Source organism: Bradyrhizobium canariense (assembly GCF_018130465.1).
Lineage (GTDB): Bacteria > Pseudomonadota > Alphaproteobacteria > Rhizobiales > Xanthobacteraceae > Bradyrhizobium > Bradyrhizobium canariense_C.
In genome coordinates this window covers 111,192-220,696 of sequence record NZ_JAFCKJ010000011.1, presented here as the reverse complement: position 1 = coordinate 220,696, position 109,505 = coordinate 111,192, and the positions used below count along the sequence as shown (strand labels likewise).

The window sequence follows — 109,505 nt, the reverse complement described above, 5'->3', positions numbered from 1 at the left end:
AAAGCACACGCAGAAAAACCGCACAGCAGCATACAGGTGTAGCCAATCACTCGGCCTTCCCTGCGCAGTGGTTGGACGGCTTATGCCGTGCTCTCCCGGGAGCCGAGTTCCTTTTGGCCTCCCTCGTCCCAACGAAATTCACCGACACCGCGCCGGTTGACGCGACTGCCGCATCCGCCAGGGCTTGACCGTAGCAACGACGGCCAGGACCACACGGTTTTGCCGTACGCACGGCTCGCCATTTCGCCGCAGTTTTTCCAGCCCTGTCGACGGAGCCGGAAACTTACAGGCGAGACGAACCTGACAGCGTCGCTCGTCTAGCACGAAGTTTTGGGCTCACGGAGAGCAATCCGCCCTGCCCGCACCTCTCGCGCCCGACGCTGCCGCGTCCACCGCAAGCCCGGCTCGCGAACGTGACGACCACATGATCGCCCCTCAAGGATGAGCCGGGATGCGCGACACATACGCCAAAACCGAATTTCGGTAAAATGGAATATTTTTGCGTGATCGGATTGACAGGGGCGACACAGGGCGCGGTCCCGTAGCCCGGATGGAGTGCAAGCGTAATCCGGGGACGGTGCCGAATGCCGCGCGGGCGGCCCCGGATTTCGCTGCGTTCCATCCGGGCTACGAAGCCTCACCCCTTCTTTCGCGCCGGCGTGCCGTCCGCCATGAGGGTCACGCCCTTCCGTTCGACAATCATCCCGTAGGCCTGCGGCTGACGGTGAACGTCGAAATTGAACGTGGTGCGCTTGTAGGAATTGCAGAGATCGAGATCGCAGCGGGCCAGCGCGATCTCGTCGCCCTTGGTTGTGCATCTCGCGATGATCTCGCCCGAGGGCGCGATGATGCAGCTTCCGCCGATGTGGTCGACGCCCTCCTCGACACCGGCCTTGGCGACGCCCACCACGAAGGTACCGTTCTGGTAGGCGCCGGCCTGCATCACCAGATGATTGTGGAACAGCGAGAGATCGTCATGCTCGGGCGCAGGCGGATTGTGCACCGGCGTGTTGTAGCCGATCATCACCATCTCGACGCCCTGCAGGCCCATCACCCGGTAGGTCTCGCTCCAGCGGCGATCATTGCAGATCGCCATCCCCATCACGCCGCCAAAGGCCTCGGTCACGCCGAAACCGCCGCCCGGCTCGAAATAGCGCTTTTCCAGATGCTGGAATTCGCGCCAGGGCTCGAGCTCGGCATGGCCGGGCAAATGGACCTTGCGATATCTGGCGACGATGGCGCCGCTTCGATCGACCAGGATGGAGGTGTTGTAGCGGTGGACGACGCCGGCTTCCATCGTCAGCTCGGCATAACCCAAGCAGAATCCGATGCCGATCTCGCGCGCGAGATCGAACAGCGCTTGCGTCTCCGCTCCCGGCATCTCGCGCTCGAAAAAGCCGTCGATCTCGGCTTGGTCCTCGAAGTACCAGCGCGGAAAGAAAGTGGTCAGCGCGAGCTCGGGATAAACGATCAGGTCGCAGCCGTTTGCGTGCGCCTGGCGCATCAAGGCCATCAGGCGCGCCACGACCGCAGCTCTGGTCTCGGTCCGCGCGACAGGGCCGAGCTGGCCGGCCGCGATAGTCACAAATCTCGCCACGAATATTTCCCTCGTCCGCTTCCCGGGTCAGGTCGCGGCAGAGACTATCGCGCGATGCGTCGCGCGCACAGCCTCGCTGTCCGGCACGGTGCCCAACCGAGAGGCAGCCCTACCGTCACGTGGGAAGCGCCGACGACGAATTGGGATTGAGTGCATCCACGTCGAGCGCAAACTTTCTCGCCGAGCGCCACTCACCATTCTGCGGCGACGGGCTCGTTGAAGAACTGACCGCGCGCCGCCATGCGCGACGGCTGGCGGCGACGATGCCGCTCCGCGATGCGCTTGTTCGGAGCGGCCGCCTTGGCCTGCCTTGGCTCGGCGGCCTTGGCGTCCGAAGCCTTGGCGTCCGAAGCCTTGAGCTCCGCGGCGGGCTGCGCCGCCATTGCAAATGCCTGGCGCGTACCTTCCGATGCGGCCGGCGCCGCGCCGTCCGATGTCGATGACGCCACGGTTTTGGTCAACGGAATCTGTCGCACGTTGGTGTCGAAGACGATCTTCTCCGGCCATGTCTGCGCAGAATGAATTCGGGCGATCGAGAGGGCCGGCCCGGCTTCGTCGGCCGCGCTCACGGGGCCGGCCATGTAAGAATCAGCAAGGTACAGGAGGGCGAGCAGAGCGCCGCCGGTGAAGACGAAATAGCGGATGAGCGGCATGGGTCCCTCGATCGCCTCGTTGTCGAGGTCCCTGCAGCAACGGGAAAGAGTGGCAATCGTTCCGGCGCGACGTCGCAGTGATCGCGGGAGAGGAACTCTCTGCCGGCGCACTGGCATTCTACTTGCTGCACGGTAGTCAAATCCCTCAGATCCGCAGTGGGTCTGTCTCATCGTGAGGCGATCATGCATCCGACGTCCCGTTTCGAAGCGACCATGCCGACACAGCTCCACGCACTGATTTCCGATCTGCGCTGGCGCATGCAGATGATCGACGCCGACATTCTGGAAGAAGAGCGGAAGGCGGGAATCTCCGATCCCCAAAACCTCGCCTATCCCATGCTCGCGCAGAACCTGCGGGCCCGGCGCGACAATATCCGGGTGAGCATCGCGATTCTCGAAAGCCGGCTTGAAAAGCAATCGACCGAGTGGCCGCGCGCGGCCTGATGCGGCGACGGCGGTAGCCCCGTCCCTGGTGAACACGAAGGAACTCCCGTTGCCGATCTGCAACGGTTCCACGCGATCTAAAGCCGGCCAAAACAAACTCCCATTCCGGCCACGAACCCCTCTCACAACGCCGTGAGACTAGCAGGGGAACTACGATGCGTGCGCAAAGAGTCTGGGTGGTGAACGGGGCCGCCAGCGTCGAGCAGTTGCAAACCAGATTGGACGATCTGAACAAGCGGCTCGGTCAACTCGAGACCCAGCACCCCGAGAGCTGGAAGGTCGAAGAGCTCAGATCGAGCGCGCTCAGCCTGTCGCGCGAGATCGACGACATCCGCTGCGCCGAGGCAACGGCGGCGCTGAGCGAGCTGCTGCGGAAATAGCCGGCGTTCGCGATTCGCCCGACGCGCAAGGAACCAACACCGCCTCCCCGCCATTGCCATGCCGAGCATGGAGCAAAATCATGACCAGGCACCTGACGCGGACCGACCTCGCGCGCGGCGTGGCCGGCGCGGTATCCACGCTGGTCCTGTGCGCGACGATGGCATTCACCATCGCGCGCCACTTCGCCCTATGAAGGGTTTGGCGCTGTGAGGAATTTCGCATGACATCCGACCCCGAGGAATCGGTGAGGCTGCAAGGCTACGGCGAGATGACCCTGCGTACGGCCGTCACGACCATGATGCTGCTTGCGCCGCGCGAGCGAGCGGATGCCGCCATCTTCCGCGTCCGCGACGGCGTGCGGCTTGCCTCCAGCGAGATCGCCGAACTCGCCTCCGAATGGGGCATCACGCCAGCGCCAGAGATCAGGTCTCCGAAACTCGTCCCGGAGCAGCATTGGACCCACGTCGTTCGCGGCATGGTACGTGAGGCACCGCTGCCGGCGCTGATGATTGCGTTTATGGTCGGCGTGCTGGTGGCGAGGCGGTAGTCTCGCGACAACGGCCGGCTACGGCAGGGTTGATTATTTCTGCTCGTTCGCGCGCATGTCTTCAGCATAAGGACGCAACGCCTCAGACATCTCGTCGAGGCGTTTCTGCCACTCAGCGCCAGTCAGGAAGGCGATCACCGGCTCGTCGCCGGGCGAATTCGTCAAGTACTCGGGATTGCGCAGGCCTTCGGCAATCCCGGCTTCCAGCTTCTTGACGATGTCGTCCGGAACGCCCTTCGGGACCGCAAAGCCGCGTTCTGCCGTCGTCGTGACCGGAAAGCCCACTTCCTCCGCCGTCGGAACTTCGGGCAGCGATGGAAAGCGCTTCTTCGACAGGATCGCGATGACGCGAAGTGGCCCCCTGTTGGTGCCATGCAATTCGGGAATCTCGCTGAGAGTGACCATCCCGACTTCCAGATGCCCGCCCAACAGATCGGTCCGCTGCGCGGCCGTTCCCCTGTAAGAGATTTCGTTGGGCTCGACCTTCGCGGCTGCTGCCAGCATGCGAATGGCCAAATGACCGTTCGTGCCGGCACCGTTGTGACCAAACGTCACCGAGCCCGGCTTGCTGCGAAGTGCGGCAATGACATCCGGCAGATTCTTGAATCTGCTGTCCGCGGGAACCACCATCACGTTCGGATCTTCAACGATCCGTGCGACCAGCCGGATTTCATCCGTGGTGTATTGGGTTTTACGCGTCATCGGCAGAAAGTTGTAGCCCGGCACGTTGACGACGCCGATCGAATAGGCGTCGGGCGCCGCGCGCGCGATCGAGGCAAACGCGATCTCTCCACCGGCGCCAGGCTTGTTCAGGACGACAAACTTCGTCTTGCCGCCTAGCGCGCGCTCAACAAAGGGAAGAAGCTTGCGAGCCATGACATCGGTACCGCCGCCGGGCGCAAAGCCGACAACGACTTCGATTGGCTTGTCTTCCGGCCACGCGGCCCATGCCGATCCGCAAGCAGCGAAGCCAAACGCTGCAACGAGCGCGAAGATCTTCTTGTTCATGATTTCCAGCCCTGTTTTTGTTATTGGCCGATCGCGAGGCTCGAGCGTGCGATCGACTGTGGGTTCATCTAGCCGTCGGCTTGGCCGGATGGCAACCGATTCTGCGGTGCGCAGGAATGTGACCGAGCCAGCCATCCTCGCGCAAGGGCTTCGGCGATGCGCCGGGACAGCGAAGCGAGGCACCGCTGATGGTGGCGTTGCTGGTGGCGCCGCGGCAGGCGATATTACGGCGAGATGCCGCGCGACAACCTGCTCCATATTCCGATCGCTTCGAGCGTGTAGCTGTCCTTGATCTCACCCGACAGGATTTTCGACCAGATCGCATCGGCCGGCATCAACAAGGTGCGGGTTATGACCTCGCGCATCTCGGGCAACCACTCCCGACGACCCATCACCGACGCATGCACGATGTGGACTTCGTTATCCATCAAGCCCGTATCCGTGAAGATGCTTCCGATCAGCCGCGGCTCGACACCGACGTAGCCGGTCTCCTCCTCCAATTCCTTCAAGGCATTTGCTTCCAACCCGATGCCCGGTTCGGCAAATCCGCGCGGTAGTTCCAGCATAAGCCGTCCGATCGCATGCCGCTCCTGCTCGACCATCACGATGTCGCCGACGTTCCCCAGCTTCGGATCGGCGATCGTGGCAACGACCACGACATTGTGCCCTCCCAGCAGTTGGCCGCGCGAGACGACCCGAAAATAGGGATGGACGATCGTGGTCCGGCCCTCGCCCACCTCGACCAGGTCGACGAGCACAAGCACGTAGTCATTTGAGAAGGTAAGCCCGAGCGCGACGCCATGCTCGCGCGCGTAGTTCTCCAGGCGGGCGCGGTCGAGCACAAGCCGGCGATAGCGACGCGGCTCGAACAATTGGGGGTACTTGGCGAGCACGTCGAGATAGGCCTCGATGCCGGCTGCTGGATCGACCATTATTTTCCCTGGTCAGAGATGAAGATTGACATGGGCCTGCCGCTGCCACCGGCCGGCCCGTGAGCCGCGATCACGGTCGAGCCGCTTCTTGTCGTTTTGGCGGCGATGCCTTGCGGCGCCGCCTGATTTTGCCGGGGTTACACCGCAGTTCAATCGTCCCGATCCTTGACCTCAAGTCCGCCGCCCTGCTGATCGGGACGCAATTGATCCCCCGACGGCGCTATCTCGGTCCCCTCGAACGACAGACGGCTACGAACCTCCCGAGCGATCTTTGCAGCGGTTTCCGCCCAGATTTTACCCTGGAATACGGGCTGCTTCATTTCATATTTCAACCCGCCTCCCTCAAGATAGACGACTGCGTGAGCGACGAGGGGCACCATCCCTCGCGACAGCGAGTGTTCGCTGACCGGATCCTCGGGCAGATGTGGCAAGCCAAACGCGTGCCCAGCCTCCGAGGCGATCATCTCGAAAATGCCCAACGCACTCAGTCGAACCTCCCATCGCTCGGTGGCTTCGCGGAGACGACTGTCGCGCTGGATCTGGCCCAAACGCCCAACCACGTTCCCCAGCGAACTGGAGACGCGCCGAATGGACTCCAATGGGTCCTGAACGAACTTCTGCTCCGACATCGGCCGCTTGTTGTCCGGCAGGTTCTCGACAGCGATCTCGTGATGCAACGCCCATATCGGATCGTTCCTGACCGCGATGATGTCGTCCAGGCTTACCGAACCGATATCGGTCAATTGAACGGCTTGACTGGCGATGTCCAGACCGACCCCGGCAACAGCCATCATGAGATCGTGCAACTCCTTCTCGTCCACCTCCTTGATGCCTTCCGTGAGTTCCTTGATCTCCTGCAAGCACTCACGGCTGGTCGATCCCTGGGACGTGACGACGTATCGGTTGAGAACATCCGGCAAATTGACGTTGTACTTGAGGTCCGCGAGCGCCTTGATCTGCATGGCCAGCGGCTTCTTGAGATCAAAGACCAGGTGGTCCTTGTGCAGGCCATCGACGCAGACGAACTTTTGGTAGATCTCCTTGCGTTTGACCGGACGACTGGTCTCGTCCTGCACCCGATTGGCAAAATCGCGGATGTTCTTGAGCATCAGCTTGATGCTCTCGTCATCGAATGTCGAAAGAGAGAAGTCCTTGCGAAGGAGATCGGGCCTCAGGTCGTCGATCGTCTTGAAGAAACCTCCGAAGCGCTTGGAAATGTGGTCCGCGATCAGGGTTCCGTTCCGCCTGTCGTCCCAGCTCAATCTCAGCTTGTTCGTGTCTTTCGACTCGGCCTTGATCCAGTAATCCTCGACGTCGCGGGACAGGTCCGTGCCCTTGAAGTCCGAGAGTTGCCGCTCGTCGTAGAGGAAAGGGATGATTGCGCGATCCCGCACGAGGCGCTCAAATGACTCCGGCTCCGAACCTCCGCCGAGGTAGAGTGCCTTGACCGCCTCGTTGTGGAGGAGGTATGCGCGATTGACCACCACCGAACGCAGCGTGAGCAGCGCCTTGAAGAACTCCGTCTTCATCGCCGGCTGGATCCGCTTGGCGTAGGCGGAGAGCGGCTTCGCACCCTCCGCGGCTTCCTGGGCGATGTCCGGCGGGGCCCATTGGTCATCGAGGCATTGGGCAATTCCGGAAAGCTGGTCCAAATTGTTCGGGGTCAATTCCATGGCGCAATGCCTTAAGCAAAAAAATCAATGCGTCATGTGTATTACGAAATGAATGCGAGCTTAAGTTGAAATTGTCAGCCGCCCGAAAAGTTGAAGCCAACCCAGATCCAACGATCTGTATTTGAACCCGGTGACCCCTGCACCGCGCTTCACGCAATCAAAGCGCTACTCGAAGGGATGAGCGTTGCGAGCCATGCCGCCGCGACAGACCGCCCTGCCCGGCCAAATCGGCCGTGGACCCGCCCCGAAAATCGTTGCAAAAGGGCGCTCCCGAGGCGCTGGCGGCCGGTCCGCCAAGTCTTTAGGAAGCCAAGTCTTTAGGAAACCAAGCCTCTAGAGGAACAAGCCTCTAGGAAAACGTCGACTTTTGGAAGAATGGTCGGAGTGGCAGGATTCGAACCTGCGACCCCTGCGTCCCGAACGCAGTGCTCTACCGGGCTGAGCCACACTCCGACAAGAGGCCGGCTTATAGCGTCGGGTTTGGCGCACCGCAAGCGGCCGAGCTGAGGAATCTTATCCCTGTGAAAACGGGTCTTGAAACGCTGATTTTACCGGCCGGCGAGGCCGGCGCGGAAGCTGCCGCCCGGACATTGGCCGCCGGCGGGCTGGTCGCGTTCCCGACCGAGACGGTCTACGGGCTCGGGGCGGACGCCGGAAATGCCAGCGCGATCGCCCATCTTTACGCCGCCAAGGGGCGGCCGGCCTTCAATCCGCTGATCGCGCATGTCGCCGACCTCGCGGCCGCGCGGAGGATCGGGCGATTCGACGCCTGCGCCTTGAGCCTTGCGGAGGCGTTCTGGCCGGGCCCGCTGACCCTGGTGGTGCCGAAGACGGAAAACTGCCCGGTGGCCGATCTTGCCACCGCCGGCCTCGATACGGTCGCGATCCGCATTCCCGCCCATCCGGTGGCGCAGGCGATCCTGCGCGCCTTTGGCGGGGCTGTGGTGGCGCCGTCGGCGAACCTCTCCGGCCACGTCTCCCCGACGCTGGCCGCCCATGTCGAGGGCGACCTTGCGGGGCGGATCGACCTGATCGTGGACGGCGGGCCCGTTACGGTCGGCGTCGAATCGACCATCGTCGGCTGCTTCTACGCGCCGATGCTGCTGCGGCCCGGCGGGCTGTCGCGCGAGCGGATCGAGGCCGTGCTCGGCGCACCGCTGGCGCGACTGCCCGCGGAGGCCGACAGCGACGACAGCCAGCCGCTCGCCCCGGGCATGCTGGCCTCGCATTACGCGCCGCGTGCCAATGTACGGCTCAATGCCCACGATGTCGCGCCGGGCGAAGCGCTGCTGGCGTTCGGCCCCGCGCGCCTGCCCGGCCTGGAGGCCGCCGCCGCCGTCATGAATTTGTCGCTCACCGGTGATCTCGATGAAGCCGCCGCCAATCTGTTCGGCTATCTTCGCGCCCTCGATGCCGGGGGGCCGCGAGTGATCGCCGTGATGGCGATCCCCGAAGAAGATCTGGGCGAAGCGATCAACGACCGGCTGCGCCGGGCGGCCGTCGCGCGATAGCGTATGATCCGGGAAAGTGTGTAGCGGTTTTCCGACAAGATCATGCGCAAAGAGTAAGAAGCTTGAGAAGAGACACGACCATGAACGTCAATCAATCCGCCACCCCTCCGCTTGCGCCCGAGCTGATCGAACAATTCCGCAAGATCGTCGGCGAGAAGCATGCGATCACCGATGCGGCCGACATCGAGGCCTATGTCACCGAGGAGCGCAATCTGTTCCACGGCCGCTCGCCGCTGGTGCTGCGCCCGGGCTCGACTGCAGAGGTCGCCGCGATCTGCAAGCTCGCTTCCGAGCACAGAATCGCGCTGGTGCCGCAGGGCGGCAACACCGGCCTCGTCGGCGGGCAGACGCCGCACAATGGCGAGGTGGTGGTGTCGCTGCGCCGGCTCGACAAGATCCGCGAGGTCGACACTGCGTCCAACACCATGACCTGCGAGGCCGGCGTGGTGCTGCAGATCGCGCAGCAGAAGGCCGCCGACGTCGACCGGCTGTTTCCGCTCTCGCTCGGCGCGGAAGGCAGCTGCACCATCGGCGGCAATCTCTCGACCAATGCCGGCGGCACGGCCGCGCTCGCCTATGGCGTCGCGCGCGAGATGGCGCTGGGGCTCGAGGTGGTGCTGGCGGACGGGCGCGTGCTGGGCGTGCTGTCGAAGCTGAAGAAGGACAACACCGGCTACAATCTGCACAACCTCTTCATCGGCGCCGAAGGCACGCTAGGCATCATCACGGCCGCGACGCTGAAGCTGTTTCCGAAGCCGCGGTCGATCGAGACCGCCTTCGTCGGGCTGAAGTCGCCGGACGCCGCATTGAAACTGCTGGCGATCGCGCAAAGCGAGGCCGCCAATGCGCTGACGAGTTTCGAGCTGCTCTCGGAGATGGCGGTCGATTTCTCGATCCGCCACGGCATCGACGTGCGCGATCCGCTCGCGCAAAAGCATGCCTGGTACGTGCTGATGGAATTGTCATCACCCGGCGACGACGCCCGCACGCCGCTGGAAACGATCCTCAGCCGCGCCATGGAGGACGAGATCGTCGACGACGCCGTGATCGCGGCCAATCTGACCCAGCGCGCCGGCTTCTGGAAGCTGCGCGACGAGATGTCGTCGGCGCAGAAGCCGGAGGGCGGCTCGATCAAGCACGACATTTCCGTGCCGGTGGCCACCGTTCCCGCCTTCGTCGCCGAGGCCAATGCCGCCGTGGTGAAACTGATCCCCGGCGCACGACCGGTGCCGTTCGGCCATCTCGGCGACGGCAATTTGCACTACAATGTCAGCCAGCCCATCGGTGCCAACAGTGCGGACTATTTGGCGCGCTGGCACGAGATGAACGCCGTCGTGTTCGCGATCGTGCTGCGCATGGGCGGCTCGATCTCGGCCGAGCACGGCATCGGCGTGCTCAAGCGCGACGAGCTGCCCGACGTGAAGGACAAGACCGCAATCGAGCTGATGCGACAGCTCAAGGCGATGCTCGATCCGCTTGGCATCATGAACCCGGGAAAAGTGCTGTGAGTGCTCTCACGATCGACGCGATCACTGAGGCCGATGTCGAGCCTGTGGTCGCGCTGTGGCAGCGCTGCAGCCTGACCCGGCCGTGGAACGATCCGCACGCCGACATCGCGCTAGCGCGTCGGCGCGACAATTCCACCATCCTGCTCGGCCGCGACGGCGGCGCCATCGTCGCCACCGTCATGGTCGGCCATGACGGCCATCGCGGCTGGGTCTATTACGTCGCGGTCGATCCTGATGGCCGCAAGCGCGGCCATGGCCGGGTGATCATGACCGCAGCCGAGGACTGGCTGCGCCAGGCTGGTATCGCGAAGCTTCAGCTGCTGGTCCGCCGCGAGAATGCCCAGGCCAATGCGTTCTACCAGTCGCTGGGTTTTGAGGAATCGACCTCGGTCATATTCCAGAAATGGCTCGACGGCCGCGACACGCCTCCAAGCAACTGAGATCGAGCCATGACCATTTCCGACCGCGTCCGCATCAAGGACGTCCGCGTGCTCTCGGACAACTGGACCACCCTCAAGAACACCACGTTCGAGTACCGGCGCGCCAATGGCGAGTGGCAGACGCAGCACCGCGAGACCTATGAACGCGACAACGCCGCGGCCGTGCTGCCGTATAATCTCGCACGGCGTACGGTGATCCTGGTGAAGCAATTCCGCCTGCCGGCCTTCATCCGCGGCCACGACGATCTCCTGATCGAGGCGGCCGCCGGTGTGCTGGACGATGCCTCGCCCGAGGTACGCATCCGCGCCGAGGCCGAGGAGGAAACCGGCTATCGCCTGCACCACGTCCACAAGGTGTTCGAGGCGTTCATGAGCCCCGGCGCCGTCACCGAGAAGCTGCATTTCTTCGTCGCCAAGTACGAGCCGGAGATGCGGGTCAGCGACGGCGGCGGCCTCGAACACGAAGGCGAGGACATCGAGGTGCTGGAGCTTTCCATCGACGACGCGCTGGCGATGATCGCGGACGGGCGCATCATCGACGCCAAGGCGATCATGCTGCTGCAATACGCGGCGCTGCATCTGTTTCGGTAGCCCCCGCCCGGTCCGCAATTCTGACCTGCGCGGCCATGGGGCCTGTTGAGCTCCCCCGCGACTATCTCTAGTCTGTCGCCACCAAGAACCAGGAGACGCGCCCATGTCCGATCCGCGCGACGACGAATTCGGCTTTGCGCCCGACTATGATGCCCCCGTCCCCTATATGCAGCGCACGCGGGACTATTACGCCGCGATCGGCTACACCACGGCGTATCGCTGGGCCCACTACACCGAGGCGCCGTTCCAGCCGCTGAAGAAGCCGCTTTCGCGATCACGCGTGACGATCATCACGACGGCCGCGCCGTACGATCCCACCAAGGGCGACCAGGGGCCGGGTGCGGCGTATAATGGCGGCGCGAAATTCTACCAGGTCTATGACGGCGACACCTCGAAAGCGCACGACCTTCGCATCTCCCACATCGGCTACGACCGCAAGCACACCACGGCCACCGACAACGGCAGCTGGTTTCCGCTGCCGCAGCTTTTGAAGGCGAGCGCTGCCGGGCGCATCGGCGAGGTGGCCCCGCGCTTCTTCGGCGCGCCGACCAACCGCAGCCATCGCGTCACCCTCGACACCGACGCGCCGGACATTCTGGCGCGCTGTCTTGCCGACAATGTCGATGTCGCCGTGCTGGTGCCGAACTGCCCGGTCTGCCACCAGACCACCGCGCTGGTGGCGCGGCATCTCGAGGCGAACGGCATTCCGACCGTGATCATGGGCTGCGCCAAGGACATCATCGAGCACGCCGCCGTGCCGCGCTTTTTGTTCTCGGATTTCCCGCTCGGCAATTCCGCCGGCAAGCCGCATAACGTCGCCTCGCAGGCGCAGACGCTCGAGCTGGCGCTCAAACTGCTGGAGACCGCGAGCGGCCCGCAGACCACCATGCAGTCGCCGCTGCGCTGGAGCGAGGACGCCTCCTGGAAGCTCGACTACAACAACGTCGCGCAGCTCTCGCCTGAAGAGCTGGAGCGCCGCCGTGCCGAATTCGACAAGCAGAAGGAGATCGCGCGCGGCAATCGCGCCGCCTGACGTCCTCCGACAACCAAAACAAAAAGGGAGAGCGACGTGACGCGACCGTTCGAGGGCGTGAAGATCCTGGACTTCACGCAAGTGTTGGCCGGCCCCTATGCGAGCTACCAGCTCGCGCTGCTGGGCGCCGACGTCATCAAGGTCGAGCGGCGCGAGGGCGAGGACATGCGCCGCACGCCGCTGTCGCGCGAATGGGCGGAGCGCGGCCTCGCGCCGGCGTTCCAGGCCATCAACGGCAACAAGCGCAGCCTGACGCTCGATCTGCAAAAGCCGGATGCGATCGCGATCGTGAAGAAGCTCGCCACTCAGGTCGACGTCGTCCTGGAAAATTTCCGCCCCGGCGTGATGGACAAGCTCGGCATCGGCTATGCGGCGCTGTCGGCAATCAATCCGAAGCTGATCTACTGCGCGGTGTCCGGCTTCGGCCAGACCGGTCCGGATCGGCTGCGGCCCGGCTATGACGGCAAGATGCAGGCGCTGTCCGGCATCATGGCGATCACGGGTCATCCAGAAACCGGACCGACGCGCGCGGGCTTTGCGGTGTGCGACGTGCTGTCGGGCGCGACCGCTGCCTTCGGCGTGTCGAGCGCGCTGTACCAGCGCGATCGCACCGGCAAGGGCCAACTCATCGACGTCTCCATGCTGGAGGCGACGATGGCGTTTCTCTCGGGGCAGATCGCGGACTGGTCGGTCGCCGGCCATCGCCAGCAGCTGTCGGGCAATCAGGCCGTCAGCCGCAGGACCACGGCGAATTTGTTCAAATGCGGCGACGGCCACATCCTGCTCGCCGTCAACAACGAGAAGCAATATCGCGCGCTGATGTCCGCGCTCGGCCGCGAGGACACGCTCAGCGATCCGCGCTTTGCCGACTGGTTCGCCCGCAACGAGAACGAGCCGGCGCTGCGCGCCATCATTGAAGAGGCGCTCGCGGCAAGGCCGGCGCGCGAATGGGAGACCATTCTGGAAGATGCCGGCGCGCCCTGCGCCAGCATCTGGAAGGTCGAAGAGGTGATCGACCATCCGCAGATCAAGGCGCGCGGCGCAATCCAGGAGCTCGATACGCCCTATGGGCGCCTGCGCTTTGCCGGCAGCGGATTCAAGCTCGCGCATGGCGGCGGCAGGCTGGACCGGATGGCGCCGGAGCTCGGCGCGGACACGGATGCGGTGCTGGGCGAGCTGGGATTCGACGCGGCGGAGATTGCGGCGCTAAGGGCGAACGAGATTGTGTAGAGCTGCCGCCTCACGTTCAGTGTCGTCCCGGCCTAGTGCGCAATTGCGCACGGGGGCCGGGACCCATATCCACCGAATGCAATTTGGCGAAGATTCCCTACCGCCATCTCGCGCTACACTGCTCCCTGGGGGTATGGGTCCCGGCCTTCGCCGGGACGACAGTGTGTTTTGTCGCGCCAACTAGAACAACGACCCCTGCCCGTCATCGGCCGATCCGGCCGCCGCTTTCCGCACCACCTTCTTCTTCGGCACCTCCGCCTCGATCTCCTCCGCGCTGATCGGAAGCAGCAGCTGGTCGTCGTCATTGGCGACGCGGTTGACGCGGGTGGAGACCGGGTGCCAGGCGAATTCGCCGATGCGCGGGGCGGTCATCAGCGGCAACACGGCATCGACGTCGTCGCTGCGGCTGTCGAGCCAGCGCTCGAAATCGCTAGGGCTGATGGTGACGGGCACGCGATCATGCAGCGTGGCGAGATCCTCGCTCGCCGCCGCCGTGACGATCGCGACCGTGTCGAGCTCCTCGCCGTTCGGCCCGACCCAGGTCTCGAACAACGCGGCAAAGCCGAGCGGCGCGCCGTCGGCGCGATGGATGAAGAAGGGCTGCTTGCGGCCACCCTCCGCCTTCCATTCGTAATAGCCGTCGGCCGGAATCAGGCCGCGCCGCCGGCGAATCGCGCGTTTGAAGGCGGGCTTCTCCAGCACCGTCTCGGAGCGGGCATTGATCAGGAGTGTAAACCCCTTGGGATCCTTGACCCAGCCCGGCAACAGGCCCCAGCGCATCAGGCGAAAATGGCGCGCGCCGTTCTCGGCCAGCACGACCGGAATCGGTTGTGTCGGGGCCACGTTGAACCGGGGCGGGAAATTCGGCTGCTCGATGTAGCCGAACAGTTGCCGCAAAGCCGCGGGGGCCGAAGTTATGACGAAGCGTCCACACATCCTTGAGGGCCTATATAGGGTCCGTTCAGGTCCTTTTAACCCCGAACGTTAACACTGCGGCAGATGAGCTCAACGGTCTCCCAGCCGGCGCGAATGCATGGACAGACGGGGCCCGAGGCCGCGGCCTGGGCCGAGCGGCTGCGCGTGGCCAACATCAACCCACGGACCGGGCTTGCCACCGACTATCTCAACCATTTCAATGAAGCCGTGATGCTGCTGGAAATGGTCCCCGACATGCCGGAATGCGCGGAAGATTTTCTGACCTGGTCGCCGCTGTCCTATGCCGAGCATTTCACCGCCTCGAATTTCAAGGCCCGGGATCTGGCGATCGAGGCCTATGAAAAGGCCGACCCGAACGTGCGCGCCCAGTTCGACCACCTCGCCGACACCATGACCTCGATCCTGACGGCGGTCGGCTCGGCCATGCGCGAGGTCGAGAAGGACACGACCCGCGTCCGCCTCGCCGAGCAGGCCGCCCTCTGGGTCAAGCCGCTGATCGCGGCCTGCGGCGGCATCATCAATGGCGGCGCGGAAGCCGACGTCGACACCATCATGGCGAACTGAGCCCGAGCAGGTGAAGTCATGGCTGCGATCGTTCAGCCCACCCGTCCCCAGATCGCGGTCAGTGCCGCGATTTTTCGTGACGGCAAGGTGCTTCTGACCCGTCGCGCGCGCTCGCCGGCAAAGGGGTTCTATTCGCTGCCAGGCGGCCGGGTCGAGTTCGGCGAATCGCTGCACCAGGCACTGGCGCGCGAGATCAACGAGGAGACCGGCCTCGATATCGAAATCATCGGCCTCGCGGGCTGGCGCGAAGTGCTGCCGGCCGCGGCCGGCGCCGGCCACTATCTGATCATGTCCTTTGCCGCCCGCTGGGCGGCCCGGGAGCCGGTTCTCAACGACGAGCTCGACGACTACCGCTGGATCGCCCCGGCGGCCCTGGCGAGCCTTGGCGACCTCAAGCTGACCGGCGGGCTGGAAGAGGTCATCCAGTCCGCCCACCGGCTGATCGGCCCCTGACGGCCCCGCCTTGCGTCCACCGCCCCGAGGAGGCATACACCCCGCCGATGTCCACGCGATTTCTGGCCATTTTTGCCCTGATTCTCACCTGCGCCTCGGTGCCCACGAGGGCTCAGGACGGTGCAGCGCCGTTTGACGGCGATTTGCAGCGGCTGGCGGAGATTCTCGGCGGGCTGCACTATCTGCGCGGCATCTGCGGGTCCAACGAGGGCAACAAATGGCGCAGCGAGATGCAGGCGCTGATCGATGCCGAAACCCCCGCGGGCGAACGCCGCACCCGCATGATCGCCGGCTTCAACCGCGGCTATAACGGTTTTCAGCAGACCTACCGGAGCTGCACGCCGGCCGCGACGGTGGCGATTCGCCGCTACATCGAGGAAGGCTCGAAGATCTCGCGCGATCTCACCGCGCGTTACGCGAACTGATTGCTGTCAGCCTCATCCTGTTACGCAATCCCTCATCCTGAGGAGCCCGCCAAAGCGAGCGTCTCGAAGGATGAAAGGCCCTGCTGCTGCAGCGGGACCTCAATGGTTCGAGACGCGTGCTTCGCGCGCTCCTCACCATGAGGGATCTGGCTGTCGGACGAGCGACGGGAACCCTGTCATCGTCTTTGTACACAGCCGTTAACCGTTCCTAAAGATGTGGCCTAGCGGGCGTTAACGCGCGTGCTACACCTCTCGCACAGCGCATCGCCGTGGACGCGCCTCCAGCCCTGTCGAGTTTCATGAGCCATCCAGTGTCCTACGCCCCCGCCCGCGCGCCGCTGCCCGATCACGAGCAGAAACAGGCCGCACTGAGCTATCTCAACGAGGCTTGGGCCGAAGCGCGCCATGATGGCGTCGACGGCGACTGCCTGGCGCAGGCAAGCCTGTTTGCGGCCCTTGCCGAGCTCGTCGGCACCTATGGCGAGGACGCGGTGGCGAAGTTCGTCGAAGGCTTTCCCGGCCGCATCCGCAACGGCGAATTCTCGGTCGACATCTCCAGACAGTAAGCACGTCGTCCGAAAATGACCCCGCCACGCGGGCGGGGCCAGTCTACGGATGAATGACTTTACGACGAGGTCTTGGCGACGAAGTCATGGCCAAGACGTCGCGAAGTCTGCCGTGTTTATCGCACGGAAGCCGGTCCCCGCCGCCAAGCATTAGTCTCGCCAGGGCCGGGAGTTGTTCCCGCCGCCGTCGGGAATCCGCTCCCCAGCCTGTTACGGCTCGATCTTGAGCGTCGCTTTCATGTTGGGATGATAGCGGCAGTAATAATCGACCGTGCCCGCCTTCTTCAAAACCAACGTCCCCGATTTTTTCGCCGGCAGGTTCACGTCGAAATCGCCGTTCCCTGCGGTCGCGGTGTGGGCGAAAACGTCCTTGTTGATCCATTCAATGGTGTCGCCGACCTTCGCCGAAGCGTCTTTCGGCGACATCTCGAGATTCTCCATGGTGATCTCTATGGTCGCAGCGTGCGCCGGGACGGCCATCGCCACGAGCAGGACCGCTGACGCGATCGCGGACAATCGTCCCGGCATCATCGCCTCTCCCTATTTCAGCTCCGCCGCGACGTGCTCGGCGTGCTGCTGGTGCCCCTGGAAGATCTTCAGGCCGGTCTGCAGCAGGCTCTTCAGCTCGGCGTTGCCAGCGGACGGAATCAGCTGGGTTTCCAGCGCGCCGTTGACCGCCTTGTGATAGGCGACCTCGTTCGCGACATAGGCCTTGTCGAAGGCTGCACCGTCCAGCTTGTCGAGCTCGGCCAGCTTGTCGCTCGCCTGCTTCGACAGCGCCTTGCTGGTGTCGTTGTCTTCAGGCGTGACGTTCAGCTTCTTGACCAGCGCCAGCGCCTGCTTGTTGACGGCCTCGTGGTCGCGCAGCATGTCCTCGGCAAATGCCTTTACGTCCTTGTTCCTGGCCTTCTTCTGCGCCTGCTTGGCTGCGTTGATGTCGATCACGCCCGCGGTGTAGGCGATGTGGGCGATCTGCGGATCGGTCGGCTTGTCGGCTGCTCTGGCGCCTTGCAGCAGCGCGGGGCTCGACAACAAGATTGCTGCGGCGATCGCCGCGCTCCAACGAACGAACATGGTTTGACACTCCTGTGCTGCCGGACGTTTTGCCGGCGCGTTGCTTCACAGGCGTTGGATGGGACTATCGCGCAAACGTTCCCGAAAAACTTCAGCCGCCGATGCCGAGCCGCTTCAGCACTGACACGGTCAGCCGCTCGCAACGCCACCCGGCGAACGGGAACGCATCTAGCACCAGCGGACCGATCTCCTTCTCGACGTTCTCACGCAGCATGGTACGCGCACGGTGCAGCCGCGTCTTCACCGTCTCGGGCTTGACCCCCAGCAGCTCGGCGGTCTCCTCGATGTTCATTCCTTCCATGACGCGTGCGACGAAGACCATCCGGAAGACGTCCGGCAATTCATCGATGGCGCGCTCGACGACGCGCTGGATTTCACGTTGGGCCATGGTCCTTTCCGGATCGCCTGCGGAAGAAACGGGAAATTTTATGATCTGCGCATCGAGCATCGCTTCGGGCACCGAGCCGAGCTCGACATGCGGCCTGGCGCTTCGCGCCCGGCCAAGCGCCTCGTTGATGGCGATGCGCGACAGCCAGGTCGACAGTCCGGACTCGCCGCGGAACCCGTCGAGATGGGTGAAGGCGCGGACATAGGTTTCCTGAACCACATCCTCGGCTTCGCTGTCGCTGCGCAGGATTCCGCGCGCCAGACGATAGAGCCTGCGGTTGTTGGCCTGCATGATCTCGCGCAGCGCGGCCTCGTCACGGCCCCGCGCCCGGTCGACCAGTTCGGCTTCCAATGTCCTGATTTCTGAAGTCCTGACTTCTGAAGTTTTGACTTTTGAAGTCTTGGCGCCGGCGGACAGGCCGGCTGCGGTCCGTGGCATGGCGGTCACCTGCTCGTTTGGCTTCGTTCCGGACATTGGATGCAGACTGGCGATAAAGGTTCCGGACTTTTCTTGTCCTCCGGGTGGTTAGACCGCCTCATCCGTCTCGATCGGGAGCGCCGGATCCCTCGCCCACTCGCCCATCGAGGCGTCGTAGAGCGTCAGCTTGTCGTAGCCGAGCTGCGTCAGCAGCAGCAGGTCGATCGTCGCCGAGATGCCGCCACCACAATAGCAGATCACATTCTTGTCGCGGGTGACGCCTGCCGCGACGAATTTGGCTTCGGCATCGGCGAGCGTCGTCAGCGTCTTGTCGACATTGGTGAGGGTTGCCGCGGGAACGTTGACGCTACCGGGAACGCGGCCGGGCCGGCCGTAGCGGCTCGGCTCGAGGCCGCGATGAAATTGTGGACCGAGCGCGTTGACGATTGCCGTCGCGGGATCGCCGAGCCGCGCCTTCACTGCATTCTTGTCGACGAACAAGCCCGCGCGCGGTGTGGCCTTGAAGGTCGTGGCGGGATAGCCCTTCGGGGCGCCTGTTACGATCAGCCGTCCCTCTTCCTTCCATTTGTCGAGGCCACCGTCGAGTACCCGCGCGTCGACGCCGAGCGAGCGCAGCATCCACCAGAACCGCGTCGACCACATCATGGTGCCGATACTGTAGAGCACAATGGACTTGGACGCATCGAGCCCGTGGCGGCCGAAGGCGGCCTCTAACTGGGCCACATCAGGCATCATGAAGAACTGCTGCGCGGAGGCGTCGGAGAACTCGCCTTGCAGGTCGAGAAAATCGGCACCCGGGATGTGACCGGCCGCGAAGGTCTTGTCACCGGGCACCGCGCGATAGGGCACGTCGCTGCCTGGTGGCACCGGCTCGTTGTAGGTTGTGCAGTCGTAGAGGCGCAGGTTGGGATCGCCGAGCTGGGCTGCGAGTTGCTCGGTGGTGATGAGGGGTGTCGGTTGGGGCATGCATTCCTCCCTCAGCGTCGTCCTGGCGAAAGCCAGGACCCATTACCACAGGATCAAGTTGTGGCGCACACGTGTAGCCACCAATCTTCGCACAAGATGCAGTCGGGGTAATGGGTCCTGGCTTTCGCCAGGACGACACCGGAAGTGCGGAACGCTTGTGCCGCTTACCTGCAATCCCTATTGCTTCAACGTCTCCAGAAACTGCACCGGCTCACCTTGCGAGGCCGTCACGAGTTCGCCTTGCCACATCACGCGGCGGCCGCGGATGAAGGTGCCGACGGGCCAGCCCGTGACGCGGACGCCGTCATAGGGGGTCCAGCCGGCCTTGGACGCGACCCATTTGTTGGTGATGGTCTCGCTGCGCTTGAGATCGACGACGGTGAAGTCGGCGTCGTAGCCAGCGGCGATGCGGCCCTTGCAGGCCATATTGTAGAGGCGCGCGGGGCCGGCACTGGTGAGATCGACGAACCTTGCCAGCGACAGGCGGCCGGCATTGACGTGATCGAGCATGAGCGGCACCAGCGTCTGCACGCCGGTCATTCCGGAGGGCGAGGCCGGATAGGTCTTCTGCTTCTCTTCCAGCGTATGCGGGGCATGATCGGAGCCGAGCACGTCGATGATGCCCTGCTCGATGCCGCGCCAGATCCCGGCGCGGTGATCGGCGCCGCGCACCGGCGGGTTCATCTGCGCCAGCGTTCCGAGCCGCTCGTAGCATTCGGGCGCAACGAGCGTGAGATGATGCGGCGTCGCCTCGCAGGACGCGACGTCCTTGTGGTCGCGCAAAAATTCGATCTCTTCCTTGGTCGAGATGTGCAGCACGTGGATGCGCTTGCCCGTCTCGTGCGCGAGCTTGACCAGGCGCTGCGTCGCCATCAGCGCCGCGGTCTCGTCGCGCCACACCGGGTGCGAGCGCGGATCACCCTCGATGCGCAGCGATTTGCGGTCGTTGAGGCGATATTCGTCCTCGGCGTGGAACGCGGCGCGGCGACGGATCACCTGGAAGATGCGGCGCAGGCTTTCGTCGTCCTCCACCAGGAGCGCGCCGGTCGAGGAGCCGATGAAGACCTTGACGCCGGCGCAACCCGGCGCACGCTCCAGCACCGGCAGGTCCTGCACGTTCTCGCGGGTGCCGCCGATGAAAAAGGCGAAGTCGCAATGCATGCGGTGATGGGCGCGCGTCACCTTGTCGGTGAAGGTGGCCTCCGTCACGGTCAATGGCGAGGTGTTCGGCATCTCGAACACGGCGGTGACGCCGCCCATCACGGCGCTGCGCGAGCCGGTCTCGAGGTCTTCCTTCTGCTCCAGCCCGGGCTCGCGGAAATGCACCTGCGTGTCCATCACGCCGGGCAGGATGTGCAGGCCCTTGCAGTCGATCACCTCTGCGGCGGAAGCCTGCGACAGCGCGCCGATTTCGGCGATGCGGCCATTGGCGATACCGATGTCGCGCAGGCTCTCGCCGTCCTGGTTGACGACGGTGCCCCCTTTGAGGATCACATCGAAAAGCTGGGTCATGGCTGAAGGCCTCTTTCATCCCCAAGCGCAGGGCTCAAGGTCTTGTCGTTTAATCCTTGCGGGCTTACGTTCCGCAGCAACATGTCGCAAGAGATTTTCGCATGAAATCAGCGTTTCTTCCGGACCGGGGCGTGGTCAAGGTCGCGGGCGAGGATGCGCGCAACTTCCTCAATGGCCTCGTCACGACCGATGTCGACAAGCTGAAGCCGGGCCTGGGCCGATTCGGCGCGCTGCTGACGCCGCAGGGCAAGATCATTGTGGATTTCCTGATCACGGAAGCACCTGCCGGCCATGGCGGCGGGTTCCTGATCGATTGCCCGAAGCCGCTTGCCGACGGCCTCGCCACCAAGCTGAAATTCTACAAGCTGCGCGCCAAGGTCACGGTGGAAAACCTGACCGACAATCTCGGCGTGCTCGCGGCCTGGGACGGCAAGCCCGCGGCCCAGCCCGACCTCGCCTTCGCCGATCCGCGCAATGAGGACCTCGGCTACCGCATCCTGATCCCCGAGGATCTCAAACAGAAGCTCTCCGATCTCATCGGCGCCGAGCTCGTCGACGCCGCCGCATACGAGGCCCACCGCATCGCGCTCGGCGTCCCGCGCGGCGGGCTCGACTTCGTGTACAGCGATGCGTTCCCGCACGAGACCAACATGGACCGCCTTTCCGGCGTCGATTTCGACAAGGGCTGCTATGTCGGCCAGGAGGTCGTCTCGCGCATGCAGCATCGCGGCACCGCGCGCACCCGCAGCGTCAAGGTGCTGCTCGATGACTTCTCGCCGGAGGCCGGCGTCAGCGTCATGGCCGGCGACAAGTCGGTCGGCACGATGGGCTCGTCGGCGCAGGGCAAGGGCATCGCGCTGGTTCGCATCGACCGCGTCGCCGATGCGCTTGACGCGGGACAGGCGCTGACTGCCGGTGGCCTCGCTGTGAGCCTCGCGGAACCTGACGTGGTCCGCATTCCTGCCAAGCAGCCCATCGCATGAGCCGAGCCCCTCGCCTGCATCCCGACGGAAAGACGCGCTGTCCCTGGCCCGGCGAAGATCCGCTCTACGTCGCCTATCACGACACCGAATGGGGCGTGCCGGAATATGACGACCGCGCGCTCTATGAGAAGCTGATCCTCGACGGTTTCCAGGCCGGCCTGTCCTGGATCACGATCCTGCGCAAGCGCGACAATTTCCGCAAAGCCTTCGACGATTTCCAGCCGGAGAAGATCGCCCGCTACAACGAGAAGAAAGTTCACGCGCTGATGAACGATGCCGGCATCGTGCGCAACAAGGCCAAGATCGACGGCGCGATATCAAGCGCGAAATCCTATCTCGATATCATGGAGAAGGGCCCCGGCTTCTCGAAATTGCTGTGGGACTTCATGGACGGACGGCCCAAGGTCAATCATTTCAAGACCACCGCGAGCGTACCGGCCTCGACGCCGCTCTCAATGCAGGTCTCCAAGGAGCTGGCCTCGCGCGGCTTCAAGTTCGTCGGCCCGACCATCGTCTATGCCTTCATGGAGGCGACCGGCATGGTCAACGATCATCTCGTCGACTGCCATTGTCACGCGGGCTGCGGCAAGACGCAGCGCAAGCCGCGCCTCAAGTCCAAATGACGGCCAAGAAGTCGTCACGCGATGTGGCATCCCGCGCCTGGCAGCGCATGCTGTCGGGCCGGCGGCTCGATTTGCTCGATCCCTCCCCGCTCGATATCGAGATCGCCGACATCGCGCACGGGCTGGCGCGGGTGGCGCGCTGGAACGGCCAGACCACCGGCGCGCATATCTTCTCTGTTGCACAGCACACGCTGCTGGTTGAGACCGTGATGCGGCACGAGAACCCGCGCGTGGACCAGCGCATGCGGCTTGCCGCGCTGCTGCACGATGCGCCTGAATATGTGATCGGCGACATGATCTCGCCGTTCAAGGCGGTTCTGGACGGCCATTACAAGGCGGTCGAGAAGCGTCTGCTCGGCGCAATCCACATCCGCTTTGGCCTGCCGCCGGTGCTGCCGGAGGAGATCACGCTGGCGATCAAGGCCGCCGATCGCGGCGCGGCCTATCTGGAGGCGACCGCGCTTGCCGGATTCAGCGAAAGCGAGGCCAGGCGCCTGTTCGGCAAGGATCCCGGCCTCTCCGACAGCGTCCGGCGCGACTATCTCACCCCCTGGACGGCGGCCCGGGCCGAAAAGCAGTTTCTGGAGCGGTTTGGCGCGGTGTTTGCGTAGGTCCTGCAGGGTCGGCAAGGGCACCCTTGCGCCGTGCCCGCCCATTTTTCGCAAACGAGACGAAAGTGGTGAGTACGCTTCGCTTTGCCCACCCCACCAACGCTCGCTATAATCTGCCGAAAAGGTCCGCCGCCATGATCCACGTCTGCTCTCTCGCCGCCCTTGCCGAAACCGTCCGCCTCACCAAGGCCAGCCATGTGCTGACCGTGATGGCCAATGTCGAACAGGTGGAGCGACCGGTGTCGGTGCTGCCGGCCAACCATCTCAAGGTGTCGATGGACGACATCATCGAGGAGATGGACGGGTTTGTCGCGCCTTCGGAAATGCATATCGATCAGGTGCTGAACTTCGTGCGCGGCTGGGACCGCGGCGCGCCGCTGGTGGTGCATTGCTATGCCGGCATCAGCCGTTCCACCGCGAGCGCCTTTGCCGCCGTGTGCGCACTCAATCCGGATCGCGACGAGACCGAGATCGCGAAGAAGATCCGGGCCGCTTCCCCGATCGCCTCGCCGAACCGCCGCATCGTCGGCCTTGCCGACCGTGCGCTGGGGCGCAACGGCCGCATGCTGCGCGCACTCGACGAGATGGGCCCCGGCGCGATGACGGTCGAGGGCCGCCCCTTCGTGATCGAGCTCGAATGACAGTTGCGATCGCCATCGCATGAGCGAAAAGCTGCTGACGCCGATCGAGATCGGCCTGACTGCCGCGATCGTCGCGATCGAGGATCACGAGCCGCAGATCCTCACCGCGCGCGACAGTGACGGACTGGCCGGCCTGCCGTTCGGCCCGTTCGATGCGCCGAGCCATCGCACCTTCGAGATCGGCCTGCGGGCCTGGGTCGAGGAACAGACCGGCCTGCGGCTCGGCTATGTCGAACAGCTCTACACGTTTGGCGATCGCGGCCGGCATGCCGAGGCCGGCGATACCGGCGCGCACATGGTGTCGATCGGTTATCTCGCACTGACGCGCGCCGTCGGCGGCGAACTGGCGGCCACGAGTGCGAGCTTCGCGCCGTGGTACCACTTCCTGCCCTGGGAAGACTGGCGCGAGGGGCCGCCCGCGATCATCGCGCGCGACATCATCCCGGCATTGACCGAGTGGGCGGAAGAGGAGACGCCGGAGACGACGCGCGCATTGCCGCGCCGGGATCGCGTGCGGTTCTATTTCGGTCTCGACGGCGCGACTTGGGACGAGGAGCGCGTGCTCGACCGCTACGAGCTCCTGTACGAGGCCGGGCTGATCGAGGAAGCGCGGCGCGACGGCCGCCCTGCGGCATTAGCGCGCAAGGCGCTGCCCGCGCTCGGCACATCCATGCGCTTCGACCACCGCCGGATTCTTGCGACAGCGATCGCGCGGCTGCGTGCAAAACTGAAGTATCGTCCTGTGGTCTTTGAACTTTTGCCCGCCGAGTTCACACTCACCGAATTGCAGCACACGGTGGAGGCGATCTCCGGCCGGCACCTGCACAAACAAAATTTCCGCCGCCTGGTCGAAATGGAAGCCCTGGTCGAACCGACCGGGGTGATGTCGACACAGACGGGCGGACGTCCGGCGGCGCTGTACCGCTTCCGTCGCGACGTGCTCCAGGAGCGGCCCGCGCCGGGCTTGCGCGTACGCTCCCGGCGCTAGATCCTAGGATTTGCGTGATCGGCCCCTGCCCGCCGGTTGCCTGGAGGCTTCATGTACGACGGCTCGTTTGACGTTTTCGCGCTGATCATTGCGATCATCGCCTTCCTGATCGCGATCAAGGCCTCCAACCAGTCGGCCGAGCTGCGCCGGCGGCTGAGCTCGCTCGAAGAGATGTTTTCCGCACAACGGCACGTGCAGCCGCCGCCGCTGATGCCCGCGCCGGTGCGGGCCGAAACGCCCGCAACGACTTCCGCACCGCCGCCGCCGCTTGTGCCCGAAGCCGAGGCGCCGCCCCCGCTCGTCACCGAAGATGTTTCACCGCCCCCGCTCGAAGCGAGCACCGAGGCCGATGCGCCGCCGCTGCCCGCGCCCGCACCCGGCTTCGAGGAACGGCTCGGCACGCGCTGGGTGGTGTGGATCGGCGGCCTTGCGCTCGCGCTCGGCGGCTTCTTCATGGTGCGCTATTCGATCGAGGCCGGCCTCCTTGGCCCCGGCGTGCGCGTGTTCCTTGGCGGCGTGTTCGCGCTGGCGCTGCTTGGCGCCGGCGAGTGGTCACGGCGCAAGGAGAGCATCTCCAACATCGCCGCGCTTCCGATCGCCAACATTCCCGCGATCCTCACCGCGGCCGGCACGGCGGTGGCGTTTGCGACCATCTACGCGGCTTACGCGCTCTATGGTTTCCTGGTGCCCGCGACCGCCTTCGTGCTGCTCGGCCTCGTCGCGCTGGGCACGCTGGCCGCAGCGCTCCTGCACGGGCCCGCGCTCGCGGGCCTCGGCGTGGTCGGCGCCTTCGTGACGCCAATCCTCGTCTCCAGCGACAAGCCGGACTATTGGGCGCTCTACATCTATCTCGCCATCGTCACCGCCGCGAGCTTCGGCCTTGCCCGCATCCGGCTGTGGCGCTGGCTTGCGGTCACCACAATCGCCTTCGCGGTGCTCTGGATCTTCCCGGGTCTCGATGCCGGCGACTTGCAGGTCGCGCCGCACGCTTTCCATGTGATCGCAGGCTTCGTTCTTGCCGCTCTTCTCGTCGTCTGCGGCATCATGTTCGGCCCGACCATCGAGGACGGTGAGATCGAGCCGGTCTCGTCAGGCTCGCTCGGTGCCTATCTGTTCGGCGCGATGCTGATCGTGCTGTCGAGCGCGCATGCGGACCTGGCGCTGATCGCCTTCACGCTGCTCGTCGGCGCGACGCTGCTTGTCGCCTGGCGCGCGCCGGCCGCCACCGGCGCGCTCGGCGCCGCCGCCGCGACCGTCTTCATCGTGTTCGCCGAATGGGCCGTGCGCGCCAATCCGGACATGCTGGTGCTGCCGGGCGGCCCCATGGCCGGCATCGCGCCGACAGCGATCGACAGCGCGGTGACGCTGCATCTGGCGATGGCGGCGATGTTCGCCGCCGGCTTCGGCATCGCGGGCTTCCTCGCGCAAGGCCGTTCGAACTCGGCGATCATTCCGGTGGTGTGGTCGGTCGCGGGTGTCGCGACGCCGATCGCGATCCTGGTCGCGCTCTACGCGCGCATCGCGCACCTCGACCGCTCGATCCCGTTCGCCATTCTCGCGGTGCTGCTCGCCGCCGCCTTTGGCGCTGCCACCGAAGCCCTTGCGCGCCGCGAGACGCGGCCGGGCGCCATGATCTCCACTGCCTTGTTCGCGACCGGCACGCTGGGTGCGCTGGCGCTGGCGCTGACGTTTGCGCTGGAGAAGGGCTGGCTCACGATCGCACTGGCGCTGATGTCGCTCGGCACCGCCTGGATCTCGATGCAGCGGCCGATCCCGTTCCTGCGCTGGCTGGCCGCCGTCTTCGCAGGCATCGTCACCGCGCGGATCGGCTATGATCCACGCATCGTCGGCGACGCCGTCGGAACCACGCCGATCTTCAACTGGCTGTTGTGGGGCTACGGCCTGCCGGCGGCATCGTTCTGGGCGGCGAGCCTGTTCCTGCGCCGCCGCGGCGACGACGCCCCGCTGCGCATGGTCGAGAGCGCCGCGATCCTGTTCACCGCGCTGCTCGCCTTCATGGAGATCCGGCATTTTGCGACCGGCGGCGGCATGACGTCGGCACCGTCGCTGCTCGAATGCGCGCTGCAAGTCTGCGTCACGCTCGCCATGGCGATCGGGCTGGAGCGTCTGCGGCTGCGCAGCCGCAGCGTCGTGCACAATGTCGGCGCGGTCGTGCTCACGGCGATCGCCGGGGTCGTCAGCGTGTTCGGCCTGCTGATCCTGGAGAACCCGCTGCTGTGGCGCGCCGACGTCGGCGGCGCCGTGTTCAACCTGGTGCTGCTCGGCTATGCGCTTCCGGCGGTGCTGATGCTGCTGCTGTCCTATGCCGTGGCTGGCGAACGCGGCAAGGCCTACGCCAACACGATTGCGGGCGGCGCGCTGCTGTTCGCGCTTACCTATGTCACGCTGGAGATCCGCCGCTTCTACCACGGCCCGATCCTCTCCACCGGGGTGACGACGGGCGCCGAGCAGTACACCTATTCGATCGGCTGGCTCGGCTTCGGCGTGGTGCTGCTCGGCGTCGGCGTCCTCGTCAATTCCGAGCGGGCGCGGCTGGCGTCGGCCGGCGTGATCGCGCTGACGATCCTGAAGGCCTTCGTCATCGACATGTCGACGCTGACGGGCGTCTACCGCGCGCTGTCGTTCATGTGCCTCGGCATCGTGCTGGTCGCGATCGGCTGGCTCTACCAGCGTATCCTGTTCCGGCGGCAGGTCGCACCGCCGCCGGCTCCGCAGACGAGCACGTGAGGATCAGGCCGCGCGAACCGATTCCAGGAATTGCGCGACCTCGACCTTGAGACGGGTGCTGTCCGTCGCCAGCGATTTCGCCGCCGACAGCACCTCGTTCGAGGCCTCGCCGGTCTCGATCGCACCGCGCTGCACGTCGGTGATGTTCGACGAGACCTCCTGCGTGCCGACCGAGGCCTGCTGCACGTTCCGCGAGATTTCCTGCGTGGCCGCGCCCTGCTCTTCGACGGCGGCGGCGATGGCCGCAGCCACCTCGGACAGCCTCTCGATGGTGCCGCCGATTTCCTGGATGGCACTGACCGATTCCTGCGTCGCCGCCTGGATGCCCGCCACCTGCGCCCCGATCTCACCGGTCGCTTTCGCAGTCTGCTCCGCCAGCGCCTTGACCTCGGAGGCGACGACCGCGAAGCCGCGGCCCGCTTCGCCGGCACGCGCGGCCTCGATGGTCGCGTTCAGCGCCAGCAGATTGGTCTGGCCCGCGATGGTGTTGATGAGCTCGACGACGTCGCCGATGCGGGACGCCGCCTGCGACAGCGCGTTGACGCGGTCGTTGGTCCGCGTCGCCTGCTCGACGGCCTCCGCGGCCATTCGCGCTGAATCCTGCACGCGCCGGCTGATCTCGGTGATGGAGGACGACAGCTCCTCCGAAGCGGATGCCACCGCCTGGACGTTGGTCGAGGCTTCCTCGGAGGCGGCTGCGACGACGGTCGCGAGTTCCTGTCCGCGCTGCGCAGTGTTGGTCAGCGTCGACGCGGAGGCCTCGAGCTCGGTCGAGGCCGAGGAGACGGTGCCGACGACCTCGCCGATCATGGCTTCGAATTTGCGGGTAATGGCGTCGACGCGGCGGCCACGTTCGATCTTGGCTTCGGCGTCGCGCGCAGCGGCCTCGTCGGCGCCCTTCTTGGCGATCAGCGCCTCCTTGAAGATCTGGAGCGCATCCGCCATCGAGCCGATCTCGGTCCGCTCGCCGCGATGCGGCACCTCGGCCGAAAGGTCGCCCTCGCCGAGCGACTGCATCGGGCGGATGATTGAGGCAATGCCACGAGAAACGTCGCGCACGAGATAATAGGCGGCACCGATCGCGATCACGACCGAGAACACGATGATGCCGACCAGCACGCGGAAGATCATGGCGTAACTGTCGGCGGCCTGCTTCGTCTCCAGCTCGGCGCCCCGGTTGTTGAGCTCAATGCCCTTCTGGAGCAGGGGGTCGGCGGCCTGGGCCATCTTCGCGACCTTGGTCTGCAATAACTCGTTGGCGTCGGCCGGGAAACGTCCAACGCCCTTGCGCGACAGCGCCATCACGTCCTGCACGCCGTTCAGATACTCACCCCACGCCTTGGTCCATTGCCCGTAAAGCGAGCGCTCCTCGGCGGTGGTGATCAGCGGCTCATAGACCTTGCGGGTCTGGTCGATGCGCTCGCGCAGCGAGGCGAGGCGCTTCTCGGCGGCGTCCTTACCCTCAACGGTGTCCTGCATCAGATGCAGGCGAAGCGCGACGCGCAGCTCGTTGATGTCCGCGCGAAGCGAGCCGAGCGCGCGCACGCTGGGCAGCCAGCTCTCCGCGATCTCGACCGTGTGGGAATTGATGTTCTGCATGGTGCCGATCGCCGTCACGCCGACACCGGCGAGCGAAAGAACGAGGACAGACAGCACGGCCAGAAGCTTGAAGACGATCGACAGTTTCGACATCACGACAAATCCCGATGATACCTAGCAACGCGCAAATCACCTGCGCCGCGATCGCCATGACGATGGCGAGACGGAGGTCAGTTCAACAATGCTGGCTGGTTCTTATCCCGTGAGATTGCGCCCATAGTTGCAAACAGGCGTTAACAGGAACCTACGTAAAACTACGGGACGGCCCTGACAGTCATTATTTCTCCTGCAACCATCTGTTGCAGCTGCCCAGCCACCTCATACTGCGACGCGAGCGAGACCGCTTGCGCCGCAACATACGAGCGAGGCGGCCGCGGTCACGCCGCCCGCACCGACTCCAGGAAGCGCGCGACCTCGCTCTTCAGCCGATTGCTCTCCTGCGAGAGCGATTGCGCTGCCGAATGCACCTGCGCCGAGGCAGCCCCGGTTTCGCCTGCGCCGCGCTGGACGTCGCCGATATTCGCCGAGACTTCGGAGGTGCCGTGCGCGGCGTGCTGGATGTTGCGGGAGATCTCCTGCGTGGCGGCGCCCTGCTCCTCGACCGCGGCGGCGATGGTCGACGAAATCTCCGACATCCGCGCGATGGTGTCGCCGATCTCCTTGATCGCTCCGACCGAGTCTTGCGTCGCGCTCTGGATCGCACCGATGTGCTGGCCGATCTCGCCCGTGGCTTTCGCGGTCTGCTCGGCGAGCGCCTTCACTTCGGTCGCGACTACGGCAAAGCCCTTGCCGGCTTCGCCCGCCCGCGCCGCCTCGATCGTCGCGTTGAGCGCCAGCAAATTGGTCTGGCTGGCGATGGTGTTGATCAGCTCGACCACGTCGCCAATGCGGGAGGCGGCCCTGCTCAGCTCGGCGACGCGCGCATTGGTGCGCTGGGCCTGCCCGACCGCAACGTCGGCGACACGCGCCGATTCCTGCACCTGACGGCTGATCTCGGAGATCGAGCAGGTCATTTCCTCACTCGCGGAAGACACCGACTGCACATTGGCGGAGGCCTCTTCGGAGGCGGTCGCCACGGCGGTGGCAAGCCCGTTGCCGCGCTCGGCGGCCTGCGTCAGCGTGTTCGAGGAGGCCTCGAGCTCGGTTGCCGCCGACGACACGGTTTCGATGATCTCGCCGACCGCGCCTTCGAAATTGTCTGCGAGCCGTTGCATGTCGGCCTTGCGCTGCTGGCGCCCGCGCGCCTCAGCTTCGACCTGCTCGGTGCGCAGCCGCTCGGCCTCCGCCATGCTGGTCCTGAACACCTCGACGGCACCGGCCATCTCGCCGATCTCGTCCCTGCGTCCGATGCCGGGAACGGAAATCGAAAGCTCGCCGCGCGCAAGCCGCGTCATCGCACCGACCATGCCGGCAAGCGCCTTCGAGATCGAACGTCCCAGAAGGAAGCCGACCGCAGCGAGCACGACGACGGTGACGCCGAAAGCGACCATCATCCACAGACGTACGGCATCACGGGTCGCGGCCTCGGCGGCATCAGCGCGCTTGTGCATGGCCTCGACGGCGCTCCGCGCCTCCGCCATGACGGGCTCGAGCTCGCGAAACGTCTTCATCATGCTGGCATCGAGGGCCGCAGTTTGCTGCGCGGTCTCCGCCCAGGAAGCGAACTCGGACTGGTATTTCTGCAGCTTGGCCGTGATGTCGTTCATCACCGCCATAGGGACTGCGACGACCTCTATCGCCTTGGAGAATTCGGCTGCGGCCTTCTTCATCTCGACAGTGTATTTTTGATCGCGCCGCAGCATGAAGTCCTTCTCGTGCCGGCGCATCATCAGCATCCAGCTCGTGGTCCTGGGATCGTCGATCTCCTTGAGCTTGGCCTCGATGTCGTGCACCGCGGCGCGGAGCGAGCCGGACAGGCCCAGCGTCTCGTTCAGGCCGAGCCGGGTCTCCGCGGCCACCAATTTGCCGAAGTCCGACGCGTATCGCTTGAAGCCGTCCTGGGCCTGCTTCATCCGGTCGGACAGCGCACTCATGCCGCCGGCCGCCATCAGCCGCTCGACCTCGTCGAAATCGCGATTGATCGGGCCGATCAATTCGGCATGCGCCTTGGCGTAGCTCTCGTTGCGGCGCTGCTGAAAGTTCTTCTCATTGCGGCGGGCCTCCAGCATCTCGATCGAGAGCTGCTTTTCCAGATCGGCGATCGCACGAGCCCGGTTGGCAACTTCGCGGGACGTGTCCTGGGAGAGGCTGCCGATCTCATAGATCGCGCCGAAGGCGACCAGACCGACCAGGCCGAACAGTCCGATCGCCATAACCTTGTGGGTCAGACGGATGGAAAGGCCGCTCATGAATGTGCTCCAAACGATCGATACGCAATACAAGGAGGGCGACTCGGCACCCGGAATATTGCGGAGATCATGACTGCATCGGTTTTCCGGAAGGTTAACCGTGCGGCTCTTCGCGCTGCGGAACGCATGCGAACCACCGTGCGTCTTCGCGCGATGGTTGCAGTCGGCGGATGATTGATGGAGGCGGCCGGGTCAGGCGGCGCGCACGGTGCCGAGGAACTTGCCGACCTCAAGCTTGAGGCGGTTGCTGTCGCCGGACAATGACTGCGCGGCTGCCAGCACCTGCGACGATGCCGAGCCGGTCTCGCTCGCGCCGCGCTGCACGTCGGTGATGTTGGACGACACCTGATGGGTGCCTTCCGCGGCTTGCTGCACGTTGCGGGAAATCTCCTGCGTCGCCGCGCCCTGCTCCTCGACGGCCGCCGCGATGGCCGAGGAGATCTCCGACAGTTTCTCGATGGTGTTGCTGATGTCCCTGATGGCACCGACCGAATGCTCGGTCGCGCTCTGGATGCCGGCGATCTGCTGGCCGATCTCACCGGTCGCCTTCGCGGTCTGCTCGGCCAGCGCCTTGACCTCGGAAGCGACCACCGCGAAGCCGCGGCCGGCCTCGCCGGCACGTGCCGCCTCGATGGTCGCATTGAGCGCCAGCAGGTTGGTCTGGCCCGCGATGGTGTTGATCAGCTCGACCACGTCGCCGATCCGCGTCGCGGCCTTCGACAGTTCGCTGACGCGCTCAGTCGTGGTGCGCGCTTGGCCGACGGCCTCGCTTGCCACACGCGCGGATTCCTGCACTTGCCTGCTGATCTCCGTAATCGAAGACGACAGCTCTTCCGTTGCCGACGCCACCGACTGCACGTTGGTCGAGGCTTCCTCCGAGGCTGCTGCAACCACGGTCGTGAGCTGTTGCGTGCGCTCGGCGGTCGAGGTGAGCGTCGTGGCCGACGCTTCGAGCTCGGTCGAGGCCGACGACACCGTTCCGACGATCTCGCCGACGGCGCCTTCGAAACTGTCGGCAAGCTTGCGCATCTCGGTCTTGCGCTGCTCGGCCGCGATCTGGTCCTGCCGCATCTTGGCTTCCGCTTCCTCGCGCGCCTTCTGCTCGGATACGGTCTTGAATTTTTCGACGGCACCGGCAACGCCGCCGACCTCGTCCTTGCGGCCGAGGCCCGGCAGCACCACGGCGAAGTCGCCGCCGGCGAGCTTCTCCATCGCGGCGGTCAGCGCGCGCATGGGACGGGCAATGCTGAAGATCGAGAAGACGCAGGCGCCGATCAGGACGAGCGCGACCAGCACGCCTGCGATGAATGACGTCCGCGCAACGGACGCAGCCTCTGCTTCCGCAGCCGTGCGCGCCTCTGCACTCTTCTGCTTGGCGAAGTTGGTGATCTCGTCTGCAAGTCCCGATATTTCCGCGTTGATCGGAGCCAAACTCTCCTTGCGGATGCGGTCGACCTCAGCGGTCAGCTTTGCCAATTGCGTCGCCGCTTCGCCGTCCTTCTTCGACTCGAGCGCGAGCTCCTGCTTGCGGATCGCCTCGATCTGCTGCTCGCCCTTCTGGAAGTTGCCGATCAACACTGTCAGCCGGTCGATACGCTTGTGGTTCTCCGGCGATTGCGAGAGCCTTGCCATTTCACCGGAGAACTTCAGGGCCGCCGTCTGCCGGTCGTTGAAATAGCTGGCGGCCTTCTGCATCTCGGTCGGCGAGCTCGACGTCAGGATGTCGCGAATCCCGATCTGCATCCCCCGCACCGACGCCTTCGCTTCCGCGGCGTTTTGCGCGATCGCCTGCTGTCCTGATGCTCCATTGCTGAGCTTCTGGACCTCGGCACCTCCGCTCATCTGGAGGAGGATCATCAGCGCGACGAGCGCGATGGTCAGCGCCGAGGTGATGGCGAGCTTGGTGCCAATTCGCAGATTCTGAATGAACATCATCGAAAACATCCTCGGGATACGCAATGCCGCGACGAAGCGCGTGAACAGCCGGGAGACTAGTCTGCGAACTTTCCATTAACGTTAAGTGCGAGGCGACACGGCTTAGGTAGAAATACTGAATATGCCGCTTAAACTGCGGATTCCCGCAACCATCCCGCGCAATCGAAACACACCTCGCGAATTCGCGGAGGTGACGTGGTTGACGTCGATCCTTTGCGCGGACGCAGCATCGCTTCGCAGACGGAGTCGATCTCGCGTTCGGCTTGCAACTGCGCGCGATGCCGCTGTCAGGCGGCGCGCACGGTGTCGAGGAATTTGCCGACCTCGAGCTTGAGGCGGTTGCTGTCGCCGGATAGCGACTGCGCCGCCGCCAGCACCTGCGAGGACGCCGATCCGGTCTCGCCCGCGCCGCGCTGCACGTCGGTGATGTTGGACGAGACCTGATGGGTGCCTTCCGCCGCCTGCTGCACGTTGCGGGAAATCTCCTGCGTCGCCGCGCCCTGCTCCTCGACGGCCGCCGCGATCGTGGACGATATCTCGGACAGCTTTTCGATGGTGTTGCTGATGGCGCTGATGGCGCTGACCGAGTCCTGCGTCGCTGCCTGAATGCCGGAAATCTGCTGGCCGATCTCGCCGGTCGCCTTCGCGGTCTGCTCGGCGAGCGCCTTGACCTCGGAAGCCACCACGGCAAAGCCGCGGCCGGCCTCACCGGCGCGCGCCGCCTCGATGGTGGCATTGAGCGCCAGGAGGTTGGTCTGGCCGGCGATGGTGTTGATCAACTCGACGACGTCGCCAATGCGAGCCGCCGCCTTGGACAACTCGCCGACACGGTCGGTCGTGGTTCGGGCCTGGGTTACCGCCTCGCTCGCGACCCGCGCCGATTCCTGCACCTGTCGGCTGATCTCGGTGATCGAAGATGACAGCTCTTCCGTTGCAGAGGCAACCGACTGCACGTTGGTCGAGGCCTCCTCGGAGGCCGCAGCCACCATCGTCGTCAACTCCTGTGCACGCTCCGCCGTCGAGGTCAGCGTCGAGGCCGAGGCTTCGAGCTCCGTCGCGGCGGAGGAGACGGTATCGACGATCTCGCCAACGGCGGCTTCGAACCCGTTTGCGAGCTTGTGCATCTCCGCCTTGCGTTGCGCGGCTGCGGCCTGGTCCTGCCTGATCTTGGCCTCGGCTTCCTCGCGCGCCTTTTGCTCGGATACGATCTTGAATTTCTCGACGGCTGCGGCGACGCCGCCAACCTCGTCCCTGCGGCCGAGCCCGGGCAGCACCACGGAGAAATCGCCGCCGGCAAGCTTGTCCATGGCGACGGTGAGCGCGCTGATCGGCCGCGCGATGGTCAGGAAGGACATCAGCCACGAACCAATGAGGACGAGCACGGCGCACGCGCCAACTACCATGCCGAGACGCTCGCTCGCGGCCGTTTCCGCCGCCGCGACGCTGATCTCTTCGTCGCTTCTGTGCTTGGCGAAATCGGCTATCTCACTCGTCAACGTGTCGAGCTGTGCGGCGATCGGCAGCGTCACCTCACGGGCCAGGCGCGCGCCTTCCTCGGAAATCTTGGCGGCGCGGGCCGGATCCGTAGCCGCCAGGGCGAGGGCCTCGCTGCGAACAGAGGCGCTCTGCAGCGCGCCCTTCGCATAGTCCGCAGACAAGCTCTTGAGCTTTTCCATACGCGCGCGATTTTCCGCGGAGTGCGTCAGCTTGAGCATGGCATCGACGGCGCCGTTCAGCGATTTCGACCGCTCGGCCAGAGCCTCGCTCGCTTTTTGCAATTCACTCGGATTGTTGGCGAGACGGATATCTCGAGTGGCCAGCTGCATGCCGCGCACCAAAAGCTTGGCTTCCATCGCGTCCCGCGCCAGCTCCTGTTGTCCGAAGGCGGCCTGGTTGGAACGGCGGATATTGCCGTTGCCGCTGATCTGGCCCGCGATCATGGCGACGACAAGAACAATGCCGAACGCCGAAGCGATCGCCAGTTTGGTACCGATCCGCAAATTCTGAACGAGGCTCAACATGGGGGCACGCTTTCCTGAGAAATGCACAGCCAAATCATTGTCGGCCGCCCTGGCGTTGATCGCCCTTGCCCAAAAAGTAAGCGACAGCCATTCCAATCCGGTTAACAACGACTGCCGTGGAAATACGGGATCGGCGAGAAAACACCTTGAAATTCAGCACGGTACGCGCACTTAACAAGTTAATCACACGCAGTGATAGGAATGCCAGGCGATGCGCACGGTGCCGAGGATATCCGCCGCGATGGCCGCGCGCTCGCCCCGGAGATCAGTCGATGCGGTTGGGAAGCGGGTGGCTCTCGCCGACGAGACTGATACGAAAGACCGGCTTCTTGTTCTCGTCGAGCAGCTCCATGCGCCATTCGGCGTTCGGCTTCAGGCTGCGCGAGATGGCGCCGAGCAAATTGGCACAGACCTCGGTCATCTCGGTCCAGGCCGCGGCGCGATCCTCGAACTCATATGGCTGATCGGCAGCGCCGGAATAGCGGCCCGTGCTGATACGGAAGAAGTACAGCGACATCGTTGAAACCCTTTTATCGGGCCGCGCCCCCCGGCCGTACGCAAACTGGGACGCGAACAGCTACCAACGCATGAAAGCCGCCGTCCGTATGACTACGGCGCGGCGGCTTCGTGTTCGATGGCAGCTCTCAACGACAAAGTGCGCGGGCTGTCCTGCGCAGCCAACTCACTGGGTCGAGCGGCGCAGCTCCAGCGGAGCGTCGTTCCCAGCGGGCTCCGATTTGGCTTCCGGCTTCACCGGCTCGAGCCGGCTGCTCTCGACGCGCGGGGTCTCGACGCGCGCAGCGACTTCGGTGTTGGTCGCGCCGACCGAACCCGTGTGTTCCGAGGTGCGCAGCGAGCGCGGCCGTGCGGCGGCGCGCGCCATCAGCATCTGGTTGCCGCCCTGGTGATGGAAGTCGCAATAAGCGAAGCCCATCCCCGACACCGAGCCGCGGAAACTGCGATCGTCGGTCTTTTCGAGGTTGAAACAGGGCTCGAACGGAATGCCCTTGATCGAGGCGCAGACGTTCTGGCCGCGAATCTGAAGCGTGTTGCCGGGCAGGCGGAGATGTTTCACCGGACCTGCGCCGGAGAACTGCACGGCGCCGGCGGCGCCGAGGTCGTCCATGATGCGGCCCGCGCCGCGGGTGCCGTCAAAACAGGTGAAAGCAAACACCTTCCCGGCGACGAAGCGGCGCGCCTCGTCGGCGTTCATGCTTCCAGCAATGGCCGGCGCCAGCGTCGCTGCCGCCGTGACCGCCCCCAACACAATACGCGCAAGCATGCTCAACTCCGAACCAACCCGCAGCGGGCTATGCCTTATCTCTTTACCCGCTGCTTACCATACTAACCATGGCGACATTGAAGCAGCTTGGTTGGTAAAGTCTGAACGACGTTAGACAATTTTTACCACGATGCGACCGCGGACCTGGCCGGCCAGGATTTTCGCGCCCCACTCCGAAACTTCGGAAAGCGGAATTTCGTGAGTAATTTCAGCTAGTTTTGTCCGATCCAGATCGGACGCCAGGCGTTGCCAGGCGGCTTTCCGCGGCTCGATCGGGCACATCACGGAATCGATGCCGAGAAGGCACACCCCGCGCAAAATGAAGGGTGCGACAGAAGACGGCAGGTCCATGCCGCCAGCCAGGCCGCACGCCGCGATCGCGCCGCCGTACTTCGTCATCGACAGGAGATTGGCGAGCGTGGTCGAGCCGACGCTGTCGACGCCACCCGCCCAGCGCTCCTTGGCAATGGGTTTGGCGGCCGCCGACAATTCGTTGCGGTCGATCACCTCAGTCGCGCCGATCTCTTTCAGATAGTCCGCTTCGGACGCACGGCCGGTGGACGCGATGACGTGATAGCCGAGCTTCGAGAGCACGGCGGTCGCAACCGAGCCGACGCCGCCCGCCGCGCCCGTCACCACGACCGGACCGCTCTTCGGCGACACTCCGTGCTTCTCCAGCGCCAGCACGGACAGCATCGCGGTGAAGCCGGCGGTGCCGATCGCCATGGCGTCGCGCGCCGACAAGCCCTGCGGCAAGGCGACCAGCCAGTCGCCCTTCACCCGCGCCTTCTCGGCATAGGCGCCGAGATGGGTCTCGCCCATGCCCCAGCCGGTGCAGACGACCTTGTCGCCCGCCTTCCATTGCGGATGCGAGGACTGCTCGACCGTGCCGGCGAAATCGATGCCAGCAATCATCGGGAAGCGGCGCACCACCGGCGCCTTGCCGGTGAGCGCGAGGCCGTCCTTGTAGTTCAACGTCGACCATTCCACGCGGACGGTGACGTCGCCTTCCATCAGCTCGGCTTCGTCGAACTGCGTGTACTGCGCGGTGGTGCCCTTGTCCGCCTTGTCGATCCGGATCGCCTTGAACGTGGCCACAGCAAAACTCCCTGACTTGTTTCAGGCGATGTTTAGCCGATCAGGCAGGCTGCGCAACCGCCCGCTGGATCGGTTTCTCCACGATCGGAAGATTGATCAGCGCCGAGAGCACGCCGAACAGGATCGAGAGCCACCAGATCGGCGTGTAGGAACCGAACCGCTCGAACACGATGCCGCCGAGCCAGACGCCGAGGAAGCCACCGACCTGATGGCTGACGAAGGCGAAGCCATAGAGGGTGGCGAACCAGCGCGTGCCGAACATCAGTGCGACCAGCGCCGAGGTCGGCGGCACAGTCGACAGCCACGTCAGGCCGGAGATCGCGCCGAACGCAATCGCCGAGAACGGCGTGATCGGGAACGAGATGAAGGCAAGCGTCGCCAGCGCGCGGGTGAAATAGATGGTCGAGAGGATGTAGCGCTTGGGCAGGCTGTTCTGGAGATAGCCGACGCTCAGCGATCCCATGATGTTGAACAGGCCGATCGCCGCGATCACCCAGCCGCCGGTTTGCGTGGAGATGCCGCTATCGACCAGGAAGGCCGGTAGATGCACCGTGATGAAGGCGAGCTGGAAGCCGCAGGTGAAGAAGCCGAGCACCAGCAGCACGTAGGAGCGATGGCCGAAGGCTTCCGCAAGCGCTTTGGTGAAGGTCTGCTCGTCCGCAGGCGCCGTGTTTGCTGTGCTCGCGACCGGCGGCGTCGAGAGCGCCAGCGACAGCGGGATGATCAGCAGCATCAGGAAGCCGAACACGGTGAGCGCCTGCTGCCAGCCGAAATTATCGATCAGTGCCACTCCGATCGGCGCGAACAGGAACTGCCCGAACGAACCCGCCGCAGTGCCGGCGCCGAGCGCAAGGCCGCGCTTCTCCGCCGGCAAGAGCTTGGTGAATGCCGACAGCACCAGATTGAACGAGCAGCCGGCCAGACCGAAGCCGACCATGACGCCAGCGCCGATGTTCAGCGACAGCGGCGTCGAGGAATAGCGCATCAGCAGCAAGCCGCCGGCATAGAGCAGAGCGCCGACGCACATCACCCGGAACAGGCCGAAGCGATCGGCGACCGCGCCGGCGACGGGCTGGCCCAGTCCCCACAGCAAATTCTGGAAGGCGATCGCGAGGCCGAACACGTCGCGGCCCCAGGCATATTCATGGCTCATCGGCTGCACGAAGAAGCCCAGCGCCGAGCGCGGGCCGAAGCCGAGCATCCCGATCGCGCAACCGCAGAGAATGATGATCGCCGGCGTGCGCCACGAGGAGGAACGCGAAACCGGACCGAATTCGCCCATCTGCGTCGACATGGTGTTCCTCGTCTGTCGTTGGCGGATCCGGAATAGGTAGCCGCGGAAGAGGCGTTTAATGCAGATGCATGAAAACCCCAAGTCAAAAATGATTGCGTTCCACGAAGGGCTGCCGCCGGAGCATTGCGTTTCGCCGAGACCTCGCCGGGCGAAGCAAGTCGCGACTTGACGGGAATGTGTGCGGCAGGATCTAGCGGCTCTCTCCGCGGCGTGTTATCTTTGATTTGCTCAGAGTGAGCATATAGAATGATCCACCCGGCCTCTCGGCCGGATTTCTCAGGCTCCTTATATGCTCATCTTGAGTATAACTAACATGTACGGGAGGCTTCGATGCCGCTAACTGGAATTTACGGCCCCGACGACTTTGCCAACCGGCCGCAGGGCCAGGTCATCACCTCGCCCCGGGCCGAGGCGCGAACCGGACCTCCGCTGCCGATGCCTTCGCTGGAATGGACGCCGGAGGTCGAGCGAGCCACTGCGCCGCTTTACGAGCGCGTAAAACATGTGATCCCGCCGATCGAATGGCCGCTGATGGCCCCGACGATCAAGGCGATCAACGAGCTGAAGCAGGCGCGGGGCGCGGTGATCCTCGCGCACAATTACCAGGCGCCGGAGATCTTCCACTGCGTCGCCGACATCGGCGGCGATTCGCTCCAGCTCGCGGTCGAAGCCACCAAGGTGAAGGCCGACATCATCGTCCAGTGCGGCGTGCACTTCATGGCGGAGACGTCAAAACTGCTCAATCCGGACAAGACGGTGCTGATCCCCGATACGCGCGCCGGCTGCTCGCTCGCCGCCAGCATCACCGGCGCCGACGTTCGCCTGCTCCGCGAAAAATTTCCCGGCGTGCCTGTCGTTGCCTATGTCAACACCTCCGCAGAAGTGAAGGCCGAAGTCGATATCTGCTGCACCTCGTCGAACGCGGTGCAGGTGGTCGAGAGCCTCGGCGTGCCGAGCGTGATCTTCCTTCCGGACCGATATCTCGCCACTTACGTGGCCTCGAAGACCGACGTGAAGATCATCGCCTGGAAGGGCGCCTGCGAGGTGCACGAGCGTTTCACTGGCGCCGAGCTGCGCAGCTACCGCGAGGCCGACCCCTCCGTGCAGATCATCGCCCATCCCGAATGCCCACCGGACGTGCTGGCCGAGGCCGACTTCACGGGCTCGACCGCGCACATGATCAACTGGGTGCGCGAGCGGCGGCCGCGGCGGCTGGTGATGATCACCGAATGCTCGATGGCCGACAATGTGCGGGCCGAGCTGCCCGATGTGGAGATGCTGCGCCCCTGCAACATCTGCCCGCACATGAAGCGCATCACGCTCGCCAACATTCTGGAGAGCCTGCTGACGCTTCGTGAAGAGGTCACGATCGATCCCGCGCTCGCGCAACGCGCGCGGCGCTCGGTCGAGCGGATGATCAATTTGAAGAATTAGCACCACACACAGCCGTCGTCCCGGCCTAGTGCGCAATTGCGCACGGGGGGCCGGGACCCATAACCACAGGAAGATGTCGGTACGAAGAACGACGTCGAGCAGCTCAACCAAACAACTCCTGCTGCGGAGTATGGGTCCCGGCCTTCGCCGGGACGACGGTGGAGAACTTGGAGAAAGCTATGACAACAAACAACATCCACGACCTCACCCGCAGCGCCGACGACGTCGTCATCGTCGGCGGCGGTCTCGCCGGACTCTTTTGCGCACTGAAGCTCGCGCCGCGGCCTGTGACGCTGATCTCGGCTGCGCCGCTCGGACAGGGCGCGTCGTCCGCCTGGGCGCAAGGCGGCATCGCCGCGGCCGTGGCCGAGGGCGATACGCCGGAAGCGCACGCCGCGGATACGATCGCGGTCGGCGGCGGCATCGTCGACCAAGCCGTCGCACTGGGGATCGCGCGCGAGGCCGCGCCGCGGATTCACGATCTGCTCGCCTATGGCGTGCCGTTCGACCGCGATCTCGAAGGCAGGCTCGCAGTCGGGCGCGAAGCCGCACACTCGGCGCGGCGCATCGTGCATGTGCGCGGCGATGGCGCGGGCGCCGCCATCATCGCGGCGCTGGGCGATGCCGTGCGACGCACGCCGTCGATCCGACTGATCGAAGGTTTCGTCGCCGAAGCACTGTTGACCGACGACGGCGCCGTCACCGGCCTTCAATTGCGCGCAGCCGGCAATTTCGCCGCACGGCCGATCCTGCTCACCGCGCGCACGGTGGTGCTCGCCACCGGCGGCATCGGCCATCTCTATGCGGTCACTACCAATCCGTGTGAGGCGGGCGGATCCGGCCTTGCGATCGCCGCACGCGTGGGCGCGGTCATTGCAGATCCCGAGTTCGTGCAATTTCACCCCACCGCCATCATGGTCGGCCGCGATCCGGCGCCGCTCGCCACAGAAGCGCTGCGCGGCGAAGGCGCGACGCTGATCAACGGCCATGGCGAGCGCTTCATGGCGGCGCGCCATCCGCTCGCCGAGCTCGCACCGCGCGATATCGTGGCCCGCGGCGTGTTCGCCGAGATCGCGGCCGGGCGCGGCGCCTTCCTCGATGCGCGGCAGGCGCTGGGTGCGCGTTTTGCCGACAAATTCCCGACCGTTCATGCAAGCTGCATCGCCGCCGGCATCGACCCCGCCACGCAGGCCATCCCGATCGCGCCGGCGGCGCACTATCACATGGGCGGCATCGCGGTGGACGATCGCGGCCGCAGCTCGATCGACGGGCTCTGGGCCGGCGGCGAAGTGTCGTCCTCCGGCGCACATGGCGCGAACCGGCTTGCGTCGAATTCGCTGCTGGAGGCCGTGGTCTACGCCGCGCGCATCGCCGACGACATCGCCGGCCGCACCATCCCCTCGCCCGCCCGCCTTTCGGACGTAGTGACGCCGCACGGCGGCGCGCCGGATACTGCGGCCGTGAAGCGGCTGCGAACGCTGATGAGCGCGCATGTCGGCGTGATCCGCGATGGCGATGGGCTTGCGGAAGCCCAGCGCAGCTTTGCCGCGCTCGAACGCGAGGCCACGAGCATCGCGGTCCGCAACATGGCAACGGCAGCCCTGCTCGTGGCGGCCTCGGCCTGGAACCGGCGCGAGAGCCGCGGCGCGCATTTCCGCTCCGACCATTCCGCGGACGTTCCCGCACTCGCGCAACGCACCATGACCATGCTCTCGGCGGCACGCGAGATCGCGGACGGCCTGACCGAACGCCCGACATCACGAATCGCACAACCCATGATCGCCTGATGGAGTTTTCCATGATCACCCCGATCTCTCTGCTCTATCCCGACGCCTTTCTCTCCCCGCTCGCGGTCGACGAGGCCGTGCTGCGTGCGCTCGATGAGGATCTCGGCCGCGCCGGCGACATCACCTCGCTTGCGACGATTCCCGAAGCAACGAAGGCGCAAGCGATCCTGGTCGCACGGCAGTCCGGCGTGATCGCCGGCTTGCCGCTGGCGCTCGCCACCCTGCAAAAGCTTTCGCCCGACATCGAGATACGCGCACATGTTCGCGACGCCGCGCGCGTCACCCGCGGGCAGCAGGTGCTGACGATCTCGGGGCCGGCACGCGCCATTCTCACGGCGGAGCGGACCGCGCTGAATTTCGTCGGCCGCCTGTCGGGCGTTGCGACGCTCACGGCGGACTACGTTGCGCGCACCGAAGGCACCAGGATGCGGATCTGCTGCACGCGAAAAACCACGCCAGGGCTGCGCGCGTTGGAGAAATACGCGGTACGCTGCGGCGGCGGCTTCAATCACCGCTTCGGCCTCGACGACGCGATCCTGATCAAGGACAACCACATTGCGGTCGCCGGCGGCATCCGCCCCGTTCTGGAGCGCGCCCGCGCCCATGCCGGCCATCTGGTCAAGATCGAGATCGAGGTCGACACGCTCCCGCAGTTGCGCGAGGTGCTCGACACCGGCCTTGCCGACGCCGTGCTGCTCGACAACATGGACATTGCGACGTTGCGCGAAGCCGTGGGGCTCAACGCGGGACGCCTCAAACTGGAGGCATCTGGCGGTGTCACCCTGGACTCGATCGCAGCCATCGCGGCGACCGGTGTCGACTACGCCTCATCCGGCGCGCTGACGCATTCGGCGCCGAATTTCGACTGCGCGCTGGATATCGAGGCGTGAGGAGGGCTTCCCTCTCCGTCATGGCCGGGCTTGTCCCGGCCATCCACGCCTTGCAACTCGGTGCAAAGAACGTGGATGCCCGGGACAAGCCCGGGCATGACGAACTCTTGTGAACGACTACCGCCGCTCGGTCGCGCCCATCTCGGCGGAGCTCTTGGCTTCCTGGGTGAGCTCGGCGGAGAGCGCGGCGGTCTGCGCCGGGGTGCCCCAGCTCGGCTCCTCGCTGCCGTCGCCCCAGGCGCGCGGGCGATAGAAGGTGTGCACGCCGGTCTTGTACATCTTCTTCATCTCGGCGACCCAGGACGGGCGTACCCAGTAGGCGTGGTAGTGCGTGGACTTGCCGACCTCGGGCAGCCAGATCTGGCCGTCGAGCATGGCCTTCGAAATCTTTTTCGCACGCTCCCACATCTCGGGCTCGCGGATCACGTCGGCATTGTTGTCGCAGGCGAAGGTGAACTGGCAGGCGAGATGGCGGTGCTTGTTCTGATAGACCGCGCCGCACACGGTGTCCGGATATTTGCCGGAGAACACGCGGTTCATCACCACCTGCGCAACCGCCATCTGTCCGCGCACGGCCTCGCCGCGGGACTCGAAATAGACGGCTTCTGCGAGGCATTTTTCAGACTTCGCGCGCGACTTGTCGTCGAGTGCGAGCCGCTCCGCCGGCGATCTGGCGCGCTGGTTGTCGACGTTGACTTCGCCCTTCGGCGCGACGCTCTCGCCGCTCTCGATATCCTTCGCAATCTCTTCCGTCGGCGGCGACAGCGAGGCCGTCACCTTCATGTCGGGGTCGGGCATCACGATCAGCGGCTCGGCACCGGGCTGCCAGCTCTCGATGCTCTCGACATTGCCGCCGAGCGAGGAGCTGCCGAAGAACAGGTTCGAGGTCTTGACGCGGAATGGATCGCGCGGCGGTGCAGCCGGAATGGTCGCCTGCTTCAGCGCTTCGAGCGGTTGGAGCGCGAGCGAGCGCGCAGCATCACTGGCTTGTGGCGCATTGGTGTATTGCGGCAGCGGCGGCGCGCGCAGCGCTTCCGCGAGTTCGGGATCGAGCGCGGCCGCGGACTCCGGCGACATCGCCTGTGGCAGCGCGACGGTCTTGGCGCCGAACACCGAGCTGTTCGACGTCGCGGGATCTTCCTGCGCGGGCGCTGCCGTCGGCGCGCCCGCTTCGGGAGCCTGCGGCGGTGTGATCGTTGCGAGGCGATCACCCTTCATGGAGCGATCGACCTTGGGAAAATCGGCGGCCTGGTAGCGCGGCGGCGCCTGAAGCGCCGGATTGCGGCTGATCGCGCCCGTGACGTCGCGGCCGTCGAGGCTCGCGAGGCGAACCATCGCGCTCTGCGGAGCCGAAGTGCCGATCGGCCGGGAAAAACTGTAGGTGGCGAGCTGTATGGAGGACGCAGCAGAGAACACCTGCTTCTGCCAGCGCTCCGCGACGCCGGGTTGGCGCGCCAGCAGCGAGGCAATGTCCTGATAGCCGGTCTCTCTCGGCATCAATGCGAAGATGCAGAGACCGATGCCGAAGGACGCGAACCGCGCGCCCTTCGGATGGTTACGCAACAAAAACATCGATACGCTCACGCTACGCTTACGCTAGAAAAATCGAGCCGCAGTGCATCCGTGCAATTCGATCTTTATCGTGAGTATCTAATTTAGGTTGCCGGGGCGTTAATCGGCGTTGCGCATGCGGCACACGCAAGCAATCGCAGGTGTTTTCACGGGGTGATGATGCGCGTTGGTAAATGCGCCCTGACGCGACGGGGTAAACAATTGGTCAACGCGAATGGTGAAGGAACTCTTGCGCCCACGTATCATTACGGGACGGGCGATGAGTTCCCGGTGTTGCGCGATGCGCTTCCACATCACCGCTGTCATGCCCCGACTTGATCGGGGCATCTCGTGCGCCGCGGCTTCTTGCTTCTATCATTGCTGTCTCGGCGCACTGGATCGCCCGGTCAAGCCGGGCGATGACAGTGAGTGTGTGGTGATCGCGTGCAACGATCTCGTCATTGCGAGCGCGGCGAAGCCATGACGGTGTGGAAAGAGCGTCGCCCCAAATGAAAAGAGGCGGGGTTTTGCCCCGCCTCTTTCGCTCTCAACATTTCAACTCGTCGCTTACGCCTGGCTCGCCACGGCCTTGCCGAGCGCGGCCTGCGCCGCTGCCAGGCGCGCGATCGGCACGCGGTAGGGCGAGCACGACACGTAGTCGAGCCCGATATTGTGGCAGAAGGCGACGGAGGCGGGATCGCCGCCGTGCTCGCCGCAGATGCCGACCTTGAGCGAGGCACGCGTCTTGCGCCCGCGTGCGACGCCGATCTTGACGAGCTCGCCGACGCCTTCCTGGTCGAGCGCGACGAAGGGATCGATCGGCAGGATGCCCTTGGACACGTAGGTCCCGAGGAAGCTCGCGGCATCGTCACGGCTGATGCCGTACGTCGTCTGCGTGAGGTCGTTGGTACCGAACGAGAAGAACTCGGCACTCTCTGCAATCTCGGCCGCGAGCAGGCAGGCGCGCGGCAGCTCAATCATGGTGCCGACCTGATAGGTAAGCTTGGTGTTGGTGTCGCGCATCACCGCCTTCGCGGTGGCATCAATCCGCGCCTTGACGAGGTCGAGCTCCATCTTGGTGGCGATCAGCGGCACCATCACCTCGAGGCCGACGGCCTTGCCGGTGCGCTTCTCGGCCTCGACCGCGGCTTCGAAGATCGCGCGCGCCTGCATCTCGGCGATTTCGGGATAGGCGATCGCGATACGGCAGCCGCGGAAGCCGAGCATCGGATTGAACTCCGACAGCTCGCGCGCGCGGTCGGCCAGACGCCGCGGGTCGGTGTTCATGGCGCGCGCCACTTCCTCGACCTCGGCATGGGTGTGCGGCAGGAACTCGTGCAGCGGCGGATCGAGCAAACGGATCGTGACGGGCAGGCCCTTCATGATCTCGAACAGCTCGACGAAGTCGGCGCGCTGCATCGGCAGCAGTTTTGCCAGCGCGGCGCGGCGCGACTGCTCGTCCTCGGAGAGGATCATCTCGCGCACCGTGCGGATGCGCGTCTCCTCGAAGAACATGTGCTCGGTACGGCAGAGGCCGATGCCTTCCGCGCCGAACTTGATCGCGGTGTGCGCGTCCTCCGGCGTGTCCGCGTTGACGCGCACGCCGATCTTGCGGACCTGGTCGGCCCACGTCATCAGCGTGCCGAACTCGCCGGACAACTCGGGCTCGATCATCGGCATGCGGCCGGCGAGCACCTGGCCGAGCGAGCCGTCGATGGTGATGACGTCGCCGGTCTTGAAGGTGCGCGAGCCGATGCTCATGGTGCCGCGGCCGTAATCGACGCGGATGGTGCCGCAGCCGGAGACGCAGGGCTTGCCCATGCCGCGCGCGACCACCGCAGCATGCGAGGTCATGCCGCCGCGGGTGGTCAAAATGCCTTCGGCGGCGTGCATGCCGTGGATGTCTTCGGGGCTGGTCTCGATCCGGACCAGAATCACCTTGCGACCGTCGGCCTGAAGCTTGGCCGCTTCGTCCGAGGAGAACACGATCTCGCCGGAGGCCGCACCCGGCGAGGCCGGCAGGCCGGTCGCGATCACGTCGCGCTTGGCGTTGGGGTCGATGGTCGGATGCAGCAGCTGGTCGAGCGAGGCGGGGTCGATCCGCGTCACCGCTTCCTTCTTGGTGATCAGGCCCTCATTGGCGAGTTCGACCGCGATGCGCAGCGCCGCTTTCGCGGTGCGCTTACCGCCGCGGGTCTGGAGCATCCAGAGCTTGCCCTGCTCGACTGTGAACTCCATGTCCTGCATGTCGCGGTAGTGCTTCTCGAGCAGCGTGTAGATCCGCGTCAGCTCCTTGAAGGCCTCCGGCATCGCCGCTTCCATCGACGCCTTGTCGGAGCCCGAGTCCTTCCGCGCTTCCTCGGTGATGTCCTGCGGCGTGCGGATGCCCGCGACCACGTCCTCGCCTTGCGCGTTGATCAGGAACTCACCGTAGAGCTTGCTCTCGCCGGTCGAGGGATTGCGCGTGAAGGCAACGCCGGTCGCCGAGGTCTCGCCCATGTTGCCGAACACCATGGCCTGCACGTTGACCGCCGTGCCCCAGGATTCCGGAATGTCGTGCAGCCTGCGATAGGTCACCGCGCGCGCGTTCATCCAGGATGAAAACACCGCGCCAATCGCGCCCCAGAGCTGGTCGTGCGGATTCTGCGGAAAATCCTTGCCGGTTTCGCGCGCGACCGCGTCCTTGTACTTGCCGACCAGATCGACCCAGTCGTCGGCGGTGAGATCGGTGTCGAGCGTGTAGCCCTGGCTGTCCTTGAAGGTGTCGAGGATTTCCTCGAAATGATGATGCTCGAAGCCGAGCACCACATCCGAATACATGGTGATGAAGCGGCGATAGCTGTCATAGGCGAAGCGGCGATCGCCCGACAGTTCCGACAGCGCTTCCACGGTCTCGTCGTTGAGGCCGAGATTGAGCACCGTGTCCATCATGCCCGGCATCGAGGCGCGGCCGCCGGAGCGCACGGAGACGAGCAGCGGGTTCCTGGAATCGCCAAAGATCTTGCCGGTCAACTTGCCGACATGGTCGAGCGCCTTCTCAACCTGCGACTGCAATTCCTTCGGGTAGGATTTGTCGTGCGCGTAGAAATAGGTGCAGACCGAGGTCGGGATGGTGAAGCCCGGAGGCACCGGCAGGCCGAGATTGGCCATCTCGGCGAGGTTGGCGCCCTTGCCGCCGAGCAGGTCGCGCATCTCCGCTTTGCCCTCGGCCTTGCCGTCGCCGAACGTGAACACCCACTTGCCGGCCTTGGCCGTAACAGGCGCGACCTTGGTTGGCGCAGCCTTGCTCGGTGCCGGCTTCACGGCGGCCTTCGGCGCAACCGGCTTGGTCGGTGCCTTTGAAACGGCCTTGGCGGCAGGCTTCACAGCCGGCTTGGCAGCGGCTTTCGCAGCGACCTTGGCAGCGGCCTTGACCGCCGGCTTCGGGGCGCTCTTGGCAAGGGCCTTGCGAGCTGCCGGCGCGGCTTTCGCCTTGGCGGAGGACTTTGATTTCGCTGGTATTTTCGAGGCGGCTTTGGCCATAGCTTGCACACAACCTGCGAGAGGAATGGGTAATTGCGCGCCTTACACCACTTTGGGCAGGTCGGCGCAAGTCGAAGAGTTCCGGAGAATGAAGGCCTAGAGATGGAGCCACTTCAACAATCCGAGCCCGATCGCACCATTTATGATGAGAAAAATCGCGACGATCAGGTTGAGGAGGCGCGGCATGATCAGAATGAGCACACCCGCTAGCAGCGACAGGATCGGCGAGATGTGAGCGACGGTGATGTGCATGAACTTTCTTTCCGTGGGGTGGGGGCGAATCGCGGCGGGATCATAGCGGACTGGGTTCCGCGGGTAGAGACGCACTGGGGACGCACGAGTTCCCGGCTTCGCGAAAACTGCCCGAAAATGCCGCGAATGCGGCAGGCGTTTTCCGGAACATCGCGAAGACGCATGCATTGGCAACCGGTCGCGCCATTGGCGCTTCCCGAAAACCTTCTCGAAGGAGTTGCCCATGCGGAACAGGATCCTTGCTCTTGCAGCGCTCGCGGCCGCGATCGGCTCGCCCCTTGCGGCGCAGGCGCAAAGCGGCGTCACGGTGGGACGTGCGCCCGTCGTCGTCGACAGCAGCCCGACCATTGCGGTCGAACAGCGGCCGGCTTTCCGCGACTATGTCGTCGAACAACGCGTGCCGGCTTTCCGTATCCCGGATCGCGTGGTGGTCGGTGCCACCTTACCCGAAAGCGGCGTCACCTATTATGACGTGCCGCAACGTTTCGGCGCCACCACCTATCGCTACACCGTCGTGAACGGCGAGACCGTGCTGGTCGAGCCGCGCTCGCGGCGCATCGTCGAGGTGATGGACTAGCGCTTTCAAGGATCGACTAGATGTCCGGCGCGTCAAATCAGGCTGGCGCGCATCGCGTAGTCGGACATCAGGCCCCGCCCGGTTCTCCCCCCGCCGGGCGGGGCTTTTGTGCAGTGTGTGCGTGCTCTCGTGTCCCCGACGCGACGCAACGCGTGGCGTTGCGGCGCAGAGCCGGGACCCAGAATCGTTTTTGCGGCGGCATGGGCCCCGGCTCTGCAGCGCACCGCTAAGAAGCGCTGCACTGCGTCCGGGGCACGAGAGCGTTCAATCCTGGATCTTCGAGAAATCCGCCACCGCACGCGTGGCGCTGCGGATCTCGTTGAGCAGCTTCAGGCGGTTCTCGCGCACCTTCGCATCGTCGTCGTTGACGCGCACCTTCTCGAAGAACGCATCGACCGGCGGACGCAGCTTTGCCATCGCGCTCATCGCGGCGGCAAAGTCTTCCTTGGCGACCGCAGCGCTTGCTTCCGCCGTTACCTCGCCGATCGCCTTCGCCAGCGCCTTCTCTTCGGCGAGGCCATAGAACGCAGCATCCGGCGCGCCGTCGAAGCTGCGCTTGTCCTTCTTCTCCTCGATGCCGAGGATGTTGCTGGCGCGCTTGATGCCGGCGAGCAGGTTCTTGCCGTCGTCGGACTCCAGGAATTTGCCGAGCGCCTCGACGCGACGAACGATCATCAAGAGATCGTCCTGACCGCCGAGCGCGAACACGGCGTCGACGAGATCATGCCGCGCGCCCTGCTCGCGGAGTTGGACTTTCAGGCGGTCGGCGAAGAAAGCGAGCAGGTCGCTCGGAAGCTTCTGCGCATCGGCAGGCTTCAAGGACAAGCCGGCGAGTGCTGACGCTGCCATCTTCATGAGCGACAGACGCAGTGCGTTCTCGGCGATCAGCCTGATGACACCCAGCGCCGCACGGCGCAGCGCATACGGGTCCTTGCTTCCGGTCGGCTTCTCATCGATGGCCCAAAAGCCAACGAGCGTGTCGAGCTTGTCGGCGAGCGCCACCGCAACACTGACCGGATCGGTCGGCACACGATCAGCGGGGCCTTGCGGCTTGTAGTGCTCCTCGCAGGCGGCGGCGACGGAGGCGTCCTCGCCTTGGGCCAGCGCGTAGTACTTTCCCATCAGGCCCTGCACCTCGGGAAATTCGCCGACGACTTCCGTCAGCAAATCCGCCTTGGCCAGGTGCGCGGCGCGCGTCGCCTTGGCGACATCGGCACCGACCAGCGGCGCGATCTCGGCGGCCAGACGCTCGATCCGCTTGATGCGCGCGGCCTGGGTGCCGAGCTTCTCGTGGAACACGATCTGCTCGAACTTCGGCAGGCGATCCTCGAGCCTAGTCTTCAGGTCCGTCTCATAGAAGAACTTCGCATCCGACAAGCGCGGCCGGATCACGCGCTCGTTGCCGGCGACGATGGTCTTGCCGCCGTCCGGTGCCTCGATGTTGGCAGTGAGGACGAATTTGTTGGTCAGCTTGCCGGTCTTGGAATCCCTGACGACGAAGCATTTCTGGTTGTTGCGGATGGTGGCGCGGATCACTTCTTCCGGGATCGCGAGATATTCCGCTTCGAACGATCCCATCATGACGACCGGCCATTCGACCAGGCCGGACACCTCGTCCAGCAGCGCCTGGTCCTCGACCAGTTCGAACCCTTGCGCGAACGTCAGCTGCTTGGCGTCGGCAAAGATGATGTCCTTGCGCGCCTGCGGATCGAGGATGACCTTGGCCGCCTTCAGCTTCGCTTCGTAGTCCTCGAAGCGGCGCACGGAAATCGCGCCAGGTGCCATGAAGCGATGGCCGTAGGTGGTCTGGCCGGTCTCGATGCCATCCACCGAGAATTTTACGACATCGGGCTCTTCGGTCTCGGGCCCGAACGTCGCGGTGATCGCGTGCAGCGGGCGCACCCAGCTCAGCGATCCCGGTTTTCCGGAGCGCGCGCCCCAGCGCATCGATTTCGGCCAGGGGAAGGTACGGATGATCACGGGCAGGATTTCCGCGAGCACGTCGATCGCATCGCGGCCGGGCTTCTCGATCAGCGCGATGTAGAAGTCGCCCTTGGGGTCGCGCTGGATCTTGGCCTCATCCAGCGACGTCAAACCCGTCGCTTTCAGGAATCCCTGCACGGCCGCATCGGCCGCGCCGATTTTTGGGCCGCGGCGTTCGGTCTTCAGATCGGGCTGGCGCGCGGGGATGCCGTGCACGGTCAGCGCAAGGCGGCGCGGCGTCGCGAACGCCTTTGCGCCTTCGTAGACGAGTCCTTCGGCGACGAGCTTGTCGGTGACCATGCGGCGCAGATCGTCCGCCGCCTTGGCCTGCATGCGCGCGGGGATTTCTTCGGAGAACAGTTCCAGCAAAAGATCGGGCATCAGGCCGCTCCACCGGCTTCGGTGTGTATCCAGGCCTCGCCGCAAGCCTTTGCCAGTTCGCGCACGCGAAGAATGTAGCTCTGCCGCTCCGTCACCGAGATCACGCCGCGCGCGTCGAGCAGGTTGAAGACGTGGCTCGCCTTGATGCACTGGTCATAGGCCGGCAGCGACATCAGATGCGCCTCGCGCTTGCTATCCTTCCAACCCGCGTCCAGATATTTCCTGCAGGCGGCTTCCGCCATCTTGAACTGCTCGAACAGCATCGCGGTGTCGGCAACTTCGAAATTGTGCTTCGAATATTCCCGCTCGGCCTGCAGGAAGACGTCGCCATAGGTGACCTTGGCGTCACCGTCGCGGCCGTTGAAATTGAGGTCGTAGACGCGATCGACGCCCTGCACGTACATCGCGAGCCGCTCGAGCCCGTAGGTGAGCTCGCCCGCGACCGGCGCGCATTCGACACCCGCGACCTGCTGGAAATAGGTGAACTGGCTGACTTCCATGCCGTCGCACCAGCACTCCCAGCCGAGGCCCCAGGCGCCCAGCGTCGGGCTCTCCCAGTCGTCCTCGACGAAGCGAATGTCGTGCACGGCGGAATCGATGCCGATCGCGGCCAGCGACTTCAGGTACAGCTCCTGAAGGTTCGGCGGCGACGGCTTCATGATCACCTGGAACTGGTAGTAGTGCTGCATCCTGTTCGGATTCTCGCCGTAGCGGCCGTCCTTGGGCCGGCGCGAGGGCTGCACATAGGCCGCGTTCCAGGGCTTCGGCCCGAGTGCGCGTAGCGTGGTCGCCGGATGGAAGGTACCCGCACCCATCTCCATGTCGTAGGGCTGCAGGATCACGCAGCCCTGCTCGGCCCAGAACCGCTGGAGCGCGAGGATAAAACCCTGGAACGAGCGTTCCGGGCGCATATGGGCGGGCAAGGAGGCGTCCATCGTCAGATCAGGCTCTCGCGGGGGTTTGAATCGCGCGGGACCGTATCGACGGCAGGGGTGGGAATCAAGGTGAAGGGGGTGGAAGGGCCGTCATTCCGGGGCGATGCGCAGCATCGAACCCGGAATCTCGAGATTCTCAGGTGCGCAACTGCGCACCCTAGTTCGCCCTTCGGGCGCCCCGGAATGACGGCGTGTTGAAGAAGCGCAGCAGCTAGCCCGGCCGATAGGCTCCGGTCACGGGGTCCTGCTTCAGCGTCTGGACGGCCCCCATATGGGCGGCCTCGGCGACGCGCGAGAGGCGCATCTCCTCCAGCTCCTGGTTGATCCTGACAGCGGTCTTGTAGGCCCAGCGGACCACGGCAAGCCCGCCCAGGACGCCCGCGAATGCGACGAACGGCGGCATCGGTCGATCCTTGTCTAGTGCTCAGCCCCCACGCGCATTCTTGCGCAGACCGGGCCGCGCCGCAATTGGCTCGACTTCAAGTCTCCTTGGGGCCAAATGGCGCGGCAGGGCTCGACCTAGAACCCGAATTTCGCCCAGATCGCCCGCGTCTCGACCGCCGAGATCAGCTCGTCCGGCAGGCCGGCCATTGATTCCATGGCCGAAAGCTGCCCCGCGCCGGGCGATTTCCGGCCCAAAAGGCCGGAGAGCAGACCGGTCGGCTGGGCAATCACGGGGGTGAGAACCTTCTCGCCGTAGCGGGCACGAAGAGTTGAGCGGAGATCGCCGATGCTGTCGGCGAGCCCCAGCGCGATCCCGCTTTCGCCAGCCCAGTATTCGCCCGTGAACAGGGTGTCGTCGGAGCCCTTCAGCCGCGCGCCGCGGCTCTCCTTCACCAGCGCGATGAAGATCTGGTGGATCTCGCGCTGGATCGCCTTGAGCTTGGCGACGTCGTCAGGGTTTTCGGGCAGGAACGGGTCGAGCATCGCCTTGTGCGCGCCGGCGGTGTAGAGACGCCGCTCAATGCCGAGCCGCTTGATCGCCTCCTGGAAGCCAAAACTGCCGCCGACCACGCCGATCGAGCCGAGGATCGAGGACGGATCGCAGATGATCTCGTCGCCGGCGCAGGCGATCATGTAGCCGCCGGAGGCCGCGACGTCCTCGACGAACACCAGCACCGGCAGCTTCTTCTCCGCCGCGAGCTGCTTGATTCGCAGGTAGATCTGGCGCGACTGCACCGGCGAGCCGCCGGGCGAGTTGATCACCAGCGCCACCGCCTTGGCGTTGCGCATCGAAAACGCCCGCTCCAGCACCCGCGAAACGGTCGCGAGCGTCATACCCGGGCGCAGCGGCGTCACCGCGCCGATCACGCCGGACAGCCGGACCACCGGCACCACGGCCGTGCCGGGACGGAAGCGCGCCGGCAGATATTGCATGAGCTTGTCGGCCAGGCCGGAACTCTCACGATCGTTCAATTGTTCGGCCATGCCGTTACCTCTGATTAACCATTTCTTATCACGCGACTGTCATTGGAAGTGCCCGGAACGTGTTTTGCAGAAACTCCGTTGGGAGGCTGCAATGGGCCAGCGGAGAACACCATGAAAATCTATCTGCTGATGCTGCTGGTCGGTGCGCTGTTCATGGCGATCCGCCTGACGACTCCGCAAGAGCAGCAGTCGGAATCGCTTCCCCAGTAGACCGTCACGGCTCCACCAGCGGCAACACCGCCCTTCCCTCCAGAATATCCCTCACCTCGTTGTTCGGCACGCCTGGCCCGTCGTTGAGCATGAGGCCAGGCAGCACGCGCGTCGGAGCCCGGCCACCCTTGACGGCGCGCACCAACACGCGGATCGCGGGCCGTGCCGCCTCGCCATGCAGCGGCAGGATCGCAAGACTCCCGAAGCCGCGTGACAGCGCTGCCAAAACTTCGGCGATCCCATCTGCGCGCCAGATCAGGGTCAGCGCGCCATCCGATCGGAGGATGCGCCGCGCCGCATGCACCCACGCATTCAACGTCTCCTCGGTCGCCACATGCGCGATCCGGCGCGCCTGATCGGGCGAGCCGCGATGGCGAGCGGGATCGTTGAAGGGCGGGTTCATCAGCACCACGTCGACGCTGTCGGGTGCGAGCCCGCTCGCCGCGAAGGCCTGCGCGTCAGCGGTGACGTCGAGCACGATCGTCTCGGCGGCAATCGCGTTCGCTGCCGCATTGGCGCGCGCAAGCTCCGCCAGCTCCGGATCGATCTCGACCAGGCCGAGCCTGATACCGGCAACGCGCCGAGCCAACGCAAGGCCGGCCGTGCCGATGCCGGCGCCGAGATCGACGACGCGGTCGCCCGCCCTCGCCTCCGTCGCCGCCGCGAGCAAAATGGCGTCGTGCCCGGCGCGATGGCCGGACCGCTTCTGCTTCAGCCGCAATTGCCCGCCGAGAAAGGCGTCCTCGGTGAGGTCTGCCAGCGCTTCACTCATCGCCGCGCAGTTCGTGGCTGAGGCCGGCCTCGGTCAGAAGCTGCCGGGCCTCGAGGGCGTCGTCCTCATGGACCAGGATCCGCCGCGGCAAAATGCCGAGCGAGCCCTCGATGATGCTCATGTTCTGGTCCAGCACCAGATGATGGATGTTGGCGCCGTCGAGCAGCGCGCCGATCGCCGACACCAGCACCATATCGTTGGTCCGAACCAGTTCTCGCAAAACACAGGCCTCCTGCCTGACGGGGGTTAAGCGGCAAATGTCATGGTTCCACGGCCCTTGCCGCATCCCCGTCCAGTTTCTATTGTCTTTCCATCAGAATAGCCCTTCCGGGGCAAATATTGGAGACCGGCGTGGCCGTCATCGTACCTTTCGAAACTCCCGGCGCGTCGATCGAAGAGCTGGTTGCCCTTGTCGCCGGTGACATGGAGCGCGTCAACGCCACGATCCTGTCGCGGACCGGTTCGGACGTAACCATGATCCCGGAGGTCGCCAACCATTTGATCTCCTCCGGGGGCAAGCGCCTGCGCCCTATGCTGACGCTGGCCATGGCCAACCTCGCCGGCTACACCGGCGACGGCCATATCAAGCTCGCGGCAAGCGTCGAGTTCATGCATACCGCCACCCTGCTCCATGACGACGTCGTCGACGAGAGCGAGATGCGCCGCGGCAAGCTGTCGGCGCGCATGCTCTGGGGCAATGAGGCGAGCGTGCTGGTCGGCGACTTCCTGCTCGGCCAGGCCTTCCGCATGATGGTGGAAGTCGGCTCGCTCCGTGCACTCGACATTCTCTCCGCGGCCGCCGCGACCATCGCCGAGGGCGAGGTGATGCAGCTTGCCGCCGCCAAAAACACCGCCACCACCGAGGACGAATATCTCGCCGTGATCCGCGGCAAGACCGCCGAGCTGTTCGCGGCCGCCTGCGAGGTGGGACCCGTGATCGCCAACCGCCCGAAGGCGGAGCAGACCGCCTGCCGCTCGGTCGGCATGAATCTCGGCATCGCCTTCCAGCTCGTCGACGACGTGCTCGACTATGGCGGCAAGAGCGCCAAGCTCGGCAAGAACACCGGCGACGATTTCCGGGAAGGCAAGATCACGCTACCCGTCGTGCTCGCCTTCCGCCGCGGCAACGACACCGAGCGCGCCTTCTGGATCCGGGCACTCGAGCGCGGCGAGATCGGCGACAGCGATCTCGATCACGCCCTCGGCCTGATGAACAAGCACCGCGCGCTCGAGGACACAATCAGCCGCGCCCACCATTACGGCGCCATGGCGGTGGACGCGCTGGCGCTGTTCCCCGCATCGCCGATGAAGAGCGCGCTGGAGCAGGTCGTGGCGTTCTGTCTGGCACGGTCGCATTAGGTCTCGCACTACGGCACCCTGGCCGCCCTGATCTCGGTGTCGTCCCGGCGGAGGCCGGGACCCATACCGCGTGATCTGTCGGTCTGCGCGCGGTGTTCGTACCGCGCGAGGGCATCTTCGCCACCAGTCTTCGCCAAACTACTCCTTGTGGTTATGGGTCCCGGCCTACGCCGGGACGACGGTGGGGAAGCAGTGTGCGCACCGCATCAACATCGTCATTGCGAACGCAGCGAAGCAATCCAGAGCCCCTCCGCGGAAAGATTCTGGATTGCTTCGCTGCGCTCGCAATGACGGAGCAAGGAGCGCGGGCGTCGCTCGCCAACTCATTCAGATCACAGAGACAGTTTTGCGGTCCCGCCACTCGTCCTTTCGTGCGAGCAAGCTACCTCCTAGTTACTTGCATTTTGCAAGTTACTTCCCTACCTTCCCCTCATGCAGCCCAAATCCCCTTCCATCCTGGAATGTCCGGTTGGCCGCGCCGTGGAGACGGTCGGCGAATGGTGGAGCATTTTGATCCTGCGGGATGCCTTCCAGGGCGCAACGAAGTTCGACGAATTTTCGCAAAGCCTCGGGATCGCGCCGAACATCCTGTCGCGGCGTCTTGCCCATCTCACCGAGAGCGGCATGTTCGTTCGCCGCCGCTATCACGAACGGCCGCCGCGCTACGAATATGTGCTGACGGACAAGGCGCGGGATTTCTTTCCCGTGATCGTCGCACTGCTCGCCTGGGGCAACAAGCATCTCGCGCCGAAGGGCGAATCCATCCTGCTGGCGAACCGCGACGATGTTCGCCCGTTCGATCCGGTCGTGGTCGACGCTGCCGACATGCAGCCGATCACGCTCGCCAATGCGATCATCATCGCAGGTCCCCGCGCCAGCCGCGGGATGCGCCGGCGGCTGGCTTCGCTCAGGGCCATGAACCCGGCCGTCGCGCCGGTGGGAGACTGACATGCGTCGTATCGTCGTGACGGGAATGGGCGCGGTGTCGCCGCTTGGTTGCGGTGTCGAACTGTCCTGGCGCCGGCTGCTTGCCGGTCAAAGCGGGCTGCGCCCGCTGCCGGAATGGTCGCAGGCGCTGCCCGCGCGCATCGCCGGCCTCGTGCCCGACAAGGCGGATGACGCGGACGGCGGCTTCGATCCTGCTCAGGCCGCCGCGCCAAAAGACCAACGCAAGATGGACCGCTTCATCCTGTTCGCGCTGCTCGCCACCGCAGAAGCGGTTGCGCAGGCCGGATGGACGCCGCAGGACGCGGCGGCTTTGGAGAGGACTGCGACGATCATCGCCTCCGGCGTCGGCGGTTTTCCGGCGATGGCGGAGGCGGTACGCATCACCGAACAGCGCGGCCCGCGCCGGCTGTCGCCGTTCACGATCCCCTCCTTCCTCGCCAATCTCGCCGCCGGCCACGTCTCGATCAAATACGGCTACAAGGGAGCGCTGGGCACACCTGTCACGGCGTGCGCCGCCGGCGTTCAGGCGATCGGCGATGCCGCGCGCATGATCCGCGCGGACGAGACTGACGTGGCGATCTGCGGTGGGACGGAAGCCTGCATCGACATCGTCAGCCTCGGCGGCTTTGCTGCGGCCCGCGCACTGTCGAGCGGGTTCAATGACGCGCGGGCCTCGCGCCCGTTCGATCGCGACCGCGACGGTTTTGTCATGGGCGAAGGCGCCGGCATCCTGGTGATCGAGGAGCTGGAGCATGCGTTGGCGCGCGGCGCGACGCCGATCGCGGAGATCGTCGGATACGGCACGACCGCGGACGCCTATCACATGACATCAGGTCCGCCTGATGGCGACGGGGCCCGGCGCGCCATGGAGATCGCGCTCCGGCAGGCGCAGCTTGCACCCGCGGATTTGCAGCACCTGAACGCGCATGCGACGTCGACGCCTGCGGGCGACGAGAGCGAACTTGGCGCGATTGCCGCGCTGTTCGGCCGTAGCCGCGGCATCGCCGTGAGCGCGACCAAATCGGCCACCGGCCATCTTCTCGGCGCCGCCGGCGGCCTGGAGGCGATCTTCACCATCCTCGCCCTGCGCGACCAGATCGCGCCGCCGACCCTCAATCTCGAAAACCCCGATCCGGGCGCGGACGGCATCGACATCGTCGCCGGCGCGGCCCGGCCGACGCCGATGCTCAACGCCATCTCCAACGGATTCGGCTTCGGCGGCGTGAATGCCAGCGTGATCTTCCGCCGGATCGGCTAGGCAAGAGGGCTTGCAATCGCGGCAAGCTGCGCTACGAAAACAGGATGATCGAAACGAATTTCTGGCTATTCCTGGCCGCAGCTTTCCTCATTGCCGCCGTTCCCGGCCCCGGCATTTTCTACGTCGCGGCACGGACCTTGTCGGAAGGGCGCGCCAGCGGTTTTGCATCGACCGCCGGCACCACGCTCGGCGGGCTGGTTCACGTGGTCGCGGGCAGCCTTGGCATCTCCGCGATCATCCTTGCCAGCGCCGAGCTGTTTGCCGCCGTGAAATTTGTCGGGGCGCTCTATCTGGTCTGGCTCGGCATCAGGACGTTTCGCAGCGCCAGCCGCGCGCTGTCATTCGACAGCGAGCCCGTCGGCGACAAACGCGCCTTTCGCGACGGCGTGCTGGTCGAGGCGCTGAACCCGAAGACCGCCGCATTCTTCCTCGCCTTCATTCCGCAGTTCCTCGACCCGGCGGGATCGAACCCGACGCTGCAGTTCATGATGCTGGGTGCGATCTCGGTGACGCTGAACACGCTCGCCGATATCGGTGTGGTGCTGATGGCCTCCGCGACACGCACGCAGTTGATCGGAAGGCCGGATCTGATGCGACGTCTCACCCAGGGCTCCGGCGTCTTCTTCGCAGGGCTCGGCCTGTCGCTCGCACTGGCGCGGCGACCCGTGAATGGATAGCTCCACCATGCTCGCCCCGCAAAGCCGCACTTACGAGTCTCACGGCCTGCGGCTGCACTATGCCGACTGGGGCAATGACGGCGCGCCCGTGGCGATCCTGGTTCACGGCGGCCGCGATCACTGCCGGAGCTGGGACGTCATCGCCCGGTCACTACAGCCGCATTTTCACGTGCTCGCACCCGACCTGCGCGGTCACGGCGATTCCGACTGGACCACGGGCGGCAGCTACGCGCTGACGGAGTATGTGTACGATCTCGCCCAGCTCGTCCGTGCCATCGCAGCGCCTCAAGTGACTCTCATCGGCCATTCCATGGGCGGCATGGTCAGCCTGATCTTTACAGGGTCATTCCCCGAACAGGTCTCGAAGCTGGTCGTGCTCGACGGCGTGACGATGCTGCCGGATGCACCAAAACCGCCGGTGCATGAGCGCATCGGCAAATGGGTCGGTCAGCTGGACAAGCTGCACGACCGCGCACCCCGCCGCTATTCGACCCTCGAAGACGCGGCGGCGCAGATGGTGCTTCACAACAAGCGGCTGTCCCGCGACCTCGCGCTGCATCTCGCCACCCACGGCGCGCGGCAGAACGAGGACGGCACCTATAGCTGGAAGTTCGACCCCTACCAGCGCGCCTCTGCGCCGCACCGGCTCTGGCCGGACGATCACATCGCGCTGTGGTCGCGCATCGCCTGTCCGACGCTGCTCTTGAATGCCGGGGAAAGCTTTCTGGCTGGCGCCAGGGCCGCGGGCCTGGAGCGCTACTTTCCGCAGGCGCGCGTCGAGACCATCGCCGGGGCTGGACACTGGCTGCAGCATGACAAGCCGCAGGAGGTGTTGGGTGAGATCCGGAAGTTTCTAGGGCTGGCCGAGGAAAGCGGCGGCTAGCTCAACGGCTGTAGCCCGGATGGAGCGTAGCGTAATCCGGGACCGCCGCAGCCGAACCATCCCGGATTGCGCTTCGCTCCATCCGGGCTACGGCACCGTCGTCGGGGAAATACCTAGCTAAGCGTCCCCGCGTGCACCCACCAGCCGGAATGATCCCTGCGGATCTTCTCGGCGGCGGCATGCGCCTCGGCAGACGCACTATAGATCGCAAAGCACGTCGCACCCGAGCCGGACATGCGGGCGAGCTTGACCCCGGCGGAGCCACGCAAGGCTTCCAGCACGTCGCCGATCACCGGCTCGATGCGCATCGCGGGGGCTTCGAGATCGTTGGCGACGGTCTCGAGAGTGTCGACCCAATCGGCAATGGAGGCGCCCTCGTCCGGCCAGGCCGGGGCATTGAGGACGGAGGTGGCGCCGACCAGGAGTTCGCCGTTGCGCAAGCCCAGCGCCTGGAACACATCCTTGGTCGCGACCGGCACGCGCGGGTTGACCATCACGCAGGGCATGCTCGGCAGCATCAGGGGCAGCAGCTGCTCGCCGACGCCGGTCATGTCGCAGGCACGCGAGAACAGACACACCGGCACGTCGGCGCCGGTCGCAAGCGCAACCTTCTGCAGCCGCGGCTCGTCGAGCGACAAATTATTGAGACGCGCCAGCAACCGCAGCGCCGCCGCGGCGTCGGCCGAGCCGCCGCCGATGCCGGCCGCGACGGGAAGCACCTTGTCGAGCGCGAAGGCGCCCAGCTTCAGGTTCGGCACGGCTTCGGCCAGGAGCGTGGCCGCCTTGAACACGAGGTTGTCGGCCATATCGCCGCAGGCCGCCGCGAGCGGCCCCGTCGTGGTGAGCTTCAGCTCGCCGCCGGGCTCCAGCGTGAGCCGATCGGCGCAGTCGGCAAAGGCGACCACGCTTTCGAGATCATGATAGCCGTCGGCACGACGGCCTACCACGCGAAGGCTCAGATTGACCTTCGCGCGCCCTTCTTCAATCAACGCCGGCATTGACGACACGCCCCCAACTTCAACTCACTCAGCCGCCCTTGCCGTCGTCCTTCTTCTTCTCCTTCTCCGCCTGCGCAGCCGAGGAGTTCGAATTGTCGTCGGTCATACCATTTGCAATCTTGGCCTCGATCTTCGGAAGCTCATCCGCTTCGGGCTTGAGATCGCGGGCGTGGGCCCACTGGAACTTGGCTTCCAGCGTGCGGCCGACGCGCCAATAGGCGTCGCCAAGGTGATCGTTGATGGTGGGATCCTCGGGCTTGAGGTCAATGGCGCGCTCGAGGTTCTTCACCGCGTCCTCGTAATTGCCGATGCGGTAATAGGCCCAGCCAAGGGAGTCGACGATGTAGCCGTCGTCCGGGCGCTGCTCGACCGCCCGCTTGATCATCTTCATGCCCTCGTCGAGATTGACGCCCTGGTCGATCCAGGAATAGCCGAGATAGTTGAGGACGTGCGGCTGGTCGGGCTGCAGCTCGAGCGCCTTCTTCATGTCGGCTTCGGCCTTGCTCCACTGCTTGGAGCGCTCCTCGCAGATGCCGCGATAATAGTACCAGACGCTGTTGGCCTTGTCGTTGCCGGCCGGCAGCACGTCGACGCCTTGCGAATAGGTCGCGCCGCATTCGCCAAACTTCTTGCGGCCGCGCTCGATGTTGCCGAGCGCCATGATGGCTTCGAGATCCTTGGAATCCTCAGTGGTGACGCCCTTGAGGATCTTGATCGCCTCGTCGGTGCGGTCGGCGGAATCCAGATCGATGGCGAGCTGAATCTGGGCGTTGCGCTTGAGCGGCGAGGACGACGGCACCCGCTCATAGACCTTGATCGCCATCTGCGGCCGCTTCACCGATTCATAGAGATCGGCGAGCGAGAGCAGCGCCAGGGGATGGGTTGGCTGGAGGTAGAGCGAGAGCTGGAGATAGACCAGCGCCAGATCCTCGCCACCGCGGCGGGTCAGCGTGGCGCCGATGCCGTAGAGCGCTTCGGCGGCGCCGGCTTGCGCGCTATCGACCAGCGGCGGCATCTTCTTGCCGGCCTTGGTGTCGCGCAGCCCTTCCACGATCAACGGGTGGCGGGCGAGCTTCTTGTCGAAAGCCTGGTAGACGGTGGTCGCGGCGGCCGAGTCCTTGTTGCGCGACAGCCAGCGCGCATAGGCCTCGGTGACGCGCAGCATGGAATCGTCGAGCTTGTAGGCGCGCTCGAACCGGGTACCCGCGTCCTTCTCCTTGCCGGAGAGCTCGAGGATCATGCCGGCGTGGAGGTCCTTGAACAGCGGATACCATTCCGGACCGGCCAGCTTGTCGATGGTGGCGACACCGCCCTTGGCGTCGCCCGCACCATAGGCGGCCCAGCCCGACAGCAGCGTGGCGACGAGATCGGTGATCGGACCGCGGATCGACTGGTTGATGTTGGTCTGCGCGGTCGCGTACTTCTTGAACTTGAGATCGTGCACGCCGACGACGAGGCGCGCAACGCGGTTGGTCTTGTCGATGGTCAGGATGCGCTCGGCGAGCTTGACGGCTTCGTCGATGTCACCGTCGGCAACCGAGGAGATGAAGGCGCGGTCGAGCAGCTCGTTGTTCTTGGGGTCGGTGCGCAGGGCCGAGCGATAGAACGCGGCGGCGGAGGTCGCATCGCGCTCGACGCTGGCGTGGCGGGCCGCGAGATAGCTGCCGGAGGTGGTCAGCGCCTTCAGATCGTTTCGGGTCGGAAACTGCGCCGCCGTGTCGGAAGGATGATCCGGCGTCTGCGCCAGGACCGCCCCGGGGACCGTCGCGATCGCTGTGCCCATGAGGGCGATGGCGGCAACAGTCCAGCGGTTGAAACGATTTGAAAGCATCAGGGCTCGCCTTGAGTTGGTAGTGCCTGGGTTTGCAGCAAAGACCGTATCGCATGCGAACGCGGCCGGTGGCATGGTGACCCGGAACCGTCGGGTCGGACAATGCCGCTTTTGGCGCTTCACCGCAAGGATTCGGGCCGGGCGATCCCCTCCGCACGCCCCAAATCGGCCAAGTGACCGGTCAAGAGCGCCCCAAGACGCCGCTAGTATGGCCGTATCGTGGCCACGGACCGCGACCGTGGCCAGGTTCTCACGCGAACGTGCGTCCCAGGGCCAAGGTCACGCAATTTTGGTCACATTCGGCTCTGGTCACATGGATCGGTGACCCCCGCTTACATCGCCTCGTAGTTCGGGCCGCCGCCGCCCTCTGGCGGAACCCAGGTGATGTTGCCGTTGGGATCCTTCACGTCGCAGGTTTTGCAGTGGACGCAATTCTGGGCGTTGATCTGGTAGCGCGGACTCGCTCCCTCCTCGACCCACTCATAGACGCCGGCCGGGCAATAGCGATTCGAGGGACCGGCGAACACGTCGTGCTCCGAGGTCTTCTGGAGGCTCATGTCCGTGACCTTGAGATGGACCGGCTGGTCCTCCTCATGATTGGTATTGGACAGAAACACTGACGAGAGCTTGTCGAAGGAAATCTTGCCGTCCGGCTTCGGGTAGTTCTTGGGCGCGTGGGTCTTGGCCGGATCGAGCGTCGCGCGATCGGGCTTGGCGTGCGACTGGGTGCCAAACAGCGAGCCGCCGAACAGCGTGTTGCACCACATGTCGAAGCCGCCGAGCGCAACGCCGAGCACGGTGCCGAACTTCGACCACAGCGGCTTGACGTTGCGGACCAGAAACAGATCCTTGCCGACCGACGAAGAGCGCCAGGCGTTCTCGTAATCGACGATCTCGTCGTTGGCACGCTCCGCGGCAAGCGCAGCCGCGACGTGCTCGGCGGCAAGCATGCCGGTGCCCATCGCATTGTGCACGCCCTTGATGCGGGGAACGTTGACGAAGCCTGCCGCGCAGCCCATCAGCGCGCCGCCGGGGAAGCTGAGTTTTGGCACCGACTGATAGCCGCCCTCGGTGATGGCGCGCGCGCCATAGGCGAGCCGCTTGGCGCCCTCGAAGGTGCCGCGGATCGAGGGATGGGTCTTGAAGCGCTGGAATTCGTCGAACGGCGACAGATACGGATCGTCGTAGTTGAGATGCACGACGAAGCCGACGGCAACGAGATTGTCGTCGTAGTGGTAGAGGAACGAGCCGCCGCCGGTCTTCAGGTCGAGCGGCCAGCCGAACGAATGCTGGATCATGCCCTTCTGGTGCTTGGCGGGATCGATCTGCCAGACTTCCTTCAACCCGATGCCGAACTTCGCCGGCTCGCTGTTGGCATCCAGCGCGAACTTCGCGATGAGCTGCTTGGTCAGGCTGCCGCGCGCGCCTTCGGCGAACAGCGTGTACTTGCCGAGCAATTCCATGCCACGGGTAAAGGAGTCCTTCGGCTTGCCGTCCCGGCCGATGCCCATGTCGCCGGTGGCGATGCCCTTCACCGCGCCCTGCTCGTCATAGAGCACTTCGGCGGCGGCAAAGCCCGGATAGATCTCGACGCCGAGGGCCTCTGCCTTGCGCGCGAGCCAACGGCAGACATTACCGAGCGAGCCGATATAGCAGTGATGGTTGTCCATCAGCGGCGGCATCATGAAGTTCGGCAGCCTGATCGCGCCGCCGCCCGTCATCCAGAAGAAGCGATCCTCCTTGACCTGCGTCTTCAGCGGGCAATCGGAATCCTCGCGCCAGTCGGGAACGAGCTTGTCGAGCCCGGCCGGGTCGATCACGGCGCCGGAGAGAATGTGCGCACCGACCTCGGAGCCCTTCTCCACCACGACGACATTGAGATAGGCATTGATCTGCTTCAGCCGGATCGCGGCCGACAGGCCCGAGGGGCCGGCGCCGACGATGACGACGTCGAATTCCATGGATTCGCGCGGGGGAAGTTCTTCGGTGCTCATCTGATCTCAGCCCTTGAGACGGTCCTTGGTCGATTGCGCCCTCTTGTTTCCGATTTTTCCGGGTAGGACAACCTCGGAAATGCGTTTCGCCGGGGTGCAAGGCGCCCCAAACTGATATAAAAGTCCGACTTTCCAAATGATCCCCGAACCCGCACCCACCGTCCGAGAGCTGCTCGCCTTCTATCTGGAGGCCGGTGTCGACTGCGCGCTCGCGGAGGAACCGATAGACCGCCTGGCGGAAGTGGACGCTCCGCCCCCGGCCCCGCGCGCCGCACCTCCGGTCGAGGCGCCACGGCCGGTTGCTGCTCCCGCGGTCATCCGCGGCGAGGCCGCGCCCGCGCCCGACATCGCGATTGCCTCGGCGCGCGAGGCCGCACGCACCGCGCCGACCTTGGAGGCGCTGCGCGAGTTGATGCAGAGCTTTAACGGCTGCGCGCTGAAGCATACGGCGACACGGCTGGTCTTCGCCGACGGCAATCCGCAGGCGCGCATCATGTTCGTCGGCGAGGCGCCGGGTCGCGACGAGGACATCGAGGGCCTGCCCTTCGTCGGGCGCAGCGGCAAGCTGCTCGATTTGATGATAGGAGCCATAGGCCTCAACCGCACCACCGCCTACATCGCCAACGTGATCCCCTGGCGGCCGCCCGGCAACCGCACGCCGACGCCGCAGGAGACGCAAATCTGCCTGCCCTTCATCCAGCGCCAGATCGAGCTGGTGAATCCGGATGTGCTGGTGACGCTCGGCAATCCCTCGACGCAGACCCTGCTGTCGACCCGCGAAGGCATCATGCGCACCCGCGGCCGCTGGTTCGACTACGAGACGGGCGGGCGCACCATCCGCGCGCTGCCGACCTTCCACCCCGCCTATCTGTTGCGCTCGCCGTCGTATAAGCGGCTGGCCTGGCAGGACCTGCGCGCGATCGCGAAGGTGCTGGCCGGCTGACGTCTGTCAGGTCCTGTCCGCCACCCCCGGCATGACCTGCGGAAGCGCATAGCGGTTCGCCAGCAACCGAGCCAGCCATTCACGCTCGACCTCGCTTGCCTGCGAAGCGAGATCGACGCGCTTGGCGTCCACATCGACGGTCAGGCGGTTGCCCGCTTCCGTTTCGCGCAGGCGCAAGGACTGAAGCTGTTGCCGGCCAAGCTCGGTCTGGAGCCGCTTCGAAAAGATCGACCTCCAGGAATTCAAGCTGGAGCCCCTCCGATAGGAATTGAGCTCAAGCGGCGGAATTCCGGAATCATAGTCGATACCGTTGCGTCTCAGGACGAACGTCTCGGGCACGCCGGGTCGAAATATTCGAAACACGCTGTAGGCTGCCAGGATGCCGCCGACAGTCCAGGCGCCAAGCCAGAAGACGATGAAGGCGTTGCCCTGCCCGGACAGGAGCGTGGTCAGCGCCGACTTGAAGCCGAACGCCCAGCCGCCGAGCCAAAATATAAGAAACACGCCGCCGAAATAGCGTGACGGAGCCCCCTTCGCGGGAACCACGATGACCGGGCCGGCGCCATCCTGCCTGATCGATATCTCCGAGCCGATCGGCGGATTCAAATCCATCTGAAGCCCCTGATCTTTCCGATTTAGGATCCCTTCGGCCGCACGATGGCCCAGCCGATGCGCAGCAGCTGCTGGCGTCCGGTCACCAGCCATTCGAAGGCGCGCGGGACTTCCGGGACGATGCCGGGAAAGCGCGCGAGGATTTCCGGCGGCGGCGTGCCGGCGGTATCGGAGGCGCGCCAGACCACGACGCCGCCGGTCTCGCTGAATTTGGCTTGATTCATCCAAGGCGTACGCGCGGGCTCGGCATCGATGAAGAGATGCGGCCGGCCGGAATGCAGCGTGATCAAGCTCGCAAGCTGGGTCTCGCCGGCGACCGCGCGCAGGCGATGATTGGTGCGGCGGGCAAAGCTCTCGTCGAAGAAGTCCGAAATCGCCCGCGCCGGCATCGAGGTCGCGATCTCGTTGGCACCGGTCCACGGCAGGAACAGGACGGCGAGCACGACGCCGATGGCGGGCGCCATGACGGCGGCGGCCCATACCATCCGCAGCATCCTCGCGCGGCGCATCGCGATGAGATCGCCGGCCGCCACGACCACGGCAAGCCCCGACATGACCAGCACGACGCCGGCGCCACCGACGACGGCGTCGAGGCCCAGCAGGCCGGAGATCAGCACCGCGCCGAGTGCCGGCGCCAGCGCGAAGAAATAGACGAAATTGCGCGCGAGCGGCTCGACCGGCGGGCGGTAGATGATCGGCGCCTCCTCGCTCTTGGGAACGAACAGGCCGGTGTTGAGGACCGTCAGCGCCGGGATCGCCGCCGCACCGAGCAGGAGTCCCCCGAGCAGCCAGGCCGCATGCAGCGCGCGGGCATTGAGTTCGGCGACCTCAGGCAGGGCCGGCAGGACGAGCGCCTCGGCGCGCATCAGCCAGACCGCATAGGGCAATGCCAGCACGGCGACGACCACCAGCGCGAACAGCGGGTCGAGTGCGCGCAACGTGCGTCGGCCGCCCGCGGTTGCGAGCGCGAAGACGATGATCAGCAGCAGCAGGTAGATCGCAGCCGGTGTCGTCAGCAGCAAGAGGCCCGCCTCGATCGACCAGGCGAACCAGGCATTGCCGCGGCGCTGTCCGATGATCTGCCAGGAATGCAGCAGCAGCAGCGCCCAGAGCGGCCGCGCCAGCACCAGGGGGCCGAAGTCGAGTGCGGGCGAGGAGAACGCCAGCAGCGTCATGGTCAGCAGCACGGCCAGCACCGCCTGCTGGGGGCCGACCACCGCGCGGGACAGATGATAGAGCGTGATGAAGGTTGCGATCCCGCAGAGCTCGGCCAGGACGTAGACGCCGAACACGTGGCCGCCGGCGGCGCGATAGGCGATGTCGGCGAGCCAGACCGGCAAGGGCGGGCCGAGGTCGGTGCCGACCTGGTATTCGCGGCCGAAGGCCAGCAAGGTCGCGAGGCTGCCGGGCGGGCTGCGATAAAACACCAGCGCCACGAACAGCCACATCGCGGCCTGGAGCAGCACGGCGATCCAGACGATCAGCCGCGGCCGGGCGCGAATGAGCTCGATGACCAGGGAGGTAAACCGCATGCAACATCCGATAGATGCAGCCAACCCGTCCAGCCGGCCCTATTCGCTCACGACTGTTTTGATAAAGGGCGTGACGCGTCGTGGCAACCGAGTCTCGTCTAGAGATTTGCCGACGCGTCGGCTTCCACGCTGGCTTCCACGCTTGCTTCCACCTGCACCTCCACCTCGGTAACGGAGAACAGGTCCTGCGCCGGCTCGACCGTCCAGGGCATGTGCTTGGCGCGGGCGGCGGCGACGGGAGCGAAAAAGGTGCGGTGGTGGACGGTGGGGCCGAGGCGGTTGAGCGCGTCGAGGTGCTCGGGAACGGCGTAGCCCTTGTGCTGCTCGAAACCGTAGCCGGGGCAGTCCTGAGCCAGCGCGCACATCAGGCGGTCCCGCGTCACCTTGGCGACGATCGAGGCCGCTGCGATCGACAGGACGATGCCGTCGCCGCCTATCACCGCCTCGCAATCGCATTCCGTGTCGAGCCGGTCGCGACCGTCGACGAAGACGTGCCGGGGCTGCTCCGGCAGCGCCACCACGGCGCGCTTCAGCGCCCACAACGAGGCACGCAGGATGTTGTCGCGGTCGATACGGGAGCGCGAGGCGACGGCCACCGAGACCTGAGCTGTGGCGCAGATCCTGTCGAACAGCCTTTCGCGCTCCTCGGCCGTCAGGCGCTTGGAATCGTCGATGCCGCGCGGGATGCGGTCGGGATCGAGAATCACCGCAGCCGCCACCACAGGACCGGCCAGCGGCCCGCGGCCGGCCTCATCGCAACCCGCCACCGGCCAGACGCCGCGCTTGATCAGCGCGCGCTCGCGGCGGAAGCTTGGGGCGACGATGATGGCGCCCTTTCTGCCGGGCAGCGCCTTGGCCATTTTCTTGGGCGCAACCTTGTTCTCAGGCGCAGCCTTCTTTGGCGCGTCTTTGGCCGGCTTCCTGGCGGATTGATCCCGAATCATGGCCGGGATCGTGCGCAAGCGGTATCGCCTGCGCAACCGGGAACCTCGGACAATTCCCGTTATTCAAGTCAGGCGCCCTATTCCGCCAGATGTACCCGCCGGTCCTCGCCGACTTCGATGCCGGGCGCGACCACAACTTCCCAGGGATGGCCGTCAGGATCGGTGAAATAGCCGGAATAGCCGCCGTAGTCGGTCTCATGCGCGGCCTTCAGCAGCGCGGCTCCCTTGCCGACGGCGAATGCCAGCACCGCGTCCACCTCCTCACGCGCGCGGCAGTTCCATGCGAGCGTCATGCCTCGGAACGTCGCTGGCCTTGGATTTTCAGTCAAGTTGGCGTCGGCCGCGAGTTGATCCCAGGGAAACAGCGCGAGCACCGGACCGCCGGTGTCATAGAACGCAACGGCCTCGCCGGTCACCTTCAGCCGGCGCGAAAAACCGAGCGCGTCGTAAAAGGCAATGCTGGCGCGGATGTCATTCACGCCCAGCGTGATGACGGTGAGCCGCGGGATTGGAGCTGGCAGTTCGTTACTCATACGACACCTCTCCCACTTCGTCCCTCAGAACAGGCTGAGCTGATCGCCGTTCCGCTTCGGCTTGGCAAAATGATCCGTCGTCAGCTTGGAGCGCCGCTTGTTCAGCCCGAGCCTGTCGCAGGCGATCTCGAAGCGGCGGCCGATGGTCCAGGCCATCGGGCCGGTGCCCTTCATGCGCTCGCCCCATTTCGCGTCATAGTCGCGGCCGCCGCGCATGTCGCGGATCAGCGTGAAGACGTGGCGATAGCGGTCCGGATAGTTCGCCATCAGCCATTCGCGAAAGAGATCGCGCACCTCGAGCGGCAACCGCAGCAACACGTAGGAGGCTTCCTTGACGCCGGCATGGGCGGCGGCATCCAGGATGCGCTCGATCTCGGAATCGTTCAGCGCGGGGATGACGGGCGCGACCATGACGGTGGTCGGAATGCCGGCCTCGGAAAGCTGCTTCAGCGCCTCCAGCCGCTTCGGCGGCGTGGACGCCCGCGGCTCCATGGTGCGCGCGAGTTTCGGATCGAGCGAGGTCACGGAGATCCCGACCTTGGCGAGGTTGCGCTTGGCCATGCGCGCGAGAATGTCGATGTCGCGGGTCACCAGCGCCGACTTGGTGACGATCCCGACAGGATGGCCGGCGCGCTCCAGCACCTCCAGAATGCCGCGCATGATCTTGCGCTCGCGCTCGATCGGCTGATAGGGATCGGTGTTGGTGCCGATCGCGATCATCCGCGGCTCGTAGCCGGGCGCAGCAAGCTCCTTCTCGAGCAGCGCCAGCGCCTCGGGCTTCACGAACAGCTTCGACTCGAAGTCGAGCCCCGGCGACAGGCCGAGATAGGCATGCGTCGGCCGCGCGAAACAATAGACGCAGCCGTGCTCGCAGCCGCGATAGGGATTGATCGAGCGATCGAAGCCGATGTCGGGAGAATCGTTGTGGGTGATCACCTTGCGCGAGGTGTCGACCCCGACCGTGGTCTTGAACGGCGGCAGCTCTTCAAGGCTCTGCCAGCCATCGTCGAATGCGACGCGCGCCTCGGCCTCAAAGCGGCCGCTGGCATTGGATTGCGCACCCCGGCCTCGCCTGCGCTGGCGGTCAATGGCGACCGCCAGCTCAGGGAAGTCAGAAGGCGCACCCGCCGGCTCGGAGGGCGCCGTGACCGGCGGGTGCTTGAGAGCATGAGAGGATGCTGGACTCATGAAGCCAAGATAGCAGGTCGAAAGAACAAATCAAGAACACAAACAAGAAACTGAAAAACAAATCGATGCACGGTAGCCGCCCAAATTTCGGGCGGGCGCCTTTGACCTCGCGCAACACGCCCATCGCGACGATTTCGTTTGATGCCGGCCAGGGATCAATCGTCCCAGCACGATGTTGGTGACGATCGCTGGGTGAAGGTCGGCAAGAACATGACAAATCAAAGACAGTCGCCTGCGGCGAGCAGCGACCTCGGCCTCGTTGATCGCTATTGGCGCGCTGCGAACTATCTCTCCGTCGGGCAAATCTACCTGCTCGACAACCCGCTTCTGCGCGAGCCCTTGCGGCCCGAGCAGATCAAGCCGCGCTTGCTCGGCCATTGGGGCACGACGCCCGGCTTGAACTTCATTTATGCCCATCTCAACCGCGTCATCCGCGCGCTGGACCTGAGCGTGATCTATGTGTGCGGTCCCGGCCACGGCGGCCCCGGCATGGTCGCCAACACCTATCTCGAAGGCAGCTACAGCGAGATTCATCCTGATATCGCGCGCGATACCGACGGATTGCGCAAGCTGTTCAGACAGTTCTCCTTCCCCGGCGGCATCCCGAGTCACGCAGCGCCGGAAACGCCGGGCTCGATCCATGAAGGCGGCGAGCTCGGTTACGCGCTGGTGCATGCCTATGGCGCGGCATTCGACAATCCCGACCTGATCGTCGCCTGTGTCGTCGGCGACGGCGAGGCCGAGACCGGCCCGCTCGCGGCGTCCTGGCACTCCAACAAGTTCCTCAATCCTGCGCATGACGGCGCGGTGCTGCCGATCCTGCATCTCAACGGCTACAAGATTGCCAATCCGACCGTGCTCGGGCGGATGCGCGACGAAGATATCCACGATCTCTTCCGCGGGTTCGGCCACCAGCCGCTGTTCGTCGAGGGCGACGATCCCAAATTGATGCACCAGGCCATGGCGGACGCGCTCGACGTCGCGCTCGCCAGCATCCGCTCGATCCAGCAGCACGCCCGCGACGGCCGCGAGAGCGTCGAGCGCCCGCGTTGGCCGATGATCGTGCTGCGCAGCCCGAAGGGCTGGACCGGCCCCAAGGAAGTCGACGGCAAGAAGGTCGAGGGTTTTTGGCGTGCGCATCAGGTGCCCGTCGCGAACTGCCGCGAGAATCCGGCGCATCTGAAGATTCTCGAAGACTGGATGCGCAGCTACGAGCCGGAAAAGCTGTTCGACGCGAACGGCGCGCTCGTGGCCGAGCTCCAGGCGCTCGCGCCCGAAGGCAATCGCCGCATGGGAGCCAATCCGCACGCCAATGGCGGCCTTCTGAAGAAGGAGCTGAAGCTGCCGGACTTCCGCAGTTTTGCAATCGAGGTGCCGCAGCCCGGCGCCGTGACGGGAGAAGCAACCCGCGAGCTCGGCAAATTCCTGCGCGACGTCATCCGCCTTAACGCCGAGGCGCGCAATTTCCGCATCATGGGCCCGGACGAGACCGCGTCAAACAGGCTCGATGCGGTGTTCGAGGCCACTGAACGCGTCTGGATGGAGCCGATCGAATCCTACGACGTGCATCTCGCCCAGGACGGACGCGTGATGGAAGTCCTGAGCGAGCATCTCTGCCAGGGCTGGTTAGAGGGCTACCTGCTCACGGGCCGGCACGGCTTCTTCTCCTGCTACGAGGCGTTCATCCACATCGTGGATTCCATGTTCAACCAGCACGCCAAATGGCTGAAAGTAGCGCGGCATCTGCCGTGGCGGCGCCCGATCGCCTCGCTCAACTATCTGCTGACCTCGCATGTCTGGCGGCAGGACCACAACGGCTTCAGCCATCAGGATCCCGGTTTCGTCGATCTCGTCGCCAACAAGAAGGCCGACATCGTCCGCATCTACTTCCCGCCGGATGCCAACACGCTGCTGTGGATCGCCGATCACTGCCTGCGCACCTATGACCGCATCAACGTCATCGTCGCCGGCAAGCAGCCGGCGCCACAATGGCTGTCGATGCAGGCGGCGGCCACGCATTGCGACGCCGGCATCGGCATCTGGAGCTGGGCCGGCACGGAAGACACGACCGGCGAGCCCGATGTCGTGATGGCCTGCGCCGGCGACGTGCCGACATTGGAAACGCTCGCCGCCGTCGACCTGCTGCGCAGGGCGCTGCCCGAGCTGAAGATCCGCGTCGTCAACGTCGTCGACCTCATGACGCTGCAACCCAGGGAGCAGCACCCGCACGGCTTGTCCGACCGCGACTTCGACAGCCTGTTCACGCGCGACAAGCCGGTGATCTTCGCCTATCACGGCTATCCTTACCTGATCCACCGGCTGACCTATAACCGCACCAACCATGCCGGCATGCATGTGCGCGGCTTTGCCGAGGAAGGCACCACCACGACGCCGTTCGACATGGTCGTGCTCAACGGGCTCGACCGCTATCACCTCGCGATCGAGGCGATCGAGCGCGTGCCGGGGCTCGCAACCAAGGCGGCGCAGGTGAAGCAGCAATTCCGTGACAAGCTGATCGAGCATTCGCGCTATGTGCGCGAATACGGTGAGGACATGCCGGAAATCCAGGAATGGGTCTGGCCGAACAGCGCTGGCGGCAACACGCCGGCGGAGGCAGGCGACTGACAGCAGCCATGTCGAACACGGTTCTCGTTCTCAACTCGGGATCGTCGAGCATCAAGTTCGGCCTGTTCGATATTTCGGCGACCGAGCCCACCCTGCTCTGCAAGGGCCTGCTCGACGAGCACGAGACGAAGCCGCGGCTCATCGTGAAGAGCCCCGCGGGCGAAGAGCTGTTCGAGAAACGGAGGGAAGCATCGGATGCGGACAGCGATCATCTGTTCGCCGACGTGCTCGGCTTCATCGAGGATCGTTTCGGTGACCATCGCTTGCGCGCTGTCGGCCACCGCGTCGTGCATGGCGGTCCAGACTATTCCGGTCCGGTAGAACTGACGGATGATGTCACCGCAAAGCTGGAGGCGCTGACGCCGCTGGCGCCACTGCACCAGCCGCGGTGCCTGGCGCCGATCCGCGCCATCAGGGCGATAAGACCCGAACTGACGCACATCGCCTGCTTCGACACCGCCTTTCACCATGGCCTTGCGCCGCCCGCCAGCCGTTTCGCCATTCCGAGACGTTATGAAGAGCGCGGCATCCGGCGCTACGGATTTCACGGCCTCTCGTTCGAATATGTCGCGGGACGGCTCGCCGGAATCGCGCCGGACCTGGCGGCGAAGCGCACCGTGATCGCGCATCTCGGCAACGGCGCGAGCCTGTGCGGCTTGCGCGACGGCCGCAGCATCGACACCACGATGGGACTGACGCCGCTCGACGGGCTGGTGATGGGCACGCGCTGCGGCAGGATCGACCCGGGCGTGCTGCTCTATCTGCAACAGCACGAGAAGATGTCGGTCGAAGATGTCCAGCACCTGCTCTATCACGAGTCAGGCCTCCTGGGCGTCTCCTCCATCTCTTCGGACATGCGCACGCTGCTTGCGAGCAGCGAAGCTGCGGCACGGGAGGCGGTCGAGCTCTTCACCTTCCGCGCCGCGCAGGACGTGGCGGTGATGGCGACAACGCTTGCCGGGCTGGACTGCCTGGTCTTCACCGGCGGCATCGGCGAGCATGCCAGGGAAATCCGCAGCGCGATCGGCGAGCGTCTCGACTGGCTAGGTGTGCGCATCGATGCCGCTGCGAATGATGCGGCGGGCGAGCGCATCAACGGTGACGACAGCACGGTCGATGTTTTCGTCATCCCAACCAATGAGGAACTGATGATCGCACGGCATTGCGCGGCGGTGCTGCGACCAGACAATCGCATTTGAACGAGCAGAATCAGTGCGTCCCCGACCAAATCTGGAAACAGCCGATCGCGACCTCGATCACGATCAGCACCACCACCGCGATTTCGAGGCGGAGCGAGCGCTGGGTATCGATGATGTCGGTGAGCGCGTTGGCGGTCGCGGACACGGCGGTCAGCTTGCGCTCGAGCGTGTCGAGGCGCTCCTTCAGTTCGTACTCGACTTCAAGGCGGGCATAGAGCCGGTCGAGCTCGGGTTTCTCCCAGAGTACGTCGGGTTTCTCGGCCACCGCAACGCGGCCGGCGACGCGCTGCTGGACGAGAAGCGCATTGCCGATCAATTGCAAGATGCCCTTGCGCCGGGGCGGCGTGCGGCCCTGCTCGGCGAGCTTACGCGCAAACGGCTCGATAACATCGAAGACCGCGGCGACGCGGCGCTCGTCACGCGCGAGCGAGGTGCTCTTGGCAAGCGCGTCCGCGATCAGCAGCAGCCGGTCGTCGGAGAATTTGGCGAGGCAGATCGGGCCACCCGGCAGGATCGCCTCGGCGCTTTCGTCCTTGCAGAGTTGCGCATGGGCGATCTCCTCCTCGTAGGGGCTGAATTCGCCGATCACGCGGGGCTTCAGACTGTCGATCAGCACCTTCTCCTCCGAAGGGAGGAGGCCGATCAGCACCACAACGCCGTAGCGGAAGATGACCGCAAGGCCGGCATGGACACGGAAAGCGGCCGGCGTCGAGGAGACGGTCGCCCCCATCTCGATGCCGGACGGATTGATGCGTTCACCCAGCATCACGGCGCGGATCCGCAAGGTCGTCGCGCCGTCCGGCTTGGGAGATGTTGCCGGCGAGTTAACAGCAAGTTGATCGGCGTTCATGCGAAGCCCCTCGGCAGCAGCGTGATTGGAAGATTTTCCCGTCCCCGCGCTCGTCCGCTATCGCACCTCTTCTTGCAGGATTGCGAACGGCCGGCGCGTCGCGCAATATCGCGGCTGACCTCCGGATTAATACGGTCAGGACAGGTTGGCGCCGACACATTCGGCAATATCGCCACCCCCGCACGGGACATATTTGGATGCGACGGCTGTAGCGGTTTACCATCGTATACCGAAGCGCAGCCGAAAAGTTGCACTCGGCAGCGCCACATGTTTTATGACACCCTCATAATGAGCTACGCTTCTCCCGAAGTGCGGACACTGAAGCCTCAATCATGCTGAGCGTCATCATTCCGACCGAAGGCGTCGAGCAGACGGCGGTCGCAACTCTGGCCGCGCTGGTACCTGGTGCTGCCGCAGGCATCATCCGGGAAGTGCTCCTGGTCGACGGCACCCGCAATGGCGTCATCGAGCGCGTTGCCGACGTCGCGGGCTGCCGTTTCATCGGCTTCGAGGGATCCTCGCAAGGCGCCGCGCTCGCCGCCGGCGCACTCCAGGCCCGTTCGTCCTGGTTGATGTTCCTCCCCGCGGGCGCCGTGCTGGAAACCGGCTGGATCGAGGAAACCACCCAGTTCATCCAGAGCGTCTCGACCAGCGGCCGGGATCGTGCGGCCGTCTTCCGCTATGCGCGCTCGCCATACGCCGATGCCGGATTCCGCGATATCCTCCGGGCCGTGATGCGCAAGCTCGTCGGCCCCTTCGGCGATCAGGGACTTTTGATCGCGCGTGATCACTATGACCGGATCGGCGGCTACCCGCCCCAGGCCCGCCGCTCCGAGGCGCGGCTGCTCCGGCGGCTCGGCCGCTCGTCCCGGATCATGCTGCGCAGCCGGATCGTCATGGTCGGCTAAGGCACTCCGATACTTGCCAAAGTCAAATAATTATTTGACAATGGCAAATATCGAGGTGACCCATGTCATTCAACGGTACCGACGATCACATCGCAGCGGTCCGCGCCTTCAACCGCTTCTACACTCGCAAGCTTGGCGTGCTCGACCAGCACCTTGGAAAGAGCCCGTTCTCTCTCAGCGAGGCCCGCGTGCTCTACGAGCTCGCGCAACGGGACGACCTTGCCGCGAAGGAGATCGGCAACGAGCTTGGCCTCGACCCCGGCTATCTCAGCCGAATCGTGCAAAACTTCGACGAAAAGGGGCTGATCACCCGCAGGCCCCTGCCCTCGGATCGAAGGCAGTACCAGCTCAGCCTCACCGCCAAGGGGCGCCAGACCTTTGCCAAGCTGAACCTGGGCTCGCAAAATGAGGTCGCCGCAATGCTGGCTCAGCTTTCGGCCAGCGATGCAACGCGGCTCACGCAGGCTATGGCGACCATCGAGGCTGTGCTGGAGCAACGTCGAAGCCAGCCCGCGGCTTTCATGCTGCGCAGCCATCGCGTCGGCGACATGGGCTGGGTCATCTCCCGGCAGGGCGCCGCCTATGCGGCCGACTACAACTGGGATATCAGCTACGAGGCCCTGGTCGCCGAGATCTGCGCACAGTTCATCAAGGACTATGACGCCGCGCGCGAGCACTGCTGGATTGCGGAAGTGGGTGGCGAACCGGTCGGCTCGATCTTCCTTGTCAAGGCCACGGACGAGATTGCCAAACTGCGCCTGTTGCAGGTGGAGAAGAAAGCGCGGGGACTCGGTGTCGGCCGCGCGCTGGTCGAGCAATGCATCCAGGGCGCACGCGAGAGGGGCTACAGCAAGATGACGCTGTGGACGCAAAGCATCCTGGTCGCCGCGCGTGGCATCTATCAGAGTGCAGGCTTCAAGCTCGTCGCAACAAAGCCGCACCGCAGCTTCGGGCACGATCTGATCGGCGAGACATGGGAGCGGGATCTGTAGCACTCTCGTAACGAGCGAGATGCGCATGAATGCGCCCCCGCCCCTTGTGGGAGGGGGCGGCGCCGCCGATGGACGCGGGCTCAGTAAGGTGAGGGGTATGTTTCCGCGAGCGTTCGTGCCTGCGGAGAAAACCCCTCATCCGGCGCTATAGCCGAAGCTTCGCTTCGGCGTTCTTTAAGAACGGCGGCCGAAGGCCGCCTGCGCCACCTTCCCCCACAAGGGGGGAAGGGAAGAAAGCATCTTACACCGTCGCGCCCTGGGCCTTCGGCCGGCGCAGGTGCTCGTCCAGGCGCGGCATGATCTCGACGAAATTGCAGGGACGCGTGCGGTAGTCGAGCTGGGCTTTGAGGATGCCGTCCCAGCCGTCGCGGCAGGCCCCGGGCGAACCTGGGAGGCAGAAGATGTAGGTTGCACCCGCGACGCCGGCAGTGGCGCGGCTCTGGATCGTCGACGTGCCGATCTTGGCGTGGCTCAGCATGTGGAATGCGATCGAGAAACCGTCCATGCGCTTCTCGAACAGGGGCTCGACCGCCTCCGGCGTGACGTCGCGCCCGGTGAATCCGGTGCCGCCGGTGGTGATGACGACGTCGATGCCTGCGTCCGCAATCCAGCGGCGGATGACGGCGCGGATCGCCTCGACGTCGTCGGTGACGATCTCGCGCGCGGCGAGATGATGGCCGGCCGCGATGAGGCGGTCGGCGAGCGTCTGGCCGGACTTGTCGTCAGCCAGCGCGCGCGTGTCGGAAACGGTGAGCACCGCGATGTTGAGCGGGACGAACTGTTTGGTTTCATCGATGGAGGTCATTGCAACGCACCTTCTTTCCCCGCCCACTGACGTCATCCTGAGGTGCGCGCTCTTGCGCGCCTCGAAGGATGGGCCACGGGATCGCCATCCTTCGAGGCTCGCCAATTGGCGAGCACCTCAGGATGACGGATAACCCCTACTGTCCGCCGCCAAACGTGTTGCAGGCCTGGACCGTGCCCTGCTGGTAGCCGGTCATGAACCACTGCTTGCGTTGCGCCGCCGAGCCGTGGGTGAAGGAATCGGGCACGACGCGGCCCGTGGACTGGCGCTGCAGCGTGTCGTCGCCGATCGCGCTCGCCGTGGTGAGTGCGGCGTCGATGTCGCCAGGCTCCAGGAAGTTCGGCCGCTTCTTCGCCTCGCGATTGACCCAGACACCGGACAGGCAGTCGGCCTGCAATTCCACCTTCACCTGGAGCGCATTCGACTCCGCCTTGCTGCCGGCCTGCTGCTGCAGCCGCGTCACGCGCGGAATGATGCCGAGCAGGTTCTGGATGTGATGGCCGGCCTCATGCGCGATGATGTAGGCGGTGGTGAAGTTACAGGCGGACTTGCCGGAGCAACCACGAAAACGCGTCTCGACCTCGCGGAAGAAACCGGTGTCGAGGAAGATGGTCTTGTCGGGCGGACAGTAGAACGGTCCCATCGCCGACTCTGCCCGGCCGCAGCGCCCGCCATTGGTGACGTTGCGGAACAGCACGACCTTCGGACCGGTAAAGGTCTGGCCCGAGGCCTGGAATATCTCGCTCCAGCGATCGTCGATCTCGCCGAGGATGCCGGAGATCATGCTGCCCATCTCGTCGGTCGGCGCGCCGCGCTTGGCGTTGGACGACGACTGGCGATCGGTCTGGTAGGACGGCGCCTGGCCACCGCCGGTGAGGATCTCGGCGCCGCCGATCAGGATGCGCGGATCGATGCCGAAGGCGTAGCCGACCAGGCCGAGCACGATGATGGTACCGATGCCGAGCCCGCCGCCGCCCATGGGCAGGCCGAACCCGCCTCCTCCACCACCGCCGCCACCATCGTCGCGGCGATCCTCGATGTCGTCGCTGCGGCGGAAATCATCGTAGCGCATGGCGGCTTCCCTCGGTCCTGGATGGCATCATTTGGGCGCACAAGCGCGAAAGCTCAACGCGCCATACACGTAAAATTTCCATTGCGTTAATCAATATCCCGCTCGGCAATTATTGCCTAGTGCGACAGCGTGGCAATGCCAGCAATTTTTTCCGAGGGTCGTGCAATTTTTTCCGAGAGAAATTTGGAGTCTTTTTGCGCTCCAGCCGCTCCCGCAACACGAGGAAACGCGAAATACACTGTAAAACACGGCGAATGCGCACAGCGAACCGCGCGCAATGCGCGATGTGAGGGCTGCTCACGAAAGCGGCGGGTTAAGTCGATTTTTACTTTGCCGCTTCAATGTAACGGTCAGTCGGTTGTTTGGTCCCGCGTCGCCGACAGCGTCGCCTGAGTCAGAGTTCTTGAGTCATGGTAGAGTCGCGTCGCGGGGCGTCTGCAAGGGCGCCCCGCACAAATTTTGAGTCTCCTTCGCACAGCATCGTCCTCGGCGATTGCGTCGCCGAGATGTCGAAGCTTCAGGCTGGTTCGGTGGACCTGGTGTTCGCCGATCCACCCTACAATCTCCAGCTCAAGGGCGATCTCAAACGCCCCGACGAATCCCATGTCGATGCGGTCGACGACGACTGGGACAAGTTCGATTCGTTCTCCGCCTATGACGATTTCACCCGCGCCTGGCTGCTTGCCGCCCGCCGCGCGATGAAGCCGTCGGCGACGATCTGGGTGATCGGCTCCTATCACAACATCTTCCGCGTCGGCGCGCTGATGCAGGACCTCGGCTTCTGGCTCCTGAACGACATCGTGTGGCGCAAGACCAATCCGATGCCGAATTTCCGCGGCCGCCGCTTCACCAACGCGCACGAAACCATGATCTGGGCCGCGCGCGACGAGAAGGCCAAGGGCTACACGTTCAACTACGAGGCGCTGAAGGCCGCCAACGAGGACGTGCAGGCACGGTCCGACTGGCTGATCCCGCTCTGCACGGGCGAGGAGCGCCTCAAGGGCGCCGACGGCAAGAAAGTGCACCCGACGCAGAAGCCGGAAGGCCTGCTCGCGCGCGTGCTGCTGTCGTCCTCCAAACCCGGCGATCTCGTGATCGATCCCTTCAACGGCACCGGCACCACCGGCGCGGTCGCAAAGCGCCTCGGCCGCTCCTATATCGGCTTCGAGCGCGACAAGACCTACGCGAAAGCGGCCGAAGCGCGCATCGCCGCGGTCGAGCCGCTGCCGGAGGCAAGCCTCGCCCCGTTCATGACTGCGCGCGAAGCGCCGCGGGTGGCGTTCTCCGAGCTGATCGAGCGCGGCATGGTCATGCCCGGCACGAAGCTGTTCGACGCCAAGAAGAAGCTCGGCGCCCTGGTCCGCGCCGACGGCGCCATCATGTTCGGCGACAAGGTCGGCTCCATCCACCGCATGGGCGCGGTGGCGCAAGGCGCACAGGCCTGCAATGGCTGGACCTTCTGGCACATCGAGACCAAGAAGGGTCTCAAGCTGATCGACGAGCTCCGCGCCGAAATCCGCGCCGGCATGGCGGCGGGGTAGCCGCTTCACCGGTCTCGCAGGGTGGGCAAAGCGAAGCGTGCCCACCGTCTTTTGGCTACGAAGAGAAGACGGTAGGCACGGCGCTTCGCGCCTTTGCCCACACTAAGGCTCCTTGAATGCGGCCACGGCCAGGACTAGATTTGACCGATCAGTCCCGTCCCGACCGGTCCTCCCATGCGACGACAGTCCGAGACATTGCTGCTGGTGCCGCTGCTGCCGATCTTTCTGCTCGGCATGTTTCCGATGTTCCTGATCGCGCTGTTGGGGTTTTTCGGCCTCGCCTTGTTCGGCGTGCTCGTGGTCTGCGTCGGGCTCGCCAGCAGCAACGAGGCCCATGACAGCTTCAATCACGACGTCATCGTTCACGGCTACGCGCGCGGATCGGAGCGCGCGGCGCGGGCCTCCGACATGCATATCGCTACGCGGCTCGGGCTGCGCCTGGAGGCGGTGGGCGCGGCCATGGTTACTACGGCGGCGATCGGCCTTTGTTACGCCGGCTGATCTGCGTGGCGCGCAGATACCGCCCGGCAAACTCGCCGGTTGCCCTCCCCGATAAGGTTCAGGCAAGACAAGGCCGCTTGCGGATATGCTGCTGCCTCCACTCTTGGCCAACAACACAGGGGAGATGCCCGATGCTCAAATTCTATTTCAACGGTTCGCCGAATCCGACCAAGGTCGCGCTGTATCTCGAAGAGTCCGGTCTGCCCTTCGAGCCGGTGAAGATCGACACCCGCAAGGGGGAGCAGTTCACGCCGGACTATCTGAAGATCAATCCGAACGCCAAGGTGCCGGCGATCGACGATAGCGGCACCATCGTCTTCGACTCGAACGCCATCCTGCTATATCTCGCCGAGAAGACCGGCAAATTCCTGCCCGCCGCCTCGTTGCGCGGCGAGACGCTGTCATGGCTTATGTTCATCGCCACCGGCGTCGGGCCGTATTCGGGTCAGGCCGTGCACTTCAAGCATTTTGCGCCGAAAGACCAGAACCACGACTACGCGCATAACCGCTACCAGTTCGAGACCGATCGCCACTACAAGATTCTCGACGGTCACCTCGCCAGCCGCCGCTACATGGTCGGCGACGGCTATTCGATCGTCGACATGGCGCTGTGGGGCTGGGCGCGGATGGTGCCGTTCAAGCTCGGCGACGATGCCTTTGCGCGATACCCGAACGTGAAGCGGCTGGTGGACGAGGTCTCGGCGCGGCCTGCGGCGGCGCGCGCGATCGCGCTGAAGGACAAGTTCACCTTCAAGGCGGAGATGGACGACGAGGCCCGCGGCAACATGTTCAAGCACATGACGACGAAAGTGGCCTGATCGCACCACGTCACAATTCGAGGCCACGCGCATGCGCGTGGCCTTTTGCTTTTGAGGCTCAGGCCGCGTGCACCGAGCTCAGGAACTTGGCGACCTCTTGCTTCAAGCGATTGCTGTCGGCCGACAGCGAGCGGGCCGCCGAGAGCACCTGTGAGGAGGCCGAGCCGGTCTCGGAGGCGCCGCGCTGCACGTCGCCGATGTTGGACGACACAAGCTGCGTGCCATGGGCCGCCTGCTGGACGTTGCGGGAAATCTCCTGCGTGGCCGCACCCTGCTGTTCCACGGCAGCGGCGACCGTCGACGAGATCTCCGACAGCCGCTCGATGGTGCCGCTGATTTCCCTGATCGAGCCGACCGACTCCTCCGTCGCGGCCTGGATGCCCGAGACCTGCTGGGCGATCTCACCGGTGGCCCTCGCGGTCTGCTCGGCGAGCGCCTTGACCTCCGAGGCCACCACCGCAAAGCCGCGGCCGGCTTCACCCGCGCGCGCCGCCTCGATGGTGGCGTTCAGCGCCAGGAGGTTGGTCTGGCCGGCGATGGTGCTGATCAGCTCGACCACGTCGCCGATGCGGGCCGCAGCCTTGGAGAGCTCACCGACGCGCGCGTTGGTCCTGCTCGCCTGACCGACGGCTTCGCCCGCGATGCGGGCCGATTCCTGCACCTGGCGCGCGATCTCCGTCACCGACGAGGACAGCTCTTCCGTCGCCGAGGCGACGGCCTGCACGTTTGCCGTTGCTTCCTGCGACGCGGAGGCGACTTCCGTCGACAGATCCTGGGCCCGCGAAGCGGTCGTGGTCAGGGTGCCGGCGGAGGCTTCGAGCTCCTGCGATGCCGACGACACGGTATCGACGATCTCGCCCACCGCCTGCTCGAACTGGTCGGCCAGTTTGACCATGTCGGCTTTGCGACTCTCGGCCTGCCGCGCCTCGACCTCGGTCTGCTCATGGCGCAGGCGCTCGGTCTCGACCATGTTGTCCTTGAACACCTGGATCGCTGTCGCCATGTCGCCGATCTCGTCGGCCCTGCCGCGGCCGGGAATCCCGACCTCGAGATTGCCGCCGGCAAGCAGCCCCATCGCGCGGGTCATCGAGGTCAGGGGACCAACGATGCTGCGGGCGATCAGGAAGGCGACGATGCCGCCGAACACGATGGCAAGACCGCCGGCGATTTCCTGAATCGACGTCGTTCCGGCAATCACGGCTTCGGCACTTGTGCGCGAGTCCCGATAATCCTTCTTCAAGGCGGTTTCCGCGACCTTGAGCTTGCCGATGCTCTCGACGATCAGCGGCGCGAGGTTCTTGTGATAGATCTCGTCGGCCTGAAGCATCGCGGCGGACGTGGTCTCGAACGCGGATTTGTAGATTCCGAGCGAGGTCTTCACCGGCGCGAGCGTGGTTCGCAGCTCCGTCGCCTGTGGGCTCTTTTCGATCGCCGCGAGGCGCTGTGATGCCCTGTCCACATTGGTCCTGAAGTTGGCGGGCCCCTTGACGTCGCGCAAGGCCAGGAAACGCCAGTTCGCGATTTGGACGAGAAGCAGCCTGGATTCGAGATCCCCGACGAGCGCCGCGGTGTCTTCATCGACGGCTGCGCGCGCCGTATCGACCAACTTGCCCATCTTGACGGTCAGTTCGTCGCCGCTCGGCAGCAGCGTCGCCTTGCCCGTCCTCGCCTCGTTGACGGCGTCACCGAGATTGTCACGCAGGCTTTTCATCTTGGCGATGTCGGCGATCAGGCCCTCGTAAAGCTTTCGGCGCTCTTCCGAGAGCGTGCCCTTCGCCCCGACCTGCAAGAGCTCGGTTGCCGCCGCCTCCCGTTCCGCGGCCTCCTTCATCGCAGGCTCGCTGGCGTCGTAGATGTAACGCAGATTGGCGCGCTGGATGGCCTGAAGATGGGTCGATATCTCCAGCACCCGCGCGGTGCTGTCCGAAAGCGCCGATTGTCTTCCGACCTGATCCTGGACCGCCCGCAAATTCCAGACGGCGACCACCGCCATCACGAGACCAACCGCCACCAAGGCCATGAAACCTGCGTACAGGCGTCCCCTGATCCGCAAACGAAAACTCGGCATTCCCACTGTCCACCCAGATGCATGTCAATTCGAGCGGCCGGCCTAATCCGGCGATCGTCACCGGCCACCCTGGCAGCCGCGCGTCGCGTCTTTCGCGACCCACGCTGCACCGCGACACAATGGGGGACACTCGTTAATTGAACCTTCAAATTTTTCGCGCAGGTCTGCGCAGGCTCGCACAAAATCTGCTGATTTTGGCGGCAGCTGCGCAAGGTTTCGGCGCAAGTCCCGCAGGCGCATGCAGATCACTGCATGGACGTCCCGATGGACGCTTGTCGCGCTCTCCTGCGTTAATTTGCCGAGCGCGTTCTCGACCACTTCCAGCGGAGGCGAGGCAACGTTGCCCCGCCCCCTCCGTTCTCTATTTTCGCTGGTGGGGCTTATGCAGCTCGTAGGCGATCTCCGACCGTGTCAGCCCGCAGTCCTGAAGCTCCCGCTCGGTCATGGCAGCGAGCTGGCAGCGCTGCCGCGACCGCTCTCGCCTGATGCGGACGATCTCCGCCAGCCTGCGCCAGACCGACGCGACCATCGTCGACCGCGGCGGACCGCATCGGTCGGCGGACCCGACGCCGCTCAATCCGCTCAGCTCGCGGCCCTCACGTCCGTCTGCGGAAACGGGCCGAGTGCCTTCTCGGTCAGCACCGAGTCGCAATATTCCCGGATCTCCTTGATCTTGCCCTCCTCGAGACGAAACACGAGACAATAGTCGTTGTCGTAGCGCAGCCCCTCGGGCGTGACGTTGTCGCCCTTCGCTTCGACGACGACGAGATCGCCGTCGGCGATGAAGCGGTGGGCAACCGTCCGTGTCCGGTCGACAAGACGGGTCCGCACATAGGCGTGCAAATCGTTGAGGATCGCCTGTTTGCCCGAAAAGGTGCGCGACCAGGAATACTGGCCGGTCACGATCCATTTGGCGTCGTCGGCAAGACTTTCGGTGAACAGGGCGCGGTCGCGCGCAGCCGGATCGGGACTGGCGGCGGCGGTAAAGATATCCTGCATCAGCTTCTTATTGGCGCTCGCGTTCATGGCGGCATCTCCCTGGGTGAGAACACTGAGATCATCGCCGCCGGCTCTAAATTCTTCAAATCGATAGTGTATATGATATCTATTCGCCCTATGAATTTGAATTCGCTCGACCTCAATCTCCTGACCGCGCTCGATGCGCTCCTGCGCGAGGCCAGCGTCAGCCGCGCCGCCTTGCGGATCGGGCTGTCGCAGCCGGCAACGAGTCATGCGCTCCAGCGTCTGCGCGACATCTTTGGCGATCCGCTCCTGGTACGCACAGGTGGGCGGATGGAGCTGACGCCGCGGGCGCAAGCCTTGCGCGCGCCGCTGGCGCAGGCGCTCGACCAGGTGCGCGGGCTGTTCGTATCGGATGAATTCGATGCGGCGCGCAGCGAGCGGCAATTCCGCCTGATGATGCCGGATCTCGCGGTCGAGCTGTTGATGCCGCCCTTGATGGAAAAGGTGACGCAGGCCGCCCCCAACGTCCGCATCGACGTGGTGCCGTGGCGGGGACCGGCGATCTTCCACGCCGAGTTCGCCCGCACCATCGATCTCGTGATCTCGATCGGCAACGCTTTCAAGGGATTTCACCGCCAGCTGCTCTACACCGACAGCGACGCGCTGGCGGTGCGGCGCGGCCATCCGATGGCTGCGAAGCTGAAACGGCGCGAGACGTTCCTGGCCGCACGCCATGTCGGCGTGATCATCCGCGGCCAGGCCGAGGATTTGATCGACACCTGGCTGCGCAGCAAGGGCATCGACCGGCACATTTCACTGGTCGTCCCCGGTTATCTCGAAGCGCTGCACGTCGCCGCCCGCACCGACCTCGTCGCCTTCGTGCCGCGCCGGCTGATCGCGGCGCTGTCGAAGCAGTTCGGTCTCGTCACGGTGACGCCGCCGCTCGACCCCGGCATCGACGAGCAGTTCATGTTCTATCCAACCCGCGCACAGATGGATCCCGGCTCGATCTGGTTGCGGCGGCTGATGCTGGAGACGGGACGGGAATTGGAGAAGCGGAAGACTTCGTAGTATGGGCAAAGCGAAGCGTGCCCACCACTTCTTTCATGGCTTGGAACGATGGTGGGCACGGCACTACGCGCCTTTGCCCACCCTACAAGAACCTCACGCCTTCTGCGCGTCCATCACCTTGCGCACGGCAGGGCGATCGGACATGCGCTTGAAATGATCGGAGATCTTCGGCGTCGCGTTGATGTCGACGCTGTCGCCTTCGAGCCAAGTCGACAGGGTGTAAAGATAGGGATCGCAGATCGTGTACTGCTCGCCCATCACCCAGGGCCCCTTGTACATCTTCTGCTCGATCAGGGAGAAGCAGGCGCCCATGGTCTTCGGGATCATCTGCTTCATGTCGGCGAACGAGCTCTCTTGGCTCGCCCAGCGCGCACCGCGCACCTTGTGGGCATGGTTGATGTGCACGGTCGAGCAGAGATAGGAGTTGAACGACTGTACCTGGGCGAAGTCGAAGGGATCGTCGAGCGGCGCGAGTTTCGCCTTGGGGAAGGTCTGCGCGAGATAGGCCAGCATCGCCGGCGTCTCGGTGAGGACGCCACGATCGGTCACCAGGGCCGGCACGCGGCCCTTCGGGTTGATCGCGAGGTACTCGTCGCTGTTCTGCTGGTTGGTCTTGAAGCTCAGCCGCTCGGCCGCATAGTCGGCGCCGGCTTCTTCCAGGGTGATGTAGGTGGCGAGCGCACAGGTGCCGGTCGCGTAGTAGAGCTTGAGCATGTCGGACCTCATGGGAAAGCCGGAAGGTAACGGCTGCGGGCCCCGAGGTCCATAGCACGGCGTTCTCAGTGCTCTTGCTCTTCGCAGTTGCCCACCGGCGCCCGGCTGTGCCAAGACGCCCCTAGTTGGAGGGGCTTTCCCATGACCGTACTCATCGCCGGTGGCGGCATCGGCGGGTTGACGCTTGCACTCAGCCTGCACGGAATCGGCATTCCCACGAAAGTGTTCGAGAGCGTCGCCGAACTGCGGCCGCTCGGTGTCGGCATCAATGTGCTGCCGCACGCGGTGCGCGAGCTGATCGAAATCGGCCTGATGGACAAGCTCGATGCCAGCGGCGTGCGCACCCGCGAGCTTGCCTATTTCTCCAAGCACGGCAAGCCGATCTGGAGCGAGCCGCGCGGGCTGGAGGCCGGTTATAAATGGCCGCAATTTTCGATCCATCGCGGCACGCTCCAGCAACTGCTGCTCGACACCGCGATCGAGCGTCTCGGCCGCGACAACATCCTGACCAGCCATCACCTGACCGGCTGGAGCGAAACCGCCGACGGCGTGCGCGCCGACTTCATCGACAAGGCCACCGGCAAGGCCGCGGGGACTTACGACGGCACGATCCTGATCGCCGCCGACGGCATCCATTCCGCCGCGCGAGAAAAACTTTATCCCGACGAGGGCCCACCGATCTGGAACGGCCGCATCCTCTGGCGCGGCGTCACGCCCGCAAAAGCCTTCCTCAGCGGCCGCACCATGATCATGGCCGGCCACGAGATCCTGAAATTCGTCTGCTATCCGATCTCGAAGGCTCCGGACGCCGCGGGCAACCATTTGATCAACTGGGTCGCCGAGCGCCACATGCCGCCGACCTATCAATGGCGGCGCGAGGACTATAACCGCACCGCGCGGCTGGAGGAGTTTTTGCCCTGGTTCGAGAGCTGGCAGTTCGACTGGCTCGACGTGCCCGGCCTGATCAAGAACTGCCCGCACGCCTATGAATATCCGTTGGTCGACCGCGATCCGGTGTCGCAATGGACCTTTGGCCGCGTCACGCTGATGGGCGATGCCGCACATCCGATGTACCCGATTGGCTCCAACGGCGCCTCGCAGGCGATCCTCGATGCCCGCACCATCACGCGCGAGATCCTGGCGCACGGCCCGACGCAAGCGGCCCTGCTCGCCTATGAGGCCGAGCGGCGGCCTGCAACCACGAGTCTCGTCCTGCTCAACCGCAAGAACGGCCCCGAGCAGGTGATGCAGCTCGTCGAGGAGCGCGCACCCGACGGCTACAACGTCGTCACTGACGTGCTGTCGCAACAGGAGCTGGAGGATGTTGCCGCCAACTACAAGCGCGTCGCCGGCTTCCAGGTGGAAGCGCTGAATGCGAAGCCGCCGATCGTGAGCGCGGGTGCGAAGCGCGTGGAGGCGTGAGTTAGCCACTCATCGAGCCGCGTGCTCCTCTTCACCCCGCCCACTCTCTCCCCGTAAGAACGGGGCGAGGGAGCGAGAGAGATGCACCCACCTCACCGCACCACCCTCGCCGCTTCGAGCAAACGCTCGCTCGCGCTTGCCGTCGCCAGCAGCGTGCCGTCTTCCGCCGTCAGCCTGGCCTCGACGAATGCAATCGTCTTGCCGAGCTGCGTCACCTTGGCCTCGCCGATGATTGGTCCCGGCTTTGCGGGCGCCAGGAAATTCACGGTCATGCTGATGGTGGTGGTGTAGAGCCGGCCCTCGCTCATCACCAGCACGGCGGGGCCCATCGTGTCGTCGAGCATGGCCGAAAGCATGCCGCCCTGGATGAATCCAGCCGGATTGCAGAACTCTTGCTTGCCGTCGAAGGCGAGCTTGATCCAGCCTTCCCCGGGACGGGCATCGAGCAGGCGCCATCCGAGCAGCTCGGCACAGGGTGGCCTTGGAAAGTTGTCGAGCGCTGTCTTGATCATGCGACCTCCGTTGCCAGCCACAGCTAACGCAGGCCTGCTGCCAGCATGTTGTCAGCAGGATGGGCTGCTAGGGGTCCAATCCATGCGCAATCACCTTACGCATGACATTGGGCAATGCTTCGTCGGCGAGAGTGGCGATCGGCACCCAGCGCATGCCCGCGGGTGCCCGCGTGCGCGCACCCACCCTCGCCGTGTAGACCACCAGTTCCAGCGGAAAATGCGTGAAGACGTGGGTGACCACACCCGCCTTGCGCTGCCAGCGCGACAGCCCCTTCAGCTCGGGCGCCTGCTGCCTTGCCTTGGCATCGTCCTGTCCGGCCAGCCAGTCCGAGCCCGGCACCTCGGTCATGCCGCCGAGCAGACCCTTTTCGGGACGGCTGCGGACGAGAAGCCCGTCGCCGCGCGTGACAACGAAGGCGGCGCCGCGCCGTAGCGTGCCGCTCTTCTTCGGCGCCTTGCGCGGAAACGTTTCCTGCGTTCCCAGCGCGCGCGCCGTGCAGTCCTCGTTCAAGGGGCATAGCGAGCAGGCCGGCTTTTTCGGCGTGCAGATCGAGGCGCCCAGATCCATCAGCGCCTGCGCGCTGTCGCCGGCGCGCAAGTCGGCGAGCAGCGTCGCAGCCAACTCCTGAATCAGCGGCTTCGCCTGCGGCAGCTCCTGCTCGACCGCGAACAGGCGCGAGACCACGCGCTCGATATTGCCGTCGACCGGCATGGTGCGGCGGTCGAACGCGATCGCCGCGATCGCTGCCGCCGTATAGGGCCCGATGCCCGGCAGCGCGCGCAGGCCCTCTTCGGTGTCGGGAAAGGTGCCGCCATGCTCGCGCGTCACCGCGACCGCGCAGGCATAGAGGTTTCGCGCGCGAGAATAATAGCCGAGCCCGGCCCACATCCGCAGCACGTCGTCCTGCGAGGCCCGCCCCAGCGCCGTGACATCAGGCCAGCGCGCGACGAATTTTTCGAAATAGGGCCCGACCGCCTTCACCGTGGTCTGCTGGAGCATGATCTCGGACAGCCAGACGCGGTAAGGGTCGGATGCCTCGCCGCGCGCAGCGCGCCAAGGTAATCGGCGGCGATGGCGATCATACCAATCGAGCAGCGCGAGCGGGCGCGACGAGGTCTCCGGCTGAACTGGTTCCGATTTCGCCTTGAGGGCGGATTTGGGGCTCATGTTCGCACTGTAGCGGCAATGCACCGACCTCTCCACGTCTTGCCCGCGCTGGTCGCGGGCATCCACGTCTTTCTTCCGGGCGAAGAGCCTGTAGCCGACGCCCCGGAGTGCTATAAGGTCCCATGTCCAAGCTTCGCCCCGTCAAACCCGGTCCCATCAGCGCCAAACCGCTGTCGCTCCTGCTCAACGACGTCTTTGCCGAGGCCTATGCCAAGCAGGGTTTTGCCGCGCGCGAACTGGTGACGCGGTGGGCGCAGATTGCCGGGCCGGAGATCGCGGCCCATGCCGAGCCGCTCAAGATGCAATGGCCGCGGCCGGTCGAGGGCCAGCCGCAGGAGCCGGCGACGCTGGTGCTGCGGGTCGAGGGGCCGATGGCGCTGGAGATCCAGCACTCCGCCGACGTGATACTGCAGCGGGTCAACCGCTTCTTCGGCTGGAGCGCGGTCGGCAAATTGGCCTTCCGCCAGGCTCCGCTGTCGCGCGCCCGGCGGCCAACCCGGCCCAGCCCGCCGGACGCCAAATCGGTGGCCGAGGTGGCTGAGAGCCTGGGCGACATCGAAGATGAACAATTGAAGACGGCGCTGGCGCGCCTCGGGGCCGCCATCAAGCGAAATTGAGCCTTATTCTGCGGCCAAACTGGACCTGTCCTTGCCGCTCGCCATTGCCTCAAACGACGTTTCAAGCTAGCGACAGGCCGCCTGAATGGGAATTTCGGGCGAGACCACGCCAATCCGGGAGCCGACCTTGATCATCACCCGCCGCGCCTTCACCTCGATGCTGTCGCTGACCGGGCTTGCCGCGCTCGCCGGGCTCTCGCCGCTGCGGTTCATCAGCGAAGCCATGATCCCTGAAGCAATGGCGCAGGCGGCGGCTGGCGACGTGGCCAAGCCGGTGTCGCTGCCCGACATGGCGCTGGGCCCGAAGGACGCCGCCGTTACCATCACCGAATACGCCTCGATGACCTGCCCGCATTGCGCGGCCTTCAACGAGCAGGTGTTTCCAAAGATCAAGTCGGAATACATCGACACCGGCAAGGTGCGTTACATCTTCCGCGAGTTCCCGCTCGACATCAAAGCCGCCGCCGGCTCGATGCTGTCGCGCTGCATCGCCAATGGCGACGCGCCGAAATACTTTGCCGTCACCGACATGCTGTTCCGCCAGCAGAACGACTGGGTGGTGAAGAACACCACGGAGACCCTGACGCGGATCGGCAAGCAGGCTGGCCTCACCCAGCAGCAGGTCGAGGCCTGCCTGAAGGACCAGGCGCTGCTCGACAAGATCGCGGCCGACCAGAAATATGCCAGCGACGTTCTGAAGGTCGATTCGACGCCGACGTTCTTCGTCAACGGCGAGAAGATCAAGGGCGAGACCTCGTTCGAGGAATTCGCCAAGAAGATCAATCCGCTGCTGAAGAGCTGATTTTCCCGTTCAAAGCCTGATTCGCATCTCGATGGCCGTATCTTTCCCGGCATAAATCCCTTGGGAAAAGCGGCTTTCGCCGGTTGCCCTCGCGACGCACCGCGGCCATTGTCCAGCCGCATGAGGCGCCTCGCGCGACTCGCCCGGATAGCGACATTGCCTTCCATGGTATTGTCCCGGCAGGGGGATTCGCGCCTGCCAACAGAGATGCGTGCTTATGAAAATCACCCGCCTGCGCCTTCACGGCTTCAAGTCCTTCGTTGAGGCCACCGACTTCGTCATCGAGCCCGGCCTGACCGGCGTGGTCGGCCCCAACGGCTGCGGCAAGTCGAATCTCGTCGAGGCGCTGCGCTGGGCGATGGGCGAGACCTCCTACAAGTCGCTGCGCGCCGCCGACATGGACGCGGTGATCTTCGCCGGCTCCGGCAACCGTCCGGCACGCAACCACGCCGAAGTCACGATGACGATCGACAATGCCGATCGCACCGCGCCTGCGGCGATGAACGACAGCCAGCTTCTGGAAATTTCCCGCCGCATCGAGCGCGAGGCCGGTTCGGTCTACCGCATCAACGGCCGCGACGTGCGCGCCCGCGACGTGCAGATTCTGTTCGCCGACGCTGCCACCGGCGCGCGCTCGCCGGCCCTCGTCCACCAGGGCAAAATCGGCGAGATCATTCAGGCCAAGCCCGAGCAGCGCCGCCGCGTGCTGGAAGACGCCGCCGGCGTCGCCGGCCTGCACGCCCGCCGCCACGAAGCCGAGCTGCGGCTCAAGGCGGCCGAAACCAACCTCACCCGCGTCGAGGACGTGATCGGCCAGCTCGCAGGGCAAATGGAGGGCCTGAAGAAGCAGGCCCGCCAGGCCGTGCGCTATCGCGAAGTTGCAGCCAAGGTCCGCAAGGCCGAAGCAACCCTGTTCCATCTGCGCTGGATCGGCGCCCATGCCGACGTCAACGAGTCCGGCCAGACCCACGATCTCGCGGTCCGCGAGATGGCCGAGCGGACCCAGCACCAGGCCGAGGCCGCCCGCATCCAGGCGATCCGCGCCACCGAAATGCCGGCGCTGCGCGATGCCGAAGCGCGCGCCGCGGCGGGGCTCCAGCGCCTGACCAACGCCCGCGAGCTGCTCGATCGCGAGGAAGAGCGCGCCAAGGAGCGCGTCGCAGAGCTCGAGCGGCGCCTCGCGCAGTTCGAAGGCGACATCTCCCGTGCCCAGCAGCAGACCATGGACGCCGATGTCGCGCTGCAGCGCCTCGACGCCGAAGATTCCGAGCTGAAGGAAGAGATCAAGTCGCGCGTCGAGAAGCGCTCCGGCGTCGATGAGCGTGTCGGCGAGGCCGAGGCGGTGCTGACCGAAACCGAGCAGCAGTTCGCCGAGCTCACCACCGCGCTCGCCGACCTCACCGCCAAGCGCCATCAACTCGAAGCCAACGTTCGAACCCACCGCGACAAGCTCGCCCGGCTCGATCAGGAGATTTCGAACGTCGCGGCGGAAGAGCAGAAGCTCACTCAGGAGACCGGCGGCTTCGGCGATCTCGACGAGCTGACCGCGACGGTCGAGAACGCCGAGCAGACGCTGGCGGCCTCGGAAGCCGCCGCTCAGGCCAGCGAAGCCGCGCACGTCGCCGCGCGGCAGACGCTGGAATCCTCGCGCTCGCCGCTCGTCGAAGCCGACAAGCGCGTGCAGCGGCTCGATACCGAGGCGCGCACGATCTCCAAGATCGTCAACGGCGAGACCAAGAATCTGTGGCCGCCGATCATCGACGGCATCACCGTCGACAAGGGTTTTGAAAAGGCGATCGGCGCAGCTCTCGGCGACGATCTCGACGCCCCGGTCGATCCGTCCGCGCCGATGCGCTGGACCAATGCCGGCGTCACCGAGGGCGATCCGGAGCTGCCCGAGGGCGTCGTGCCGCTCGCCAGCCATGTGCAGGCGCCGGCCGAGCTGGCCCGCCGCCTGGCGCAGATCGGCGTGGTGCCGCGGGAGCGCGGCGCCGAGCTGGTCTCGCAGCTCAAGACCGGCCAGCGGCTGGTCTCGCCCGAAGGCGACGTCTGGCGCTGGGACGGCTTTGTCGCAGCCGCCCACGCGCCGACCGGCGCCGCACGGCGGCTTGCCGAGCGCGCCCGCCTCGTCGACATCGAGAACGAGCTGGAGCAGGCCCGCATCGACGCGCAGATCAAGCGTCAGGCGCTGGAGAACGCCGAGGCCGAGCTGCAGATGGCCGCCAGCACCGAAGGTGCAAGCCGCGAAGCCTGGCGCGCCGCGCAGCGCGAGCTCAACGTCGCGCGCGAGCGTCATGCCACGGTCGAGCGCGAGATCAGCCGCCACGCCGCGCGCAAGGCGACGCTGTCGGAAGCGCACAGCCGTCTGGCCGCCGACCGTGCCGAGGCGGAAGCCGCCTACGAATACGCCGAAGCCGGCATCTCCGAGCTGCCGTCGAGCGAGGATACCGAAACCCGTCTCGCCGCCGTCCGCAGCGACATCGAAGGCCATCGCCGCATGGCGGCCCAGGTCCGCGCCGAGGCACAGGCGCTGGCGCGCGAAGCCGAGCTTGCCGATCGCCGCGTGCAGGCGATCCTCGCCGAGCGCACCGAGTGGGCGAACCGCAAGGAGAGCGCGGCCTCCCATATCGACACCATCCAGGCTCGTATTGCCGAACTCACGATCGAGCGCAGCGATCTCGAGAACGCGCCGGCCGTGTTTGCGGAGAAGCGCAGCGCGCTGATCACCGAGATCGAATACGCCGAAAACGACCGGCGCATGGCCGCCGATGCGCTCGCCAGCGCGGAAACCGCGATGGCCGAAACCGATCGCGTCGCGAAACTGACGCTCGAGGCGCTCTCCAGCTCCCGCGAGGCCACCGCCCGCGCCGAGGAGCGCATGGAAGGCGCGCGGCGCCGGCTCGAGGACATCGAGCGCGAGATCCGCGACATGCTGGAAGTCGAACCGCAGGCCGTTGCCGGCCTTGCCGAGATCGAACCCGGCGCGGAGCTGCCGCCGCTGCACGACATCGAGGAAGACCTCGAAAAAATGCGCCGCGACCGCGAGCGCCTGGGTGCCGTCAACCTGCGCGCCGAGGAAGAGCTGCGCGAGGTCGAGACCCAGCACAACGGTCTGGTCACCGAGCGCGACGACCTCGTCGAGGCCATCAAGCGGCTGCGCCAGGGCATCCAGAGCCTCAACAAGGAGGCACGCGAGCGGCTCCTGACCTCGTTCGAGGTCGTCAACAACCACTTCAAGCGCCTGTTCGTCGAGCTGTTCGGTGGCGGCGAAGCCGCGCTGCATTTGATCGAGAGCGACGACCCGCTGGAAGCCGGCCTTGAAATCATCGCCAAGCCGCCGGGCAAGAAGCCGCAGACTCTGTCGCTGCTCTCTGGCGGTGAGCAGGCGCTGACCGCGATGGCGCTGATCTTCGCGGTGTTCCTCACCAACCCCTCGCCGATCTGCGTGCTGGACGAAGTCGACGCGCCGCTCGACGACCACAACGTCGAGCGCTATTGCAACCTGTTGCACGAGATGACCGCCTCGACCGACACCCGCTTCATCATCATCACCCACAACCCGATCACGATGGCGCGGATGAACCGCCTGTTCGGCGTCACCATGGCCGAGCGCGGCGTCTCGCAGCTGGTGTCGGTGAGCCTGTCAGAGGCGGTGGACATTCTCGACCAGAACGTGGCGTGATTTTTTGGCCGTCATTCCGGGGCGATGCGCAGCATCGAACCCGGAATCTCGCGCCACCATTTCGAGATTCCGGGTTCGCGCTGCGCGCGCCCCGGAATGACGGCGAATTAAGATGATCTCGCCCACACTCCCGCCTGAACTGAAAGCGGCCCTCGACGGCAAGCTCCAGGGGTTCTCGCGCACCGACGCTGCGCAGCGATCGCAGAAAATCTCGACCACCTATCGCGCAGGCGGCGGCTCCGGCACGATCAAGTCAGAGGCCGATGCGCTCGCCTATGCGCTCGCACGCATGCCGGCGACCTACGCGGCGGTGGCGGCAAGTCTGAATGCGCTGACCGAGATCGCACCGGACCTCGCTCCGGAAACGCTGCTCGACGTCGGCGCAGGTCCGGGCACTGCGAGCTGGGCCGCCGCGGAGGCGTTCTCCTCGCTGCAGGATTTCATCCTGCTCGACGCCAACGGCACGCTCAGCCGCCTCGCGCTCGAACTGGCGCGCGACAGCACGCGTCTGGCGGATTGCCGCTATCTGCCGGGCGATGCCGGCGCGAACCTCGCCGAGGTCTCGCAAGCCGATCTCGTCGTTGCGAGTTATGTCATCGGCGAGCTCAGCGAGGGCGATCAACGCAAGCTCGCGGAAACGATGTGGGCGAAAGCGCGCCACGCGCTGGTCGTGATCGAGCCCGGCACGCCCGCCGGCTACGCGCGCATCCTCGCTTTGCGCCAGCAGCTGATCGCGGCGGGCGCCTATGTCGCCGCGCCCTGCCCGCACGAAAAGCCGTGTCCGCTGACGGCGCCCGACTGGTGCCATTTCTCCCAGCGCTTGCCGCGCTCTCAGGCTCACCGCCAAATCAAGGGCGCCGAGGTGCCGTTCGAGGACGAGCGATTCATCTACGTGGCGCTGACCCGTACGCCGCCCGCAGCCCGCGCCGCGCGCGTGCTGGCGCCGCCCGATCTCGGCAAGGCCGAGATCACGGCAAAACTCTGCACCGAGCAAAGCGTCGAACTCGCCAGGATCCCGCGCCGCGACAAGGCCGCCTATGCAAGCGCCCGCCGCTGGCGCTGGGGCGATGCCGTCATGTCCGAAAGTTAACCTCCTCCGGCGCTTTTGCCTTGAACTCGGATGGTTCCCGATCCGACCAAGTCTTACCTTCCCTCCGCGCCGGGCTCTCGCCGGGCGCCAATTTGGTCTAGGCTGCGCCCGCCTTCTTCCCCCTTCAGGAGTTCTCCATGTCGACCGGCTGGATCGTTCTCGGCGTTATCGTCGTCCTCGTGTTCTTTGCCTTCGCCGCCTACAACCGGCTGGTGGCGCTGGGCCAGCGCGTCGGCCAGGCCTTTGCCGACATCGACGTGCAGCTCAAGCAGCGCCACGATCTGATCCCGAACCTGGTCGAGACGGTGAAGGGCTATGCATCGCATGAGCGCGGCACGCTCGACGACGTCATCAAGGCGCGCAATTCGGCGATGTCGGCGCAGGGACCGGCGCAGGTGTCCGCGGCCGAGAACCAGCTCTCCGGCGCGCTCGGCCGGCTGATCGCATTGTCGGAGGCCTATCCCGACCTCAAGGCCAACGCCAATTTCCAGCAGCTCGCCAGCGAGCTGTCCGACCTCGAGAACAAGATCGCGGCCAGCCGCCGCTTCTTCAACAGCGCGGTCCAGGAATACAACACCGGCATCCAGCAGATGCCGGCCGCCTTGTTCGCCGGCATGTTCGGCTTCACCAGGAAGGACTTCTTCGATCTCGGCGCCAGCCGCACCGAGGTCGAGGCCACGCCGCAGGTGAAGTTCTGAGTTGAGCCGATAGGCCGGCAGGGCATCGCGTCATGGCCGCGTATGGTCTCTACACGCACATCGCCTCGAACAAGTTTCGTTCGATGCTGCTGCTCGCCGGCCTGTTCGCGCTGGTCTATGTGCTGGTCTATGCCGGCGCGCTGATCGCTGAAGTCGTCATCAATGGCGACGAGACCGTCGTCCACTATCTGAGACGCGCCTTCTATGATCTGAAAGTCGCCGCTCCGGTTGCGACCGTCGTGGCAGCAGCCTGGATCGTGATCGCCTATTTCTTCCACCAGTCTATGATCGATGCGGTGACCGGCGGCCACGACGTTACCCGGCAGGAAGAGCCGCGGCTCTATAATCTGCTGGAAAATCTCTGCATCTCGCGCGGCATCACGATGCCGAAGCTGAAGATCATGGAGAGCCCGGCGCTGAACGCGTTCGCGACCGGCCTCAACCCGCGGCAATATTCGATCACCATCACCACCGGCCTCCTCGACGCGCTGAACGACAAGGAAATCGAGGCGGTGCTGGGCCACGAGCTGACCCATATCAAGAACGGCGACGTGCAGCTCATGGTGGTCGCCGTCATCATCGCCGGTGTGGTCGGGTTCTTCGGCGAACTGTTCTTCCGCCTGTTCACGAATTTCAGCTGGAGCTCCGGCTCCGGCGGCTCGTGGTCGTCGGGCTCCTCCTCGTCGTCACGATCGTCCTCGTCGTCGAGCGACAGCAAGAGTTCGGGCGGCGGCGCGGTGATCGTCATCATCATCGCGGTCGTGCTGATCGTGGTGGCCTGGCTGTTGTCGCAGGTGGTGAAGCTCGCGCTGTCGCGCTCGCGCGAATATCTCGCGGACGCGGGCTCCGTCGAGCTGACGAAAAACCCGGACGCCATGATCTCGGCGCTGCGCAAGATCGAGAACCGCGGCGAGCTGCCGGGCGCAACCTCGGCGGTGATGGAGCTCTGTGTCGACAATCCGCGCGAGGGCTTCGCCGATTTGTTCGCGACCCACCCCTCGGTGCAGTCCCGGGTCGACGCGCTGGTCAAGTTCGCCGGCGGCCATGATCCTGGCCTGCTGCCGCCTCCCGCCGACGAGGCCGAGGAGCCAGACACGCAAGCCGACCAGCAGGACACTCCACCGCCGCTGCGCCAGGGTCCTTGGCAAGGTCCTTGGCAAGGTCCTTGGAACGATGCAGGCGGCGCGGCCAGTCCGCCGCCCGTGCCCGCACCCAGCCCCGCCGGAACCGCAAGCAATAACCCGATAGGCAATCCCGTGGGTAATCCCATAGGCAATCCTATGGGTCCTTGGGGCCGCCATTGAGCGAATGATTTGACGCCCGCGCGGCAGGTTTCGTCGCGATTGGGAAAAACCTCGGGAATTGCCGTAACTGCATGCCGAGGAATTGAATTCTCCCTTGTTTCTGCCATGTTCGCGCCCAACAGCAGACTTGGGACATCTTTGGGACATCGATTTGGGGCCCGGCCGATTGCGATCTCGCGATCGGGGCCGCGCGTTAGGGGACAGCAATGGCAAAGCCGGCAGTGGTTGTGGTGGGCGCAGACAAGGGCGGGGTCGGCAAGACCACCGTGTCGCGCACCTTGCTCGATTATTTTTCCGCCAACAACGTGCCGACGCGCGCCTTCGACACCGAATCGCCGCGCGGAACCCTGAAGCGCTTCCACCCTGACATCACCGAGATCGTCGACATGACGACGACGTCGGATCAGATGAAGATCTTCGATACCCTCAACGCGTCGAGCCCATCGGTCACCGTGATCGACGTCCGCGCCGGCCTGCTCTCGCCGGCACTCGCCTCCTTGCGCGACATCGGCTTCCTCGACGCCGCCAAGGCGGGCCAGATCACCTTCGCCGTGTTCCATATTCTCGGGCCCTCGATCGCCTCGCTGGACGAGATCGCCGAGACCGCGGGCTTCATGGGCGGGGCAAAATATTTCCTGGTGAAGAACTTCATCAACGACACCCAGTTCTTCCAGTGGGACCAGGCGACTTACCAATCGTATTTCAACCGCATCAAGGACGCGACCGAGCTGACCATCCCCAAGCTCAACGAAATGGCCTATGAGCAGGTCGAGGTGTCCTCCGTCCCGTTCCTGAAATTCGTCGCCAACAAGGGCATCCACGACGAAGCCGCGAACTATTCGTTCGTGCTGCGCGGCTATGTCCGGCATTGGCTGGCGAACGTCTGGAGCGAATTCGACCGGATCCGGCTGACCGACATTGTCGGCTCCAAGCCCGTCACCCGCAACAGCGAAAAATAGTTGCGCAAGCCGGGCGGATACGGCTGGATTGGTCGCCAAGTTCGACTGATATAGCTATCGATGCCCGCGACGCCCCTCTACATCATTTGCTCGCCCCGCCCGCAGGTCGGCAAGACCCTGCTGGCGCGGCTTTTGAGCGAATTTTTGCTGCTCAAGAACGGCAACGTCGCGGCCTTCGACGTCAACCTGAAGGAGCCGTCGCTGCTCGACTATCTGCCAAAGATCACGGAGACCGCCGACGTGATCGACACCTATGGCAAGATGCAGCTGATGGATCGCGTCATCGTCGATGACGGGCTTGCCAAGGTGATCGACCTCGGCTTCCACGCCTTTGACGAGTTCTTCAAGATGGCCGACGAGATCGGCCTGTTGAAAGAGGCTGCGCGCCGCCACGTCGCGCCGATGATCCTGTTCGTCGCCGACACCGATCGCGTCTCGGCCCGCGCCCACGAGATGCTGCGCGAACAGATCCCGCGGATCAACCTGATCACGGTGGACAACGAGCACATCGTGCGCGGCGAGCTGCCGGCCGCAATGGCCGGCGGCCGGCTGTTGCGCCTGCCGGCGCTGCCCGGCTTCCTGAAGACCTATATCGACCGGCTGAACTTCTCCTTCACCGGCTATCTGCGCCAGGAGAGGGACGCCTCGACCGAGCTGCACCAGTGGACCCGGCGCAATTACCTCGCCTTCCGCGAGCTCGAACTCAGCCTGATCCTGCAACGGTCCTGAATATTTTACCCGGATAATATTGACGCCGAGCGGTCCTGCGGTTACTGAGTTTACGCACCAGCGTTCCTCAGCAAGGCCCTTCACCGTGACCATCGACCGGAAAGCAGCGATCGCCGCCTACAAGGAGCGGAAGACCATTGCGGGCATCTACGTCGTCCGCTGCCCGGCGTCGGGCGAGGCCTGGGTCGGCCAAGCCCCGAACCTCGAGACAATCCAGAACCGCATCTGGTTCTCGCTGCGCCAGGGTAGCCACACCTGCCGTAGCCTCCAGGCTGCGTGGAACACGCATGGCGAGGCAGGCCTGACACTCGGCGAATGCGAGCGGCTGGCAGACGAGGCGAGCGACTATGTTAGGAATGCGCTGCTCAAAGAGCGCATGCTGCATTGGCTGTCGGAGCTGAGGGCCGAGCCGATCTGAACGTCGCCAGCGGCGCCGTTGCCGCTCAGTGTCCCTCGAACGTCATCAGCGTGCGCACCGGCACGTCCATCGCGCGCAGCTTGGCGGCGCCGCCGAGATCCGGCAGGTCGATGATGAAGCAGGCGGCGACCACATTGGCGCCGATCTGGCGCAGCAATTTCACCGCGCCTTCCGCGGTGCCGCCGGTGGCGATGAGGTCGTCGACCAGGATCACGCGCTCGCCGGGCTGGATGGCGTCGACATGCATCTCCATCTCGTCGATGCCGTATTCGAGAGAGTAAGCGATGCGCACCGTGGTGTGCGGCAGCTTGCCTTTTTTCCGGATCGGCACGAAGCCGGCCGAAACCTGGTGCGCCACCGCGCCGCCGATGATGAAGCCGCGCGCTTCCATGCCGGCGACCTTGTCGATCTTGTTGCCGGCCCAGGGATTGACGAGTTCGTCGACCGCGCGGCGGAACGCACGCGCATCTGCGAGCAGCGTGGTGATGTCGCGGAACAAGATCCCGGGTTTCGGGTAGTCCGGGATGGTGCGGACGCTCGCTTTCAGATCGTGGTCAAAAGTCATTGTGCCTCTCAATCAGCGCGCGCATCCAGGCGGAACGCGTTCTCGACAATTCGTAAGCCCACCTCGCCGCTCAGCGACATCAGCGATTCCGGATGGAATTGCACGCCGGCGACAGGCAGGCTCTTGTGCTCCAGCGCCATGGCGACGCCGTCCTCGGTGCTGGCGGTGACGGATAGCACCTCCGGCATGCTGTCGCGCTCGACATAGAGCGAGTGATAGCGACCGATCACGATCTCGTTCGGCAGATTGCGCATCAGGCGCCCGCCGCGGACCTGCACCCGCGAGGGCCGGCCGTGGGCGGGATGGGTGAGCTGCCCGAGCTCGCCGCCGAAATATTCGCCGATCGCCTGGACGCCGAGGCAGACGCCGAACACCGGCAGCTTGTTCTCCAGCGCCGCGTCGATCGTCTTCTTGATGCCGAAATCCTCAGGCCTGCCGGGGCCAGGCGACAGCACGAGCAAATCCCAACGCTTCTGCTTCAGCATGTCGAGCGCATGCACATGGCGAACCACGGTGACGTCGGCGCCGACCTGGCGGAAATAGTCTGCCAGCATGTGCACAAAGCTGTCGTCATGGTCGATCAGCAGCACCCGCTTGCCGCTTCCGGTCGCATCGGGCGCGAAGGCCGACAGCGGCTTCGGCGGATCACCGCGCAGCGCCTGGAACAGGGCCGCGGCCTTGACCTGGCACTCGCGGTCCTCGGCGGCGGGATCGGAGTCGAACAAACAAGTGGCGCCGACACGCACTTCCGCGAGGCCTTCCTTCATCCGGATGGTGCGGATGGTGAGGCCGGTGTTGATGCTGCCGTCGAAATTCACCGCCCCAATCGCGCCGGCATACCAGCGGCGCGGCGAGCGCTCGTGATCCTCGACGAACTGCATCGCCCAGAGCTTTGGCGCGCCGGTGACGGTGACGGCCCAGGCATGGGTGAGGAACGCATCGAGCGCGTCGAAGCCCGGACGCAGCATGCCCTCGACATGGTCGACGGTGTGGAAGAGTTTTGAATAGGTCTCGATCTGGCGGCGCGCCAGCACCTTGATCGTGCCGGGAACGCAGACGCGCGCCTTGTCGTTGCGGTCGACGTCAGTGCACATGTTGAGCTCGAACTCGTCCTTCTCGGAGTTCAGGAGCTGGCGGATCTGCTCGGCATCGCCGATCGCATCGGTGCCGCGTGCGATCGTACCCGAGATCGGGCAGGTCTCGACCCGGCGTCCGTCCGAGCGCACGAACATTTCCGGCGAGGCCGAGACGAGAAACTCGCCCTCACCGAGATTCATCAGCGCGCCGTAGGGCGACGGGTTGATGACGCAGAGCCGCTGGAAGACTTCGGCCGGCGAGCGGTCGCAGGGCTCGGCGAAGAGCTGCCCCGGCACCGCCTCGAACAGATCGCCACGCGCAAAGGCCGCGCGCGCGGTCTCGACCGTGGCCTGATATTCGCCGGGCGCGTGATCGGCAAAACCCTGGCGCGGTGTCTTGAGGTACGGGCTCTCGGCAGTCTCGTGCGGCAAGCCCGCGGTGGACTTGCCCTTCCACGCGAAATCGTAGGTGAGCACAACGCCGCGGCCGGTGGCGCGGTCATAGGCGAGCAGGCGATCGGGGACGTAGAGCACGATGTCGCGCTGGTCGCTCTCTCGCGCGCGCTTCTGCACGAGGTCCTCGATCTGGAACACGAGGTCGTAGGCGAAGGCGCCGAACAGGCCGAGCACCCCGTCGTCATTAGCGGAGAAAGCGGTGACGAGATCGCGCACCAGAGACATCACGCTGGCGCGCCGCGTGCGCTGGTCTTCGTCGATCGGGGCCTCGCCGCGGATGATATGACCGGCCAGGCGCGTGGGCGTCTTCTCGGAGATCACGACGCAGGGCTCGCGCAAGACGTCCGCAAGGAAGGCGATCAGTACCTCCCCGCGCGCGTTCAGCGCTTCCAGCTTGAAATTGACGCCAGTGGTCTCGAGCTTGAGCGGCGGATCGGAGAAGCCGAGGTCAAAACTCTCGTAGCGCCCGGGCACGGTCGTACCCGACGACAGCACCACGCCGCGGCGACGGTCGAGCAGGTTGACGAGGTCGTCGAGCCGGTTGGCGCCGCCGGAAAACTGTTCCGCCACGCGCGTGATCGCAAGCCCCGCGCGGGTCACATAGTCGCTTCGAGCCGGAAGGGCAAAGACGGTCCTGTTCATGGGGTCCTCTTACGAAACTTGTCGAGGGAACGCCACACAGGACAAACGATCAGGCCGCCGCACTGCGTGGGCGACCTCAGACGATTTTGGGAGAATAAATCGCACCGGCCACCTCTTAGGAGGTGCGCCACCAAAGACGGGATGGGCGGACGGCGGTGCTCATGAGCGGATACACACCATGGCGCGGGGACGGCGTCAAGGGTGGGCCGCCGGGTGCTGGTGGGTCCTTAGTCGGACCATCAATTTCGACCGTCGTCCCGGCGAAGGCCGGGACGACACTGACATTGTGGCGCGACTAGCGGCACCACACTCACCCCAGATGCTTCCGGAAAAACTCCGTCGCCCTGCTCCAGGCGAGTTCGGCGGCTTCGCGGTCGTGGACGGCCTGGCGCTGCTCGTTGACGAAGGCGTGCTCGGCGTCATAGCGGAACAGCTCCAGCGACTTGCCGGCGGCCTTCATGGCCTTTTCGAAGCCGTTGACCAGCTCCGGCGTGCACCAATCGTCCTTGTTGGCGAAGTGGGCCTGGAGCGGGATCTTGACGTCGGCGGGCTTGGCCGCCTGCTCGGGCGGAATGCCGTAGAACACGACACCGGCCGCGAGCTCCGGAACATGCACCGAGCCGATGATGGTGACGGCGCCGCCGAGGCAGAAGCCGGTGAGGCCGACCTTGGCGCCGTTGCGTGACAGATATTGCGTGGCGCCGCGCACGGTCTGCGTGGTGGCGTCCATGAAATCGAGCGAGTTCATCTCTTTGCCGGCGGCGTCGGTGTCGTGATACGGCACCACCTTGCCCTTGTAGAGATCCGGCGCGAGCGCGTCGAAACCGGCCAGCGCAAAGCGGTCGCAGAGGCCCTTGATCTGGTCCGACAGGCCCCACCATTCCTGGATCACGACCACGCCTGGCGCGTTGCCGCGCGCGGCGTTGGCGAGATAGCCCGATGCGTCCTTGCCGTCCGGGCGCTTGAACGTGATGGCGGTTCCCATGGTGTCCTCCGACGAGTTTTTGGGGGAGCGGTTGGCGGCATTTTGGCGTTTGAGCGGGCGATAGGCAATCCACACTCGCGTCATTCCGGGGCGCACGCAGTGCGAACCCGGAATCTCGAGATTCTCAGGTGCGCAAGTGCGCACCGTAGTTCGATGCTTACGCATCGCCCCGGAATGACGGAGGGTCGTGCCCAACAAAAAGGCCCCCTTGCGGGGGCCTCTTCATTCTCGCCTCAGGCCGCTCAGTGCGAGTCGGCCCAGACCTTCTTTTTGGTGAAGTACATCAGGCCGGCGAAGATGATCAGGAAGATGAACACCTGGAAGCCCATGCGCTTGCGCGCTTCCATGTGCGGTTCGGCGGTCCACATCAGGAACGTGGTGACGTCCTTGGAATATTGCGCGACCGTGGTCGGCGAGCCGTCGTCATAGGTCACCTGGCCGTCGCTGAGCGGCTTCGGCATCTTGATGGCGTGGCCCGGGAAGTACTTGTTGTAGTAGGAGCCCTCCGGGATGGTCACGCCTTCCGGCACCTTGTCCTCGAACCCCTGGAGCACCGCCGAGACGTAGTCCGGGCCCTGCTCCTGGTACTGGGTGAAGAAGTCGACGATGAACATCGGGAAGCCGCGGCCGTAGGAACGGGCCTTGGTGATCAGCGACAGATCCGGCGGCGCCGCGCCGCCATTCGCTGCACGCGCGGCCTGCTCGTTCGGGAAGGGCGAGGGGAAATAGTCCGCCGGCCGGCCAGGACGCTCGAACATGTCGCCGGCGTCGTTCGGACCGTCCTTGACCTTGTAGTCCGACGCGAAGGCCGCCGCCTGCGCCACCGAATAGCCTGGGCCGCCGGCTTCCGCGAGGTTGCGGAAGGCGATGTAGGACAGGCCGTGGCAGCTCGAGCAGACCTCCTTGTAGACCTTCAGGCCGCGCTGGAGCGTGCCGCGATCATAATGGCCGAAAGGGCCGGCAAACGACCATTTGTTGCCCGGCGGCTTGTCGCTGCCTTCGTTGGCGCGGGCATCCTGCAGGCTGCCGAAGAACAGCGCGCCGGCGGCGACCAGCATGACCGCGACGGAAGCCACGGCCTTGCCGCTCTTGGCGAGGATCGCCTCCGAGATCGAGTTCGGCACCGGCCGCGGCTTCTCGATGCGTGAGAGCAGCGGCAGCACGATCAGGAAGTAGGCGAAGTAGCAGAACGTCAGGACCCGGCCGGCGATCACATAGATGCCTTCCGGCGGCTGCGCGCCGAGATAGCCGAGCAGGATGCAGACCGCGACGAAGATCCAGAAGAACTGCTTGGCCAGCGGACGGTACTTCGACGACTTCGTCCTGGCGGCGTCGAGCCAGGGCAGGAAGCACAGGATGATGATCGCCGAGAACATCCCGATCACGCCCGCGAGCTTGTTCGGGATCGAGCGCAGGATCGCGTAGAACGGCAGGTAATACCATTCCGGCACGATGTGCGGCGGCGTCACGCCCGGATTCGCCGGAATGTAGTTGTCGGCGTCGCCGAGATAGTTCGGCATGTAGAAGATGAACCAGGCATAGAGCAGCATGAAGCACGCAACGCCGAACCCGTCCTTGATGGTCGCATGCGGCGTGAACGGAACCGTGTCCTTTTCCGTCTTCGGCTCGACACCGTCGGGGTTGTTCTGGCCGGCGACATGCAGCGCCCAGACGTGGAGCACGACGACGCCCGCGATCACGAACGGCAGCAGATAGTGCAGCGAGAAGAAGCGATTCAGCGTCGGGTTGCCGACCGAATAGCCGCCCCACAGCAGCGTCACGATGCTCTCGCCGACATAGGGAATGGCGGAGAACAAATTGGTGATGACGGTGGCGCCCCAGAAGCTCATCTGGCCCCACGGCAGCACATAACCCATGAAGCCGGTCGCCATCATCAGGAGGTAGATGATGACGCCGAGGATCCACAGCACCTCGCGCGGCTCCTTGTAGGAGCCGTAATAGAGGCCGCGCAGCATGTGGACGTAGACCGCGAAGAAGAACATCGACGCGCCGCAGGCGTGCATGTTGCGCAGCAGCCAGCCGTAATTGACGTCACGGACGAGCAGCTCGACCGACTTGAAGGCGAGGTCGGCATGCGGCGTGTAGTGCATCGCCAGGATCACGCCGGTCAGGATCTGCATCCCCAGCATGAAGGAGAGGATGGCGCCGAAGGTCCACCAATAGTTCAGGTTGCGCGGGGTGGGATAGACGACGAAGGAGGAATGGACGAGACCGATGATCGGCAGACGTCGCTCGATCCATTGCAGGGCCGGATTGCTCGGCTGGTAGTCGGATGGTCCGCTCATGATGCGATCCTGAGGAAATATAACGACGAGACGGCGCGAAGCTTCGGACGCGGGTCCGAAACTCAGCCGATCTGGATTTTGGTGTCGGAAACGAACTGGTACGGCGGCACCGGCAGGTTCGCGGGCGCGGGCCCCTGGCGGATGCGGCCGGACGAATCGTACTGCGAACCATGGCAGGGGCAGAAGAACCCGTCGTAATTGCCTTCATGGGCGATCGGGATGCAGCCGAGATGGGTGCAGATGCCGATCACGACCAGCCATTGCTCATGGCCGGACTTGACTCGGGCCTCGTCGGACTGCGGATCGGGCAGGCTCGCCACGTTGACGGCGCGCGCCTCGTCGATCTGCTTCTTGGTGCGGTGGCTGATATAGATCGGCTTGCCGCGCCAGAACACCTTGATGTCCTGCCCCTCGGCGACCGGGCTGAGATCGACCTCAATCGGCGCACCGGCGGCGATGGTCGACGCATCAGGATTCATCTGGGAGATGAAGGGCCAGAGCGCGGCTGCGCCCCCTACTGCTGCAGCTGCCCCCGTTGCAACGAATAAGAAATCACGGCGTGTCGGATGGTCCGCCGAAGACGCTGTCGTCACGATTCCAACCCTTTCTTCTTATGCAGCCGGCGGAACCGCTCCAGGAGCCCCCAAGGTCCCCGGAACAGCCTGCCGGCGCCCGCGGCCCCCCGCGGCGGCAGAACTTCACGTGTCCCCACCAAAACAAGGCGAAAACAGCAGTCCAGAATCGTTCTATTGGCACCCTTGCCGGGCGAGCGCAAGCCCGCTATCGGCGCGGGAGCGTGCAATGCACGAATTCCGCGGCCAGCGATGTTTTATTGAGACATTTCCGGCCCGCATCGAACCCGGCACAGCCCATGCAGATAGCACTTTTCCAACCCGACATCCCCCAGAACACCGGCACGATTCTCAGGCTCTGCGCCTGTCTGGGCGTGGCCGCCCATATCATCGAACCGGCGGGCTTCCCCGTCTCCGACCGCCATTTCCGCCGGGCGGGAATGGATTACCTCGATCAGGTCAGCATCGTCAGGCACGACTCCTGGTCGAAATTCGAGCAATGGCGCGCGGCCCAGGGCAGCCGCCTGCTGCTGTTCACCACCAAAGGGGCGACCGACTACCGCGATTTCCGTTACCAGACGGCGGACATCCTGCTATTCGGGCGCGAGAGCGCCGGCGTCACCGAGGCGGTGGTCGAGGCCGCGGACGCGCGGCTGGTGATCCCGATCGCTCCGGGGCTGCGGTCGCTCAATGTCGCCATGACCGCGGCGATGGCCGCAGGCGAAGCGCTGCGGCAGATCCGGAACCCGCAAGTTTGATATGTTGAGGAGAGAAGGTTGAGTTACGCGGTCAAGGAAATCTTCCTGACCCTGCAAGGCGAAGGCGCCCATGCCGGGCGCGCGTCCGTATTTTGCCGTTTTGCCGGCTGCAATCTCTGGAGCGGGCGCGAGACGGACCGCAGCGAGGCAATCTGCAAATTCTGCGACACCGATTTCGTCGGCACCGACGGCACGCTCGGCGGCCGCTATGCCTCGGCCGCGGAACTCGCCGGCACCATCGCCGCGCAATGGACAGCCTCCACCGACAACCGTTACGTGGTGCTCACCGGCGGCGAGCCGCTGCTCCAGGTCGATGCCGCGCTGGTCGACGCGCTCCATGCACGCGGCTTCGAGATCGGGGTCGAGACCAACGGCACGATCGCCCCGCCCGAGGGGCTCGACTGGATCTGCGTCAGCCCGAAGGGCGGCAGCGATCTGGTGATCCGGCGCGGCCACGAGCTGAAGCTGGTCTATCCGCAGCCGCTCGCCGCGCCGGAAGCCTTCGCGGGCCTCGCCTTCGAGCGCTTCTCGCTGCAGCCGATGGACGGGCCCGAGGTCGCCCAAAACACCGCGCGCGCCATCGACTATTGCCTGAATCATCCGCAATGGCGGCTCAGCGTGCAGACGCATAAGTCGCTTGGCATCAGATAGGATTGGTTTTCGAACAGATGTGGGAATTGACGAAATCGTTCCGCTTCGAGGCCGCGCACTCATTGTCGGGAACGACGTTTGGCGCGGCCAGCGAAGAGATCCACGGCCACTCCTTCCGCGCCGAGGTGACGTTGCGCGGCACGCCGGACCCTGCGACCGGCATGGTGGTCGATCTCGGCCTGGTCCAGCGCGCCATCGAGGACGTGCGCGTGACGCTGGACCATAAGTACCTCAACAAGATCGAGGCACTCGGCACACCGACGCTGGAAAACCTCTCGCGCTTCGTCTGGGAGCGGCTGGCCCATATCGGCAAGCTCACCCGCGTCAGCATCCACCGCGACAGTTGCAACGAGAGCTGCACCTATTATGGCCCGCAGGGCTGACGGAATGGCATCCACGATGGACCCGAGCTTGATCGAAGACCGCAAGTCCCGCGCGCGCACCTGGTTCGAAGCCTTGCGCGACGACATCTGCGCAAGCTTCGAGCGGCTGGAGGACGATGCCCCCGAGAGCCTTTATCCGGGCGAGGCCGGCCGCTTCAAACGCACGCCCTGGCAACGCACCGATCATACCGGCGCGGCCGGCGGCGGCGGCGTGATGTCGATGATGTCAGGCCGCCTGTTCGAGAAGGTCGGCGTGCACTGCTCCACCGTACACGGCGAATTCGCGCCCGAGTTTCGCGCGCAGATTCCCGGTGCGGCGGACGACCCGAAGTTCTGGGCCTCCGGCATCTCGCTGATCGCGCATCTGCGCAATCCGCACGTGCCGGCGGTGCACATGAACACGCGCTTCGTCGTCACCACCAAAGCCTGGTTCGGCGGCGGCGCCGATCTCACGCCGGTGCTCGACCGCCGGCGCACGCAGGACGATGCCGACAGCGTCGCCTTCCACGCCGCGATGAAACAGGCCTGCGCGCAGCCGAACGGCATCGCCGATTACGACAAGTACAAGAAGTGGTGCGACGAGTACTTCCATCTGCCGCACCGCAAAGAGGCGCGCGGCATCGGCGGCATCTTCTACGACTGGCACGACAGCGGCGACTGGGACGCCGACCTCGCCTTCACCCGGGATGTCGGCCGCGCCTTCCTGAAGATCTATCCCGACATCGTGCGGCGCAATTTCGCGACAAGCTGGACCGCGGAGGATCGCGAGGAGCAATTGATCCGGCGCGGCCGCTATGTCGAGTTCAACCTGCTCTACGACCGCGGCACCATCTTCGGTCTCAAGACCGGCGGCAATGTGGATTCGATCCTGTCGTCGCTGCCGCCAGAGGTGAAATGGCCATGACGACGACGAAGCCCGCAACGAGGCCGCTGCCGCGCGCCATGCTGATCGACATGGACGACACCATCCTGTCGGCCTATGGCCGGCCCGAGATCGCCTGGAACACGATCACAGCGGAGTTCGCCGAGGAGCTTGCGCCGCTGCCGCCGCAACTGGTCGCAAGCACCGTCCTGTCCTTCGCGAAGAATTTCTGGGCCAATGCGGACGCCTCGTGGCGGA

General features: G+C 65.1%; 103 protein-coding genes and 1 tRNA gene (1 of these 104 only partly in view). 52 read left to right on the top strand and 52 right to left on the bottom strand.

Annotation, left to right across the window (positions count from 1 at the left end):
* Positions 1-637: 637 nt before the first annotated feature.
* Together JQ591_RS26435 and JQ591_RS26430 are read right to left on the bottom strand one after the other, a co-directional pair.
* Complete coding sequence (locus JQ591_RS26435; protein WP_211398933.1) at positions 638-1,597, bottom strand: N-carbamoyl-D-amino-acid hydrolase; 960 nt, start codon at positions 1,595-1,597, stop codon at positions 638-640.
* A 191-nt stretch (positions 1,598-1,788) separates the two neighbouring features.
* Positions 1,789-2,250 (bottom strand): hypothetical protein, encoded by a 462-nt coding sequence (locus JQ591_RS26430; RefSeq protein ID WP_211398932.1) that lies wholly within the window; start codon positions 2,248-2,250, stop codon positions 1,789-1,791.
* A gap of 264 nt (positions 2,251-2,514) precedes the next feature.
* Between JQ591_RS26430 and JQ591_RS26425 the strand changes: the two genes are divergently transcribed.
* The 3 genes from JQ591_RS26425 (at position 2,515) to JQ591_RS26415 (ending at position 3,622) form a co-directional block, all read left to right on the top strand.
* The gene (locus JQ591_RS26425; RefSeq protein ID WP_433995217.1) at positions 2,515-2,694 is read left to right on the top strand and encodes a hypothetical protein; all 180 of its coding nucleotides are present in this window, start codon (positions 2,515-2,517) and stop codon (positions 2,692-2,694) included.
* A 155-nt stretch (positions 2,695-2,849) separates the two neighbouring features.
* Positions 2,850-3,074, top strand: a complete 225-nt coding sequence (locus JQ591_RS26420) for a hypothetical protein (protein WP_007594875.1) — start codon at positions 2,850-2,852, stop codon at positions 3,072-3,074.
* A gap of 221 nt (positions 3,075-3,295) precedes the next feature.
* Positions 3,296-3,622: a hypothetical protein gene (locus JQ591_RS26415; RefSeq protein WP_211398930.1), complete on the top strand. Its 327-nt coding sequence runs from the start codon at positions 3,296-3,298 to the stop codon at positions 3,620-3,622.
* A gap of 33 nt (positions 3,623-3,655) precedes the next feature.
* Here the strand turns inward: JQ591_RS26415 and JQ591_RS26410 are convergent, their stop codons facing one another.
* The 4 genes from JQ591_RS26410 to JQ591_RS26395 form a co-directional block, all read right to left on the bottom strand.
* On the bottom strand, positions 3,656-4,630 hold the full coding sequence (locus tag JQ591_RS26410; protein ID WP_211398929.1) for a tripartite tricarboxylate transporter substrate binding protein: 975 nt from the start codon (positions 4,628-4,630) through the stop codon (positions 3,656-3,658).
* Between the two features lie 224 nt (positions 4,631-4,854).
* Positions 4,855-5,562, bottom strand: a complete 708-nt coding sequence (locus tag JQ591_RS26405; RefSeq protein ID WP_211398928.1) for an NUDIX hydrolase — start codon at positions 5,560-5,562, stop codon at positions 4,855-4,857.
* A gap of 149 nt (positions 5,563-5,711) precedes the next feature.
* On the bottom strand, positions 5,712-7,235 hold the full coding sequence (locus tag JQ591_RS26400) for a hypothetical protein (RefSeq protein ID WP_211398927.1): 1,524 nt from the start codon (positions 7,233-7,235) through the stop codon (positions 5,712-5,714).
* A gap of 376 nt (positions 7,236-7,611) precedes the next feature.
* Positions 7,612-7,688 (bottom strand) — tRNA-Pro (locus tag JQ591_RS26395).
* A 68-nt stretch (positions 7,689-7,756) separates the two neighbouring features.
* Between JQ591_RS26395 and JQ591_RS26390 the strand changes: the two genes are divergently transcribed.
* The 6 genes from JQ591_RS26390 to JQ591_RS26365 all read left to right on the top strand — a co-directional run bounded on the left by JQ591_RS26390 (position 7,757) and on the right by JQ591_RS26365 (position 13,548).
* Positions 7,757-8,746, top strand: coding sequence for an L-threonylcarbamoyladenylate synthase (locus tag JQ591_RS26390; protein ID WP_211398926.1), 990 nt, complete (start codon positions 7,757-7,759; stop codon positions 8,744-8,746).
* Between the two features lie 80 nt (positions 8,747-8,826).
* On the top strand, positions 8,827-10,254 hold the full coding sequence (locus JQ591_RS26385) for an FAD-binding oxidoreductase (RefSeq protein ID WP_211398925.1): 1,428 nt from the start codon (positions 8,827-8,829) through the stop codon (positions 10,252-10,254).
* Positions 10,251-10,694, top strand: a complete 444-nt coding sequence (locus JQ591_RS26380; protein WP_211398924.1) for a GNAT family acetyltransferase — start codon at positions 10,251-10,253, stop codon at positions 10,692-10,694. The genes JQ591_RS26385 and JQ591_RS26380 overlap by 4 nt, the downstream gene beginning before the upstream one ends.
* 9 nt (positions 10,695-10,703) lie before the next feature.
* Complete coding sequence (locus JQ591_RS26375) at positions 10,704-11,285, top strand: NUDIX domain-containing protein (protein ID WP_211398923.1); 582 nt, start codon at positions 10,704-10,706, stop codon at positions 11,283-11,285.
* Between the two features lie 103 nt (positions 11,286-11,388).
* Positions 11,389-12,318 carry a glycine reductase gene (locus JQ591_RS26370; RefSeq protein WP_211398922.1) on the top strand — a complete coding sequence of 310 codons (930 nt, stop codon included), beginning with the start codon at positions 11,389-11,391 and terminating at the stop codon, positions 12,316-12,318.
* A gap of 36 nt (positions 12,319-12,354) precedes the next feature.
* Positions 12,355-13,548 (top strand): CaiB/BaiF CoA transferase family protein, encoded by a 1,194-nt coding sequence (locus tag JQ591_RS26365; RefSeq protein ID WP_211398921.1) that lies wholly within the window; start codon positions 12,355-12,357, stop codon positions 13,546-13,548.
* A gap of 180 nt (positions 13,549-13,728) precedes the next feature.
* Here the strand turns inward: JQ591_RS26365 and JQ591_RS26360 are convergent, their stop codons facing one another.
* The gene (locus JQ591_RS26360; protein ID WP_211398920.1) at positions 13,729-14,484 is read right to left on the bottom strand and encodes an SOS response-associated peptidase; all 756 of its coding nucleotides are present in this window, start codon (positions 14,482-14,484) and stop codon (positions 13,729-13,731) included.
* Positions 14,485-14,547: 63 nt separating this feature from the next.
* Between JQ591_RS26360 and JQ591_RS26355 the strand changes: the two genes are divergently transcribed.
* The 4 genes from JQ591_RS26355 to JQ591_RS26340 all read left to right on the top strand — a co-directional run bounded on the left by JQ591_RS26355 (position 14,548) and on the right by JQ591_RS26340 (position 16,492).
* Positions 14,548-15,048 (top strand): hypothetical protein, encoded by a 501-nt coding sequence (locus JQ591_RS26355; RefSeq protein ID WP_211398919.1) that lies wholly within the window; start codon positions 14,548-14,550, stop codon positions 15,046-15,048.
* 18 nt (positions 15,049-15,066) lie between these two features.
* Positions 15,067-15,501 carry an NUDIX hydrolase gene (locus JQ591_RS26350; protein WP_211398918.1) on the top strand — a complete coding sequence of 145 codons (435 nt, stop codon included), beginning with the start codon at positions 15,067-15,069 and terminating at the stop codon, positions 15,499-15,501.
* 47 nt (positions 15,502-15,548) lie between these two features.
* On the top strand, positions 15,549-15,926 hold the full coding sequence (locus JQ591_RS26345; RefSeq protein ID WP_211398917.1) for a TIGR02301 family protein: 378 nt from the start codon (positions 15,549-15,551) through the stop codon (positions 15,924-15,926).
* Positions 15,927-16,225: 299 nt separating this feature from the next.
* Positions 16,226-16,492: a hypothetical protein gene (locus JQ591_RS26340; RefSeq protein WP_007594892.1), complete on the top strand. Its 267-nt coding sequence runs from the start codon at positions 16,226-16,228 to the stop codon at positions 16,490-16,492.
* A gap of 210 nt (positions 16,493-16,702) precedes the next feature.
* Here the strand turns inward: JQ591_RS26340 and JQ591_RS26335 are convergent, their stop codons facing one another.
* The 5 genes from JQ591_RS26335 to JQ591_RS26315 form a co-directional block, all read right to left on the bottom strand.
* Complete coding sequence (locus JQ591_RS26335) at positions 16,703-17,020, bottom strand: cupredoxin domain-containing protein (protein WP_211398943.1); 318 nt, start codon at positions 17,018-17,020, stop codon at positions 16,703-16,705.
* A gap of 12 nt (positions 17,021-17,032) precedes the next feature.
* Positions 17,033-17,566, bottom strand: a complete 534-nt coding sequence (locus JQ591_RS26330; RefSeq protein WP_211398916.1) for a DUF4142 domain-containing protein — start codon at positions 17,564-17,566, stop codon at positions 17,033-17,035.
* Positions 17,567-17,657: 91 nt separating this feature from the next.
* Positions 17,658-18,392, bottom strand: coding sequence for an RNA polymerase sigma factor (locus JQ591_RS26325; protein WP_211398915.1), 735 nt, complete (start codon positions 18,390-18,392; stop codon positions 17,658-17,660).
* Positions 18,393-18,479: 87 nt separating this feature from the next.
* Entirely contained in the window at positions 18,480-19,358 is an 879-nt protein-coding gene (locus tag JQ591_RS26320) for a sulfurtransferase (RefSeq protein ID WP_211398914.1), read from the bottom strand.
* Between the two features lie 177 nt (positions 19,359-19,535).
* A complete protein-coding gene (locus tag JQ591_RS26315) occupies positions 19,536-20,870 on the bottom strand; it encodes a dihydroorotase (protein ID WP_211398913.1) in 1,335 nt (444 codons plus the stop codon).
* Between the two features lie 101 nt (positions 20,871-20,971).
* Here JQ591_RS26315 and JQ591_RS26310 point away from each other — a divergent pair, with 101 nt between their 5' ends.
* The 6 genes from JQ591_RS26310 to JQ591_RS26285 all read left to right on the top strand — a co-directional run bounded on the left by JQ591_RS26310 (position 20,972) and on the right by JQ591_RS26285 (position 27,464).
* Complete coding sequence (locus JQ591_RS26310; RefSeq protein WP_211398912.1) at positions 20,972-21,853, top strand: YgfZ/GcvT domain-containing protein; 882 nt, start codon at positions 20,972-20,974, stop codon at positions 21,851-21,853.
* Positions 21,850-22,476: a DNA-3-methyladenine glycosylase I gene (locus JQ591_RS26305; protein ID WP_211398911.1), complete on the top strand. Its 627-nt coding sequence runs from the start codon at positions 21,850-21,852 to the stop codon at positions 22,474-22,476. Before JQ591_RS26310 ends, JQ591_RS26305 begins: the two co-directional genes overlap by 4 nt.
* Complete coding sequence (locus JQ591_RS26300; protein WP_211398910.1) at positions 22,473-23,087, top strand: YfbR-like 5'-deoxynucleotidase; 615 nt, start codon at positions 22,473-22,475, stop codon at positions 23,085-23,087. Before JQ591_RS26305 ends, JQ591_RS26300 begins: the two co-directional genes overlap by 4 nt.
* Before the next feature lie 134 nt (positions 23,088-23,221).
* Positions 23,222-23,728 (top strand): tyrosine phosphatase family protein, encoded by a 507-nt coding sequence (locus tag JQ591_RS26295; RefSeq protein WP_211398942.1) that lies wholly within the window; start codon positions 23,222-23,224, stop codon positions 23,726-23,728.
* A gap of 19 nt (positions 23,729-23,747) precedes the next feature.
* A complete protein-coding gene (locus JQ591_RS26290) occupies positions 23,748-24,716 on the top strand; it encodes an NUDIX hydrolase (RefSeq protein ID WP_211398909.1) in 969 nt (322 codons plus the stop codon).
* A 51-nt stretch (positions 24,717-24,767) separates the two neighbouring features.
* Positions 24,768-27,464: a DUF2339 domain-containing protein gene (locus tag JQ591_RS26285; protein ID WP_211398908.1), complete on the top strand. Its 2,697-nt coding sequence runs from the start codon at positions 24,768-24,770 to the stop codon at positions 27,462-27,464.
* Positions 27,465-27,467: 3 nt separating this feature from the next.
* Here JQ591_RS26285 and JQ591_RS26280 read toward each other — a convergent pair whose 3' ends face one another.
* The 8 genes from JQ591_RS26280 to JQ591_RS26245 all read right to left on the bottom strand — a co-directional run bounded on the left by JQ591_RS26280 (position 27,468) and on the right by JQ591_RS26245 (position 39,041).
* Entirely contained in the window at positions 27,468-29,156 is a 1,689-nt protein-coding gene (locus JQ591_RS26280) for a methyl-accepting chemotaxis protein (protein ID WP_211398907.1), read from the bottom strand.
* A 284-nt stretch (positions 29,157-29,440) separates the two neighbouring features.
* Positions 29,441-31,411 (bottom strand): methyl-accepting chemotaxis protein, encoded by a 1,971-nt coding sequence (locus tag JQ591_RS26275; RefSeq protein WP_211398906.1) that lies wholly within the window; start codon positions 31,409-31,411, stop codon positions 29,441-29,443.
* A gap of 192 nt (positions 31,412-31,603) precedes the next feature.
* Positions 31,604-33,346 (bottom strand): methyl-accepting chemotaxis protein, encoded by a 1,743-nt coding sequence (locus JQ591_RS26270; protein WP_211398905.1) that lies wholly within the window; start codon positions 33,344-33,346, stop codon positions 31,604-31,606.
* Positions 33,347-33,633: 287 nt separating this feature from the next.
* On the bottom strand, positions 33,634-35,367 hold the full coding sequence (locus JQ591_RS26265; protein WP_211398904.1) for a methyl-accepting chemotaxis protein: 1,734 nt from the start codon (positions 35,365-35,367) through the stop codon (positions 33,634-33,636).
* 265 nt (positions 35,368-35,632) lie between these two features.
* Positions 35,633-35,884, bottom strand: a complete 252-nt coding sequence (locus JQ591_RS26260; protein WP_211398903.1) for a DUF6894 family protein — start codon at positions 35,882-35,884, stop codon at positions 35,633-35,635.
* Positions 35,885-36,049: 165 nt separating this feature from the next.
* Positions 36,050-36,649, bottom strand: a complete 600-nt coding sequence (locus tag JQ591_RS26255) for a hypothetical protein (protein WP_211398902.1) — start codon at positions 36,647-36,649, stop codon at positions 36,050-36,052.
* A 111-nt stretch (positions 36,650-36,760) separates the two neighbouring features.
* Complete coding sequence (gene acuI / locus JQ591_RS26250; protein WP_211398901.1) at positions 36,761-37,747, bottom strand: acrylyl-CoA reductase (NADPH); 987 nt, start codon at positions 37,745-37,747, stop codon at positions 36,761-36,763.
* A gap of 40 nt (positions 37,748-37,787) precedes the next feature.
* The gene (locus JQ591_RS26245; protein WP_211398900.1) at positions 37,788-39,041 is read right to left on the bottom strand and encodes an MFS transporter; all 1,254 of its coding nucleotides are present in this window, start codon (positions 39,039-39,041) and stop codon (positions 37,788-37,790) included.
* A gap of 330 nt (positions 39,042-39,371) precedes the next feature.
* On the opposite strand from JQ591_RS26245, the gene nadA reads away from it, so the two are divergent.
* From nadA to nadC, 3 genes are all read left to right on the top strand, one after another.
* On the top strand, positions 39,372-40,475 hold the full coding sequence (gene nadA / locus JQ591_RS26240) for a quinolinate synthase NadA (protein WP_211398899.1): 1,104 nt from the start codon (positions 39,372-39,374) through the stop codon (positions 40,473-40,475).
* Positions 40,476-40,654: 179 nt separating this feature from the next.
* Positions 40,655-42,262 carry an L-aspartate oxidase gene (locus tag JQ591_RS26235; protein WP_211398898.1) on the top strand — a complete coding sequence of 536 codons (1,608 nt, stop codon included), beginning with the start codon at positions 40,655-40,657 and terminating at the stop codon, positions 42,260-42,262.
* Between the two features lie 11 nt (positions 42,263-42,273).
* On the top strand, positions 42,274-43,152 hold the full coding sequence (gene nadC, locus JQ591_RS26230; protein WP_211398897.1) for a carboxylating nicotinate-nucleotide diphosphorylase: 879 nt from the start codon (positions 42,274-42,276) through the stop codon (positions 43,150-43,152).
* 117 nt (positions 43,153-43,269) lie between these two features.
* Here the strand turns inward: nadC and JQ591_RS26225 are convergent, their stop codons facing one another.
* The 4 genes from JQ591_RS26225 to JQ591_RS26210 all read right to left on the bottom strand — a co-directional run bounded on the left by JQ591_RS26225 (position 43,270) and on the right by JQ591_RS26210 (position 48,477).
* Positions 43,270-44,724: a cell wall hydrolase gene (locus JQ591_RS26225; RefSeq protein WP_211398896.1), complete on the bottom strand. Its 1,455-nt coding sequence runs from the start codon at positions 44,722-44,724 to the stop codon at positions 43,270-43,272.
* Between the two features lie 99 nt (positions 44,725-44,823).
* Entirely contained in the window at positions 44,824-45,030 is a 207-nt protein-coding gene (locus JQ591_RS26220) for a hypothetical protein (protein ID WP_211398895.1), read from the bottom strand.
* Positions 45,031-45,270: 240 nt separating this feature from the next.
* Positions 45,271-48,225 carry a pyruvate, phosphate dikinase gene (gene ppdK, locus JQ591_RS26215; RefSeq protein ID WP_211398894.1) on the bottom strand — a complete coding sequence of 985 codons (2,955 nt, stop codon included), beginning with the start codon at positions 48,223-48,225 and terminating at the stop codon, positions 45,271-45,273.
* 96 nt (positions 48,226-48,321) lie between these two features.
* Positions 48,322-48,477: a DUF3096 domain-containing protein gene (locus JQ591_RS26210; RefSeq protein ID WP_007594951.1), complete on the bottom strand. Its 156-nt coding sequence runs from the start codon at positions 48,475-48,477 to the stop codon at positions 48,322-48,324.
* 223 nt (positions 48,478-48,700) lie between these two features.
* On the opposite strand from JQ591_RS26210, the gene JQ591_RS26205 reads away from it, so the two are divergent.
* A complete protein-coding gene (locus JQ591_RS26205; RefSeq protein WP_211398893.1) occupies positions 48,701-49,054 on the top strand; it encodes a DUF1236 domain-containing protein in 354 nt (117 codons plus the stop codon).
* Positions 49,055-49,318: 264 nt separating this feature from the next.
* On the opposite strand, the gene glyS is transcribed toward JQ591_RS26205, so the two are convergent.
* The 6 genes from glyS to JQ591_RS26175 all read right to left on the bottom strand — a co-directional run bounded on the left by glyS (position 49,319) and on the right by JQ591_RS26175 (position 54,983).
* Complete coding sequence (glyS, locus tag JQ591_RS26200; protein WP_211398892.1) at positions 49,319-51,418, bottom strand: glycine--tRNA ligase subunit beta; 2,100 nt, start codon at positions 51,416-51,418, stop codon at positions 49,319-49,321.
* A complete protein-coding gene (locus JQ591_RS26195) occupies positions 51,418-52,353 on the bottom strand; it encodes a glycine--tRNA ligase subunit alpha (protein ID WP_211398891.1) in 936 nt (311 codons plus the stop codon). The genes glyS and JQ591_RS26195 overlap by 1 nt, the downstream gene beginning before the upstream one ends.
* A 211-nt stretch (positions 52,354-52,564) precedes the next feature.
* Complete coding sequence (locus JQ591_RS26190) at positions 52,565-52,756, bottom strand: hypothetical protein (protein ID WP_085352613.1); 192 nt, start codon at positions 52,754-52,756, stop codon at positions 52,565-52,567.
* 116 nt (positions 52,757-52,872) lie between these two features.
* Positions 52,873-53,781 (bottom strand): S49 family peptidase, encoded by a 909-nt coding sequence (locus tag JQ591_RS26185; protein WP_211398890.1) that lies wholly within the window; start codon positions 53,779-53,781, stop codon positions 52,873-52,875.
* A gap of 214 nt (positions 53,782-53,995) precedes the next feature.
* Complete coding sequence (locus tag JQ591_RS26180) at positions 53,996-54,763, bottom strand: tRNA1(Val) (adenine(37)-N6)-methyltransferase (RefSeq protein WP_211398889.1); 768 nt, start codon at positions 54,761-54,763, stop codon at positions 53,996-53,998.
* The gene (locus JQ591_RS26175; protein ID WP_007594964.1) at positions 54,756-54,983 is read right to left on the bottom strand and encodes a DUF2007 domain-containing protein; all 228 of its coding nucleotides are present in this window, start codon (positions 54,981-54,983) and stop codon (positions 54,756-54,758) included. The genes JQ591_RS26180 and JQ591_RS26175 overlap by 8 nt, the downstream gene beginning before the upstream one ends.
* A 131-nt stretch (positions 54,984-55,114) precedes the next feature.
* On the opposite strand from JQ591_RS26175, the gene JQ591_RS26170 reads away from it, so the two are divergent.
* From JQ591_RS26170 to JQ591_RS26150, 5 genes are all read left to right on the top strand, one after another.
* On the top strand, positions 55,115-56,122 hold the full coding sequence (locus JQ591_RS26170; RefSeq protein WP_211398888.1) for a polyprenyl synthetase family protein: 1,008 nt from the start codon (positions 55,115-55,117) through the stop codon (positions 56,120-56,122).
* 432 nt (positions 56,123-56,554) lie between these two features.
* The gene (locus JQ591_RS26165; RefSeq protein WP_211398887.1) at positions 56,555-57,070 is read left to right on the top strand and encodes a winged helix-turn-helix transcriptional regulator; all 516 of its coding nucleotides are present in this window, start codon (positions 56,555-56,557) and stop codon (positions 57,068-57,070) included.
* A 1-nt stretch (position 57,071) separates the two neighbouring features.
* Positions 57,072-58,328, top strand: a complete 1,257-nt coding sequence (gene fabF / locus JQ591_RS26160; protein WP_211398886.1) for a beta-ketoacyl-ACP synthase II — start codon at positions 57,072-57,074, stop codon at positions 58,326-58,328.
* Between the two features lie 44 nt (positions 58,329-58,372).
* Positions 58,373-59,005: a LysE family translocator gene (locus tag JQ591_RS26155; protein ID WP_211398885.1), complete on the top strand. Its 633-nt coding sequence runs from the start codon at positions 58,373-58,375 to the stop codon at positions 59,003-59,005.
* Positions 59,006-59,012: 7 nt separating this feature from the next.
* Positions 59,013-59,888, top strand: coding sequence for an alpha/beta fold hydrolase (locus JQ591_RS26150; protein WP_211398941.1), 876 nt, complete (start codon positions 59,013-59,015; stop codon positions 59,886-59,888).
* Positions 59,889-60,001: 113 nt separating this feature from the next.
* Here the strand turns inward: JQ591_RS26150 and JQ591_RS26145 are convergent, their stop codons facing one another.
* The 3 genes from JQ591_RS26145 to JQ591_RS26135 form a co-directional block, all read right to left on the bottom strand.
* Positions 60,002-60,886: a 4-(cytidine 5'-diphospho)-2-C-methyl-D-erythritol kinase gene (locus JQ591_RS26145; RefSeq protein WP_211398884.1), complete on the bottom strand. Its 885-nt coding sequence runs from the start codon at positions 60,884-60,886 to the stop codon at positions 60,002-60,004.
* Between the two features lie 28 nt (positions 60,887-60,914).
* Positions 60,915-62,717 carry a tetratricopeptide repeat protein gene (locus JQ591_RS26140; RefSeq protein WP_211398883.1) on the bottom strand — a complete coding sequence of 601 codons (1,803 nt, stop codon included), beginning with the start codon at positions 62,715-62,717 and terminating at the stop codon, positions 60,915-60,917.
* Between the two features lie 332 nt (positions 62,718-63,049).
* On the bottom strand, positions 63,050-64,711 hold the full coding sequence (locus JQ591_RS26135; protein ID WP_211398882.1) for an electron transfer flavoprotein-ubiquinone oxidoreductase: 1,662 nt from the start codon (positions 64,709-64,711) through the stop codon (positions 63,050-63,052).
* Positions 64,712-64,847: 136 nt separating this feature from the next.
* On the opposite strand from JQ591_RS26135, the gene JQ591_RS26130 reads away from it, so the two are divergent.
* Positions 64,848-65,654: a uracil-DNA glycosylase gene (locus tag JQ591_RS26130; RefSeq protein WP_211398881.1), complete on the top strand. Its 807-nt coding sequence runs from the start codon at positions 64,848-64,850 to the stop codon at positions 65,652-65,654.
* Positions 65,655-65,660: 6 nt separating this feature from the next.
* Here the strand turns inward: JQ591_RS26130 and JQ591_RS26125 are convergent, their stop codons facing one another.
* The 5 genes from JQ591_RS26125 to JQ591_RS26105 all read right to left on the bottom strand — a co-directional run bounded on the left by JQ591_RS26125 (position 65,661) and on the right by JQ591_RS26105 (position 70,463).
* Positions 65,661-66,266, bottom strand: a complete 606-nt coding sequence (locus tag JQ591_RS26125; protein ID WP_211398880.1) for a hypothetical protein — start codon at positions 66,264-66,266, stop codon at positions 65,661-65,663.
* Positions 66,267-66,289: 23 nt separating this feature from the next.
* Positions 66,290-67,798, bottom strand: a complete 1,509-nt coding sequence (locus JQ591_RS26120) for a glycosyltransferase family 39 protein (protein WP_211398879.1) — start codon at positions 67,796-67,798, stop codon at positions 66,290-66,292.
* 98 nt (positions 67,799-67,896) lie between these two features.
* A complete protein-coding gene (locus JQ591_RS26115; protein ID WP_211398878.1) occupies positions 67,897-68,742 on the bottom strand; it encodes a ribonuclease HII in 846 nt (281 codons plus the stop codon).
* A gap of 77 nt (positions 68,743-68,819) precedes the next feature.
* Positions 68,820-69,275 carry a VOC family protein gene (locus JQ591_RS26110; protein WP_211398877.1) on the bottom strand — a complete coding sequence of 152 codons (456 nt, stop codon included), beginning with the start codon at positions 69,273-69,275 and terminating at the stop codon, positions 68,820-68,822.
* Positions 69,276-69,299: 24 nt separating this feature from the next.
* Positions 69,300-70,463 carry a PA0069 family radical SAM protein gene (locus tag JQ591_RS26105; protein WP_211398876.1) on the bottom strand — a complete coding sequence of 388 codons (1,164 nt, stop codon included), beginning with the start codon at positions 70,461-70,463 and terminating at the stop codon, positions 69,300-69,302.
* A gap of 210 nt (positions 70,464-70,673) precedes the next feature.
* Here JQ591_RS26105 and JQ591_RS26100 point away from each other — a divergent pair, with 210 nt between their 5' ends.
* Positions 70,674-73,088 (top strand): phosphoketolase family protein, encoded by a 2,415-nt coding sequence (locus JQ591_RS26100; RefSeq protein ID WP_211398875.1) that lies wholly within the window; start codon positions 70,674-70,676, stop codon positions 73,086-73,088.
* 8 nt (positions 73,089-73,096) lie between these two features.
* Positions 73,097-74,287, top strand: a complete 1,191-nt coding sequence (locus JQ591_RS26095) for an acetate/propionate family kinase (protein ID WP_211398874.1) — start codon at positions 73,097-73,099, stop codon at positions 74,285-74,287.
* A 10-nt stretch (positions 74,288-74,297) separates the two neighbouring features.
* Here the strand turns inward: JQ591_RS26095 and JQ591_RS26090 are convergent, their stop codons facing one another.
* Positions 74,298-75,137 carry an RMD1 family protein gene (locus tag JQ591_RS26090; RefSeq protein ID WP_211398873.1) on the bottom strand — a complete coding sequence of 280 codons (840 nt, stop codon included), beginning with the start codon at positions 75,135-75,137 and terminating at the stop codon, positions 74,298-74,300.
* Between the two features lie 332 nt (positions 75,138-75,469).
* Here JQ591_RS26090 and JQ591_RS26085 point away from each other — a divergent pair, with 332 nt between their 5' ends.
* Both JQ591_RS26085 and JQ591_RS26080 read left to right on the top strand, forming a co-directional pair.
* On the top strand, positions 75,470-76,045 hold the full coding sequence (locus JQ591_RS26085; RefSeq protein ID WP_211398872.1) for a glycosyl transferase: 576 nt from the start codon (positions 75,470-75,472) through the stop codon (positions 76,043-76,045).
* A gap of 62 nt (positions 76,046-76,107) precedes the next feature.
* Entirely contained in the window at positions 76,108-77,037 is a 930-nt protein-coding gene (locus JQ591_RS26080; protein ID WP_211398871.1) for a bifunctional helix-turn-helix transcriptional regulator/GNAT family N-acetyltransferase, read from the top strand.
* 241 nt (positions 77,038-77,278) lie between these two features.
* Here JQ591_RS26080 and moaB read toward each other — a convergent pair whose 3' ends face one another.
* The gene (moaB, locus tag JQ591_RS26075; protein WP_211398870.1) at positions 77,279-77,842 is read right to left on the bottom strand and encodes a molybdenum cofactor biosynthesis protein B; all 564 of its coding nucleotides are present in this window, start codon (positions 77,840-77,842) and stop codon (positions 77,279-77,281) included.
* A gap of 136 nt (positions 77,843-77,978) precedes the next feature.
* Positions 77,979-78,914 carry a KPN_02809 family neutral zinc metallopeptidase gene (ypfJ, locus tag JQ591_RS26070; RefSeq protein ID WP_211398869.1) on the bottom strand — a complete coding sequence of 312 codons (936 nt, stop codon included), beginning with the start codon at positions 78,912-78,914 and terminating at the stop codon, positions 77,979-77,981.
* Positions 78,915-79,324: 410 nt separating this feature from the next.
* On the opposite strand from ypfJ, the gene JQ591_RS26065 reads away from it, so the two are divergent.
* The 3 genes from JQ591_RS26065 to JQ591_RS26055 all read left to right on the top strand — a co-directional run bounded on the left by JQ591_RS26065 (position 79,325) and on the right by JQ591_RS26055 (position 81,774).
* Positions 79,325-80,455, top strand: coding sequence for a site-specific DNA-methyltransferase (locus tag JQ591_RS26065; RefSeq protein ID WP_283817951.1), 1,131 nt, complete (start codon positions 79,325-79,327; stop codon positions 80,453-80,455).
* A 174-nt stretch (positions 80,456-80,629) separates the two neighbouring features.
* A complete protein-coding gene (locus tag JQ591_RS26060; protein WP_211398867.1) occupies positions 80,630-80,956 on the top strand; it encodes a hypothetical protein in 327 nt (108 codons plus the stop codon).
* Positions 80,957-81,087: 131 nt separating this feature from the next.
* The gene (locus JQ591_RS26055; RefSeq protein WP_211398866.1) at positions 81,088-81,774 is read left to right on the top strand and encodes a glutathione S-transferase family protein; all 687 of its coding nucleotides are present in this window, start codon (positions 81,088-81,090) and stop codon (positions 81,772-81,774) included.
* A gap of 58 nt (positions 81,775-81,832) precedes the next feature.
* Here the strand turns inward: JQ591_RS26055 and JQ591_RS26050 are convergent, their stop codons facing one another.
* The 3 genes from JQ591_RS26050 to JQ591_RS26040 all read right to left on the bottom strand — a co-directional run bounded on the left by JQ591_RS26050 (position 81,833) and on the right by JQ591_RS26040 (position 84,868).
* Entirely contained in the window at positions 81,833-83,842 is a 2,010-nt protein-coding gene (locus JQ591_RS26050; RefSeq protein WP_211398865.1) for a methyl-accepting chemotaxis protein, read from the bottom strand.
* A 361-nt stretch (positions 83,843-84,203) separates the two neighbouring features.
* Positions 84,204-84,371, bottom strand: coding sequence for a DUF1127 domain-containing protein (locus tag JQ591_RS26045; protein WP_211398864.1), 168 nt, complete (start codon positions 84,369-84,371; stop codon positions 84,204-84,206).
* A gap of 53 nt (positions 84,372-84,424) precedes the next feature.
* Complete coding sequence (locus JQ591_RS26040; RefSeq protein WP_211398863.1) at positions 84,425-84,868, bottom strand: nuclear transport factor 2 family protein; 444 nt, start codon at positions 84,866-84,868, stop codon at positions 84,425-84,427.
* A 90-nt stretch (positions 84,869-84,958) separates the two neighbouring features.
* Between JQ591_RS26040 and JQ591_RS26035 the strand changes: the two genes are divergently transcribed.
* Positions 84,959-85,876: a LysR family transcriptional regulator gene (locus JQ591_RS26035; RefSeq protein WP_211398862.1), complete on the top strand. Its 918-nt coding sequence runs from the start codon at positions 84,959-84,961 to the stop codon at positions 85,874-85,876.
* A 93-nt stretch (positions 85,877-85,969) separates the two neighbouring features.
* Here JQ591_RS26035 and JQ591_RS26030 read toward each other — a convergent pair whose 3' ends face one another.
* Entirely contained in the window at positions 85,970-86,590 is a 621-nt protein-coding gene (locus tag JQ591_RS26030; protein WP_211398861.1) for a glutathione S-transferase family protein, read from the bottom strand.
* Between the two features lie 141 nt (positions 86,591-86,731).
* Between JQ591_RS26030 and JQ591_RS26025 the strand changes: the two genes are divergently transcribed.
* The gene (locus JQ591_RS26025) at positions 86,732-88,012 is read left to right on the top strand and encodes a flavin-dependent oxidoreductase (RefSeq protein WP_211398860.1); all 1,281 of its coding nucleotides are present in this window, start codon (positions 86,732-86,734) and stop codon (positions 88,010-88,012) included.
* Between the two features lie 92 nt (positions 88,013-88,104).
* Here JQ591_RS26025 and JQ591_RS26020 read toward each other — a convergent pair whose 3' ends face one another.
* Both JQ591_RS26020 and mutY read right to left on the bottom strand, forming a co-directional pair.
* Entirely contained in the window at positions 88,105-88,524 is a 420-nt protein-coding gene (locus tag JQ591_RS26020) for a PaaI family thioesterase (RefSeq protein WP_211398859.1), read from the bottom strand.
* Positions 88,525-88,591: 67 nt separating this feature from the next.
* Positions 88,592-89,692: an A/G-specific adenine glycosylase gene (mutY, locus tag JQ591_RS26015; RefSeq protein WP_211398858.1), complete on the bottom strand. Its 1,101-nt coding sequence runs from the start codon at positions 89,690-89,692 to the stop codon at positions 88,592-88,594.
* A gap of 122 nt (positions 89,693-89,814) precedes the next feature.
* Between mutY and JQ591_RS26010 the strand changes: the two genes are divergently transcribed.
* The 9 genes from JQ591_RS26010 to JQ591_RS25970 all read left to right on the top strand — a co-directional run bounded on the left by JQ591_RS26010 (position 89,815) and on the right by JQ591_RS25970 (position 99,991).
* On the top strand, positions 89,815-90,309 hold the full coding sequence (locus JQ591_RS26010; protein WP_211398857.1) for a DUF721 domain-containing protein: 495 nt from the start codon (positions 89,815-89,817) through the stop codon (positions 90,307-90,309).
* 127 nt (positions 90,310-90,436) lie between these two features.
* On the top strand, positions 90,437-91,111 hold the full coding sequence (locus tag JQ591_RS26005) for a DsbA family protein (protein WP_211398856.1): 675 nt from the start codon (positions 90,437-90,439) through the stop codon (positions 91,109-91,111).
* A gap of 217 nt (positions 91,112-91,328) precedes the next feature.
* Positions 91,329-94,793, top strand: coding sequence for a chromosome segregation protein SMC (smc, locus tag JQ591_RS26000; RefSeq protein WP_211398855.1), 3,465 nt, complete (start codon positions 91,329-91,331; stop codon positions 94,791-94,793).
* Between the two features lie 112 nt (positions 94,794-94,905).
* The gene (locus tag JQ591_RS25995; protein ID WP_211398854.1) at positions 94,906-95,883 is read left to right on the top strand and encodes a small ribosomal subunit Rsm22 family protein; all 978 of its coding nucleotides are present in this window, start codon (positions 94,906-94,908) and stop codon (positions 95,881-95,883) included.
* 137 nt (positions 95,884-96,020) lie between these two features.
* Complete coding sequence (locus JQ591_RS25990; protein ID WP_007607086.1) at positions 96,021-96,581, top strand: LemA family protein; 561 nt, start codon at positions 96,021-96,023, stop codon at positions 96,579-96,581.
* 32 nt (positions 96,582-96,613) lie between these two features.
* The gene (locus JQ591_RS25985) at positions 96,614-97,885 is read left to right on the top strand and encodes a M48 family metallopeptidase (protein WP_211398853.1); all 1,272 of its coding nucleotides are present in this window, start codon (positions 96,614-96,616) and stop codon (positions 97,883-97,885) included.
* Between the two features lie 206 nt (positions 97,886-98,091).
* Positions 98,092-98,844 carry a hypothetical protein gene (locus JQ591_RS25980; protein WP_211398852.1) on the top strand — a complete coding sequence of 251 codons (753 nt, stop codon included), beginning with the start codon at positions 98,092-98,094 and terminating at the stop codon, positions 98,842-98,844.
* Positions 98,845-98,904: 60 nt separating this feature from the next.
* The gene (locus tag JQ591_RS25975) at positions 98,905-99,573 is read left to right on the top strand and encodes a hypothetical protein (protein ID WP_211398851.1); all 669 of its coding nucleotides are present in this window, start codon (positions 98,905-98,907) and stop codon (positions 99,571-99,573) included.
* 85 nt (positions 99,574-99,658) lie between these two features.
* Complete coding sequence (locus JQ591_RS25970) at positions 99,659-99,991, top strand: GIY-YIG nuclease family protein (RefSeq protein WP_211398850.1); 333 nt, start codon at positions 99,659-99,661, stop codon at positions 99,989-99,991.
* Positions 99,992-100,016: 25 nt separating this feature from the next.
* Here JQ591_RS25970 and JQ591_RS25965 read toward each other — a convergent pair whose 3' ends face one another.
* The 5 genes from JQ591_RS25965 to petA all read right to left on the bottom strand — a co-directional run bounded on the left by JQ591_RS25965 (position 100,017) and on the right by petA (position 106,614).
* A complete protein-coding gene (locus tag JQ591_RS25965) occupies positions 100,017-100,556 on the bottom strand; it encodes an adenine phosphoribosyltransferase (RefSeq protein ID WP_007595035.1) in 540 nt (179 codons plus the stop codon).
* Between the two features lie 8 nt (positions 100,557-100,564).
* A complete protein-coding gene (locus JQ591_RS25960; protein WP_211398849.1) occupies positions 100,565-102,730 on the bottom strand; it encodes an anthranilate synthase component I in 2,166 nt (721 codons plus the stop codon).
* Between the two features lie 310 nt (positions 102,731-103,040).
* Positions 103,041-103,715 carry a dienelactone hydrolase family protein gene (locus JQ591_RS25955; protein ID WP_211398848.1) on the bottom strand — a complete coding sequence of 225 codons (675 nt, stop codon included), beginning with the start codon at positions 103,713-103,715 and terminating at the stop codon, positions 103,041-103,043.
* 242 nt (positions 103,716-103,957) lie between these two features.
* On the bottom strand, positions 103,958-106,021 hold the full coding sequence (gene fbcH / locus JQ591_RS25950) for a cytochrome b/c1 (protein ID WP_211398847.1): 2,064 nt from the start codon (positions 106,019-106,021) through the stop codon (positions 103,958-103,960).
* A 62-nt stretch (positions 106,022-106,083) separates the two neighbouring features.
* Positions 106,084-106,614 (bottom strand): ubiquinol-cytochrome c reductase iron-sulfur subunit, encoded by a 531-nt coding sequence (petA, locus tag JQ591_RS25945; RefSeq protein WP_026232845.1) that lies wholly within the window; start codon positions 106,612-106,614, stop codon positions 106,084-106,086.
* Between the two features lie 278 nt (positions 106,615-106,892).
* Here petA and JQ591_RS25940 point away from each other — a divergent pair, with 278 nt between their 5' ends.
* The 5 genes in view from JQ591_RS25940 to JQ591_RS25920 are tightly spaced (at most 18 nt apart) and all read left to right on the top strand, a layout consistent with a single transcriptional unit that may run on beyond the window.
* A complete protein-coding gene (locus tag JQ591_RS25940; protein ID WP_211398846.1) occupies positions 106,893-107,351 on the top strand; it encodes a tRNA (cytidine(34)-2'-O)-methyltransferase in 459 nt (152 codons plus the stop codon).
* Positions 107,352-107,369: 18 nt separating this feature from the next.
* Positions 107,370-108,002, top strand: coding sequence for a 7-carboxy-7-deazaguanine synthase (gene queE / locus JQ591_RS25935; protein WP_211398845.1), 633 nt, complete (start codon positions 107,370-107,372; stop codon positions 108,000-108,002).
* Between the two features lie 17 nt (positions 108,003-108,019).
* Entirely contained in the window at positions 108,020-108,385 is a 366-nt protein-coding gene (locus JQ591_RS25930; RefSeq protein ID WP_211398940.1) for a 6-pyruvoyl trahydropterin synthase family protein, read from the top strand.
* 16 nt (positions 108,386-108,401) lie between these two features.
* A complete protein-coding gene (gene hemF, locus JQ591_RS25925; RefSeq protein ID WP_211398939.1) occupies positions 108,402-109,289 on the top strand; it encodes an oxygen-dependent coproporphyrinogen oxidase in 888 nt (295 codons plus the stop codon).
* Positions 109,286-109,505, top strand: partial view of an HAD family hydrolase gene (locus JQ591_RS25920; RefSeq protein ID WP_433995216.1) — the beginning only. Its footprint extends 527 nt past the window's final position; the window shows 220 of its 747 coding nt (coding positions 1-220); its start codon is at positions 109,286-109,288; its stop codon lies off the right edge, out of view. Before hemF ends, JQ591_RS25920 begins: the two co-directional genes overlap by 4 nt.

Bases quoted from the DNA above. Each gene is read 5' to 3' on its own strand.
- JQ591_RS25930 (WP_211398940.1), top strand. From the start codon at position 108,020: ATGTGGGAATTGACGAAATCGTTCCGCTTCGAGGCCGCGCACTCATTG.
- JQ591_RS26420 (WP_007594875.1), top strand. From the start codon at position 2,850: ATGCGTGCGCAAAGAGTCTGGGTGGTGAACGGGGCCGCCAGCGTCGAG.
- JQ591_RS26195 (WP_211398891.1), bottom strand. From the start codon at position 52,353: ATGGACGCCTCCTTGCCCGCCCATATGCGCCCGGAACGCTCGTTCCAG.
- JQ591_RS26045 (WP_211398864.1), bottom strand. From the start codon at position 84,371: ATGGTCGCGTCGGTCTGGCGCAGGCTGGCGGAGATCGTCCGCATCAGG.
- fbcH (WP_211398847.1), bottom strand. From the start codon at position 106,021: ATGAGCGGACCATCCGACTACCAGCCGAGCAATCCGGCCCTGCAATGG.
- JQ591_RS26290 (WP_211398909.1), top strand. From the start codon at position 23,748: ATGAGCGAAAAGCTGCTGACGCCGATCGAGATCGGCCTGACTGCCGCG.
- JQ591_RS26345 (WP_211398917.1), top strand. From the start codon at position 15,549: ATGTCCACGCGATTTCTGGCCATTTTTGCCCTGATTCTCACCTGCGCC.
- JQ591_RS26085 (WP_211398872.1), top strand. From the start codon at position 75,470: ATGCTGAGCGTCATCATTCCGACCGAAGGCGTCGAGCAGACGGCGGTC.
- JQ591_RS25995 (WP_211398854.1), top strand. From the start codon at position 94,906: ATGATCTCGCCCACACTCCCGCCTGAACTGAAAGCGGCCCTCGACGGC.
- JQ591_RS26330 (WP_211398916.1), bottom strand. From the start codon at position 17,566: ATGTTCGTTCGTTGGAGCGCGGCGATCGCCGCAGCAATCTTGTTGTCG.
- JQ591_RS26065 (WP_283817951.1), top strand. From the start codon at position 79,325: ATGGTAGAGTCGCGTCGCGGGGCGTCTGCAAGGGCGCCCCGCACAAAT.
- JQ591_RS26320 (WP_211398914.1), bottom strand. From the start codon at position 19,358: ATGCCCCAACCGACACCCCTCATCACCACCGAGCAACTCGCAGCCCAG.
- JQ591_RS26105 (WP_211398876.1), bottom strand. From the start codon at position 70,463: ATGAGTCCAGCATCCTCTCATGCTCTCAAGCACCCGCCGGTCACGGCG.
- JQ591_RS26100 (WP_211398875.1), top strand. From the start codon at position 70,674: ATGACAAATCAAAGACAGTCGCCTGCGGCGAGCAGCGACCTCGGCCTC.
- nadC (WP_211398897.1), top strand. From the start codon at position 42,274: ATGATCACCCCGATCTCTCTGCTCTATCCCGACGCCTTTCTCTCCCCG.
- smc (WP_211398855.1), top strand. From the start codon at position 91,329: ATGAAAATCACCCGCCTGCGCCTTCACGGCTTCAAGTCCTTCGTTGAG.
- JQ591_RS26275 (WP_211398906.1), bottom strand. From the start codon at position 31,411: ATGAGCGGCCTTTCCATCCGTCTGACCCACAAGGTTATGGCGATCGGA.
- JQ591_RS25980 (WP_211398852.1), top strand. From the start codon at position 98,092: ATGGCAAAGCCGGCAGTGGTTGTGGTGGGCGCAGACAAGGGCGGGGTC.
- JQ591_RS26425 (WP_433995217.1), top strand. From the start codon at position 2,515: ATGATCGACGCCGACATTCTGGAAGAAGAGCGGAAGGCGGGAATCTCC.
- JQ591_RS26115 (WP_211398878.1), bottom strand. From the start codon at position 68,742: ATGATTCGGGATCAATCCGCCAGGAAGCCGGCCAAAGACGCGCCAAAG.
- JQ591_RS26120 (WP_211398879.1), bottom strand. From the start codon at position 67,798: ATGCGGTTTACCTCCCTGGTCATCGAGCTCATTCGCGCCCGGCCGCGG.
- JQ591_RS25990 (WP_007607086.1), top strand. From the start codon at position 96,021: ATGTCGACCGGCTGGATCGTTCTCGGCGTTATCGTCGTCCTCGTGTTC.
- JQ591_RS26010 (WP_211398857.1), top strand. From the start codon at position 89,815: ATGTCCAAGCTTCGCCCCGTCAAACCCGGTCCCATCAGCGCCAAACCG.
- JQ591_RS26245 (WP_211398900.1), bottom strand. From the start codon at position 39,041: ATGTCGACGCAGATGGGCGAATTCGGTCCGGTTTCGCGTTCCTCCTCG.
- hemF (WP_211398939.1), top strand. From the start codon at position 108,402: ATGGACCCGAGCTTGATCGAAGACCGCAAGTCCCGCGCGCGCACCTGG.
- JQ591_RS26255 (WP_211398902.1), bottom strand. From the start codon at position 36,649: ATGCTTGCGCGTATTGTGTTGGGGGCGGTCACGGCGGCAGCGACGCTG.
- JQ591_RS25975 (WP_211398851.1), top strand. From the start codon at position 98,905: ATGCCCGCGACGCCCCTCTACATCATTTGCTCGCCCCGCCCGCAGGTC.
- JQ591_RS26220 (WP_211398895.1), bottom strand. From the start codon at position 45,030: ATGACAGCGGTGATGTGGAAGCGCATCGCGCAACACCGGGAACTCATC.
- JQ591_RS26095 (WP_211398874.1), top strand. From the start codon at position 73,097: ATGTCGAACACGGTTCTCGTTCTCAACTCGGGATCGTCGAGCATCAAG.
- JQ591_RS26295 (WP_211398942.1), top strand. From the start codon at position 23,222: ATGATCCACGTCTGCTCTCTCGCCGCCCTTGCCGAAACCGTCCGCCTC.
- JQ591_RS26035 (WP_211398862.1), top strand. From the start codon at position 84,959: ATGAATTTGAATTCGCTCGACCTCAATCTCCTGACCGCGCTCGATGCG.
- JQ591_RS26355 (WP_211398919.1), top strand. From the start codon at position 14,548: ATGAGCTCAACGGTCTCCCAGCCGGCGCGAATGCATGGACAGACGGGG.
- JQ591_RS26055 (WP_211398866.1), top strand. From the start codon at position 81,088: ATGCTCAAATTCTATTTCAACGGTTCGCCGAATCCGACCAAGGTCGCG.
- nadA (WP_211398899.1), top strand. From the start codon at position 39,372: ATGCCGCTAACTGGAATTTACGGCCCCGACGACTTTGCCAACCGGCCG.
- JQ591_RS26260 (WP_211398903.1), bottom strand. From the start codon at position 35,884: ATGTCGCTGTACTTCTTCCGTATCAGCACGGGCCGCTATTCCGGCGCT.
- JQ591_RS26280 (WP_211398907.1), bottom strand. From the start codon at position 29,156: ATGTCGAAACTGTCGATCGTCTTCAAGCTTCTGGCCGTGCTGTCTGTC.
- ppdK (WP_211398894.1), bottom strand. From the start codon at position 48,225: ATGGCCAAAGCCGCCTCGAAAATACCAGCGAAATCAAAGTCCTCCGCC.
- JQ591_RS26270 (WP_211398905.1), bottom strand. From the start codon at position 33,346: ATGATGTTCATTCAGAATCTGCGAATTGGCACCAAGCTCGCCATCACC.
- JQ591_RS26430 (WP_211398932.1), bottom strand. From the start codon at position 2,250: ATGCCGCTCATCCGCTATTTCGTCTTCACCGGCGGCGCTCTGCTCGCC.
- JQ591_RS26030 (WP_211398861.1), bottom strand. From the start codon at position 86,590: ATGCTCAAGCTCTACTACGCGACCGGCACCTGTGCGCTCGCCACCTAC.
- JQ591_RS26155 (WP_211398885.1), top strand. From the start codon at position 58,373: ATGATCGAAACGAATTTCTGGCTATTCCTGGCCGCAGCTTTCCTCATT.
- JQ591_RS26265 (WP_211398904.1), bottom strand. From the start codon at position 35,367: ATGTTGAGCCTCGTTCAGAATTTGCGGATCGGTACCAAACTGGCGATC.
- JQ591_RS26110 (WP_211398877.1), bottom strand. From the start codon at position 69,275: ATGAGTAACGAACTGCCAGCTCCAATCCCGCGGCTCACCGTCATCACG.
- JQ591_RS26235 (WP_211398898.1), top strand. From the start codon at position 40,655: ATGACAACAAACAACATCCACGACCTCACCCGCAGCGCCGACGACGTC.
- JQ591_RS25965 (WP_007595035.1), bottom strand. From the start codon at position 100,556: ATGACTTTTGACCACGATCTGAAAGCGAGCGTCCGCACCATCCCGGAC.
- JQ591_RS26370 (WP_211398922.1), top strand. From the start codon at position 11,389: ATGTCCGATCCGCGCGACGACGAATTCGGCTTTGCGCCCGACTATGAT.
- JQ591_RS26135 (WP_211398882.1), bottom strand. From the start codon at position 64,711: ATGAGCACCGAAGAACTTCCCCCGCGCGAATCCATGGAATTCGACGTC.
- JQ591_RS26165 (WP_211398887.1), top strand. From the start codon at position 56,555: ATGCAGCCCAAATCCCCTTCCATCCTGGAATGTCCGGTTGGCCGCGCC.
- JQ591_RS26125 (WP_211398880.1), bottom strand. From the start codon at position 66,266: ATGGATTTGAATCCGCCGATCGGCTCGGAGATATCGATCAGGCAGGAT.
- JQ591_RS25940 (WP_211398846.1), top strand. From the start codon at position 106,893: ATGCAGATAGCACTTTTCCAACCCGACATCCCCCAGAACACCGGCACG.
- JQ591_RS26350 (WP_211398918.1), top strand. From the start codon at position 15,067: ATGGCTGCGATCGTTCAGCCCACCCGTCCCCAGATCGCGGTCAGTGCC.
- mutY (WP_211398858.1), bottom strand. From the start codon at position 89,692: ATGAGCCCCAAATCCGCCCTCAAGGCGAAATCGGAACCAGTTCAGCCG.
- JQ591_RS26305 (WP_211398911.1), top strand. From the start codon at position 21,850: ATGAGCCGAGCCCCTCGCCTGCATCCCGACGGAAAGACGCGCTGTCCC.
- JQ591_RS26025 (WP_211398860.1), top strand. From the start codon at position 86,732: ATGACCGTACTCATCGCCGGTGGCGGCATCGGCGGGTTGACGCTTGCA.
- JQ591_RS26360 (WP_211398920.1), bottom strand. From the start codon at position 14,484: ATGTGTGGACGCTTCGTCATAACTTCGGCCCCCGCGGCTTTGCGGCAA.
- JQ591_RS26210 (WP_007594951.1), bottom strand. From the start codon at position 48,477: ATGCACATCACCGTCGCTCACATCTCGCCGATCCTGTCGCTGCTAGCG.
- JQ591_RS26300 (WP_211398910.1), top strand. From the start codon at position 22,473: ATGACGGCCAAGAAGTCGTCACGCGATGTGGCATCCCGCGCCTGGCAG.
- JQ591_RS26415 (WP_211398930.1), top strand. From the start codon at position 3,296: ATGACATCCGACCCCGAGGAATCGGTGAGGCTGCAAGGCTACGGCGAG.
- JQ591_RS26285 (WP_211398908.1), top strand. From the start codon at position 24,768: ATGTACGACGGCTCGTTTGACGTTTTCGCGCTGATCATTGCGATCATC.
- moaB (WP_211398870.1), bottom strand. From the start codon at position 77,842: ATGACCTCCATCGATGAAACCAAACAGTTCGTCCCGCTCAACATCGCG.
- JQ591_RS26325 (WP_211398915.1), bottom strand. From the start codon at position 18,392: ATGCCACGGACCGCAGCCGGCCTGTCCGCCGGCGCCAAGACTTCAAAA.
- JQ591_RS25960 (WP_211398849.1), bottom strand. From the start codon at position 102,730: ATGAACAGGACCGTCTTTGCCCTTCCGGCTCGAAGCGACTATGTGACC.
- JQ591_RS26185 (WP_211398890.1), bottom strand. From the start codon at position 53,781: ATGGCCGAACAATTGAACGATCGTGAGAGTTCCGGCCTGGCCGACAAG.
- JQ591_RS26180 (WP_211398889.1), bottom strand. From the start codon at position 54,763: ATGAGTGAAGCGCTGGCAGACCTCACCGAGGACGCCTTTCTCGGCGGG.
- JQ591_RS26400 (WP_211398927.1), bottom strand. From the start codon at position 7,235: ATGGAATTGACCCCGAACAATTTGGACCAGCTTTCCGGAATTGCCCAA.
- JQ591_RS26190 (WP_085352613.1), bottom strand. From the start codon at position 52,756: ATGCCGCCGTTCGTCGCATTCGCGGGCGTCCTGGGCGGGCTTGCCGTG.
- JQ591_RS26310 (WP_211398912.1), top strand. From the start codon at position 20,972: ATGAAATCAGCGTTTCTTCCGGACCGGGGCGTGGTCAAGGTCGCGGGC.
- JQ591_RS25985 (WP_211398853.1), top strand. From the start codon at position 96,614: ATGGCCGCGTATGGTCTCTACACGCACATCGCCTCGAACAAGTTTCGT.
- JQ591_RS26225 (WP_211398896.1), bottom strand. From the start codon at position 44,724: ATGTTTTTGTTGCGTAACCATCCGAAGGGCGCGCGGTTCGCGTCCTTC.
- JQ591_RS26385 (WP_211398925.1), top strand. From the start codon at position 8,827: ATGAACGTCAATCAATCCGCCACCCCTCCGCTTGCGCCCGAGCTGATC.
- JQ591_RS26145 (WP_211398884.1), bottom strand. From the start codon at position 60,886: ATGCCGGCGTTGATTGAAGAAGGGCGCGCGAAGGTCAATCTGAGCCTT.
- JQ591_RS26080 (WP_211398871.1), top strand. From the start codon at position 76,108: ATGTCATTCAACGGTACCGACGATCACATCGCAGCGGTCCGCGCCTTC.
- JQ591_RS25955 (WP_211398848.1), bottom strand. From the start codon at position 103,715: ATGGGAACCGCCATCACGTTCAAGCGCCCGGACGGCAAGGACGCATCG.
- JQ591_RS26405 (WP_211398928.1), bottom strand. From the start codon at position 5,562: ATGGTCGATCCAGCAGCCGGCATCGAGGCCTATCTCGACGTGCTCGCC.
- JQ591_RS26315 (WP_211398913.1), bottom strand. From the start codon at position 20,870: ATGACCCAGCTTTTCGATGTGATCCTCAAAGGGGGCACCGTCGTCAAC.
- JQ591_RS26150 (WP_211398941.1), top strand. From the start codon at position 59,013: ATGCTCGCCCCGCAAAGCCGCACTTACGAGTCTCACGGCCTGCGGCTG.
- JQ591_RS26090 (WP_211398873.1), bottom strand. From the start codon at position 75,137: ATGAACGCCGATCAACTTGCTGTTAACTCGCCGGCAACATCTCCCAAG.
- JQ591_RS26040 (WP_211398863.1), bottom strand. From the start codon at position 84,868: ATGAACGCGAGCGCCAATAAGAAGCTGATGCAGGATATCTTTACCGCC.
- JQ591_RS26060 (WP_211398867.1), top strand. From the start codon at position 80,630: ATGCGACGACAGTCCGAGACATTGCTGCTGGTGCCGCTGCTGCCGATC.
- glyS (WP_211398892.1), bottom strand. From the start codon at position 51,418: ATGCCCGATCTTTTGCTGGAACTGTTCTCCGAAGAAATCCCCGCGCGC.
- ypfJ (WP_211398869.1), bottom strand. From the start codon at position 78,914: ATGCGCTACGATGATTTCCGCCGCAGCGACGACATCGAGGATCGCCGC.
- JQ591_RS26340 (WP_007594892.1), top strand. From the start codon at position 16,226: ATGAGCCATCCAGTGTCCTACGCCCCCGCCCGCGCGCCGCTGCCCGAT.
- JQ591_RS26130 (WP_211398881.1), top strand. From the start codon at position 64,848: ATGATCCCCGAACCCGCACCCACCGTCCGAGAGCTGCTCGCCTTCTAT.
- JQ591_RS26375 (WP_211398923.1), top strand. From the start codon at position 10,704: ATGACCATTTCCGACCGCGTCCGCATCAAGGACGTCCGCGTGCTCTCG.
- JQ591_RS26140 (WP_211398883.1), bottom strand. From the start codon at position 62,717: ATGCTTTCAAATCGTTTCAACCGCTGGACTGTTGCCGCCATCGCCCTC.
- JQ591_RS26050 (WP_211398865.1), bottom strand. From the start codon at position 83,842: ATGCCGAGTTTTCGTTTGCGGATCAGGGGACGCCTGTACGCAGGTTTC.
- fabF (WP_211398886.1), top strand. From the start codon at position 57,072: ATGCGTCGTATCGTCGTGACGGGAATGGGCGCGGTGTCGCCGCTTGGT.
- JQ591_RS26335 (WP_211398943.1), bottom strand. From the start codon at position 17,020: ATGCCGGGACGATTGTCCGCGATCGCGTCAGCGGTCCTGCTCGTGGCG.
- JQ591_RS26205 (WP_211398893.1), top strand. From the start codon at position 48,701: ATGCGGAACAGGATCCTTGCTCTTGCAGCGCTCGCGGCCGCGATCGGC.
- JQ591_RS26020 (WP_211398859.1), bottom strand. From the start codon at position 88,524: ATGATCAAGACAGCGCTCGACAACTTTCCAAGGCCACCCTGTGCCGAG.
- JQ591_RS26410 (WP_211398929.1), bottom strand. From the start codon at position 4,630: ATGAACAAGAAGATCTTCGCGCTCGTTGCAGCGTTTGGCTTCGCTGCT.